The organism is Haloferax sp. S2CR25 (assembly GCF_031624535.1).
Classification (GTDB): domain Archaea; phylum Halobacteriota; class Halobacteria; order Halobacteriales; family Haloferacaceae; genus Haloferax; species Haloferax massiliensis.
Genome location: NZ_JAMQOO010000003.1, coordinates 460,846 through 556,447, shown reverse-complemented (window position 1 = coordinate 556,447; position 95,602 = coordinate 460,846). Strand labels below are relative to the sequence as shown.

The window sequence follows — 95,602 nt, the reverse complement described above, 5'->3', positions numbered from 1 at the left end:
GACCGCTTCCATAATTCGTGGGTGGGCAGTCACGGAAGCGTCCGCGAGTGGTTCATACAATTTGTGCAATACTACAACTTTCAAAGACCGCATCAAGCGCTCGACGGACGAACACCGGTCGAGGAGGCGACTAACTAGACAGTGCCATCTATCGCAATAATTCATTTTAATAATATATCATAGGATAGATCTCATCTGCTCCGGGTAGTTCGACTCGTCACTCGTCGCAGTCGCCGGTAGTCACCGGTCGGGGGAGGCAAGATGAGGCTGACCGGTCGGATACGGTGTTACCGTCCGCGTTCGATGAGGCCCTTCATGTAGCCGATTGCGAACAGTCGGCCCATGTCAGTGTACCCCGCATGCGCTTCTGCTCGGTCCTCCTCGCCGAGCATCTTGGGGACGTGGTCGGGGCGAATCGCTCCGTCGAAACCGATGTCTTGGTACGCTTCCATCGCCGCCGCCATGTCCGTGGGCCCGTCGTCGTGCCACGTCTCGACGAACGACTCGGGTGTCCCTTCGACATCGCGGAAGTGGACGAAGTGAATTTTCTCTCCGAGGCGTCGAATCGCCGACGGTACGTCTTCGCCCATCGCGGCGAAGTTCCCCTGACAGAACGTGACGCCGTGGTTGGGGCTCTCGTGAAGTTCCAAGACGCGCTCGTACCGTTCGAGCGACGTGACGATGCGGGGGACTCCCCGAAGCTCCTCGACCGGCGGGTCGTCGGGGTGCAGCGCCATCTTGACGCCCGCCTCCTCGGCGACCGGCACGACTTCGTCCAGGAAGTACTGGAGGTTGTCCCACAGTTCTTCCTCGGTGATGCCCGCCGCGGGGTGGTCCTCGGCGCGCTCCAGCCACTCGTGGTCGTACCCGGTGACGAGCGAGTCACCGCGGTCCGGAATCGAATCGGAGGTTCTGATGACGCCGACGGGGTTTTCCGTCCACACCCAGCAGTACACGTTGATGCCGAGGCGTCCCATGTTCCGAAGCAGTCGTTTCACCGTCTCGATCTCCTCGTCTCGACCCTCCTGACCGAGGACCGTTCGCTCCATGGGCGGGCGGTCCTCGACGACGTCCAGCGAGAATCCGTGGTCTGCGAACCGATTTCGGGTTTCGAGTAACGTCTCGTACTCCCACCACTCGTCGACGCCCCAGAACCGTACGACGGCGCTTTCGACGCCGAGTTGCTTGGTGAGGGTCCACCGTCTGTCCGGGGAGGGGGGCAGCATCACTGCTGGATTCATACACTCACATTCCAGACTCACTCCGACTAAAAGCGTTTCGCACAGATGACGGTGGTGTCGTCCGCCGAGTCCACGAATCGACGTCGATAGCGCCTCTCTCACCAGTTCTAGGTCTATAACGTATCTTCGTGAGATTGTGGTCCACTCATAGTGGAACGGGTTCGTTGGACTCGGTGAAACGACCGGGTGGACTGCGCTCAGTCGTACGCGTACTTGACCTCGATAACGTTCTTCCGGTCTCTGAGCGCTGGGAACAGCTCGTCCACGATTCGGTCGTCGTTGAACCGCTCTTTCGGTCCAGAAAGCGACACCGCGCCGATGACCGTCCCGTCGCTGACTAACGGGACCGCAATTGACCGAATCCCGTCTCTCCGCTCTTCGTCTTCGAGCGCGTAACCCCGCTCCCGTATCGCCTCAAGTTCTTCGAGGAGCGCGTCTCGGTCGCTGATCGTGTGGTCGGTCTTCGCCGGAAGCCCGTACTCGTCGACGATTTCGGTCACCCGCTCGCCGGGGAGTTCCGCGAGAATCGCCTTTCCGAGCGCGGTCCAATGCATGTGCGTGAACTCGCCGATCGGCGCGTTGTCGTACACCGCCTTGTCGCCCTCGGCCTGGTAGACGATGACCCGCTGTCCGTTCTCTTCGACGCCGAGATTCGCCACCTCGCCGGTCGACTCCGCGAGGTCCTTGATTTCGGACCGCGACGCGTCGTACACGTCTAAGCGCCCCCGGGTGACGCTTCCGTCGCGGAGGAACCGAAGGCCGAGCCGGTACCCGTGTTCGTCCTTGACGACGTACCCCGCCGCTTCGAGGGTTTTCAGATGCACGTGCGCGGTACTGGTCGGCACCCCGAGCGCGTCCGCGACGTCGTTAATCCGCACCGTCCCTTGCTCTCGCAGAACACCGATTACCCGGTACGAGCGCATGACCGCCTTCACGCGCTTACCACCGTCTTCGCTTTCGTTGGGTGCCATAGTTCGCCTTTCGGAGCGGGACAGATAAATTCTACTGATGGTGGAAGCGCCCCGCGAAGCCGGTAGCTACCGCGACCAACGCCGTCGAACGTGGGGTTTCCCCTCACTGCCGTCGTACCGGTACCGTGTGGCGTCTCTCCGATGATTTACGAATATTCATAATTAATCCGAATCGGTGGGTGATTCGACGGGATAACTTCGATTCCCGCTCAATTAGACACCTGTGCTCGCGCGGCGCACCGGGTACGGAGCCGCTCGCTCGCATTGCTTGACTCTACTATTAGTAGAACTGCGGTCCACCGCGGACAGCCCGACTCAGCCGCCGACTTCCGTTCCTGGCGGGTTCACCAGCACGAAACGGACCGACGGTGCACGCGAACTCCGCCGCTCGCGTCCCGATGACACACCGGTCCCTGCGACGTCGCTTCGGATGGGGCCGGCCGTGCATAGCAGGCCTACCCGTGTAACTCATGGGTGGCCCCGGGCATCCGCTTGAGTAATTCGTTTTCAGTGAGTTGTAATTACAGCGCTAAGACTGTCACGGTAATCACTTTGCGCCGTCAATTCGGGGTCACTGCGCCCGAAGTCGTCTACGTATCCGGGATATCCTGTGCGTTCTCGCCGGACAGGCCGGCGACGACGTGGTCGGTATACCGACCGGTGTAGGCGAGGAGCCTGCGAACGAGTTCGACGTCGATGACCTCCCGTCCGACAGCGGCCGAACGTCGGTGCAGCCAAGCGCGGTGTCGCGACCGCAATGACTCTGAAATATCATATATATGTCAATTCTGGATAAATACTAGTGAATCATACATTTTGTCGATTTCACCGTCTAGTTGGCCCCCTGAAACGGCGTTCTTCCGTCGAACGACTGATGTGGTCGTTGAAGAGTTAGTAATGAGTGAATACTGCAAGAGCCTAGCGGACGCTCAGCCGACTGCTCTCCCATGAACTGTGAAAACGGTCAACTCCCATTTTGAACGTGTGAATCGATTTTTAATCAGATTTCGGTCTGTGTAGTCTCCCGGACAGTTTTCCCCTAATCGAAAGAATGTAGTCTGATATTCGATGGTGTCATCCGGGAACGCCGACTCTGAACAGTCGTGTTTCTCACGGACTCCGTGGAGAAACGTAGCCATCAAACCAGTCCCTTGACGCTCGAACAGCGCAACGTCAAGGACCACTTTCGAACCGATATATTGTAGTTTGTGTCCAAGAATCCTCGCTATTGATCTTGACGCCGGTTTCGTCGACCGCGACCCGCTTAGCTGCGTCTTCGGCGGGTCAGAAACGCTGTTAGCCACTCGGTGTACCTACTGTCGGGTCGCCTGAAACGAACTATGCCGAGAAGCCGAAGACTCACTTCTGTCTCTCTAAGTGAAAGGCCTCGATACGTGGAAAATATCAACTATCATACTTCTGTTACTTGTTCCTCCACAGTGGGGAACTTGTCACTGAGTGCTCTATGTCTGTCTTCCTCCCCGAGATACGACTCAGATTTGCCAATGAAATATCTGGCTCTCTTGAAACCCTATCTGGACGACGTCAAATCGGATTAGGCCAGTGCGGCAGCCGCTACACAGATACGCGATTTCGACTTTCGAGCAGCATATCACCCCCGAATTAACGTATTTTCGGAAAGAACCCGCCCTCATGCCCTCCCACACGCGCCGCCAACTCCTCACAGCCCTCGGCTCCACAAGTATTGCGCTTGCTGGCTGTCTCTCGCCGTCTCGCCCCTCGGGAGATTTCGGAGACGTCGCCGGAACGTGGCCGATGAGCGGTCGAAATCCCGGTCACACTCGACGGGTGGCGTCTGGTCCGACGGACCCGAAGACGGTCTGGCAAACCGACCTCAGTCAGGTACGGGCCACTGGCACACCAGCTATCAGCGCTGGGCACCTCTACCTTCCCGTCGACGCAATCTCCGATACGGCACGCCATCGGTATCGGATTCACGCGTTGCGCGCGGCGACAGGCGAGGAACGATGGCAGGTGCCACTTCGGTCGGAGCCGAACGGACCACCCGCAGTACGTGGTGATCACATCGTCGTGACGGCCAAGCGGGCGCTCGAAAAAGGTCGTATCATCGGCTTCCAGACGCGGTACGGTGACGAGGACTGGCTCGTCGACATCGACGCCAGACTCACCGCCCCACCCACGATTGCCGATGGAGTCGTCTACGTCCCCGACTGGAGCGGTCGCGTCCGCGCTCTCTCAGTCGGGGACGGGTCTGTGCGGTGGTCACACCACGTCGATGCGGAGGCTGGTGGGCGAACATTCACCGAACCAGTCGCCGTTCTCGATGGGACGCTCTACCTCGGCTCGCGGTCAGGAAAGACCGGCCTCGTTGCGCTGGACGCCACAACGGGCGAAAAAGAATGGGTCGAATCTACACGCGCGGTGACTGGTGGGCCGGTAGCCCATCCCGAGGGTGTCGTCGTGCAGAGTCATCAACTCGTGACTGCGTTCGACACCGATGGAACACGCCAATGGTCGTTCAACATCCCCGATGCTGGGGTGCAACAGATCGCGGTCGACAGTCAACACCTGTACGTGTCCGCCGGGGACACGGTCCAAGCGATCGATTGGAATGGGGAGGACGCGTGGACGTACGAATCTCCCGGAGAGCGGGTGGGAACTCCGACTGTCGCCGGCGAGACGGTACTCATCCGAAGCGAAAAACGGCTTGTCGCGGTATCTCGGGCAACCGGGGACGAGCGGTGGAGCACGACCTCCGGTGGCGCGGGTCGTGTAATCGTGACTCCAGAGGCGATTTTCTCACCCGAGTCAGACGGAAGCGTGGTTGCACTCGGAGAGAGCTAGGAATCGCCCCCGTAGTCGTGCTTCGGCGTCTTCCATTAGGGATGCGCCTCGACGGCCCTCTTGAAACCCTCCTCTTCAGAGACGTATTGCCTGAAACAACCGCTCGCTGAGTATTGCGTATCTCGCAACCGCCCTACATATCACACCGTCTCGTTCATGAAGACAGATCACCGGCGAGGCCAACGAACCCGACACTCACTCCCAGGACCATAATCAGGAGTCCAATTTGACCAAACGCGTTTGAATCCGCCGCGAATAGGTCTCGACCCGAGATAAGAAACCCCCCGAATAAAACGAGAAGAAGACCGAAGTCAAACGCACTATCACTCAGATTCCCCGATTGAGAGCGGTCACTCATGTCTCTCGATTGAAACCGTCAGTTTATATTCTTTTTTGATAGACTCATCCTCTGTACCGTCCACGGCAAGCCAAAGTGTGACTCCTGCTGGGGGTTCCAACAGAGCCGTCTCGACCGATCCGGAACTAACGAACCATCGCGTCCTGCTGCTGGCGAAGCGGTACGTCGTTCGCAATGGCGAAGTCCTCTCCACAGGCCCCAGTTCCTCCGAACCGATCCACGAGTGGGTTGTTCGTCTCCAAAGAGGGTTGTGGGATGATTCGCAGAAGCCAAAACTATTTCACATCGATTACACATACGTACTGACATGGCCCCCAAGAGAGACGGCCTTTCAGTACTCTCCGGCGGTAGAGTCGCCCTCGGGAAACTCGTCGCCGCCACCTCGGTATTATACACGTGGTTACAAGGAACCGTTACGAGTCGACCTCTGCTCAAGCGAATCTGGCACGGGGTAGTCGGCCGACGACGGAGGACCTCAGTTGCGGCGGTCCTCTCGGCCCCGATAGCGGCAATCGTGACCGGACCGTTGGTGGCCGCAACGTACGGCTACAGTCGCGTTGAACAGTGGGTTCTGGGGACGTTAAACGCGACGGACCCGAACGCGATTGCGGTCATTGGCATCGTCGTGCTGGTCGCGGTCGCTGCAGCTTTCGCCGCCAGAAATTCCGGGTTAGTGCCCACAATCGGTCTCACTATGGGGCCGATATTTGGGATCGGTCTCGCACGCTATGGGATGATGGTCGAACACTTCTCGCCGAGTAAACTCCACCGACTCTTCGGTGCGACGGGGATGCACTTCGAGACAGTCGGTCCGCTGGAGACCCTCGGAACTGCCGTATTCCTCGCCTGCTTGTTCGGTATTCCCCTCGGGACGGTCGGGTTCACGCTCGGAACGATCAGTCGGAAAATTAGCGGTCTGTTCGGCCGCCGTCGCAACGGTACGCCCTCGAAAGCGTAGCCCGTAGCTCGTTTCTACTTGAACTTCGGCTCCACGGTTCGACGTCGGAACCACGATGATACGGTACGCGCGAACCCTGCCTTGGCTACAGCCGAGCCAAGTTACGTTCTATGCGGTCTCCGAACTCACATCCGTGTCCGGCCGCTCGTCGAGGTCCACATCGACGACGACGGTGTTTTTCCGCTCCCGGTGGCTGCGGGGCGCACCAGGCTGCGTCACGCCTCACCACAATCTTTATGCACGGGATAATATAATCTACTGCATAATGATTAACCGAGAGCGGGAATTAGAATGGCTGACCTCACATCTCAAACGAGATGACCGGCAGTTTCTCGTTGTGTACGGCCGCCGTAGAGTTGGGAAAACGACGCTCGTGACGACAGCACTCGATTCGCTCGAACAGGAGACCCAATATTACCTTTGCGACCAGCGAGGACCGCAACACAATGCAACGCAGTTTGCACGACAGTGCGCGGATCACTTCGACGATGTTCCACCCGACGTGGACACGTTTCTGGATGCGTTTCGATATCTCAAGGGACGGGCTGACGGCCCGTTTGTCGTCGCGTTAGACGAGTTTTCCTATCTCGTAGGGGAGGACGAGACCATCCCGTCGGTATTCCAGACTATCGTCGACGAGGTGCTCGCTGACACAGACATCTCGATCGTCCTCCTCGGCTCGTCGATATCGATGATGGAAGAAGGCGTGTTGAGTTACGAGAGTCCGCTCTATGGACGCCGAACTGGACAGTGGCGACTCGAACCGCTCACCATCGGTGACGTCTCGAAATTCTTCCCTCGGTATGATGCTGATGCGACAATCCAGACGTACAGCGTTCTCGGTGGGGTGCCGGCGTACTTAGAGCAATTTGACGGGACTCAAGACCTCTTTTCGAACATCGAACAGCACATCCTCTCCAAGGGCGCGTTCCTCTACGAGGAACCCGAATTCCTCCTCCGACAGGAACTCCGGGAACCGACCACTTACATGGCGATTCTTGAGGCGATTGCCAACGGTGCAACTCGTGTGACCGACATCGCGAATAGCATCGATAAGAAGGCAAGCGGCATCTCACGGTATCTCCAAAACCTGACTCAGTTAGCGCTCGTCGAGCGCGAAACGCCGGTCACAGATCCCGACGGACGCGGTGTCTACAAACTGACTGACCAGTTCGTCCGGTTTTGGTTCCGCTACGTCTCGCCGAACCGGGGAACACTCGAACAAGGGCGAACGGAACCCGTCCGAGAATCGATTGCTGAAACAGTACCGACGCACACGAGCTTCGCGTTTGAAGAGGTCTGCCGACAAGCCGCCCGAGCGCCGTCGTTCCCAGTTTCCAGTTCCCGAGTCGGTCGCTGGTGGTACAGCGAGCAAGAAATCGACGTGGTCGGATTGAATCCGCAAGCGAAGTCGCTGTTTCTCGGAGAATGCAAATGGACCACTAGCCCCGTTGGCCGGTCACTCCTAGACGACCTCGAAGCGACTGAACCGGACGTGCGTTGGCAAGGTTCCGACCGAGACGTTGCGTACGGGCTCTTTTCGCGGTCCGGTTTCACGGACGAACTCGTGGAGCGCGCAGCGCAGCGTGAGGACGTCCATCTATTCACCCCGTCAGATGTGTTGGCGCTGTTCGAGTAGGCTCCCGCGTTTTTGTCCTCCGTACGGGACGGCCGGTCCTCTGTCCAAAATACGCGATGCCGTACGCCGCTGCATTCCATCAGCCGACCACAAAATATCTAACAGCCAACACGAAACTGATAGTAGATGCCCTCCCCTCACCGTCGCCGATTCCTTCGTGCTTGTGCCGCCGCCGTTGGGCTCGGAACTGCTGGCTGTCTTGGTTCCGAGGTGCCTGCGGAGACGACGACAGGGACCGAGGCCCGGACAGAAACGGGAACGGAGACGACCGCACGTACCCAACCCACGCAGCCAGACCCCCCAGTCGTCTGGCGGCAAACGGTCGGGTCAGAAATCACGACTCCCCCGACGAGTACCGGAGATCGTCTCTACGTGGGAACGAAGTCCGGGTCTCTCGAATCGCTGAACACTACTGATGGAAGCAAACAGTGGTCGTATGACGCGGACACCGAACTCCGTGGTTCGCCGGCCCACGTCGGCGAGACGGTGTTCGTCATTGTTGGAAAGAACGATTTGTTCGAGAACCACGGCGTAGTCGCCCTCAACGCCGAAACCGGAACCGTGGAGTGGACGTTCAGCCCCGAGGCATGGTGGCTGGAAATTCTCGGCGTTACCGAGGATGTGCTGTACGTCGGGACCGAAGACGACGCGATTGAGGAGGCCGGTCAGACGCTCTACGCGCTCTCCGTCGCTGACGGAGCAGAGCGGTGGTCCGGCGAGATCGGCGACCCGTCTGGCGGACTCTTGACCGCTGAGACGATCTACGTTCCCACATACGGTCGCCTCTATGCGTACGATACAGCAACCGGTGAGCAGCGGTGGACTGCAGCGGTCGAAGATTATTCGTACCAGACGATTGCAGCGACCGACGAAACAGTCTGTTTCGTTGCCGACGAGGGCGATACCCGTGGAAAGCTCATTGCGCTGGATAGCGAGACGGGTGAGGAGACGTGGAGTCGCGACGACTGGGTCGCGACGTCGACGACGCTCCACGGTGACACTCTCTATGTCGGCGGCCAACACATCGCCGCATTCGACCCGGAAAGCGGTGAAAAACAGTGGCAAGCAGCCGAGTCAGGGTTCGTCCCACGGGTACCAGTTCAGGACGATGTTCTCTTTGCCGGTGGCGGAACGGTGCGAGCGTTCGATACTGAGGGCGGTACTCTCAGTTGGACGTGGACCCCCAACGAGGGCGTTGAGGGTGTGGTACCGTCTGTGACGATAGGTGACTCGTTGTACGTCGACTCGTGGGGGAGAGACGACCCGCGGAACCGATTCAAGTTCGCGCTTGATGTATCGGCAGGTGAGAAGCAGTGGGCGTTCGAGGATGGTTCCCAGCTTACCGATCTGTCGGCTGATAGCAATCATGTCTACGTCGGGTCTGCAAAGGGTACGGTCTATTCGCTGCAGTAGTCTCCGGTCACAAGTCCGGTGTCCGCTGAGAAGGCATTCGTCAACGGCGGAACTGGGTAGCGAGCGCATTACATAGTTCGACGCTCGACCAATCTACGTTGATGTGGCCCTGGGGACACCTGTTATTCGGCGCTCTCGCGTACTTCGGCTATCGTCGAATGCGACAGTTGGGCATCTCACGGGTCGGCGTCGGACTGTCGCTCACGCTCGGCACGCAGTTTCCGGACTTGGTTGACAAACCGCTCGCGTGGTACGTCGGCGTGTTACCGAATGGTCGGTCGCTTGCTCACTCCATCTTCACCTTCTTTCTCGTGGCGATCGTCCTCACTCGGATCGGGCGGAGGGTGGACCGAGATGAAGCGGTGTTCGCCTTTCTCTTTGGGTACTTCACGCACATCGTCGGTGACGTTGTCCCGCCATTGCTCGACGGCGACCTGTACTACGCGACGTTTTTCCTCTGGCCTGCACTCCCGGCAGTGGACTACGGTACGGAGCTCACGTTGCTCCCCCGACTTCAGGCGTTAGACCCCTCGCCAGCGCTCTTCGTCCAACTCGGTCTCCTCACACTCGTCGCGATAGGCTGGTATCTCCGAGCGCGCACTGCCCACAGCTGACCTGCTCGAACGCCGTCACTAGGTGTAGCGGTGACAATTAACACACAGTGTGAACCGCTGATGTATCAGATATACAGAATAGCTTAACGCGGGGTTAACAAACGGTTTCTGCGAAATTATCGTCAGAAAATATGTATTAAGAGACCGTTTTCCCTCGGCGAAAAAAGAATTTCCAACTTGATAACTATAATATCCTGTAACTATCTTGATTGACCAGTAGCCGAGTCCAGTATGTCGATTACATAGATTATTTTAATAAATTAGTTATATGACTATCTCAATTATATATAGACGATATATTGATTGAACCCGTCTACAATTAGAAAATTGAATTTATCTTAATCGCTAGCTTAAATTCGCAAAATTATAACGTGGTATTATCCTAGACATAACTCATTTGTTCAATTAACGTGCCAATATTTACAAATTCATTCAAAAAAGACATTTATACTCCACTGCCTTTCACGAAACTGTACCTATGAGAGACGACGAATGTCCGGATACACCGGACGAAGAAACGAACGCGAAGTCCCTCCACTGCACTCGCCGGAATCTCATGAAACTGTCCGGCGCCGGTGCCTTGACAGCACTGGGCGTCTCTAGCATCGGCGTGGGCTCTGCGGCAGTGACTGAAGGAGGCCCCGCAAACCAAGACGAATGGACCCTGACCTTCGAAGACGACTTCGACGGTGATTCTCTGGACACAGAGCAGTGGTCTATCGGTTGGGGCTGGGGAACCGGAACGACCATGAGTCCGACCGAAGTGGTCGAACGCAACGTCGATGTCCGCGACAGCAACCTCTATCTGAAGGGAACGCACGACGGAGACCAACCGTACGCGGGCGGAGTGAACACGAAGAACAAAGTCACCTTCGGCCCAGGCAGTTACTACGAAGCGAAGATCAAGTTCGCGCGGCGCGAGGGGTTCCAGAACGCGTTCTGGTCGAAGCCGAACACCGAGGCGTGGCCGCCTGAGATCGACGTCGTCGAACTGATGCAAGACGGAAGTGGGACGGACGATACCCATCGGTCACGACACCACATTCATTACTCGACCTCAACGGAGCCGGGAGACAATTCCACTCACGTCGGCCCCGGCGGCGGATACACGCCGGGTGACGACCTGACTGAGAACTACCACATCTACGGAGTCGAGTGGCAAGAAGACCGAATCACTCACTACGTCGACGGAGAAGCGGTCTGGGAGTCCACGGATAGCACCGCCATGCAGGCGATGCAGAACGGTGGTGTTCACTACATGATGTTCTCTCTGAACATCGACAACGTCGGCACGCCCGACTACTCGGTGCCGTGGGGCGAAGAAGTCGCGATCGACTGGGTCCGCCTCTGGGACCACTCGGGGACTAGTTCGGACAGCTCCACGACCGACTCGACCACTGACACGACCAGTCAGACCGACACAGAGCATTATCTCTGGGCCCGGTCGGGTGACGGCAACCCGGTCACGTTCGCGTTCGAGGCGAGTGGCGGGAACATCGGAATCGAACCGCAGGACACGACCGAGGATTACTGGGTCGCTGAAGACGGTACCGTCGCGGGTGGGACGACCAGTAAGACGTCGTCACTCCCCGGATTCCGGTTTACCGGTGACATCACGGACCTCAGGTTCGACGGCGACCTCGACATCTATATCGACAACTCACCGGTCAACACGGCCGACTTAGTCGACGATTCTGAACCCGGCCCCTACAGGCCGTCTGACCAGAGCCAAACGTCGGACTCGACGCAGACGACGACACTTCCCAACACCATCACCATCGACGGGAGTGGGTACAGTAGTTCGACCTCCTATACCGTCTCTGTGAGCGATGCGCTCGCCGAGACCGACTCGATTACGAGCGAAGACTCGGTCTCTGGGACGACCGCAAGCGGGGCGGTCGGTGCCGGGTCAGACACGTACCGATTCGAAGGCGATGTGACGGATATCGCGCTCGATGGACCCGCAGACGTCTACGTAAATGAGTCGCGCGTCGACCTCCTCGTCATCCGCCGTGGGTCGAACAGCAACGGGACCGTTTGGTACCTCGTTGAAACCGATGGGGCCGTCCAGAAGGCAGAGACGTCGTCGGGTGTCGCGGACAGCGGCGACGACGTCGGCAACTCGAAGATTCACGGGTCCGTGAAGGACGATTCGGACGCGTATTGGCTGTTCGATGGGAGTGTCCTCGACGTATCGACGTACGGCGGCGACGTCGTCGCGACGCTCAACGGCCAAGAGCTCTAATCCGTAGTAGCGCAGGCTACATCCGGATTCGGGGCTGTTGGAAGCACGGAACTGACTTTTTGACGAAGCGGCTTTGTGTCTCTACCCCCACAGTAGTAGCATGCGCTCGGAGACCTACAGCCGTGTGACCGGTGAGCGGCACCCGTCGATATCCCTCGGAGACTCTCTCGCCGGTGGTGGCACGACGGCGCTGTCGGTGAAGGGGGTTGTCACGCTCCTCGGAGAGCTCGTCGCAGTCACTCCGCGTTCGGACCTTCGTGCGAACGGGTGAGAGGTATTCGGAGATATGAACCGACGAGAGTTCCTCCGAGTGTCAGGGGCGACAGCCGGCGCTGCCGGCGCTGGTCTCGTCGTCGGCGGCGTCGTACTGAATCGAGAGTCGCTCGCTGATCGGTACGGAGACAGGCTTCGCGCACGCTCACCGGGGGAAGCACACTGGGAACTCGCTTTCGAAGATACCTTCTCGGGCGACTCGTTAGACGCCTCGTCGTGGTCAATCGGTTGGGGCTGGGGGGTCGAAACGTCCACGAGTCCGACTCGAATCGTTTCAGAGAACGTCCGAACGGAAGGCGGGTCACTCCGGCTCCGAGGGACACACGAACGGGGCGAGATACGATCCGGTGCCGTGAACACGAAGAACAAGGTGACGTTCGGACCGGGAAGTTATCTCGAAGCCAGAATCTCGTTTGCGGGGCGAACCGGCTTTCAAAACGCGTTCTGGGCGAAACCGAACACCGAGGCGTGGCCGCCCGAGGTCGACGTTGTGGAGATTTGGCAGGACGATTCGGGGTGGGACGATAGGCACATTTCGAGACACACCGTCCACTATTCGAGTTCGAGGGAGGTGGGCGACCGCTCGACACATAGGAACCTCGGTGCGTCGTATACGCCAGGTGGGGACCTCACGCGGGAGTTTCACACGTACGGTGTCGAGTGGCAGGCCGACGAGCTAGTTCACTACGTCGACGGGAAGGTCGTCCGAAAGTGGCTCGGCGAAACGCTACTGACCGCACTGTCCAACGGAGCCCCGTTTTATTTCATGTTCTCGCTCAATATCAACAACATCGGCACCGCCGACCAAACAGAGAGGTGGGGGGAAGAGATGGTGGTCGATTGGGTCCGACTCTGGGAGGATACGTCTCTGTAGACACGGTAGCTAATATCGTGGATAAAACACATCTGTGCCATAATTTCAACATATATTGTATTTTCCTCCGGAATACTTTGGGATAATTTGATATATATCAACGATCAATGGAGTGACGTATGGTCACTTCCCAAGAGTTACGGAAAGGTCTCGGAAGCCTTCCGGGATTCGTAGACAGATATGGTCTCTCAGGCGGTTTGCGTCGGTGGTTCGGAATCGTGTACCACCGTTCGACAGGGAATATCACAGGTCGTAGCGTCTTCGAGGAGGACTGGGACGTCTGTATACTCTTGGACGCGTGCAGGGCGGACGAACTCAGACGTCAATCGGACGGCTACGATTGGATACAGCGAGTCGACGACTTTCCCTCCGTAGCGTCGTGCACGTGGAACTGGCTCCCCAGAACCCTCGAACGAACGCCGGAAGACGTTCTTCAGGAGACGGCGTACGTGTCAGCCAACCCCTTCACTGACGAATTCTGCGACGAAGACACCTTCGGTGAGTTAGACGAAGTGTGGCGGTACGCGTGGGACGAGCAGTGGGGAACCGTCCGGCCGAGGCCCGTCACTGACAGAGCGATACACCACGGGAGGAACGCCGAGACAGAACGGCTCTTGGTTCATTATCTTCAGCCGCACGTCCCGTTCCTCACCGAAGGCGCCGAAGCGCTCGACCGCGCGAATTTCAGTTTCGGGAGGGAGAGTAATCCCGACGCATGGGACCGCGTGACGAGCGGAGAGTTGTCGCAGCGGGTCGCTATCGACCGGTACAGAGAGACACTCCGGTTCGTCCTCACCGACGTAGACCTCCTCTTACGGAACGTAGACGCGGAGCGGGTCGTGATTACTGCCGACCACGGCGAGGCGTTCGGAGAGTGGGGCATCTACGGGCATCCGAATCAGATCGACCTCCCGTGTTTGACGCAGGTCCCGTGGGTGACGACGACGGGAACAGACGAGGGGACACACACGCCCGCATCGTACGACACGCAACCGAGCGACGTCTCCCGCGACGCACAACTCCGCGCACTGGGGTACACCGAGTGACGGGAACCGGTCACGGAGTCCGAAGAACGGCCTGTTTGCCTCCCGACTCGTGCGCTCCGACGAGGGCGCTGTACACGTCGAGATACTGTTGCGCCACGCTGTCCCACGAGAGTTGCTCGCTCATCCGGACGCAGTTTTGCGACATCTCGGACCGGGCGGACTCGTCTCGAAGCACCGTCTCAAGAGCCGAAGCCAGCCGCGTGGGGTTCTCCGGGGGGACGACGAGCCCACAGCCCTCGTCTTCGACCTGTTCGGGGAACTCACTCGCTGTCGATGCTACGACGGGTTTCCCGAACGAGAACGCGGTCGAGAGAACACCGCTGTGTCCCTTCGTCCCGCTCTGATCTCGGTACGGCATCACGACGACTGTGGTCCGCGCGAAGAACTCCTTGACTTCGTCATTGGGGATGAACCGACGGTGAACCTCGAAGTTATCGGGATACCGTTCAATGGTCTTGCGCACTCCGCTCGGAAGCTGTCCGTCCCCGGCGATAATCAGATTGACATCCGGAATCGTTTCGCGGAGTATCTCGACTGCATCGACGAGTATGTCAAGTCCTTTCGGGGGAACGATGTTCCCGAAGAAGAGAAGCGTGTTCTCCTCGGGTTCACGGTCGATATCCTCGACGCCGCCGAAAACTGAGTACGCCCCGTGTGGGATGACGACGACGCCGTCCGCGTCGAATCCACGGCTTACGAGGACCTCTTTTTGTCGCTTCGTGTGGACGACAGTCCGGTCTTCATCGAGAGCTGGAATCGTGAGGTTGAGTATCTCTTCGATGAGGACGGGAGGGCGTGCGAGGCTGAAGCGGCTCACCGGCACTTCGTGTCGGGTCGTCACGAACGGATAGTCGTCCACATCGTGGAGTTTGGCGAAAAACTTCACCTGTGGGAAGATTCCGGTACTGTCGTGAATGACGTCCGGGTCGTACTGCTCGATTTCTTTCACCGCGCTGTATGAGTACAGGCCTCTGAAGATGTTCAGTGGATTGATATCTAACTTGTACAGCCCGGGCATCGAGATGCCGATCGGATCGAACGCGTTCACGAGTTCGATATCGTCACAGAACAGATCGTCCGCCGACGTTTCGGTCGGTTTGAACACCGTCACTTCGGCGGAATTCGCAACGCTGTTTGCGAGTTCGGCGGCGTAGTGGGGGAGCCCACCCGTGCTCTGTCCAACGATATAGAGTACGTGCATGGTCAGAGGCTGATGTCCTTCCGAAGCGTGGGACCGATGAGTTTCGTCACCGGAATCGGGAGTCGCTTCCAGGCTTCCTTTATCGGTTTGTAGGCCGATTTGTCCGGATGTGGAAGCTCAACCGGTCCGTTCGGGTAGTAGTGAAAATCGTCGTACTGAGTCTTCTTTCCGCCGAAGCTCTTTTTGAACATGTACACGCCCGTCCCCTCTCTCGTCCGTCCGAGTTCGTAGGATTGGTACCCGTTTTCGTGTGCGTGCTCCATCGATTTCCACAGTAGGAAACTCCCGCCCTGAAGGTCACGGTACTCGTAATCAGTGATGACCCCCCACTGTGAGACCGTTGACCCGCAGCCGAGATTCACGATGCCGTTAATCGCTCGTCCGTCGTGTCGTACCAGTCCCAGATGGAGTGTTCCGTGGTCTGCGAAGGTTTCCCAGACCCTTTTGAAGAATTCGAAGGAGTGGGGTGGAGACCCGTGGCCTCTCACCGACTGGAGATACAGCTCATAGTACTCGCGTAATTCGTCGAGTGACTCTCCGACGACGTACTCCAGGTCGTTTTCCCGGGCCTGGTCGATTTGCCGTTGTCGACTCTCCTTGAGACCGTCCCACATCTCATCGTGGTTGACGCCCACCGGAACGTCGAAGGTGACGAACCGATTTTCGTGTTCGAACCCCTCGAATTGCGCGTGGTCGACGGTCGTCCCACGGAGACTGACGAAATCAACTCCCGCGTCGTCCGCGATACGTTTCGCCTGCCGGACGAGATGCGTGGTCGTCGACTCCGGTGCGTCGTCGGCCAAGATGACCGACCCGCGTTCACCGTACGGGGGTGAGACGATCTTCGAACCAAAGAGACGGCTTCGAATCTCGACGAGGGGGAGTGCGCCGACGATGTCACCCCCATCTCGGGCGGCGAGCCAGTGCGTGTCGTGTCCGTAATTCCGACTGGCTTCGCGCCATCCCCACAGTCCAAACGGGGGACCGTCGTTCGATTCGACGAAGTCGTTCCACTCGCGCCTGTCTGTACAGTCCGTCACCGTCAACCGCGTCTTTGTCTTGCTCGTACTCATCTTCAGTGGTGGGAGGTTCCCTTCGAGACCTCGTGATTGGTTCGGGGCCGCGGTTCGTCGAACACGTCCTGCCCAAGTTCCGCACGGATCAATTCGCTCACTGGTCCGAACTCGAAGGTCGTGAGGAGCCGTTCAACTTTGTCTGCTAACCGCTCGATTCCCGCGAAACTCACCGCTCGTTTGTGGAACTTCGGTTCCGAAACGGGGACCGACGGGTTGAACTCCCACGGGTGGAAGTACAGGTTTGCCGGAATACTCGACTCGTTCAGCCGACTGACCGCCCACTCGAACAAACGAATCGGTGTGACCCGCGCGTAAAACCCCCCACCGATGGGGAGTCGTAACATCGTATTGGTCACGGCGAGGGGCGATTCTACAAGCAACTCTCTTTGGCTGCCGACCGCCGCACTCGAATCGAACGGCCGTCCGGGATGCACCCGGTACGGTCTCAACGGCCCTCCGGGGACGCCGTACATCGGCGTCTTCACCGGGAACACGCTCGAATCGTATCGGTACTCGCTCCGTGCGAGGACTTCGAACCCCCATTGTGTTCGTCTCGTCAGCGAGAAGTTTGGAAGTCGAACCCCCATCGGGAACTCGCCCGTCACTGATTCGATTGCAGCACCCGACTCAGCCAGTTCCCGCTCGAACTCGCTCGGCGAGAGATCGAACAGCGGTCTGTGAGTCTGTCCGTGAGAGCCGATCTCGTGTCCTAACTCGTGGATTCGGTTGATGAGCCATGGGTACTCGTCGGCGACGTCTCCCACGACAAAGAAGGTCGCCGCGACGTCGTGTCTGTCGAGTAAATCGAGGACGATTTCCGTGGATTCTACGATACGGTCTATCGGATCTCTCACCTCGTCGACGAGGAGCGTCGCAGTGTGCCAGTGCTCCAGGTCGAAGGATATCGAATTCCGTACACAGTCGTTACGCTTCTCGCTCACACGTAAGACACGGGTTGACGGTAGCGACTATTGTTATATATTTGATAATCGGATTATTGCTGAGTTAGAGCGTAATGTCACCCGTCCTTATATCTTCTATTCGTCCCTAGACACCCGTCAGACACGGTTTCGGCGTAACTGTCTGCCTGTGAACGTTCCGGACGATACCTGACGCCGGACGGAGGGTGGCTCTACTCCCGCCGATAATCAGATAGCTGACTGACACTAACCATTAGGTGGCCTCCCGTCGAATACGCTGTTGCTAGCATGACAGATACGACTGCGTCCACTAGTGGCACGCCTCTCTCGAAACTGGCCGACCGACCCAACGTGAATAACGTCTTGGTATTCGTGTCCGACGCGATGCGGTACGACTTCCTCCCGGACGAAGTGCGACAGTTGGGGGTGACGGCGAAGGCGATCTCCGCGAGTACGTTCACGGCGTCTTCGATACCGTCGTTGACCACGGGCCTGTACCCGGCGACACATGGCGTCTGGATGTTCGACGACCGACTCCCGGAACGGCCGCCGTTACTCGACGACGATGCATATGACGTCGGATTTGACACGGAGACGGTGTGGATCGAGCTCGACGCGCCCGATAAACCACCACTCCAGATTAACCACGTGGATACCGAGCGGACAATCGAAGACCTCGAACCGCCGTTCGTCAACTTCGTCCACGACGTCGGACCACACGCTCCGTACGGGTTCGAAAACGGGGTATTCGAATCAACGAAAGAGTTCTTCCGAACGCACGAGAGGCGTCGTCCGCAGTTGGTGAACCTCTACCGCCAAGACTGTCACAACTCTGCACAGCGATTCCTTCGGCTGTACGAACGACTATCCGAGGACGGACTCCTCGACGAAACGTTAGTCGTGTTCACGAGCGACCACGGTCAGTGTCTCGGCGAATGGACCAACGGTGGGCGCTTTGGGCACGGCCACCCGATGGCCCCGGAGAACGTGGAAGTTCCGGTCGTCTTCGCGGGGGCGGGACTGCCCGAAGGCGAGACGTACGACCCACTTCTGAGCGGTGTCGACGTCGCCCCCACGGTCATCTCTGCGCAGCGCGGAGAACCTCCCGCAGACGTGGACGGTGTCGACCTCTGGCGGTCCACTCCACGACCGACCCGAAAAGTCCGTTCGGACGTCTGGCAGCACCTCGACGTCGACGTCGCGGGGAGAGCGGTCGAACTCTCCGTCTACGCCGCGACATCCGCGTGGAATCGGTCGGGCGGATACGTCTTCCACCGGAAGTCCTCGGTCCAACGACTCGGTGCGATCGGATACGACAATGTATTCCGGGGGTACTCCCCGGCGTGGCTCGGAAATCTGTCTCCGACGAAGGCGCTGAACATGCTCTCTATCGCCTTGACGAGCAGCATGACCTACGGTGCCCCGGATTTCTCAAGAGACGAAGCGCAACGCGTCGTCCCCTCGCGTCTCGAACAGGCGACACACGAGGCGTCAGACGCCGGACTCAGCGACGAGCAGAAGACCCAACTGCGCGACCTCGGCTATCTACAGTGAGCCCCCTCGGCGTCGAGTCCTGATTCACCCGATTCGTCTATCTGCAAACTCGCTTCCCGCCCTCCAACCGGGTCAAACGGTCCCCTCGTCAGCGGTCGAACGGAGGATACTCGGTCGACGACCGACTGGATTCGAACAGCCGACTCATCGAGTGGAGAATGATCGCGGTGAAGCAAGCGAGCAACCCAGCGAGCACGAACAGCGTCGAAGTGACGGCCATACCGAGTTGGAACTCACCTGTCGTCAGATAGTTAGAAATCGTGAAATAGGCGATGAAGATTCCGACGGTCGAACCGAAGAACCCGGGAACGCCGAGTGCAGTCAACGGGCGTTCGAGTTCGACGGTCTTCAGGATATTCGATACGAGAGACAACCCGTGTGCGATAGGATGGTGGCTACTAGCGTTTTCGACGTCGTAGTCTATCGTGACCCCTACCTCTTCGAGTCGGTAATCGTTGTGATGGGCGTGATACAAGATGTCGATACTCGCGTTCATCTGGTCGCCGATACCCGAATCTAAGTTGATCGAGCGTATCGCCTGGTCGTTGTATGCGCGAAACCCGCTCTGTGTGTCGGCGACACGAGACTCTCGCCTCACGACGCCCATACTCAAGTTGGTCATGAGGTTGATGACTTTGAGACCGAACCGTCGATAGAACGGTGCGTTCGTCGACGCCCCCGCCACGAACCGGCTCCCGATCACGATGTCGGCGGCGGTCTCGTCCAGCTTACGGAGTAACTTCGGGACGTCGTTCGGGTCGTGCTGTCCGTCCCCATCGATGGTTACGAGCCTGTTCGCGTTCCGCCTGTCCGCTTCTCTGAACGCCGTGTTCAACGCGGCCCCGTAGCCACGGTTCGTTTCGTGTTCGATGACGGTCGCACCCGCATCGCGTGCAGCGATGGCCGTTTCGTCACCGCTCCCGTCGTCGACGACGAGGACCTCGTCGACATACGGTGCGACGCTTTGTACGACGGACGCTATCGTCGTCGCCTCGTTGTATGCCGGAATTGCGACGATAGCCGGCGATTCACTCGCCGATTGTAACTGGTCGCCGTTCGCCCGCTCTCGCGGTCTCGCTGAGGAACTCTCCGTCAGTTCGACGGAGCCGTCCGAGTCTCTCCGAATGGGCCGGGAAAGGACGTCGGTGTCACGCTTGTTCGATTCGCCCACCGCGCCTGTCGTTGCATCGGCGTCGACGAACACCTGTTCGACGGAGTCGTTCAGGTGGGAGACGATGACGAGGGTCTGACCGTCGAGCGCGCTCGCGAACGTCTTGTACGGATTGACCCGCCCTGCCTCGATAACCGGGTCGACGACGGTTGCGCCCAGCTCGGAGACGACATCTAATTCGTCTTCGTCGATAGACCGCTGATACGTGACGAAGACGTCGAACCCGTTGTTTCGAGTGTGGACGACGTCTCGTGGCAACGTGAGGATGTTCTCGTCGGTCGCGACAAATCCGATAGCGGGTTGCTCAGCATCTCGTTCGTGTGACTCGTGTTCTCGCTTCATCTCCCAACCACCCCCCGTCCTCGTATCGACTGCCAGTAGCGGCTCATATTTTTCCGTGTTCCATCCGCATTCCAATCACTCATCGAGTCGTCTACCCGACCGCTGCCTCTGGGTACAGCGTCGCTCATCAAGCTTCGGACCGGTATCTCCGGTTAACACGTCAACTCACGACGTATTTAATCTATTGATTACTCTACCTCATGGAATTTAATACTAGAGGTGAGAAATTATGTCTGGTGGTAAGGTCACGATGTTCGATTTGTGCTTCGAAACCGAAGGTCAGGCGGCCGGTTCGCGGTCATTCGCCTTTCCGTCCCACTACCGTGGGGTCTTTGTTCGGTCGGTCGACGCGGAGTGTCGATATCTGGTATCCGAACCTCGATAATATGGTTGTAATCTCGCTTGCGTTGTCGTGCGCCTCCACGTAGACGAGCCGGCACCGTTGTCCAGTGAGTGACGATTCCAGCCCCATGAGTACGGACGGCGCAGTCCCCTGAACGTCGATTTTGACGACGTTCGGCTCGGGGATTCGACCGGCTTCGACGAGACTGTCTCCGGCAATCGTTGTCGTCGGTATGGATGTGAGCGCCTCTCCGGTGGGATACCTCGTGTCGAGCGATCCGTGTTGTGCACCCGCATCGAGGGTGTCGTAGAGGTGAAACCTCTCTTCCGAACTCCCGTCGGAGAGCGGTCGTTCGACGACGGTCGCGTCAATCGAGTTTTCGGTGAGGTTCCGTCGAAGCGACTCGGTGTTCGGTGGATACGGTTCGAAACCGACGACAGCCACGTCGGGGACGCTGGACCCGACGAGGCAGGCATAGATTCCCATGTTTGCGCCGACATCGTAAAAGACGTCGCCAGCCCGTACGTTCGAGAGCACGTGTTCCAATACTTCGGCCTCGTCCCGGATTCTGTGCCGAAGGTTGTTCCACTCGACGAACGTACGAGGGCGGAACGTGGCTGTCGCCTCTCCGCAGGAGAACTCGTAGGGCGGGTGGGTGCGTAGATACACCTCGACTGTCGTCTCGAAGAGTCTGTTGCCGACGCTGTACGCCGGGGTCCCCCACAGGAGGTCTCCGATTTTGGAGACGAAGGTCATCGGGGAAGACTATCGCCGGGAACGCGCAAATAGTTGCGGGTAGCACGCACCCGACGAGGAAGTCACCCCAATCGCAAGTCAATTTACGTTCTTGAGAGCCTCTTCGTTCAGCAAACACAGACTCTCAAGCACAACGTGAATCATCTTGATAATCAATCATGATGAGGTGAAAAGTAGCGGAGGAGAAGACAATCATGTGGAAGTCGATCATCGTTCCAGCGAATCAATCTGTGAGCGTCGTCGCGTCGCTTCGGTCACTCTCGCCCGAAGGGGTTCATACAGTCGTCGTTTCGGAAGACGAAACTGTCCCAGCGTTCGCATCGAAGTACGCGGACGAGACCGTCGTCGTTCCATCACCGCACGAGGACGTCATCGCGTACAAAGATGCGCTCGTCTCGCTCTCGATGCGCCCCGACGTGGAAGCAATACTCCCCATCAGGGAGGAAGACGCCTACGTCCTCTCACGGTACGTTGAGGATTTCAAACCGCATGTCGAGATCGGCTGGCCGTCGTTCGATGCAGTCAGGGTCGCGCAGGACGGGTATCGATTGGCTACTGTTGCGGAAGACATCGGACTCCGCGTTCCGAAGACGGAACTCCTCACGGACGTGACAGACTGGGATCGAGAGCTCATCGTGAAACCTCGGTACGGAATCCTCACTCACGATTACGTGGACCATCTAGAGGCGACGGAGTGTGAAGGCAGGCAACGCCCCGAGTACATCCCGAGGGGCGTCTCGCCCGACGTCGACCGGCTCATCGAAGACATGCTTGGCCACGTTCCCGTGGTGCAGGAGTGTCACTGGGGGGAGGAGTACTCGTTCCGGGCACTCTACGACCACGGCGAGCCGGTGAAGACGAGTCTCCGACGGCAACTTCGCGGAAAAACGTACGCTGGCGGGATGAGCGTGTTCCGGGAGATGACACACGACCCAGCGGTCGAGGAGTTGGCCGAATCGTTGCTTACTCATCTGGAATGGAACGGGCTCGCGTCAGTTCAGTTCATCAAGGAACGAGAGACCGGCGAGTTCTACCTCCTCGAAATCAATCCGCGAGTGTGGGCTTCCGTGAATCTCGATATCCGCGCCGGCGCTACCTACCCGTACGACTACTGGCTCACGAATCAGGGTCGGAAAGACGAAATCAGACCGGGGTACGAGGAAGGCGTCGCGACGCATCTACTCGTCGGCGAACTCCAGTATCTCAGGAGCGTCCTCGTCGACGACTTCCCAAACGTCGACAAACCGTCGATGAGGGAGGCGTTCGTCGACGTCGCTTCGTCCGTCTACCAGCACCCCCACTTCGATTACATCTCGTTCGACGACCCCAAACCGTTCGCACGAGGTGTACTCAACACCCTGTTCAGTGCATCGTGACGCAGTCACGCCCCGGCCGCAGGTCAGCACTCGAACCGTGTCGGTCGGAGAACGTCGTGCCTCGTAGCGGCAGGGTAACTATTCGTTGCCCACTCGCTAGCGACACTGTGCCATCATGGATATAGGACTATCGACGTTCAAGCTGTTCCTCTCAAAGACGGGACGTGCTCTACTGATGTTCGGTGGCATCATCTACTTCTCCCGAAACCTCGGGCAGACGCAATTGGGTATCTTCTTCCTGTTCTTTGCCGTCCAAGGATTGCTCTCGATTCCCGCCGATTTCGGCCTCCGTTCCGCACTCGAAAAACGGCTGAGTGAGGGGGAAGACCCCGTCCGGACATTGAGTTCCGCACTCGCTCTCAAACTGGTGTTGCTCACGGTGGTCTCACTCGGCGTCCTCGCGTTTCGGGGTCGAATCAACGACTATCTCGGTGGAGACCTCGCAGTGTTGTTGGTCCTCGCCGTCTTCCTCCGGGAGCTCTCGCTGCTGTACATTCATGCGGTTCGGGGCCGACTTCGGGTCGGCCGTACCGCATCAATCGAGTTCGCCCGCCGACTCACTTGGGTCGGGCTCGGTTCGTTTTTTGTCTCGCGTGGATATGGACCCGAGGGCATCGTCTACGGACTCTTAGCAGGCTCAGCCGTCGCGTTGGTTTGGGCGGTTCTCGCCTGCGACATCGGCCTTGGTCGGCCGGCACTCCCACAGATGCGGTCGCTGGTCGATTTCTCGAAGTACGACGTCGTGAACTCCGTCGGGGGGAGCATCTACCAGTGGATGGACTCTGCCCTCATCGGGTTTTTCCTCGTCCAGAGTTACGTCAGTGCGTACGAGGTCGCCTGGCAGGTGACGCTGCTCGTCCTCATGTTCAGCAAGTCGATCTCGTTGACGCTGTTCCCCCAGATCAGCCAGTGGAATGCGGATTCGTCGGCGAAGCAGATAGAGTCGACCATCTCGACTGCCATCGGGTTCGCGGTGTTCTTTTCTATTCCCGCTGTGGTCGGGGCGGTGATATACGGCTCCGACGTTCTCGAATTCCTTTTCGGTCCTGAATACGTCATCGCATCGCTGGTCCTCGTCGTCTTGATGATAGAGAAGTTCTTCCAATCCATCAACGATATCGTCGGGGTTTCGGTCAGGGCAATCAACAGGCCGAACCTCGCCGCAAAAGCGACCGTCGCCGCCGTCGGTGTCAATTTAGTCCTGAGCCCGATTCTCATCGTCACTATCGGATTCGTCGGTGCCGCGGTGGCGACGACCGTCTCGTGGGTCGTAAACGCACTCCTTCAAACACGCTATCTCGGCCGATACGTCGATTTCTCGATTCCGTACCCCCTCATCGGATGGTTTACGCTCTCGTCAGTGGCGATGGGCGTTGTCGTCTACGGCGTCAAGACGCAGTTCCCGGTCGATACCGTGTTCTCGTTAGTGTTACAGGTACTGCTCGGGGGACTGCTCTACCTCGCGTTCTCCGTGTCGATTCCGGACGTCAGACACCGTATCGTGCTGCCCGTGGTTCGATTGCTCGCATCCCGTTACGTTTCGGACGAACGGCGTTCAGGGCGTGGACAGACGAGCGATAAGTAGCCGCGATTCAATTCAATTGCTCGTCTCCCAGAACACCCGCTGTGGAGTGCCGTCTCTCCCGAAGAGGCGACCGGGGTGCGGACCGTACCACCAGAAGAACAGCATCGTCTTCCGCGATTTGATTCGCCGAATCGTCCGCGGGGAGACGACGCGTCTCGCCTCAAGGGTCGTCTCTCGTTCGTCGTAGAGACGGCGATAGATGTTCCAGAGCGAAGACGGCCGCCGAGTGAGTAGCAACCCATACACTGACCACAGAACCGTCGAGACCACTACATAGCGCATCGGGAGGTTACGGAGTGCGAGTTTGATTCGGTTCCCGACCAGCCGCTCCTGCGTTTCGAGGTCGGTACGTCGTGCTTCGGGCGATTTCTTGTGCCAGACGGCGACCTCGGGCGTAAAGAGGATATCGTAGCCACTTTCGTGGACGCGGAACGAGAGGTCCATCTCCTCGAACCCGTACACGAAGTCCTCCGGGAAATCACCGACTCGGTCGATGACCGCGCTTCGAATCGCGTTTCCGACGCCGACGAAGTTCGTCGCGCGATACGGGACAGTCGGTGTCATGTCGAATCGCGGTGGGTCGGGCGTCTCGTGGGGGTTCACCTCGTCGGTCCGGTAGTCACGGCACTGGAAGGCCAATACACCGATCTCGGGATTCGAATCGAACAGACGGACGACGGTCTCCGTCGCATCGTTACTGGTCAATACCGCATCGTCGTCGATGGTCACGAGAATGTCGCCCGACGCGAGGTCGTATCCGATATTCCGCGCCTGTGGGACGCCCATCCGGCCGGGGAACTCGTGATAGTGGACGGTCGGTTCGTCGAAGCGACCGCCGTCCTCAAACATGGTCGAGGTCTCGTCCGTCGAGTTACTGACTACGATTACCTCGATAGGGTCGTAGGTCTGGTCGAGGATGGACTCGATAGCCTCTCTCAGGTCGTCCGGCCTGTTGTACGTCGCCAGAACGTACGACACGAGCGGGTCAGTGGACGGATCTGTCGATGCCACAATCATCCGATACAACATCGTATCTCAGTAAAAGCGTTTCGGGGGTGGTACGTTCGCTCCGGTTTCTCCAAGGCGAATCGAACCCTCACAGGTCGTCGGAGTATCCGTCTGACCGCCCCTCGATTCTCACGATAGTCACCTCGTCGTTCCGGAAGACGACCGTTCCAGCTTCGGTCACGTCCTCGGCATGCTCACGCGAGAGAGACGTAATCGGGAGACGCTCGGACCCGGAAACGTCCCTGACGCTCCGTTCCCGAATGAACACGTACCCGCGTTGCAGTCGGCTCTGGTCGAACTCTGGGTGCCAAGGGCTCCGCAGTCGCTCGATTCGGACGTCGTAGTACGTCTCCGGAGTCGTCGAACGGAGCAGTTGGTAGCTCACCGAGTCAGTGTATATCGTGACTGTGTCGTCCGAAGGTGAGGCGGCACTCGGAGAGCGGTACGAACCGGAACCAGTGAGCCCGGCGTGTTCCTTGAGCCACGCGGCACCAGCGCGTTCGTCGTCAGTGAATACGTAATCGTTGGCGTTCGAGTCGAACGTGGCTGTGTCCGCGTTCCCGACCGCGGCATACGCGGCACCCGAGTTGAGGACGAACAACGCGCTGAGAAGAACTGCGAGGAGCGACCACCTGGGACGGAGGTCTCTGGGTTTCCCGAGGCGTTCGAGCGCCGTGACCGTCGCCGCGAACAGAGTCCGAAAGCCGAGGGCAACGAACGGTGCGAGGACGACCAACACCATCTGGTACGTCCTGTCGGCCCAGAGGTTCGCGATGACGAAGAACGTCGACGCGAGGAAGACGAACATCGGTATCGAGAGCGCAGTGTACTCGACGTACTCCGTGCGTTCGCCGCGACGTAATCGGACTCCGTGAGTGACGACCCGTGACAGCAATCCAATCCCCAGCAGTGCGGTCAGGACCAAGTAGACGAGGACGTTGAGTTGGTCGAGTACGGTCACCTGGCCACCGATGTAGTTCGCACCGGTTCCGACCGCCGTGCCAACGACGAGATTGGCGACCTGCTGTCCGATGACCAACGGCATCCGCAGAATCTGGTTCAGTAACTGCGGCGAAAACGTCGCGTACCAAGCGATGGCCAATCCGAGAAATGTGACGGGGTATACGACCGAGCTATCGTGTTCGAACTCGTCGACGACGCGACGAACCACACCAAGCATGAGATGTCCGGCGAGCAGCGACCCGCCAAGCACGAATGCCGTCCCGTAATGGGTGTGAATAACGCCGATACTCAGTAAGACGGCGACGGCTTTATTGCCGACTGTCGATAGGCCGTGCTCGAACAGGAGCAGCAAAAGCAGTACGACGAACAACTCCGAGAGTAACTGCTTCCCCGGAGTGAGAGAGAACGAGATGTGATAGAAGATGAAAAAGAAACTGCCGAGCAGCGCCTCCCGGTTCCCAAAGATACGCCGTCCGACGTAGTAGATCCCGACGGGGACGAGTGAAAAGACGAACACGTACGCGACCTTGAACACCGCCGCGACTGAGACGTCGGCGAGTGTCGAGATAGCAGCCGGGACCGCGGTCACCATCGGGAGCGCCGTGATTCGACTCCCGACGCCGGGCGACCAGACGTGGGTCTCCTGTATATGCTGGGCGAGGAAGTACTGGAACTGGACGTCTGCACCGATGACACCACCGGTGAGGAGGTTTCGATGGAGGAACGTCGCAAGTCCGATGAGGAAGATGGCCAATGGGTACTGCGTCGGCGGGAGGAACCGAGTCGAGCTGACCACGACAGCAGCGGCGACGAGAACGACGAAGAGGAACATCAGCGAGGCGTCCCCACCGTCGTTCATGAACCCCGCGGCCAGTACCGCAACGACTGGAACAGCTATCAGCCCCGCAGTCAAACGAGTCGGCGCGACCCAGTCAAATCGCGCCTCTGGTGTTTCAACAACGTGCAAAAGCGCGGTTATCAGCAGCAACACGACGGTCAAGGAGATAGCCAGCGGTTGCAACGAAAACGTGTCTTGGACGTTCAGTAGCGGTGTGAGTACGCCGACCGAGGTGACGAACAACGAAAGGAAGACGAGGCTCAACCCGACTGCGTAGAGTACGGCTTCTCCACCCCGAGTAATCCGGAGCCGAGCGAACTGCGTGAGTAAGAGGCCGGGCAAGAAAAATAACAGGAGGAGCGTGCTTCCAACCCTGAGACCGGAGACGAATATCCCAGCCGAACCTAGTCCAAGAGTCAACCAAAACAGCGCGAGTAGCGTCACGATAGTAAGCTGAATCGATACTGTCTGTGAGAGAGATGGGTGCGCTACCCTGTTCAATTTCGGAAACATGGTCGTGATTCGAAGGCTATGATTCGAGATATCACTCAACCAATGTAAGTAATAGGACCGTTATTCGATACTTTCCTCAGACGATGAATGATGGCTTGTCCCGGCGCTCGTCTGGACGAGTCACCGCCGACGCTGACTGAGAACCGAACCTTCGGCGATAGTCAAGAAGACGGACGAGTGGATGTGACACTCGGTCTCACGACGAACATCAAAATAGGTTGAAAATCACACACGTTTGTAACTATAGCCGGTGGAGAAGTGTTGTCGGTGGTACTGTCCTCATCGCTGTTTGATTAGGTAGAGTATACCGGGAGTATACGCGGGCCTCGACCACCGGTGCCCGGCGGGGACGCGGCTGAGAGCCTCGAAATCGGCCGCTTCGTTGGCGGTCAAAGTAATTACAAATTTAGTCTTGTAATGAAAGTGCGAATTAAGCCGGGAGCCTTGACAGTTAGTAATGACATATTCCCAACAGTAGGTCGCCAAACCGGGCGGCGGCGGGAAAATATCGCATTCGAAGTTGAACCTGGGACATATAATCCATGTCTATAATCCGAAAAATAAAAAATTTTAGATGTTAATTTTGACGACGGAGACGTTCAGGCCACTGACTAAGACACAAAGTAACCTTGAGTCGACATTGCGATGTGGGTAGTGTCATGGCAGACATTAGTGGGCAGACAGTTCTCGTCACAGGCGGTGCCGGATTCATCGGGAGCCACATCGTAGACGTACTGGCCGAGGACAACGAGGTCAGAGTCGTCGACGACCTCTCTTCGGGTTCTGCTTCTCGACTTCCCGACTCGGTAGAGCTGGTACAGGCCGATATTCGGGATTCTCGCGCGATCGCCGAAGCGACGTCCGACGTCGACCTCATCTTCCACCAAGCGGCGAAAGTGAGCGTGAGCAAGTCCGTCGACGACCCGTTCAGATGCCATTCTGTGAACACGACTGCGACGCTCAGACTTCTTGAGTCGGCCCGGCGAGAAGACGCGCGAGTCGTTCTCGCGTCGAGCGCGGCAATCTATGGACGCCCCAGAACCGTCCCGGTCCGCGAAGACGAACCCAAAGAGCCGAAATCGCCGTACGGCTTACAGAAGCTCTCGATAGACAGATACGCCCGACTGTACCACGAACTCTACGGTCTGGAGACGGTGGCGCTTCGATATTTCAACGTCTATGGGCCACGACAATCGAACGGAGACTACAGTGGTGTCATCGGTACTTTTCTCGAACAAGCGCGGGCGGGCGAACCGATCACCGTCGACGGAGACGGCAAACAAACACGCGATTTCGTCTACGTCGACGACGTCGTACGTGCGAACCTCCTCGCTGCGAAAACAGACGAGTTCGGTGTTGCATACAATATCGGTACGGGGTCTGAGACGGCGATTCACGAACTCGCGGAAATCATCAAGAACGCGACGGCCAGTAATTCCCCAATCGTCCACGGCGACCCACGACAAGGAGATATCCAGCGCTCGTGTGCGGACATCTCCCGTGCGGAGAGTCGTATCGGATATGCTCCACAGGTCGCACTTGATGACGGTGTCAAGCGGTTACTCACCTCCTATGGAGCGAGCCCGTCCACGGTGTGAACCCACTGCACACTGAGAGAGTCGATAGTACATTGCGAAGGGCTTGGTAAGTCGAAAAATCGACGTGCCGTGGGATGGGTCTCGTAGACCGCTCAGCCGACGGGTTTCGAGAGAACTCGGGGGCGTGAGCGGACAGCGAACGCCCCGATCAGCGTCGCTGTACAGTTCCACGCGACCGGATGTTCACTTGGAGTGACGATACGTCGAATCGACGACGTTAGTCCCACCGGTCGCTATCGGGGTTAATGCCAAGTATATTGTTCTATTTTTACAATATAAACTGTGCAAAACCCGCCCTTGACGTCGAATCATTGAGCCGGTCTGGTATCGGTCCGGCGACTGCGTTCTCTATCACTTCTCGGATAATACGCAATCCCTGAGAGACCGTGTTCCTCGTTAAGTGACTCGAATGTCGGCCCCAATCTGTTGATTAGAGTTGAGTGGTCGGCTTGGCCATTCTGAGCGAAATTTCATGAAATATCTCTTTTAGATTCTCAACGTTCGAGTCGACCGCGTTTATTATCCGTGGGCCAGCCCTCGTTCGAGCGTCCGAGAGTAGTTCACGATACTTGCATTCCTATGTCCATTCTACCGACCCGATTCTGTGTTATGTTAAACGCTTTCTCCGGAACTACTTGCTCGCACATCTGCTCGCTCACACGACCTCCGGCGGTGAGTAGCGCCGACCCGCGCGCGGCGATCACCGATACTATTTATACGGGAAGCGCAATGGGACTGACATGAGCCGACAGCGACAGCGCAGAGTGTTAGTTGAGCGCGCCCGGCCGCCGAATCGACCTACTTCGAGGTACGAGCCATGTCGTTGACGGGGGCGTTCACGAACGCGATTCTCCCGATTCTCGGCGTCGCCGTCGTCGGGTATCTCCTCGCGCGAACGACGGACATCGACGTCGGGCCGATAAACACGCTCGGACTGTACGTACTCATCCCGGCGTTGGCGTTCCACAGCATCGCCACGACGACCCTCGGGGGCGGGGAAGTCCTCAAACTCGGCGTCGGCGTCGTCGGCTACGCGCTTCTCATGATTGCCATCGCGTGGGGCGTCGGCCGACTCGCCGGTGAATCGGGACCGCTCCTCGGCGCGCTCATGTTGGCGGCGGCGTTCCCGAACTCGGGATTCGTCGGAATCCCGCTGTCCGGGTTCGCCTTCGGCGAAGTCGGACGGACGACCGCCGTCATCTACCTCACTATCCAGAACCTCGTCGTGTACACCCTCGGCGTCTACATCGCGTCGAACGGCTCCGATAGCGGGGTGCTGGACGCCGCCACCGAGATATTTCGGCTCCCCCTCCTGTACGCCATCGTTGCCGGCGTTCTCGCCCGTGGGCTCGGGCTCGTCCCGCCGACCGACTCGGCGCTCATGGAGACCGTCGGACTCGTCGGCGACGCGTCGATTCCGGTCATGCTGCTCATCCTCGGCATCCAGTTGGCCGAGACCAACGTGTCCGTGATATCGCGGTCGCTCGCGCCGTCGGCGCTGAAGCTCGTCGTCGCGCCGCTCGTCGGGTTCGGCCTCGCGCTCGCGTTGGGGTTCGGCGACCCGACCGTCGCGAAAGTGTTCGTCCTCGAATGTGCGACCCCCGCCGCGGTCATCCCGCTGGCGCTCACCATCGAGTACGCCGACGACACGACGGTCGACGGCATCACCGCGCCCGAGTATCTCAGCACGACCATCTTCACGACCACCGTTGCCAGCGTCGCCGTCCTGACCGTTCTCGTGGCTGTCTTACAGGCGGGCGCTCTGTACTGAGCGCGACGACGGCGGTATTCGAGGCGTTCATCGGTAATGCCTCCCGATTCACATTTCGAAATATCGTTTCGGTCGCGCAACTCGCGCCTCGTCTGAGCGCCCGGTAGACGGTTCCCCCCGCCAGTTGCGGAGCCGTTCGATTGCGGTCTCGTAAACGCTTCGCGTCCTCGCGACGGCCGCTTCTCACGCGGAGTTTGGGGTGCAAGCGCCGCGAAGATTCGCACCGTCTACGCGGGAGGTATCGGACAGAATCTGTCTGTTGGCCCCACGGCCGTTCCTCCTCGTCTCGTAAACTGCGAGTGCTGACAGAATATATTACAGACGTACGCTTGTAATAGATATATTACGCATGTACGTCTGTAATGGCGGTCGAAAATACGGGTCGAGTACCGGCGCAGATACCTTCCGCCCTCGCGACTCCACGCCGTATTTTCGATATGAAAACGGATGTCCGAGAGCCGTCCGACTCGTCACCACGCCACACTCGTTCGACGCGCGAACGGCGGCCGTCGTTGCCGGTCGAACCCCGCACAGCTCGCGTGAGTAGGACGGTCGCCCGGGTTCGACGAGCGGATAATCTCCCGTACGTGGCTCCGATTCCGCTCGTCCCCGCGGAGTACGTCGTTCAGTCGCCGACAGATTCCGTCACGATTCGCTCGCAATCATAGTTGTCTATTAATAATTTACAACACGCGAACGGGCCGGGGCGTCCGCGTGACCGTCGCCGACTCGCATAGCGTCGAATCACCGTGTGAGGCCTCCTACTGCTAGTCCAGTCGCGTTGGCCGTCGACCTCAACTCTGCACCGTCGTTTTCCTCTCGAAAATCGTTCGAGTCGCTCGCGAGCGCTCGACGAACCTCTGACCGCATTCCGGCCACCAAAATATTTAATAATTGATACTGTTTGACTCAACACGTCATGGTATCCGAAAAGCGGTTCGTTCAGGCGGACGACGTAGAGACGATTGGATTGGACTGGGGCACGCTCAAGTGGATGAACACCCCCGAAGTCACCGGCTCTGAGGGGTTCAGCGCCGGCGTCGTGTTGCTCGAACCCGGAAAGGGCCACGAGCGACACACCCACCCCGACAGCGAGGAGATACTGTACTTCCTCGGCGGCGAGGGCGAACAGACCATCGAGGACGAGACGCGCACGGTCGGCGCGGGCGACATGGTTCACATCCCCAGCGGCGTCGAACACAGCACCATCAACACGTCGTGGGAGCCGCTTCGGTTCCTCGCGGTCTACTGCCCGCCCGGCCCGGAAGCCGAGATTCGCGACGACGACGACGCGACGATTTTCCCGCCCGGCGAGTTCCCGGGTAACTGACCCGCGCGGGCGAGCGGTTTCTCCCCGACGCCGTCCCGACCGCGTCGCTCTCCCGGCGCCCGGTCGCCGGTCGTTTCTTCCGAAATATTAAAGTCGTATGCGATGGCCTGTCAACTCGGATGAAGTATACTCGTGCTGAATCACTCGACCGTATCGAATCCACGATCGAATCCGGTGACCCGGTCATCGGTGCCGGTGCCGGAACCGGCATCTCCGCGAAGTTCGCCGAACGCGGCGGCGTCGACCTGCTCATCATCTACAACTCGGGGCGCTACCGGATGAACGGTCGTGGCTCCCTCGCCGGTCTCCTGCCGTACGGCGACGCCAACGAAATCGTCGTCGAGATGGGCCACGAGGTCATTCCGGTCGTCGAGGACACGCCGGTACTCGCCGGCGTCAACGGGACCGACCCCTTCCGCGAGATGAGCGTGTTCATCGAAGACTTGCGCCGTCGCGGCTTCTCGGGCGTCCAGAACTTCCCGACGGTCGGACTCATCGACGAGGACAGTAGCTACCGGAAGAATCTCGAAGAGACCGGGATGGGCTACGACAAGGAAGTCGAGATGATTCGCGAGGCGAGCGAGCAGGGGATGCTGACGTGCCCGTACGTCTTCACCGAAGAGCAGGCCAAAGCGATGACCGAGGCGGGTGCCGACGTCATCGTCTCCCACATGGGCCTGACGACCTCCGGCGACATCGGCGCGGAGACGGCGCTCGACCTCGACGACGCGGCCGAGCGCGTGCAGGCGCACCACGACGCCGCCAAGGAAGTCCGCGACGACGTGCACGTCATCTGCCACGGCGGTCCCATCGCGTGGCCCGACGACGCGAAGTACGTCCTCAACAACACCGAGGGCGTCGTCGGCTTCTTCGGCGCGTCGAGCATCGAGCGCCTCGCCACCGAGGAGGCCATCGAGGACCAAGCGCGCAAGTTCAAGGACATCGACTTCTGAGAGCGCCGAAAGGAGCTACCGAACGCGGACCGTCGCGAAAGCCGCCTCGCGCACAGTCGAATTACTCGACCGCGTACACCTTCGCGTCGGTTCCGCCGAAGTACAGTCGCCCGTCGACGAGCGCCGGACTCGACCCGACGCCCCGCCCGTCGATTTCCATGAACCACTCTTCCTGTCCGTCCGTCGTGATGGCGTGGACGCCGACGCCGTCGCCGTCCGACTGCCGGTGCGTTCCGACGTAGAGCACGTCCTCCGTCAGAACGGGGCTGCTCCCGACCTCCAGCGCCGGCGTCTCGAAACTCCAGTTCTCAGCGCCGCTCTCGCGGTCGAAGCGGAACACCTTCGCGTGGTTCGTCGTCGGGTCGTCGAGGGTGTTGTACGGCGTGTGGCCGACGTAGACGGCCTCCTCGCCGACGGCGACTGACCCCGAGATGTACCGGCCCGCTGTGTCGGCCAGCCACTCCCGTTCGCCCGTCGCCGCGTCGGCGGCGTGAACGTTCCCGTTCCAGTCGGTGAAGTAGACGGAGCCGTAGGCGACCGCCGGACTCGACCATATCATGTCGCGCGTCTCGTACCGCCACTCGACTTCGCCGGTCGACCGCGACAGCGCGTACAGCGCCTCGTCGGAGGAGCCGACGTACACGCGGTCGTCCGTGACCGCCGGACTGCTGACGACCTCGTCGCCGACCTCGTACTGCCACTCCGTCTCGCCGGTCTCCGCGTCGAGGGCGTACACCCAGCCGGTCTCCGAGACGTTGGCTTCCTCGGCGTACCACGCGCACGCGAGGTTGTGACAGCCGACGCCGGTGTAGACCGTCCCCTCGTAGACGGTCGGGCTCCCCCGAATCAGGCCGCCGAATCCCCGAGACCAGCGCTCCTCGCCGGTCTCGGCGTCGATGGCGTACAGGTGTTTGTCGTACGACCCGATGTAGACGACGCCGTCGGCGTACGCCGGCGTCCCCTCGATTCGGTGTCCCGCCTCGAAGGACCAGCGTTTCTCGCCGGTCTCGGCGTCGAGCGCGTACAGCGAGCTATCCGCGCTGCCGATGTAGACGACGCCGTCGGCGACGATTGGGCTCCCCCAGAACGCGTCGCCCGCCTCGAACGTCCACTCGACGGTTGGCTCCGAGTCGAGCGGGGACACGTCGCCGATGTAGCCGGTGTTGTACCGTCCCCCGCGGAACGTCGGCCACGAGGTGACCGGCTCGGACACGGGGTGGTTCTGTGACGCTGACGCGACCGGTCGCTGACACCCCGCGGCGAACGTGAGCGCGGACGAGGAGAACGCGGCGAGAAACCGTCGTCGGTTGGTCCGTTTCATGTCCCGTGTGTTCGAGTGTCACGAAATAATATTGTCGACTGACTGACGGCGACCGGGGACGAAGAATCCACCTCGAAATGCGAGACTGAGCGCCGGGACAGGAACCGGAACGAGAGTCGAACGAGAGTCGAACGAGAGCCGAGGAGAGAGTCGAAACGAGAACGAACCGAACCGGAAGCGAGGAGGGGTTGAATGGAGCGCAATCGGTCGCGCCGCGGGGTGCGAGGTCGGTGCGGTCAGACGACGAGGTATTCGTCGAGGTCTTCGGATTCGAGTTCGTCCACGGTGCCTCTGTAGACGATGTCACCCTGGTCGAGCACGTAGCCGCGGTCCGCGATGCGGAGCGCCTCGCGGACGTTCTGCTCGATGAGGAGCACCGTCAGCCCCTGGTCGGCGATTTCCGCGACGGAGTCGCCCACCGCCTTGACGATTTGCGGGGCCAGTCCCTCGGTCGGCTCGTCCAGCAACAGCAGTTTGAGGTTCGGGAGCCTGAGGGTCCGCGCGATGGAGAGCATCTGCTGTTCGCCGCCCGAGAGCGTCCCGGCCTGCTGGGCCCGCCGCTCGTCGAGCCGCGGGAACAGGTCGTACAGCTCGTCTATCGACATCGTGCTCTCGCCGCCGCCGAGGCCGCCCCGGCGGATGGTGTTCCACCAACCGCGGGTGATTTTCGACATTTCGAGGTTCTCTTCGACCGTCAGTTCGGTGAACAGCCGCCGCCCCTCGGGGACGACGCCGATGCCGCCCATGGCGATGTTGTCGGCCGGCCAGTCCGTGATGTCGTCGCCGTCGAACCGAATCGACCCCGACCGGACGGCGGGCGGTTCGGTCCCGGCGATACTGCGGACCGTCGTCGTCTTCCCCGCGCCGTTGCGGCCGAGGAGCGTGACGACCTCGCCCTCGTCGATGTCGAGGGAGACGCCGCGGAGGATGTGGCTCGGGCCGTAGTAGGCGTGCACGTCGTCCAGTTCGAGCAGACTCATTGCTCCTCACCTCCGAGGTAGGCCTCGCGGACGGCCGGATTCTCCCGAATCTCCTCGGGGGTCCCCCGCGCGATGAGCCGACCCTGATGGAGCGTGAAGATGCGGTCGGAGACGTCGAAGACGATGTCCATGTCGTGTTCGACGAGGAAGATGGTCATCCCCCAGTCGGCAAGCAGGTCGTGGATGAGGTCGACCGTTATCTCGGTCTCCGTCGGCGACATGCCGGCGGTCGGCTCGTCCATGAACAGGAGGTCCGGGTCGGTGGCGAGTCCGATGGCGACCTCTAAGCGCCGCTTGTCGCCGTACGGGAGCGAGCCGGCTTCCATCCGGGCCTTCGAGTCGAGGCCGATGGTCTCCAGGATGTCGTTCGTCCGCGTTTGGACCTCGTCGAACGAGTCCCGTCGGCGGAAGAAATTGACCCGGAACGAGCCGTGTTCGGCCGCGAACGACGCGACCTGCACGTTCTCCCGCACCGTGAGTTCGGGGAGAATCGACGCGGTCTGGAACGACCGACCGACGCCGAGCTGTGCGATTTCGAACGGCTTCATGCCGACGAGTTCGTTCCCGGCGTAGAACACCTCGCCCTCGGTCGGACGCAGCCGACCGGTTATCGTGTTGATGAGCGTGGACTTGCCGGCGCCGTTGGGGCCGATGAGGGAGACGAGTTCGCCCTCTTCGACTTCGATGTCGACGCCGTCGAGCGCCGTGAGCCCGCCGAACTCCTTGGTGAGTCCGTGGGTTTCGAGGAGCGCCATCAGTTCTCACCCCCCGAGGAGTCGCCGGTCGAGTCGCGGCCGGTGACGGTGTCCAGCAGTTCTCTGGGTTCGCGGAGCGCGCCGGTGAGGGCGGTCGTCATCCCCCAGATGCCGTCGCGGTAGACCCACACGACCGTCGTGAACGAAAGCGACAGCAGGAGGAGCCAGTAGTTGCCGAGCGTCGGGAAGCCGTTGACGATGCCCTTGAAGTAGAAGAACACGAACGTTCCGATGACCGGCCCGGCGAGCGTGCCGAGACCGCCGAGGACGGTCATCACGACGACGTCGCCGCTGACGGACCAGTAGAGTCGCTCGACGCCAGCGAACTGGGTGTTGACGGCCATCAGCCCGCCGGCGAGGCCGACGATGGACGCCGACAGGAGGAACGCCGCGAACTTGTAGCGCCAGACGTCGAGACCGACGAACGCCGTCCGCGTCTCGTTCTCGCGAATCGCCTTGAAGATGAGTCCGTAGGGGGACTTGCGGATGCGCGTGATAGAGGCGACGACGGCGACGAAGAAGACGCCGACGAAGAGATAGAGGTTGTTCACGACGAGTTCGCCGAGGAGTCCGCCGTACTGGTGTTCCAGTTCGAAGAGCCCGAGGACGGGCGAGCGCGGCACTTCGAGGCCGTTTATCCCCTTCGTGATCTCCACGAGCGGCTCTCGGGCGAGGAAGTAGAGGAACTGCCCGATGGCCAGCGCCACGATGGAGAAGTACACCGTGTGGAGGCGCAGGAGAATCAGCGCCGCGACCGCACCGAGGGCGACCGCCGCCAGCGTCCCGACGACGATGACCACGAGCGGGTCGTTGTACACGTGAATCGCGAACAGCGCCGCGGCGTAGCTCGCGGTCCCGAAGAACATGGCGTGACCGAACGAGAGGAGACCGGTCTGGCCCAACAGGAGGTTGAACCCGAGCGCGAATATCGACCAGATGAGGATGGTAATCGCCAGCCCGTGATATCCCTGGAAGATGTCCGAGACGACCGGTGCGCGGCCGAACGCGTACGAGAACAACAGGACGAACAGCACCGACGACAGGAGGACGAACGACTCGGTGTGTTTGATACCGTCCCAGGTGTCCCAGCTGATCAACGGCGATTCTTCGTCTACGGTCTTGTGGATGTTGTCCGTGCTCATTGTCCGACCTCCGCCGAGGGGAAGATGCCGCTCGGTCTAATCGTCAGCACCACGATGGCCAGCAGGTAGATGCTTGCCTGCGTCATGCTCGGTTCGAGCTCCGTCGCCACCGCGAAGGTGAGCCCGGCGAGGAGCGCGCCGACGACGGTCCCGCGCAGACTGCCGACGCCGCCCATGATGACGATGACCAGCGACGGGATGATTATCTCCATGCCGATCTCGGAGGTCACGTTGAAAAGCGACCCACCGAGGACGCCCGCGAGCCCCGCGTACGCGGCCCCGACGGCGAATATCAACAGGAACGGTCGCCCGATACGGATACCGAGCATCTGCGTCATCTCGGAGTCTTCGGTCCCCGCCCGAACGGCCAGCCCGTAGTCGGTGTATTTGAAGAACGCGAAGATGCCGGCGACGAGCAGGAGCGTGAGCGCGACGACGAGGACGCGTATCGTCGAGGCCGCGCTCATCCCCGGCGGCGTGCCGACGACGGGGAGGGATATCGCGCCCGTGAGCCACTCCGGACGCGGGTAGATGGTTCCCGTCCGGCCGAAGAGGATGGCGACCAGCTCCTGGGCGGCGATGAGGATTCCGAATGTGACGAGGAGTTGGTCGAGGAGTTCTCGTTCGTAGAACGGTTTCGCAATCCAACGTTCCATGGCGACGCCGACGACGAAGATGACCACCGGCGTCAACACGAGCGCGGGGACGAACCCCCAATCGAGTCCGACCTGCCCGAACCCGCTCAAGAGCCCCCCGTACTGCTCGCTCGACGCGATGAGAAGCCCGATGTACGCGCCGCTCAAGTAGAGGACGCCGTGGGCCATATTCACGTATTTGAGCGACCCGAACACGATGGAAAGCCCGACCGCGACGAGCAGATACAGCGACGCGACGCTCAGTGCGATAAAGAGGAATCCGACGACCCCGTCGATGTTCATCGCTTCCACCTCGGTACAGATGTGAGTAACCACTTCATGGTGTGCACGATTATTCATGCATTCTTCAGTATGTTAATCTTGTGCTTCGCTGGCTTCTGACACGCCAGCGGCCCGCTCTCCGGATGCGGCGGCGGCGGTCGTCTCCGGGCGTCGACGCGAGGCCCGTGCGACCGAGAAAAAGCGGCGTTCGAGCAGTCGAACGCGGGTGGGGTGACCGCGTAGGGAGTCCCGACTGCCGAAAAGGGAGTTGGTACGTCGTATCGAGGCGCGGTCAGGTCGTCACTCGTCTCCGTACTCGTTGTCGCCCATGGCGCAGTTGGACGCCGGGAACTCGCTGCACTCGTAGACGAGCGGGTCGGTCGTCTCGACGATTTCCGTCCGGATGCCGAGTTCCTCGGCGCGGTCGTCGCCGACGCCCTGCACCATGTACCACGGCCGTTCGACCTGGTGGTCGCACGTCCGGAACGCGGAGTCGCCCCACGCGAGGCTCCACTCGAACTCTTCGAGCGTTCGGACCACGGTCGGCGGGTGGAAGGTCCCCGCGTCCTCGACGGCGGCCGCGTACACCATCATCGACTCGTAGGTGTGCAGCGAACTCTGGTTGGGCGTCTCGCCGTACTCCTCCTGGTAGGACTCGACGAACACCTGACTCGGTTCGTTGTCGGCGTTCGGGTTCCACGGCTCCATGCCGAGGACGCCTTCGGCGTCCGCGCCGAGCGGGTCGAGGGTGAACGCGCTGACGTGCGGGATGATGACCTCGATGTCGTCGGTCAGGCCGGCGTCTCGCAACTGCGCGAGGCCGCTGGCGGCGAAGTTACCGAAGCTGGAGAAGTACAGCGTGTCGGCCCCGGAGTCTTCGAGCGCCTGAATCTGGGAGCTGTGGTCGGTCTCACCCTCCGCGATGGCGGCACCGCCGGCGTCCTCCCACGGCCCCTGTTCGGTGAGGTATTTCCGGGCGGCGTCGCGGTTCGACTGCCCGTAGGAGTAGTCCATGTAGATGTGGAACAGCGAGCGGTCCTCGCCGAGGACCGAGGGTGCGGCCTCGCCCATCGCCATCCCGATAATCTCCGCGTGGAACGTCGGGTGGAAGTAGTACCGCGAGCAGTTCTCGCCGGAGATGCCGGCGGACGTGGAGTTGCCGCCCATGAACGGGACCTTCTCCCGCTGGGCGACGTTCTGCATCGCCATCGTCACCGTACTGGACATGCCGCCCGTCCAGAACTGGATGTTGTCCCGCTGAATCATCCGGTCGATGTTGTCCTGTGCCGTGTCGGCGCTCCCGGCGGTGTCGGCCTTCGTCGGCTCGACCTGATAGCCCATGATGCCGTCGCCGCTCAGACGGGCCCAGTAGTCGACGAGGCCGCCGCCCTCGTTCAGGTGCTTCACCGCGAGGTCGAAGCCCTTCTCCTGGTCTTGGCCGTCGGGACCCAACGCGCCGGAGGTCGGCCCGTTGAATCCGATGCTCACGGAGTTCCCCTCGGGCGGGAAGTTCCCGATGGCCTCGTACTCCTCGCCGCTGTCGCCGCCGGACGTGTCCCCGCCAGAGGAGTCGTCGCCCCCGCCGCCGCTGTTGTTCTCGCCTTCGGAACCACCCCCACCGGAACAGCCCGCGAGTCCGGCCGTGAGTCCGGCCGTCCCGATTGCTTTCAGATAGCGTCGCCTGGATTCGTCAGTTAGCGCTGGTTGATCAGTCATGTTTCTTCGGAACGCTGGTAGTCACATGGTGTCATGGTATAGTTAAACTTTGTGATTATCCGGGTAGAAAACAGGTCGTACGGGCGATGTCGTGCGCGAAATCCCGTGCGCTGGCGCTCCGGGCGTCGGTGCGCGGAGCGAAGCGCTCGCTCGTCGCCGGAGTCGGCGTCGGGCGTCTTACGCCGAGGCTCGCATCCGGCTGTCGATGGCCTTCGCGAGCGTTCGCGCGAACTCGTCGTCGTTGATGTTCGCCGGCGATTCGATGACCTCCACGTGGTCGTCGAGATGTTCGCGAAGCGCGCCGAACAGCGCGTCGTCGGCCTCGGGGTCGTAGAAATCCTCGCCCTCCGCGTCGAGCATCGAGACGCCGCCGAGCGGGAGCGCGAGCGCGGTGGGGCCGGTCGCGGCGTTGAGCTTCTCCGCGATGATGCGGCCGAGTTCGGCGTTCTCCTCGGGCGTCGTCCGCATCAGCGTCACCTGCGGGTTGTGGACGTGGAACTGCCGGCCGTCGAACTCGTCGGAGACGGAGTCTCTCGGCCCGAAGTTGACCATGTCGAGCGCGCCGGTCGAGACCACCTGCGGGATGCCGCGCTCGGCCGCGGCGTCGAGTCGGTCGGGGCCCGCCGCGAGGACGCCGCCGACCAGTTCGTCGGCCCACTCGGTCGTCGTGACGTCGAGCACGCCGTCGATGACGCCCTCCTCGATGAGCGACTCCATCGCTCGGCCGCCGGTCCCGGTCGCGTGGAAGACGATGGTCTCGTAGCCGCGCGCTTCGAGCCAGTCGCGCGCCGTCTGAACGCACGGCGTCGTGACGCCGAACATCGTGATTCCGATGGTCGGCTTCTCCTCGGTCTCGGCGTCCGGTTCGTTCGACACCATGCCGACCATCGCGAGCGCCGCGTTGGAGATAACGGTCCGCGAGAGCTGATTGAGCCCCTCGATGTCGGCGACGGAGTACATCATCGCGATGTCGTGGTAGCCGACGTAGGGTTCCGTGTCGCCCGACGCCATCGTCGACAGCATCAGTTTGGGGACGCCCATCGGGAGCGCGCGCATCGCGGCCGTCGCGACCGAGGTGTTCCCCCCGCCGCCCAGCCCGAGGATACCGTCGAGTCGGCCCTCGTCGTGGAGTCGAGACGCGACGACTGCCGCGCCGTCGCCCATGATTTCGATAGCCTTGCCGCGGTCCCCGGCCTCCCGAAGCGCTTCGAGCGTGCTCCCGCCCGCCTCGGCCACGGCCGCGGCGTCGGTGTCCGGTTCGATTTCGGGGTCTCCCATCACGCCGACGTCGACGAGGTGGACTTCGAGCCCCTTCCCTTCGAGCACGTCGCGGGCGAACCCGATTTCCTCGCCCTTGGTGTCGAGCGTGCCGACGATGACGACGCTCATCGCTCACCCGCGGCGGACCGCTCGCGTCGGGCCGGTCCGTCCCCGTGGTTCGAAACCACGACACCCCGCGGCGTCGCCGTCGGTACGACAGACTGTGTGTATGCGCGGTTCATACTTGCAACCGTGGCAACACGACAGACTGTCATTAACATTTGGGTTGGTCCAACGTTCACCGACCGCTGCGGCGGAGAACCTCGCGGCCTCCGCTTACCATCGGACAGTACATTCAAGTAATATTAGTTCATGAAATTTGGTAGCCCAACACAGTGAGCCGACGGGAGTAATGGCTATACTCCTGTTACACCCCGGCCGTCAGGTCGGGCGAGCAGGCGGGAGGGAGCCGTCCGTCGGTCCATTGACGGGGTACGCGGCTGGACTGCGGTCGCGAGAGCGGCGCAGCCCTGTAATCGCACGGTAACCAACGACGACAGCGACCGACGCAACACACATGACACACGACGACGACACGACACGGGAAGCGAACGCCGGCGACGGCGACAGCGAGCGACTGAACATCAACAGGCGCGACTTCATGAAAGTGAGCGGCGCCGGGGCGGCGAACTTCCTCGGGGCCAGCGGCGTCGCGCAGGCGAAACAGCTCACCACCGACGACACGATTCGCCTCGTCGCGACGGAGGGTGACGTCCTCGCGGCGTACACGAACGAGGAGTCGGTCATCGAGGGGTCCGGCCTCGCCGACGCCATATCCGACTGGCGTCAGGGCGACCTGACGACGAACTCCCTGTTGAAGGGAATCAACAGTTGGCGCAACGGGACGGAGGTCGAGACCTCGGCGGACTCGTTCTCGTGGGTCGCGACGGCGCCCGACGAGATGGAAGACACCGTCAACCCGACGCTCGTCATGCACGAGGGCGAGGAGTACGAGATAGAGCTCTCGAACGTCATGGACGAGGCCATCACGTTCGTCCTCGCGGACCCGACCGGGGAGGAGATGCAGTCCTTTTCCACGATGGAGGGGTCCGGCGACTCGCAGACGGTCACCTTTACCGCCGAGTCGTCGATGGCGATGTACTACGCCGAGGAACACCCCGAGCAGATGCGGGGGAGCGTCGAGATAACGCCGCCGCCGGCCGAGGACAACATCAGCGTCCTCATGATGGGCGGTCCGCAGGGCGGCAGCCACAACGGCCCCGCCCGGCAGGTCCAGCTCACCGAGTACATGCTGAACCGCGGCATCGAGGTCCAGTACACCGACCGCCTCGCCGACCTCGAACCCGACGTGCTCCACCGCTACGACGCGTGGGTCATGATGGACAACCGCGGCGCGAACTACGGCCAAGAGCTGACCGCGGAACAGGAGCAGTCCATCGTCGAGTTCGTCGAGAACGGCGGCGGCTTCATCCCGATTCACAGCGCCTCGGCCTGTTTCACCGGCTCGGACGCCTACATGAACCTCGTCGGCGGTCAGTTCGCCGACCACAACTACAACGAGATGACGACGAGCTTCGCCCAGCCGAGTCATCCGATTCTGTCGAACCTCGACCCCATCACGGTCGAAGACGAGACGTACCGCCACACGAACCTCAACGACGACATCAACGTCCTCGCCTACGGGCAGTTCCCCGACGGGGACAGCATCCCCGAGTACGACGAGGGCCGCGAACAGGGCGAGCCGTGGTCGTGGACCCGAACGCAGGGCGACGGTCGCGTCTTCTACACCGCGTGGGGCCACGGCAGAGCGCCGTGGGCCACCGACGGCTTCAAGGCGCTCATCGAGAACGCGATTCGCTGGGTCACGAAGAACGAAGACACCATCGCCGACGACACCAAGGTCCTCAACGACCTGGAGTTCATCGACGCCGACATCCCGTACTATCCGCCGCCGGAGGGGAGCCTCCTGACGCCGGAGGTCCCCGAGGAGGTCGGCAGCGGGACGAGTTGGAACAAGATGCAGCGGGCGCTGAATCCCAGCGAGACGGTCCGGCGGACGATTACGCCGGAGGGCTTCGACCTCAAACCGTTCGTCACCGAGGCCGACCTGCCGGACGACGCGAAGGGGAACATCCTCGACGCGAAGTTCGACGAACAGGGTCGCGTCTGGCTGTCGGTCACCCGCGACTACCCCAACGAACTGGGGCAGAACCGCGACAAAATCGTCGTCTGCGAGGACACCGACGGCGACGGGCAGGCCGACGAGTTCACCGTCTTCGCGGACGGGCTCTCGATTCCCCCGAGCATGGTGGTCGTCGACGACGGCGTCGTCGTCACCGACCTCGATGACCCGAGCGAGAGCGGGAAGTTGGTCCACCTCGCCGACACGGACGGCGACGGACAGGCCGACGAGCGAACCGTCCTGTTCTCCGGGTACGGTAACGGCGACACCCACGCCGGTCCCAACGAACTGGTCCACGGCATCGACAACTGGATTTGGGGACAGGTCGGGTACGGCGGCTTCAGCGGCACCATCGCCGGCGAGGAGCGAAACTTCAGCTCCTCGGTCTACCGATTCAAGTTAGAGGACGGCTCGGTCACCGACTTCGAAATCGTCGGGGCGCTCCCGGGGAACCAGGCCGGCCTCGGCTTCACCGAGGAGGGCCTCGCGTTCGGCTCGGCCGCGACCTCTGGCCGACCGAGCAACTACTTCGCCATCCCGCATCAGCACTACGACCTCATCGAGGGGACCGGACCGAACGACTTCGGCGCGGCCTCCGACTCGAATCGGTTCCTCCCGGTCACGGACCGCGTCCGGCAGGTCGACCTCCACGGCGGGTACACCGCGGCGACCGGCCACACCATCTACACGGCGCGTGAATATCCCGAGAAGTACTGGAACAACACCGGCTTCGTCGGCGGCGGAACGGGACACCTCCTCGGGACGTTCTTCCTCTCGCAGGACGGCGCGGGGTACACCAACCACTACGCCCACAACATCGCGGGCGCGACAGACGCGTGGTTCGCGCCGTCGTACTCCTCGGTCGGTCCGGACGGTATGCTGTGGTTCATCGACTGGTACAACTACATCTACCAGCACAACCCGACACCCGACGGCTTCGACAACGGCCCCGGGAACGCGTACATGTCCGAGGTACGCGACCACGCGACCGCCCGGCTCTTCCGCGTCGTCTACGGCGACGACGACGGCTACGAGCCGACCGACCTCGCGGACGCGAGCGTCTCTGAACTCGTCGAGGCGCTGTCGAGTTCGAACATGTTCTGGCGGCGGACGGCCCAGCGGCTGTTGGTCGAACGGAACGAGACGGGCGCGCTCTCCTCGCTCGTCGACCTCGTCACGACGGAGACGCTCGACGAGGTCGGCCTCGACCCGGCGGCGATTCACGCGCTGTGGACGATGCACGGCCTCGGCGCGCTCGACGCCGACACCGGGAACAGCACCGCGATTCAGGCCGCGCTCGGCGCGCTGACGCACTCCTCGCCGGGCGTCAGACTCACCGCACTCCGCGTCCTCCCCTCGACGACGGACACGCGGGGGGCGATTCTCGACAACGACCTCCTCAACGACGAGGACGGTCGGGTCGCCATGTGGGCGCTCGTCGCGCTCGCGCAGACGCCGGCCGACGACGCCTCCGGCGAGGCGGTCTACCAGATGATTAGCGACGAGTCGAACTACCGGGACACGGTCCTCGTGGACGCGGCGTCGCTCGCCGGCGCGACCCACGCCGACGGCTTCATCCCAGCGTACGAGGCCAACGAGGACACGAGCGACGGCGGCGACACCGGCGACGACCTCCCGAACCTCATCGAGAACCCCTCGTTCGAGACGCCCGTCGGCGGCGACACCGGCGACTCCGACGCGATGCCCGTCGGCTGGTCGAACACGGGCTACTCCGGCTCGCCCGAGTTTTCGTACGCCGAGACCGGCTACGAGGGCGACCGGAGCGTCCAAGTCTCGTCCACCGAGGGCGCGGACGCGTCGTGGAACGCGACGGTCGCGGTCGACCCGAACACCGAGTACACGCTCTCCGCCTACGTCAAGACCGACAACGTCCAACTCGTTGACGGCACCGCAATCGGCGAGGGGCCGCTCGGCGCGACCATCAGCGTCGAGCAGATAGCGAACGCGGACTCGGGCACGCAGTGGGACACGATTCCGTCCGGACTGACCGGCACCAACGACTGGACGGAGGTGAGCACCACCGTCAACAGCGGCGACCTCGAAGAGCTCCAGATTAACTGCCTGTTCGGCGGCTACGGCGAGGCGACCGGCACGGCGTGGTTCGACGGCGTCTCGTTGACCGACCCGGACGGAACCGACGTGCTCTCGAACGGCTCGTTCGAAGAGAGCACCGGCGGGAGCGAATCCTCGATGCCCGCCGACTGGACGACGAACACGTTCGCGGGGACCGCCGAGTACACCTACGCGGACGCGGGCCAAGACGGCAGTCAGAGCGTCCAAATCTCGTCCACCGAGGGCGCGGACGCGGTCTGGCTCGCCGACGGCATCTCGGTCCAGCCCGAGACGGAGTACACCCTCAGCGGCTGGATTCGAACCGAGAACGTGCAGGCGAGCGACTCGGCCCGCGGCGCGCTGTTCAACGTCCACAGCACTGACTTCGAGACCGACCCGCTGACCGGAACGAACGACTGGACCGAGGTGAGCACCACGTTCACGACGGGTGCCGACACCTCGACGGTCCAGATTAACTGTCTGTTCGGCGGCTTCGGCAACGCGACGGGGACGGCGTGGTTCGACAACGTCTCGCTGACCGACCCCGACGGGAACAACCTCCTGCCGAACGCCTCGTTCGAAGAGGCCGCGGACACCGACTCGTCGTCGGACCCCGAGGGGCCGGCGAACTGGGAGGGAATCACCTACGGCGGCACGGCCGAGTTCACCTACACCTCGGACGTGGCGCGGACGGGTGATTACAGCGTTCGCGTCGACTCCACGGAGGGCGCGGACGCGTCGTGGTCGCAGTACCGCGACGACCTCGAACCGAACTCCGAGTACCGCTTCCGGGCGTGGGTCAGGACCTCGGACGACTTCAGCAACTCCGAGGACGGCTTCGGCGAAATCGGAAGCTCCTACGGCGTCACCATCAACGTCCACTCGCTCGGACAGGGCTCTGTCACCGACTACTACACCGACCCCGTCGACGACTGGCAACTGCTCGAAACGACGTTCTCGACCGGCGCGTCGCCCGGCGAGTTCCAGTTCAACCTGCTGTTCGGCGGCTGGGGCAACGCCACCGGCACCGCGTGGTTCGACGACACCGAACTGACGCGCATCGGCGGCTCCGGCAACGGGCTGGAACTCGTCTACGACCGCGTCACCGAACACGTCGATGCGACCGGCGGCGATGGCAGCGACGACGGCGGTAGCGACGACGGCGGCAGCGATGTCATCCCGTCCGGGTCGACCATCGAACTCGAAGCCGAGAGCAACGAGGGTTGGACCGGCGTCGCGCCGTCCGGTATCGCGGACGCGACGAACCCGACGCTCACCCTCGAAGCCGGCGGCGAGTACACGGTCACGTGGACGAACCGAAACGGCGCGCCCCACAACTTCGAGGTCGTCAACGGCGACGACTCCGTCGTCAACGACATCTCCACGTCGTACCTCGCGACGCAGGGCGAGTCACAGAGCGTCACGTTCACCGTCACCGACTCGATGGCGGAGTACGTCTGTCGCGCCCACAGCTTCCGGATGCGCGGCACCATCGAAATCGCGAGTTCGAGTAACTGAGCGGGCGAACCCCGTTCCGACTGCGGTCCGCGGCGTCTTTTCTTTCGTATCGAACTCGAACCGAGCGACGCGGAAAATCAGTGCGCCAAGCGCGCCGCGGCGATGGCGGTGGCGAAGCTACGCTCGCGGCCCGGCGAACAGCGACGGGCGCTCGAACCCGAGCGACACGTCGTCCGCGATGCCGAGGAGGTCAGCGACCGTCGGGGCGAACCGCCGGGCATCGACGACGCCACCGGATGAGCCGTCGGGCGCCGCCGGCCCGCCGAAGCCGTAGAAGCCGTGCGTGTCTGGGTCGACGCGACCGTGCGACCCGGACACTTTCGTCGGGTCGAGCGTCACGAGTCCCTCGTCGCCGAGGAACAGTTCGCACGGGTCGAAGCCGGGCTTGGCGTGGATGTCCATCTCCGTCGCGTACGACGGCGCGTCGGCGTCATCGGTCCACCAGTAGTACTGGAACCACGCGTCCGCGTCCGAGACGACGACGAGGTCGCCGGCGTTCGGGTGGTCCGCGTCGCCCCGCGCCTCGCCTTCGAGCACCGCGTCGACGCCGGGGAGCGCTTCGAGCACCTCTCGGGCGGCCGCCGGCCGGTCGGTGTACACGTGCGCGATTTGGTGGTCGACCATGGCGAACGCCGACGACGCGGCGATATCGACCTCCTCGCCGCCATCGCCGTCGTCGCGCACGGAGAGCAGGCCCGCCTCGCGGAGCGCTCGGTTCGGAAATACCGGGGTGTCGACCGCGTTGATGCCGTACTCGTTGACGACGCCGACCGCCGTCTCGGACCAGCGGGACGTCGCTTCGAGCCAGTTGAGGAACTCGCCGACGAGGTCGTCGACGACGCCCACCGCCTCCCGGAGTTCAGGCGAGTCGGGGCCGTGCCGCTGGGCGTCGTAGTCGAGGTGCGGCACGTACACCCACAGCAGGTCCGGGTCGGACCGCGCTATCGACTCCCGCGCGGCCGCGAGAATCCACTCGCTGCTCCGCTCGTCGGCGACCGGCCCCCAGTAGTTGTGCAGCGGGAAGTGGCCGTACTCCTCGCGGAGGCCGTCGTAGAAGCCGTCGGGGTTCGTCCAGCAGTCCATCTCGACGAGGGTGTTGTCCTCGTCCTCGATGGGCGACGGCGTGACGGCCACGTCGGCGCTCGTCCCGATGAGGTGTTGGAAGAACAGCGCGCCGGTCGTGAGTCCGGCCTCGTCGCTCGCGGCCTCCCACAGTCGGGTTCGCGTCCCCCGGTCGCGCTCCCAGAACTCGGCGACCTGGCGCTCGCGGTCGAACTCGCCGCTGGACACGTCGCCGTGGGCCGCGGGCGACCGCCCGGTCGAGAGCGTGGTCTGCGCGGGGACGGTGACGCTCGGAAACGAGGGTTCGAGCGCCCCGGACGGCTTTCCGGCGAGCAGGTCGGCGACGTTCGGTGCCAGCCCCTCGTCGAGGTGTTCCTGCTGGAGTCCGACGATATCGAGGACGACGACGCGACCGGCACCGGGCGCACTCGCGTTCGAGGGACTGTGAGTCGTCACAGTCCCTCCGCGTGGCGCTCCGCGTAGTCGTAGAGGAGTCGGAACTGCTCGGACAGTTCGTGGCTGTCGACGCCCTCGGGCGACTTGAAGAAGGACGCGAGGTGCGGCATCGTCCCGCCCTCGCCGCGCTCGTCGGCGAAGGCGGCCAACCGGACCAAGTCGAGAACGAGCGGCGCGGCGAGCGCCGAGTCGGCTCCCTCCCACGTGAACTGCATCTTCATCTCCGTCCCGAGGAAGCCCTCGAAGTGGACGTGGTCCCACGCGGTCTTCCAGTCGCCGAGCGACGGCGTGTAGTCGATGCGGACGGCGTTGTGGGTCTCGTAGCCGAGAATATCGTCCAGCAGGCCCCCCTTGCTCTCTATCTTCCCCGCCTTGTTGGCGTCGTCTTCGAGGACGAGTCCGTCGCTGTTGCCGAGGATGTTGTGGCCCTCCCACGAGAGGACGCGCAGGTTCCGCCCCGCGAACATCGGTCCGAGCGCGGACTTCATCAGCGTCTCGCCGGTCTTCCCGTCGCGGCCCATGTGCGGGACGCCGTTTCGCTCCGCGAGTTCGCGCAGGCCGCCGAGCGAGGACCCGGTACTGGGCGTGAAGTTGACGTACGGGTGGCCGTCGAGGAGCGCCGCGTAGGCGTACAGGGCGCTCGCGGGGAGGTTCGGGTCGTCGCGCTCGACCGCCGTCTCGAACGCCTCCACTGTCTCGTAGTCGCCGGGCGTCGGAATCGGCGGCTCGGTCGACGCGGCGTTCACGACGACCAGCCGGTCGACGTCCTGCGAGTCGGCGAAGGCGGCGTAGTCGGCCCGTATCTCCTCGACGATGTCGGCGACGGCCACGTCGGCGCTCGCCGTCTCCGAGGACATCCCCTCGACCGCCTCGCCGCACCGCCGGGCGGTCCCGAGTTCGACCCGCTCGTCGATTTCGCGCAGGTCCTCGCGGACCGCGTCGAGGGTGTCGGGTGCCACGACGCCGCCGTGACCCGCCATCTCCTCGGCGGTCTCCTCGATGCGCTGGGACCGGATGTCGTGGCCCCCGAACACGAGGTCGTCGACGGCGGGAAGGTCCAGCGCGGCCACCGGTTCGCGGGCCGTCACCATTCCGGTCGTGTCCGCGACTCCGCGTGCGATTGCGCGCGCGCCGGTCATCGAGACGCTCGCGACGTTACCTCTGGCTCCGATAATCCACACTCCGACTGTCATCGACTCACGATTGCGGTGGGCGATACATAACCTTGTCCGTCAATCATGTTGTTTCCGCGCCGATGCCGGGGGCGACCGCTCACCAGTCGAGGGAGGTGTCGGCGTCCCGCCTGTCGAGTTGGTCGCCGTGCTTGCTGAAGTCGAGGTTCCGGTCGAGGACCGTCTCCTCGGGGTGTCGCCACGTCTCGTCGCAGTCGACGCAGCGCCACTCCTCGTAGGGACGGCCGTCCTCGGGGGTGACGCGGTTCGATTCTATCGGCTCGCCGCAGAACGGACAGTGTTCCGGCATGCGACTACGGCGTCGGCCCGGACGAGTAAATAGCTGTCTCCGCCGGCGTGCGGGGTCGCCTCGGTCGGGCGTTTCGTCCCCCACTCCGGCGTCGTCATCGAACCCACCGAAACAATGATTAACTACCATCAGAGAGGTAGGTCACATGTCGATACCAATTATCGACCCGCACATGCACATGGTCTCTCGGTCGACGAGCGACTACGAGCGCGCCCGGCTCGCGGGCGTGGAATGCTGCGTCGAACCGGCGTTCTGGAGCGGGACGGACAAGCGACACGCGGCGTCGTTCTTCGACTACTTCGAGCAGATAATCGAGTTCGAGACCGACCGGGCGGAGCGGGCGGCGGGCATCGACCACTACGTCACCGTCGGCCTCGAACCCAAGGAGGCGAACTACCCCGAGATGGCCGAGGCGGTGATGGACGGTCTTCCCGAGTACCTCGACCGAGAGCACGTCGTCGGCCTCGGCGAAATCGGGCTGGACCAGGGGACCGACGCCGAGGAGTACGCGTTCAGACGCCAACTCAGGATGGCGGAGGAGCGCGAACTGCCGGTCATCATCCACACCCCGCACACCCAGAAGCCCGAGGGGACCGAGCGACTCGTCGAGATGATTCGGGAGGAAGACGTGACCGAAGAGCGAATCGTCATCGACCACAACACCGAGAACACGGTCGATATCTCGCTGCAGACCGACTGCTGGCTCGGCTTCACGCTCTACCCCGGGAAGATAGACGCCGAGACGACCATCGACATCCTCGAAGAGTACGGCACCGACAAGATGTTGCTCAACAGCGCCGCCGACTGGGACCCCTCGGACCCGCTCGCGGTTCCGAAAGCCCGAGACAAGATGCTCGACCGCGGCTGGGACCGAGACGAGGTCCGAAAGGTCGTCTACGACAACCCGCGGGAGTTCTTCGGCCAGTCGCCGAACTTCCACTACGAGGTGTGACCGATGGAGTTCGGCTTCTCGATGAACGCGTTCCGGCAGCGAACTCTCACCGAGGGCGTCGAGGCGATAGCCGACGCCGGCTACGACGGCGTCGAAATCCTGCTCGACGACCCGCACCTGTTCCCGGGGACGGCCGACGGCGACGACCTCGAACGCGCTCGGACGCTCCTCGACGACTGCGGTATCGAAGTCAGCAACTGCAACGCGTTCATGCTCAGCGCCATCGAGCCCTCCGCGGAGAGTCGGGCGGCGACGTTCAACCGCGATACCGAGGCGTTTCACCACCCCTCGTTCGTCGAACTCGACCCCGAGGACCGACAGGCGCGGGTCGAGCACACGAAGAACGCGCTCGCAACCGCGGCCGCGCTCGGCTCGGAGAGCATCTCGGTTCCGCCGGGCGGGCCGGTCCCGGAGCGCATGTCGCGGGCCGATGCGCTCGACGCGCTCGTCCGGGGCCTCCGCGAGGTCGCCGACGCCGCGGAGAAACTCGGGGTCGACGTGCTGGTCGAACCCGAACCGCACCTGCTCATCGAGACCTCCGAGGACTTCCTCGACCTCGTCGACCGGGTCGACTCGCCCCGTATCGGCTGTAACTTCGACGCGGGACACTTCTACTCGGTCGGCGAGGACCCGGTCGAACTGGTGGAGACGCTCGCGCCTTACACGCCGCACTACCACCTCGAAGACATCCCCGCGGACCGCACCCACGAACACACCCAACTCGGCGAGGGGGCGATGGACATCGACGGCTTCCTCGACGCGGTCGAAGCGACCGGCTACGACGGCTACGTCACGGTCGAACTGTACCCCTACCAAGAGACCGCGGCGGAGACGGCCCGGACCGCGATGGAGTACCTCGAAGCCCATGGCTGGGCCTGACCGCCCGAGTCGGACACGAATCCCCGTCCGGGCGACTGACCGACGATGAATCGAACGAACGCCACACCCGCGGCCGGCGACCTTCGACGCTCGCTTTCGAGCCTCGCCAGACTCGTCCGCGCCCCGAACCTGTTCACCGCGCCGCCCGACGTCATCCTCGGGGCGGTACTGGTCAGCGGCGGTCGCCCGTCGGTCCCGCTGTCGTCGCTCGCCAGCGTCGCGCTCGCCTCGGTCCTGCTGTACGCGGCGGGTACGACGCTCAACGACTACGCCGACGCCGGCGAGGACGCCCGGCACCGCCCGGAGCGACCGATTCCGTCGGGGGACGTGTCGCGCACGCGAGCGAGAAATCTCGGCGTCGCACTCCTCTGTGCCGGCGTCGTCGTCGCCGCGGCCGCCGGGGGACCGACCACCGGCCTCGTCGCCGCCGCCCTCGGTACGCTCGTCGCGCTCTACGACGGCGCGCTCAAGGACACGCCGCTCGGCTTCGCGGCGATGGGTGGCTGTCGGGGGGCGAACGTCGCCCTCGGCATGGCGGTCGTCGCGGGGTCGCCCTCCGCTCCGACGGCCCTGACGGTCCCGGCGTGGGTGTACCTCGTTCCGGTCGTCGTCGCGCTCTACATCGCCGGCGTCACGTACATGGCCGAGCGGGAGACCGGCGCGGGCGACTCGCGGGCGGCGCTGGTCGGGATAGCCGGCGTCGGACTCGCGGTCGGGTCGGTGGTCGCGGCCGCCGCGACGGTCGGCGTCGACCCAGCCGACTCCGCGACGCTCGCCGTGGCCGGCGGACTCCTCGTCTGGTTCGCGGCGTGGACCGGCCGCGACCTCCTGACCGCCTACGCCGACCCCCGACCGGGCACCATCGGCCCCGCGGTCGGTACGTGCGTCCTCGGACTCGTCGTGCTGAACGCAGCGGTCGCCGGACTGCTGAGTCCCGCGTGGGGCGTCGTCGCGGCGGCGTTCGTCGTCCCCGCGGTCGGCCTCTCGTCGGCGTTCGACGTGTCGTGAACTGGTCCGGCGCGTCGGCGACGGAGACATCGCGCTCCGTCTCGGACGTTGGCAGTACCAAAACAATTATTCATGTGTGACTGTACCACGACGTATGGTACAGTTAGCCTTCTCCACGAACGCGTACACGCGTTTCGACCTGCCGGAGGCAATCCGACGAATCGCCGATCACGGCTACGACGGGGTCGAGATACTGGCGGACGAACCGCACGCGTTCCTCGCCGACTTCGACGAGACGGACCGCGAGCGCGTCGTGGCCGCGCTGGACGAGACCGGACTCTCCGTGTCGAACATCAACGCGAACACGACGTGCGGTTACTACGACGACGCGCCGCCGTCGGCCTTTTTCGACCCGACGCTCATCTCGGGCGACGAGGAGGACCGCCGGTGGCGCATCGAGTACACGAAGGCGGCTCTCGACTTCGCCGCGCTGGTCGACGCGCCCGCGGCGTGCGTCGCAAGCGGGTCGGCGCTCCCCGGGACGCCGCCGGGCGAGGCCTACGACTACCTGCTCGAATCGCTCGACGAACTCACCGACTACGCCGAAGGCGTCGGCGTCGACCTCGGTATCGAGTTCGAACCGGAACTGCTCGTCGAGTGCACCGAGGAGGTGCTGACGCTCATCGACGACGTGGGGAGCGACGCGCTCGGCGTCAACTTCGACGTCGGCCACGCCGCCGTCTGCGGCGAGGACCCCGCCGAGAGCATCCGACAGTGCGCCGGTCACATCACCGGCATCCACCTCGAAGACATCGAGGGCGGCCGCGGCGGAAAGCACTACCACCTCATCCCCGGGGAGGGCGATATCGACTTCGAACCCGTCTTCGGTGCGCTCGACGACATCGGGTACGACGGCTTCGCGACGTTCGAACTGTACACCTACCCCGACGAACCCGACGAGGCGGCCCGGCGCGCGCGAGACGAACTGGTCGAATACGCCCGCTGACGGGCGGAACACCGGCGCGAATTCGCGGTTCGAGACACCGGACAGCGACCCGAGCGGACTCGAACTCCCGCGAGCGGCGTCCCGCGAGTGGCGTCGCGGTCCCCCCGACCCGCGGCCGTTCCGAGATAATCGTTAACTATTTGCATGGCGCTTTCGATTCACACGCTGACTGCATGCTTTCCAGCGAGAGCGAGCTATCCGCATCCAGAGGTAGCGCGCGCCCGAGACGCCAGTCTCCCGACCGACGAGTCGAACAGACACCGCCGGCGACCCCGCCCCGCCGAGACGAGCCGAAGCGGCCGTCACAATCCCAGTCCGCTCGCTCATCATGAGGCCGGACATTCCACGTCCGGGGCGGTCGGCGGAGCTCCGGCACGCGCTTCCGGTCGTCGTGGTGGCAGTTCTCTTGGTGGTCGGTTCGCTCGGACTGGGCGCGGCTGTCGCGCCGGTCGCCGCGGACGCTCACGGCGGGACCCTCGTGCGGACGGTCGACGACGCGACGCTCGCGCCCGGCGAGTCCACCACCGTCACGGTGGAGATAAACGCCTCCGAGCGGGGGAACTTCACCGTGGTCGAAGCGCTGAGTCCGGGCTTCGCGTCGGTCGAACTCGTCGACGACGACGGCGCGGACTTCTCCGGCGTCCGCGACGCCAACGACAAACTGTTCGCCACTTACGGCGACCGAGAGAACGTCACGCTCCAGTACCGCGTGACCGCCGCCGACTCGGCGAATGCGACGACCCACGAGCTCACCGGCTACGGCGACTTCGGTCTCGAAGACACCCGAGCCACGACCACCGGCGACGGGGAGATCAGCGTCTCGACCGACGGCGGGTCGAGCGTGATTCGGTCGGTCGACGACGCGACGCTCGCGCCCGGCGAGTCGGCGACCGTCTGGGTCGCCGTCGACCGCGACCGGGCGGCGAACTTCACGCTCGTCGAGGAGTTCAGCCCGGCGTTCGGCTCGGTCGAAATCGTCGATGCCGACGGCGCGGACTTCTCCGGCGTCCGCGACGCCAACGACGAACTGTTCGCCACCTACGGTGAGCGGGAGTTGGCCACGCTCGTCTACGAGGTGACCGCCGACAACGACGCGACGGCCGGCACGGTCTACGAGTTCGACGGCTTCGCGGACGCGAACGGCTCGCAGTCCGCGACCGGCGGGTCCGGCGAAATCAGCGTGCAGGCGTCGGACGGCGACTCCGGCGCGGTTCGGTCGGTCGATGACGAATCCCTCGCGCCCGGCGAATCGACCACGGTACGGGTCGAGGTCGACCGGGACGAGGCGACGAACTTCACCATCATCGAGGAGTTCAATCCCGCGTTCGCGTCAGTCGAACTCGTCGACGACGACGGGGCTGATTTCTCCGGCGTCCGCGACGCCAACGACGAGCTGTTCGCTACCTACGGCGACCGCGAGAACGTCACCCTCGTCTACGAAGTGACCGCGGGCGACGACGCGGGCGCCGCCACGGCGTACCAGTTCGACGGCTTCACCGACGTGAACGGGTCGGAGCTGACGACCGGCGGCACCGACGAACTCGACGTTCAAAGCGGGTCCGACGACGGTTGGGACCTCACTCGCTCGGCAGACGACACGACGCTCGAACCCGGTGAATCGACCGTCGTCTCGGTCGAAATAACCGGGAACGAGACGACGAACTTCACGCTCGTCGAGGAGTTCAACCCCGGCTTCGCGTCGGTCGAACTCGTCGACGACGACGGCGCGGACTTCTCCGGCGTGCGGAACGCCAACGACGAACTGTTCGCCACCTACGGCGACCGAGAGAACGTCACGCTCCAGTACCGCGTGACCGCCGGCGAGGACGTGGACGAAGACGCCTCGTACCAACTCGACGGGTTCGCGCAGTTCGACGCCGACGGCACGGAGATGGACGTCGACGGCGTCGAGTCGCTCACAGTCGGTTCCGACGGAGTCGCCGGCGGTGGCGGCGGTGGCGGCGGTGGAGATGACGATGACGATGACGACGACGGGAGTGGTGATGACGACGACACAGACGACGGGAGTTCCGACACGCCCGAGTCCACTGACTCCCCGGACGACGGCGACGATGAGGACACCGACGACGACAACGGTGACGACGGCGGTGACGACTCGAGTGATGGGGACGACTCAGACGACGACTCGGACGACGATGACGACGGGTCGGACGACGACTCGGGTGACGGAGCGCCCGAGACGGCGACCCCCGAGACGGACACGTCCGTGACGACCACGACGGACACGCCCGTTCCCGGGTTCGGTGTCTCGGTCGCGCTCGTCGCGCTCGTGCTCGGCTCGGTCTTCCTCGCGCGCCGGCGAACGAACTAACGGGACGACGAGACGATTGGCCCTCCCCGCACCTTCTCCGTTCCCCCTCGAACCTCCGTCGACCAACGCGTCCTCCAGCCTCTCGAACAGCGTTCTCGGGCCTGACTCGGACATTCAGAAGTTTTAATATAATAACTCCCAAGTCGTAGTTCAGGGTCCATCATGACAGAATGGTCTAGGCGGCGGTTTCTACAGACAGGCGCAGCCCTCGGCATCGCCGGAACGCTCCCGCAGACGACGACGAACGTGTCGGCGGCGTCACCGGCGTTGGATAAGTTCGTGCAACCGCTCCCGATTCCGTCGGTTCGAGAGCCCGACGGACAGCGAGACGGCGCGGACGCCTACGAGATCTCGGTCTCCGAGTTCACCCAACAGCTCCACCCGGACCTGCCGGAGACGACGGTCTGGGGGTTCGACGGGTCGTACCCCGGGCCGACCATCGAGGCGGACGCCGGGAGTCCGGTCCACGTTCGATTCGACAACAGCGACCTCCCCAGCGAGCATCTCTTTCCCGTCGACGAGCGAATCGGCGGCACGACGTCGGAGAACCACGCCGGCTACGACGGCCCGGTCCCGGAGGTCCGGACCGTCACCCACTTCCACGGCCTCGAAGTCGCCCCCGCGAGCGACGGACAGTCCGACATGTGGACCTCGCCGGGCGGGGTCGAGGGGCCGCGGTTCGAATCGGAGTGGCAGGAACTCCCGATGGAACAGGGGCGAACGACCTCGACGTACCACGACCACACGCTGGGTATCACCCGGCTCAACGGCTACGCCGGGCTCCTCGGTCTCTACTCGATTACGACCGACGCCGAGCGCGAACTCGGTCTGCCGTCGGGCGACTACGATATCCCGCTTCTGTTGCAGGACAAGGAGTTCAACGACGACGGCTCGCTGTACTACCCCGAGGAGTTCGTCTCGGCGTTTCTCGGCGACACGGCCGTCGTCAACGGAGCCGTGTGGCCGTACGTCGAGGTCGAACCGCGGCGGTACCGCCTCCGCGTCGTGAACGGCGCGAACCACCGGTCGTTCGACCTCCAGTTCGAGAACGAAAGCGGGTCGGGCGTCCCGACGATGTATCAGTTCGCGCCCGGTCACGGCTTCCTCGAATCCGTCGTCCCCATCGGGCCGAGCGGCGACCTCGATTCGCTCCTGCTCACGCCCTTCGAGCGCGGCGAACTCGTCGTGGACTTCTCCGACCACGCGGGCGAGACGCTCACGCTCACCAACGGCGCGGACATGGGTCCCGAACTGACCGACCTCGTACAGTTCCGCGTTTCAGACCCGTCGACGCCGCCCGAAGACGCGAGCGCCGACCCGACGGCCCTGTCGCTGCCCGCGCCGGCCTCGTACGACGAGAGCGACGCGCGGGTGACCCGCGAGATGACGCTCGGGACCGAAGTCGACATGGAGAACGACTTCATCAAGTACACCCTGAACGGCCACGTCTTCGGCGACGAGGGCGCGCCGGTCTACCCGCAACTCGGGTCGACCGAGATATGGGAACTGCAGAACGAGTCGGGCGGTCGGCACCCGATTCACCTGCATCTCGTCACGTTCCGGGTCATCGGCCGCGGGCCCGACGGGACCCAACCCCCGGACCCGAACGAACTGGGGCCGAAGGACACCGTCCGGGTCGACCCCAACGAGCGCGTGCGGATAATCGCCACGTTCGAGGGGTACACCGGACAGTTCCCGTGGCACTGCCACATGCTCGAACACGAGGACAACAAAATGATGATTCCGTTCGTCGTCGAGAACCCCATCGCGGCCTACGCGAACGAGGAGAACGTCGTCGACGCGACGGGCCTGACCGACGCGGTCGGCGACTGGCGGAACGACGACCTCGAAACCGAGGTCCTCCTCGAAGTCATCGACCAGTGGCGGAGCGGCGACGAGGTCGCCGACTGAGCGCCGTCGAGTTACTGCATCGGGTCCGCAGACGGCTCCGAAAACCACCGACTGCGTACGGCGTACGCGACGAGGACGACCGCGGTGGCGACGCCGATAATCGAGTACACGTCGACCTCGGAGAGCGACCGGGCGGCCTCGCCGAGGTAGACCGCCAGTATCGCTTCGAGCGCGTACCGCCCGCCGCGGCCGAGCACCGACGCCGCGAGGTACGTCCGGAGGTCGAGGTCGAACACGCCCGACCCGATAGAGAGCAGTTCGTACCCCTCCGGAATCGGCGCGAACGCCCCGAACGCGACCGTCGCGAACCCCGAACGCTCGAAGTAGCGCTCCACCTTGTGAATCCGCTCGCCAGCGAACCGCGAGTCCAGCGCGCGTCGGCCGCCCTTCTTGCCCATGAGGAAGCCGACCAGCCCCGCCGACACCGACCCGACGGTGGCGACGACCGCGTACAGGAGCGCGAACTCGGGGTTCGTCGCCGAAAGGGGAACGAGCACCAAGTCCGGCGGGACGGGCAGCAAGAAGAATTCGAGGAACGCCACGAGCAACAGTCCCGGCGCGCCGAGCGAGGCGAAAAACGCGGTCGAGAGTTCGACGGTCTCCAGTACGTCTAGCATCGTCGTCTCTACGCACCCGCTGCTGTCAGTAATAAGTATCGCCGGTCGTGAACTTCGGCTCCGCGGGCGGGAGCCTTCGAAACGAGGAGTCGCCGCGGGTGCAAAGCGGCGGGTTCGGTGCTGGTTCGTGAGTCGCGTCGGGCCTTGTGGTTCGCGGGGGAGTGCGTCAGGCTATCGGGTGTCGGTGACGTGGTCAGTCGAGGGCTTCGGCCATCTTCTCGATGGGGTGTGGCGGGCGGGACTCGCCGGGTCTGTCGCCGAGTTGGGAGCGACACGACGCGCCGGGTGCCGTGACGACGTCGCCGGGGCTCTCGTCGACCTGACCGAACAGGATTTCGCCGATGCCCTTCGAGAGTTCGTAGTGCTCTTCCTCGTAGCCGAACGACCCGGCCATCCCGCAGCAACTGGAGTCGAGCGGGTCGACGGCGTAACCGGAGCGACGCAGGACGCCCACCGCGTGGTGGTCCTTGTTCGTCGCCTTCTGGTTGCAGTGTCCGTGGTACGTCAGCGTCTCGGCGGGGGCGTCGAAGTCGAGGTGCTCGTCGGCGCGAACGACGTCGAGGTACTCCATGATGCCGTAGGCCGACCCCGAGACGAGTTCGACGGCCGTCCCGTCGAGGAGGTCGAGATACTCGTCTTGGAACATCACCGCGTCGGAGGGCTCGACGAAGACGACCGACCAGCCGTCGTCGACGTAGGGGCGGAGCCGCCCGACGTTGTGTCGTGCCCGGTCGCGGGCCGTGTCGAGCATCCCCATCGAGAACGCGGCGCGACCGCTCGATTCGAGGTCGCTCGGAATCCGCACGTGGACGTTCGCGGCTTCGAGGACCTCGACGGCGGCTTTCCCCGGTTCGGGGTAGTTGTAGTTGGTGTAGGTGTCGGGGAACAGAAGCACCTTCCCTCGGGCGTCGGCGGGCGACACCGACGACCCGCCGCGGGCCTCGAACCACTCTTCCAGCGACTCGCTGCTGAACGTCGGCAGTTCGCGCTCGCTGGCGATGCCGAGGACCTTCTCCATCAGGAGGCGGCTTCCCGGTAGCTCCGCGGCGACGTTCGAAAGCGGGGCCAGTTTGCTTCCGAGTTCGGACAGCGTGTCGATGTTGCCGAACACCCGCGAGCGGAGGCTGGTGCCCTCCTTTTGGTGGTACTGGTGTTTCACCTCGGACTTCAGCTTCGCCATGTCGACGCCGGTCGGGCAGTCGCTCTGACAGCCCTTACAGCCGACACAGAGGTCCAGCACCTCGGTCTGGAAGCGCTCGGAGTACAGTTCGTCCTCGGGGAGTTCGCCCGAGATGGCGGCCCGGAGCATGTTCGCGCGCCCGCGAGTCGTCTGGACTTCCTCCTTCGACGCGCGGTAGGTCGGGCACATGGTGTTCGAGTCGGTCTGTCGGCAGGTGCCGCAACCGTTACAGAGTTCGACGAGGTGCGAGAACCCCCCCTCGTCGGAGAAGTCGAGGTCGGTCTGGGGCTCGACGGACTGGTAGTCCGGACCGTACCGGAGGTTCTCGCGCATGTCCGCGCCGACGCCGCGGTCGCTGTCCGGTCCGGGGTCCGAGGGTCCGTCTCGGTAGACGACGTTGCCGGGATTGAACACCCAGTCGGGGTCGAACGCCGTCTTCAGCTCCTTGAACGCGCCCCAGAGTTCGGGCCCGTACATCTTCGGGTTGAACTCGGTCCGGGCCATCCCGTCGCCGTGCTCGCCCGAGAAGGCCCCGTGGTGTTCGACGACGAGGTCGGTCACGTCGTCGGTGATGGAGTGCATCTTCTCGATGCCCTCGTTCTCTTTGAGATTCAGAATGGGGCGGATGTGGAGCGTCCCCGACCCGGCGTGGGCGAAGTACGCGGCGGACGTGCCGTGGTCCTCCAGCACGTCCTCGAACTTCTGGACGTACTCCGCGAGTTCCTCGGGCGGGACGGTCGCGTCCTCGATGAACGGGTAGGGTTTCGGGTCGCCTTCGAGGCTCATCAACAGCGGAATCGCGGCTTTGCGGAGCTTCCACAGTCGGCCTTGGCTCTCCTCGGAGTAGGCTTCGAGCACGTCGAACGCCGCGCCGGAGTCGACGAAGTGGGCGTTCGTGTCGGCGACCGCGGCCTCGAAGTCGTCGACGAGTTCGTCGTCCCACTCCAGCATCAGCGCCGCCTTCGCACCCTCCGGGATGGGTTCGGCGTACTCGGCGTAGCCCTCAGACTCGCGGGCGAGGCGGAACACCTCGTCGTCCATGAGTTCGACGGCGCTGACGGGGAATTCGAGGGCTTCGGGAACGGCCTCCATCGCCTCGACGAGGTCGTCGAAGCAGTACAGCGCGAGCGCCGTCTCGTCCGGTTTGGTGACGAGCGAGACGGTTGCCTCGACGATGACGCCGAGAGTCCCCTCCGCGCCGACGAACAGCTTCGAGAGGTTGATGACCTCCTCGCCGTCGTCGTTCTCGTAGATGACCTTCTGGAGGTTGTACCCCGACACCGAGCGCTTGAGCGACGGATATCTGTTCTCTATTTCTGACTCGTGGTTCTCGACGAGGCCCCGAACCGTCCGGTAGATGTCCGCCTCCAAGTCGCCTTGGGCGAGAATCGACTCGTACTCGTCGCCGTCGAGGACGACCTCGCGGGTGTGAATCCGCGACCCGTCGGCCAGAATCACCTGTAACTCCTCGGTGTAGGCGTCGGTGATGCCGTAGCGGACCGAATGCGCGCCGGTCGAGTTGTTGCCGATACCGCCGCCGACGGTCGAGCGGTTCGACGAAGCTGGGTCCGGCGCGAACTTCAGTCCGTGGTCGGCGAGCGCGGCGTCGAGGTGGTCTTGGACGCATCCCGGCTGGACGGTCGCGCGCTTCGCCTCCGGGTCGATATCCACGATGTCGTCCATGTACTTCGTGAAATCGACGACGACGCAGCCCCGGCCGACGGTCTGGCCGCCCAGCGATGACCCCGTTCCGCGTGGCAGAACGGGGACGCCGTGACTCGTCGCCGTCTCGACGGCGGCGCGCACGTCGTCGGCGTCCCTCGGCACGACGACTCCCGCGGGTCGCGCCTGATAGATACTGCCGTCGGTCGCGTACAGCACCTGCGCGTACTCGTCGAACTTCACGTCACCGTCGACGCGGCCCCGTAACTCCGACGCCAACGCGGAGTACGCCGCCACGTCCGGCCGGTCCAAGTCTAGCGTCGTCGCCGATGTCTCTCCTCCCCGAGGGGAGTCGAGAATGTCTTCGACTGCCATCATCAATGGTACACATACGCACGGATTAAATCCTCTGGTGTTGCGACGCGTTCTCGTCCCCCGAACCGCCCGCGACGGCCGAGGTGGGGATTTATATTCACGTCCTTGGTACGTAACCACATTCATGGTCAGGTCACCGAACTGGAACCAAACTGACGTGGCACGCGCTGTCCCGGCAGCGTCCGAAACGGAGGTCGACCAACTGCTCGCCAGCCTCCAGCGACTGACCGGCATCGGCGTGTGGTCGTACGACGTGTCGAGCGACGAACTGTGGTGGAGCGACGAGGCAAAGCGGATACACGGGTTCGACGCGTCGGCGACGCCGACCGTCTCGGACGTCGTCGACCAGTACGCCGAGGCCGACCGCGACGGCGTGATGGGCCGCCTCGCCGACGCTATCGAACACGGCGAGTCCTTCTCTATCGACGTGCAGTACGCGAGCGAGCGAACGACCGAGCGGTCGATACGGCTGGCGTGCGAACCGCTGGTCGAAGACGGTCGGACGGTCACCCTCCACGGCGTCGTACAGGACGTGACCGACACGAAGCGACAGGAACAGCGCATCGAGATTCTCCGGCGGACGAGTCAGGAGCTACGGAACGCGAGTTCGAAGGCGGAGGTCGCGGAGATTCTGGCCGACGCGGCGAAGAACGTCCTCGGTCTCGTCAACACGACCGTCCGCTTGGTCGACGAGAACCGGAGCATGCTCCAGACTATCGAGGCGACCGAAGAGTGTCTGGAACGCGCCGGCGACCGCCCGAACTACTCGGTCAGCGAGGACACGCCGGCCGCGCGGACGTACCGGACGGGCGAACCGGTCATCCACGCGAACCACGAGCACACCGAAGACGACCACAGTCGGGGCTCGCTCCGGTCGGGGCTGTACGTCCCCATCGGGAGCCACGGGGTGCTCAGCGCCGGCGACGTGGTCGTCAACGCGTTCGAGGAACACGACCTCGAAGCCGCGAGCCTCCTCGGACAACTCGGAGCGGAGGCCATCACGCGCATCGGTTGGGTGAAACGGTCGCGGGCGATTTGACGCGCGAACGAACAGTCGCGACGGGACACCGAACGCGCTCGCATCGTTGAAACGCGACGACGGAGACGCGCCTCGATTCACTCACGCCCGGACTGGCCGCCTGAAACTTCTCGGCGTCCGCGTTCGTCGCGGTGCTGCGTTTGTTCCCGAAGAAATCGTGGAGAAACATGCCCGAATTAGTGGGGCTTGCTGGCCAGTTCAGTTGATTTACATTATGGCAACAGTTATCAACCATCATGATAATAGTCGATGTATGATCGAGAACGTGACCGGGCGACGGCTCAAGACGACCCAGGCCTCGTTGGAGATTCTCAGCCTCATTCTCGAACACGACGGTCTCACGCTCGCCGAGCTGGACTCCATGGTCGACAGTTCGAAGAGTTCTATCTGCAGCCACCTCAACACGCTCTTGGAGAGTCGGTATCTGGTCAAACGCGACGGCGTCTACCACGTCAGCTTCCGGGTGGCGTTGTTGGGCGAGCGTGCGAGACACCGGTACCCGAGCGACGAGGTCGTCGAACGCGTCGTCGACGAACTGGCCCGCGCGACCGGTCAAGAGGCGAACTTCACCGTCTTCGAACACGGCCGGCTGCTCATGTGCTACGGCTCGTCGACCGACGAGGGGCGGGACGCGAACGGCATCCGCTACCGGTCGGAGTATCACCTGCACAACACGGCCGCGGGGAAGGCCATCCTCGCGGAACTGGACCGCGACGAGGTCGAGTCGATTATCGACTACTGGGGGCTGCCGAGGGAGTCCGAGGGGACGATTACGAACTCCGACCAACTGTTCGACGCGCTGGACGAAATCGCCACCCAAAAGTACGCCGTCGTCGACGAGGAGTTCGCGCCGAACCTCATCGCCATCGGCGCGCCGGTCCACGACGGCGACGGGCGCATCGTCGGCGGACTCAGCGTCGGCGGGCCGAAGTATCAGGTTGACATGACGCGGCTCGAACGCGAGTTCGCCGACGAACTGCTGAGCGCGGTCGAGTCGTTAGAAGCGGAGCTCTCGTAGGCGGACACCCCCGTTTCGGGGACGTCGGACGCCAAAAGGACAGACGCGGGTTGGTTGTGCGTGTCTGGCTGACCGGCTGGCTGCGTTAGTCGTCTGTCCCGACTGCCATCGCGCGCTCGACGATGTCCGCGCCGTACATCTCTTCGAGCGCGTCGTGCTGGTCCGGACGGTGCTCGTACACGTCTTGGAACAGGGCGACCGGCGTCATCGCGGCCTGATACGTCGCCTCGTCCCACATGCGGTCCTTAGCGATGTCGACCTCAACGTCATCGATGACCAGCGTCGTCGCTTGTGTCATCGCAATCGCGCCCTTGCCGGCCTCCTTGGCCGCCTCGAACTCCTCCATGGAGTCGACGATGTCGTCCATGCTCGGGACGTAGGTGGTCAGGTCGAGGAGTTCCTCGTGGAGTTCCTCGCCGTCGCACTCCAGTTCCTCGCCGTCGACGCGGAGCACGTAGCTGTCGTCGCCGACCTGTTCGAGCGAGAGTTCGTCGCCGTCGTACACCTGACGGCCGTCCTCGTCGTCGAGTTCGATTTCGTCGTCGTCGAGTTCGAGGAGCCAACTGCCGGTCTTCGGCGGCAGGGGTGCCTCGTTGGCGGTGACGACCTGTCCGGGCGTGAGCGCCCAGATACCCGTCATCCCCATGGCGCGGTTCTCGACCATGCGCTCGCGGTAGCCCTCCACGTCGCGGATGTCGTCGTAGGGGCCGTCGACGGCGATGCAGTCGGCGGCGCTCGCGCCGCGAGAGGTGTTGTGCCGGAGTTCGGCCCACGCCGGAAGCTCGCCGGTCGGCGTCATGGCGCGCATGTCCTTCGTGTAGTCGACCTGCCCGTCGACGAGGAGGAACAGTCGTTCGAGGTTGTTGGACGGCTTGCCCTTCTCCGCGCGGAGGTCGCTCATCGCGAGTTCGGCCTCCCCGCTCTCGATGATGACCGACATCGACAGGCTTCCCTCGTCGAGGCCGTGTTCGTTCTCGATGATGGTGAGGAACTCGTCGGCTTTCTTCCAGTCGTCGAGGTCGCCGACCTCGGGGATGACGAAGCCGTCGATGTGTTCGACCGCCCCGTTCTCGGGGTCGGTGATTTCGAGCATCTGCTTGAAGCCCTCGTACCGGGTCGTGGGGTCGTCGCGGTGCCACACGACGCGGGGGTGAATCTCGCCGGGGAACTCCGCGCCGTGCTCGGAGACGACCTCGACGAGGTTCTGGACGCCCTCGTCGCGCATCGACGGTGCCGTGGCGTCTTCGTTGTCCGGAATCCACGTGTCGGGGGCCTGCATCCCCCGCAGTTGTGCCGCGCTCTGCAACATCTTCGCCGAGTTCTCGCCGCCGACCGCGGTCGGCGAGGTGAAGAACGTGCGTACGAACTCTCGCTCGTAGTTTCTGTCGCTACTCATGTCGACAGTCGAAACGTCTCTTGCGAAACATATTAAACATTTAGACTCGCCCAATCGGAACTCCCGATTCGACGCCCCGGCGGGGAACGGGCTTCCGCGACTCGTCCGACGACGCACCCGACAGGCGGCCCGTCGTTCGCGCTCCACATCAGACAATCATCATCTTACATTATGTAAATGGCTACAATGCTATGTGTTCACATTATACAGATATAGGGTGTTAACCCCGGTTTGATTACAGACATAGCTCTGTAAACCCGTCTTCGACACTGTCGTGAGAGCGACCGGCGTTCGGATTATGTAAATGGTTCTCGGCCCCTCGACGTTTGTTTGGGGCTCTCGGAACCCCGGACGTTCGCACGACAGTACCCGTTGTCAGACAGGGACGGATTCGGCAGGACAAACTGCGAAAGAAGGTTCAACGGGGCCTCGCAGATGAAAAAATTCGAGACGTCGGTTCGGGGGCTACTCCTGCGGGTCGGGGAGCCGTCGGTTCGCCAGCGCCATCGGATCGTCGTCGTCGGAATCGAACGGCCGAAGGACGACGCTGAACGCGGTGGACTCGACCGGGACCTGATACCGGTCGAGCGGCTCGGTCGGCGTTCCGCCGAGGCCGGTCACGCGGTGGTCGAGGTTGAACCCGACGGACCCGCGGTCCTCCAGTTCGTACTGGTGTTCGGCCGCCGCGAGATTCGCCCACTGTTCGAGGCTGACGTTGGCGTTCCCCTCGCCGAACGTTCCGAGGAGCGACACCTCACCGTCCGAGAGCGTCGCCCACCGCGTCTGTGCCTTGTTCCCGTTGTCGGTCGGGGGGAGATACGGGACGTACTGTTCGTCCACGGTTCCCTCGTAGCGGCCGATTGGAACACCCCACTTGCGGTCGGGATAGGTCTCCAGTTCGCCGCGTCCGTACCACTCGAAGTCGTCGAATCGCTCGGGGAGTTCGAGTTGGACGCCGGCTTTCGGAAGCCAGCCGTCTACCGTCTCGCGAAGCCCCTCGTTGGGACGGGCCTCGACATCGAGAGCTACGTCGCCGCTTCCGTAGATGCGGTAGCGGTAGCTGGTGGCGAAGCCCGGGCCGTTCGCATCCCCGACACTGTTGAACTCGTCGAGCGGCAACCACGCCACAGCGCCGTCGAGCGGTGTGTCCGCGGCGAGCGAACCGAGTTCGTCCTCGGCGAGCGCGCGGTCGTAGATTCGCACCTCGTCCAGCGCGGTACCGTCGGCGACGCTCGACCCGACCTGCGTCGGCGCGTCGACGTGCTGAAGCGTCCCCTCGTAGGACCCGGTTCCGAGTCGCTCCCCGTCGACGAACAGCGTCATCTCGCTGCCGTCCCAGACGCCCGCAACGTGGTGCCAGCCACCCGCCCAGTCGTCCGGCACCGGCCCGTCGGCGACGTGCCAGCCGTCGGCGTTGAACACGAACTCCAGATACCCGTCACGACCGCTCTCGCGGCGCTTGAGGAGATACTGCCGTCCGCCCTTCGAGACGTAGACCTGCGCCGCGCCACCCTCCTGCGGCTCGCCGGGGCGGACCCAGAACTCGATTGTGAGTCCCGCGTCGGTGACGTCGAGGCTCTCGGACCGCCCCAGCGAGAGCGAGCCGTCGTCGGTGAACTCGACGGCTTGCCCGGAGGCACCGGTGACGATTCCGGCCTCCCCCGTGAGTACGCCGTCGTTGTCGTGTTCGGAGCGGTCCGGGGTCGCCAGCCGACGCGCCGGCTCAGCGCCTTCGGCGAAGCCCTCGACTGCGACCTCGACGAGCGACTCGTCGCGGCGCTCGACGCCGACCGACTCGACGGAGTGCGTCAGTTCGTCGAGCCCCGCCTCGTACCACGAGAGCGCGGGGGCGCTCCCCCACTGTTGAATCTCGTTCATGACCGGGGCGCGCCACGAATTGAACAGCGGGCCGCGTTCGAGTAGGTCGGTTCCCTCGTACGCCATCGACGACAGCGTCCCCGCGTCGTCAGCAACGACGTACTCGAAGCCGTCACCGGAGACGGTGATATCGCCGCCTTCGTCGACCGAGAGCGGCCCCATCGAATCGAGTGACGCGGTCTCCGGTTCGGGCGCGTCGACGGGAACCGCTAACTGCTCGAACGCGATTTCGTGGCCGGCATCGGCGTACGTGGTGCTTTCCGCCAGCGTGAACCGCACCGTCAGTCGGTACTCGACGCCGGCCCCGGGATTGGACGGCGCTTCGACGGGAAGGCTGACGCGGCGGGTCTCTCCCGGGCTGATGTCGACACCGAAGTCACCGGAGCGGAGCGGTTCGCCGTCGGCGGTCAGTTCCCACCGCCCCTCGACGCCGTCGAGCGACGTGAAGTTGTACCGGTTCGAGATGTACACCTCTCCCGCCGCGACGTCGGCGTCGGCGACACCGACCGGCTGGTGGCAGTGTTTGAGTTGCCACAGCTCGGGCTGTGGGTCTCTGTCGGACCAGACCAATCCGTTGAGACAGAACGCCCCGTCGGGACCGTCGCTGTGGTAGAACTGGAACGCCTCGCCGTCCGCCGCGGTGTCGTTCAGGTCCTGGTTGACCCAGTCCCAGATGAACCCGCCGACGAGACTCTTGTCTCGCAGCAGGTCGGCGAAATCGTACGCGACGGTTGCGCCGTCCCTCAGTTCGCCATCGGCATCGCTCGTCTCGTCGGAGTTCACAGCGCGGTCGTAGATGCCGAGGCCGTCGACCGCGAGGGCGGCCTCGCCGCCGATTCGAATCGGCTCCTCCCCGGCGCGAAGGCCCGAGACGGTGTGACTCGACTCGCCCGCGAGCGCGCCGTCGACGTAGATTTCGAGCTCGGTGGAATCGGCGACGCCGACGACGGTCGTCCAGCCGTCGAGACCACTGTCGGGGACCGGAGCTGAGACCGTGCTCTCACCGCCTCCGACCGAGAACTGGATTTCGCCGTCCGAAACCGCCAGCGCGTACCTGCCGTCGTCGACGACGATGGGAACGTCGGCGTCCATTGCGGTCCCCTCGTCGACGGAAATCGTCGCGCCGACCGTGAACTCGCCGCCGTGTTCGAGTTCGGCGTCGCGTCGAATCTCGATCGCGTCGCCCGCGCCGAGTTCGATGGCTCCGTCGGTGTTGCCTCCCGGTGCGGCGTCCGGTCCGGGGACGACAGCCGGCGAACCGACGAGCACGCCGGGGTTCTCGGACCCCGTCCGGTCAGTCGCCTCCCGGACGGGCGGCTTTATGTACTCGTTCCACATCTCGTGTACGAGCCCCAGACTGTTGCCCATCGCGTGGTTGTACTCGCCCATCACTACGGGGCGGAGCCCGTCGCCGATGTACGACCCGTCACCGACCGACAGCAAGGTACCGATATCGGCGTACCGAGGCCCGAGCATGTCGCTGTACTCGACGTTCCAGCCGCCGCCGTTCGGCTGGTGATAGAGGATGCGGTCAGGGGCTACCCCCTCTACGTCCCCGTCGAACGACTCGACGGTCTCGACGCCGCTGACATCGGCGGTATCCTCGGGGATGAACTCGTCAGAGTCGGCCGCGAGCGACGCCATCTCGATGTGCTCGGCACCGGTCCCCGCCTCGTTGCCGGTCGACCAACTGAAGACCGAGGCGTGGTTGCGGTCTCGAAGCACCATTCGGCGGAACTGCGCGACCGCCTGGTCGTGGTAGACTTCGGTGTTGGCGAGCAGTCCCTGCCACCAGTGGGACTCGACGCAGACTTCGTCCTGCAGGTAGAGGCCGTACTCGTCCGCGAGTCGGTACAACGACGGGTCGTTCGGGTAGTGGGACGTCCGGACCGCGTTGATGTTGAACTGCCGCATCGTCTCGATGTCCTCCCGAACGCGCTCGATCGGGACCGTTCGCCCGAAGTCCGGGTCGGTCTCGTGGCGGTTCACGCCCTGAATATCGACCGACTCACCGTTGACCAGAACCTCGGCACCGTGTCGTCCGCGGGTCGTCTCGTAGGTCCGGAAACCGACCTTCTCCAGCATCGCCTCCGTTGGCGTGCCGCCCGCGGGTACGAGTTCCAACACGAGCTGGTAGAGGTTCGGCTGTTCGGCCGACCACTTCGCGGGGTTCGGTACGTCGGCATCGAGCGAGACCACCGCACCGTTTTCGTCCACGGTCGCGGTCGACGAGAGAGTCGTGACCTTACGCCCGCGGGGCGGCCGGCCGCCGGGACCCGCGTCGTCCGGCGGGCCGCGGCTCCGGGATGCCTCGTTCCCCTTTTCCTTCCCGCCGTTTCCGCCTGCCGCGTTCGCACCTTTTCCGCGCGGTGGTCCGCGGCCCGGTTTCGTGCGGGCGGTCTCGTAGAGGTGCGCGCGAACCACGTACTCCCCGGCCGGAGCATCGCCGTAGTTCGCTATCTCGGCGTCGATACGAAGTTCGCCGTCCTCGTAGTCGTCGTCGAGGTCGGTGCGCGCGTAGAAGTCCCTGAGGTGTACCGCCGGCGTCGCGAACAAGTAGACGCTCCGGAAGATGCCGGCGTACCGGAACATGTCGATGGTCTCCAGCGCCTCGCTGTCGGACCAGTGGTACACCTGAACCGTGACCTGGTGGTCTCCTCCGGCCTCGACGTGGTCGCTGACGTCGAACTCGGCGGGCGTCATCGACCCCGTCCGGAAGCCGACGTACTCGCCGTCGACCCACACGAAGAAGGCCTGCTTGACGCCTTCGAAGTGGAGGAACGTCTCACGCCCGTCCCACGTTTCTGGAACTGCGAACGACCGCCGGTACGTGCCGACGGGGTTGAGGCCGTCGTCGTCGACGCCCGGAACGTCGACGGTCCCGTCCTCGTTTGGAACCAAATCGCCGTCCTGATTCGGTTCGTAGGCTTCCCACGTGATGGCGTTGTTCGCGTAAATCCGCTCGCCGTACCCCTGCGTCTGCCAGACACCGGGGACGTCTATCGAGCCCCACTCGTCGCTCGCAAGGCCGTCGTACGAGTCGGGAACGTCGGCAGGCTTCCCGTGAAACGCGAACTGCCACTCCCCGTTGAGTAGTTGGACGTACTCCGACTCCGCGAATCGCGATTCGATTTCCGTAAACGGCTCGTCCGCCGTCCGAGCAGCGCGCACGGACTCGTAGGGAACGGCGCTCGTGACGTGAGTCGGCTCGACGTTCTCCGCGACTTTCTCGGGGTCTTCGAGGTACGCCGCGAGGTTCGAGATTCGACCCGGGGCGCTTGGCGCATTCGTCGCTGCCGCGGCACCGGACTGTGAACTAACCCCCACGGCTACTGCAGCCATTCCGGTCGCCTGCAAGAACTGCCGTCGCGTCGGTGTGAGCCGACTATCGGGTGACTGTTCGGTCCGTGTCTTCCGCCGATTTGAGTGTGTCATAATGCTTCGATTGCGCGGTCGGAGGTCCAGAGCAGTCGTCCACCGCGTTCCTGACGCGCAGTTGAGAAACTACGGTCATCGATTTGTAATTATATACAATTTACTTAATCCTAATGGCCCTCCACATAGAGCTAATAGAACCGAACAAGACAGTGTCGGGTTGCGGACTTCTTAACCACTCAATCTTCGAGTCAACACGTTACATGTCTGGCAGAGAACCTCCCCCCGTGTATTGATGGGGTACGCCGGAAGCGACTCTTGAATCCTTTCGGGTAGTCGTCGCTCACTCTCGGCTTTCGCCAAGATTACAACCCGTTCACCACACGACGCTCTGCGAGCGTGAACACGGGATTCGTCTTCTGTGTCCCGCGTCCGCGCGTCGCCTGTCGACGCGAGCGAAGAGCCCCCGTGATCGCGGTTTTTCAGCCCTGAGCGATACACCATTAGTCGGTAGCCATCTGAGAAAGACTCTACTTCTAATGGTAGTCGTTGGGGTACGACTCGCCGTTCTGCGTGTCGCTGTTGCAACGACGCGGCGTTTCTCAGGTAGTCCAGAACTTCGGAGGATGGATTATTTTTGCGTTTTTCTAGGCCTTTTCGTGGTTCGGACAGGCCACATCGGTATCGCATCAACTACCGACCTCGGTGAGACGCCGTCGAATGCTCGAAAACAGCCCAAAAATTGACCACTCGCAGAGTGTCGCCACTCACAACAGGCAGTCCGAGCTGGTGTAGAGCGCTAGTCAGGCGGGAGTAGTGCCGAGCAAACCAACTCGACACACTCACCAGCAGTCAATACCGGCGCATACTCCATCTCACCGCCGACACCAATCTTCAACAGGAAATCGGTAAGCCGCCAGATATTGTGCAACAGCACCGCAAACACGAAGTAGAATAATCTTACGCGGTAGTCCTTAGACGAGGTCTTCGCCAAGAAATCGTTCTTGATCGATTTGTATTCGTTCTCGATCTGCCACCGAGAACTGTACCGACGACACACGGCTTGAGCCTCGTCCGCGCTCACACGAAGATTCGTCGCGAACACCGCTGTTCCATCGCTCTTCGTCGAGGGCACGTAGAGAAACTGCATCGAGTGCGAGCCCTGCTCAACGTGGACAGAGGCCGATTCAACGGCGACTTCTTGCTCATCTTCATCCATCGTCTCTATGTTCTCGCGTTCGGCACTGTGAATCCGCTTCGGGATGAGATAGTTCACATCGAGGTTCGAGAGCGTCTGGTAGACAGCTTTCGAGTCAAACTCTCGATCACACAGCACCATCTCAATCGGTACGTGCTCCTGTGCCCGTCGAACGAGTCGTCGGACTACACGATGAACTCGGTTCGGCGGGTTCTCGTCCCACGACGAACTCTCACGGACAGGTTCGACAGCGAGAATCAGCGGGATGTTCCACCCGACAATCGAGAGCGTGGCGAATTTGAACGCTCTCCCCTCGCCGTCTTTTGTCCCGCTGACCATCGGCATTCCCTCTATGTTACCAAAGTAGCGAATGGTCGTGATATCAATTGCGACGGTGACAGGACGACGAAACGAAGACTCCGATTGAATCACCGAAAGCAACCGTTCTGTCGCCTGTTGAAATCCCTTGAGTAGGCTCTCTGGGTCGAATTGCTTGACGGCTCGGAGGTGGGTGTCTCCGTGAGGACCGTACTCTTTGCCTCGTCGGAACTTGAACCGGGCTGCACCCTGTGGAGTACCACAGCCGACCATCCCAATAAACGTCTGAAGCTCAAAGAATCGCGTGTCTTCATACGTCGCGTTCTGAGCTCTCTCAGAGTCGAACGGACCGAAGCCGTGCTCACGAGCGAGACGGGTTGTACGGTAGATTTCTTCGTCAGAAAATTCGGTAGCATCCTCAGCTGAGTCAGTAGTTTCTTCTGATGACTGCTTGACTTCCTCTAGTGGCCGGACTTCGGGAACTGAGAGGCCCTGATTGTGTATCTCCTTGACTAAGCAGTGTGCGCTGGCGGTGATATATCGACGAACATCGTCATCGAAGCGATTGCGCCACGTTCGAGAGATGACTGACTCGTTAGGAATTTGGCCGAGACCGAATACGTCGGCAAGCTCTGGATGGCGTGTGAGAGATCGGTAGCTGTCTCCGGTGACTTCTAGATAAACAAAGAGCTTGAGCATTCCGTGGAATGAGTACGGGGCGGGATGCCACTCTGGGTAGTCGTCTTCGAGCGTTTCGATCTGGAGCTTAAGAACGGTAAGTGCATCGCAGAACGCTGTCCCCTCACGGAGGTGTTTGCGGAGTTCGAGAGCAGCGACAAATGCGTCGGTTAGTCGGCGGCCACGCTGTTCCATCAGATAGTCTTGTCAGCGGATACTCAACAACGTTGATGACTTTTTCTCCTTGGTAGTGACTCGCCACATTCAAAATTGGAGTCAAACAACTCAGCTATCGAGACGCTGGAGCGTCAGGGACCGTCTGTAGATATTGGTCAGGATTTTCGTGGAAGCAATCGCCAACGACTACGGCATCGGCACCAGCGTCAAGAATTTCCTCGGTCTGTTGCTGACTCTTGGTACCTCCACCGTAGAGAAAAATTGTGTCGTCAAGATATTTTGCCGCTGCTTTCACGTCTTCGGGCCCCATTCTTTTTGGAGTACTTGATGTAGAATATCGAAAATCGATAGAAAGATTCAGTTGCTAGTGCGGCACCTGCTATCTGATCAGGTGTGTATAGTGTCTCAACACCAGACTCATCGGCTGCTTTTGAGTCGGGATTTTGAACGACGTACCCCTCACCCAGTATCTTATCCGAGATTTTGGCAATAGCATCGCGACCTCTAGACGCAATCAGGGCACTTACAAGTGGAAGCCCAGCACCGAATACTTCTTCGGCTTACTCCCGACCTCTGTGAAGAAATCCACGTGTTTTGCAACGAAGTTGTCGCGGTCTCCGTTGTAGACTGCTGGTACGGAAAGTACGTCTACAGTATCTATTCATTATCTGCGACAAGGTCGAGGAGACAGAAGCAAAGATGAGGACGGTATTTCATGGACGCTTCTATGAAGCAAACAAGCTCAAAGAAACTTTCGCCGATATTGAGTTCAGAGATGTTGAAATCATTGACGAAGATGGCCCAACTATCCTTCACGCCGTAGAATAGACACACCTGCTCTGTATCAAGCGTAGCAGTGTCTAAACTCTCTTTGAGCAGGTCTGAGAGTAGCATAGGAAACTAGCTCTTCGACCTGTTTATCGGTTAACTAGACGGTGCCCAAACTTATATTACATCTCAATTCAACTACAATTCATGGCACCATTCCCACAATCGCCGACTGGACTTGACCTTGTAGTTTCAGTGGTATTTTGGTTACTTATCTTGGTTGTGATCGTTTATATTATCAAAATTCTAATTTCGAAGTACGTCTCTTAGGTCAGCCGTTATCAAATTCAGTTAGTAATTTAATTATAAAAATTAGGTCTGTTGAGATCCTATTCACGTCTTGCGATGTGCGGATGAGCGAGTTCCCAGCAGAATCTGTGGAAACCCGAGGAGAGAGACACTCCACCAATGTAAACACTTCTAGATTATCAACAGATCAGAAATTAAAATTCATCGACTAGATTTCCCACAACAATAACTTCATTATGTGACAACAACTATGGATATATGGTCAACATGAAAAAGGACCTTCCCCGCCGAGAGATGATACGAAAGATTGGCATTTCTGCTGTCTCTCTATCTGCTATTAGCGGTACTGCAGCTGCGGAAAAGAGTGATTCTCAAACTCAGAATGGTACTTCAACCCCAGCCCCGACTAAGGGTGGAGAGCCAGATGATGGTCACGAAGTCACTCCACAGTTGGTTACTAACTGGACCTCGGAATGGAGCCCCTACGAGGTCAACGAAAGCGATACGTCTATTCTGAAAAGTAGGTGGAACGTGATCTCCCCCACTATCGCATCGTACCACCGATTTGACGCACTGGTTGAAGCATCAATGGCAGAACGCCCTGAGATGGTCAGTTCGAATATCGGAGCTGGCGCTGTAAAGAAAAATTGGGTATATACCGAAGATACAGCTCTTGGAGTACCTGCGTATCACTTCAAGGCGAAGATGTTAGTCGCTCAGCCAACGGGATCGGAACTGTATCTTGACTCACGGGTTAAAACCGAGAGAACGGGACAGGTCGAAGCGAGAACCGGATGTTACTTCGACCCCGCAACGAATCTCGCTGAATCATGGTCTAGGGCATACCTGACTGTAGAATAGGCTTAGAGCACCACCTGGTTTTTTGTTGTGACATCTTTGCGTGGAAAGCGTGACTGTGGTTGAAGCCGGAAGCGTAATTCCGATGACGCAATTAGTCGGGGGAATTAAGACCGAGATAGTTGAGAAGCACGTGCGAGATGGCCATATCGGGCCGACCAAACGCTTTACACAACGTCGAGGGAGACGGAAGCTCCTAAACCTCGATACCTCTCCGAATCCGAGGCATCTCGATAAGCTCGTCACAACGGGTAGTCGTATTCTTCTGCACCTTGAAACAAAACAGGACGATGTGCTGGTGGAGTGTGTACCGCCGTTTTGAGAGCTTCGAAGAATAGCGGGCAACAGCTCGCCGAGCCAAGTGAAACACTTGCTCTACAAATAGGAGTAACCGCGACTTCGGGAGGACCTGTATCTGGTCAGACTATTGGGCGGCACCAGCCTGATGGGTATGGAATGGTGCTATCGATGACGGACCCGGTCAAGATGTTCGACCGAATTCGGAGTGCCCGATCTATCAACGTGGTGTGCCAGCTATTCGACCAGACAACGTTCTCGACATGATCCACAAACTCCTCCGTTATCGTTCAAGTAGAGGAGGATTTTGTACTGGTAGCGTCTATTCTCCCCACAATGAATAAAGGGCTTAGCGTGATGGTGAGTTCCACGTAACTTGGCGAGACACATAGCGGTTAGAGACATCTATGAGAGCGGCTTCGACGAAGACGTCCGCGAGGCACTCCGTCGTCTGATAGCCGAACAGGCACAGGTGAGCGTTCCAGAGCGAATCCTCGTTGGTATCCACCACGACGCCGAGATTGGGAGCCCCGACTATAAGCTAATTCAGTCCAATACTGCAATACCGCCTAGTTGCCCTGCTGAATATACTCTCTCTTAATTAGCTAATTCATTCCCAAATACCATGGAAATAAGCCACGCAACACTTCCATCCTCCGAGGTTGTGACAGAAGCGTTTTGCAATCGAATACCGAGAGAGAGTGACCGTCACACCCGCGTTTCACGGTGAATTCCGCCGAACACCGAGAGTCTCACGTCCCGAAATGGCCGTCCACAGCAAGTCGGTACCGGTAAGCGAATTCGAGCGAGACGCGGGCTTCCGCATACACAATAGCTAACACACGACAGGTCGAAGGTCACAACTGATGTCTGAAAAGCCTGCTGAGACACTCGAGGTAGACGAGTTCACGCTCGGACTCGTCGGGCCCGAACAGGAGTGGGCGGGAACGGTCCGCGACGGCGGGACGGTCAAGACGCACACGCCCGCCGGCTGTTGGGGACCGATGATCACTCCGTCGTTCCGCGGCGGACACGAGGTCACGCGACCGATTCGAGTCGAAAACGCCGAACCGGGCGACGCGCTCGTCGTCCGAATCAAGGACGTCGAGGTGACGAGCGTCGCGACGAGCACCGGGAGCATGGCGGAGCGAGCGGACGCGTTTGGTGACGACCCGTTCGTCGACCACCGCTGTCCCGAGTGCGGGACGCCGTGGCCCGAGACCGTCGTCGAAGGGACGGGAGAGGAGTCGATTCGCTGTGCGGAGTGCGGCGCCAACGCGTCGTCGTTCGGGTTCGAGTACGGTTACACCGTCGTCTTCGACGACGACCGAACCGTCGGCATCACCGTCGGCGCGGACGGTGCTCACCAGTTAGCCGAGCGCGCCGACGAGGCGATGGCGCTCCCCGAGAACTCGCGGCAACACCCGATTTTGCTGTACGAACCCGACGAGATGCCCGGAGCGCTCGGGCGTCTCCGCCCGTTTATCGGCAACATCGGGACGACGCCGGCCGTCGAACTCCCCGACTCGCACAACGCGGGGGACTTCGGGCAGTTCCTCATCGGTGCCGAACACGACTGGGGACTCCCGGACGAAGCGGCGCTCGAAGCCCGGACCGACGGCCACCTCGACTCGAACGAGGTGCGGCCCGGGGCGGTGCTCATCTGCCCCGTTCGGGTCGACGGTGCCGGGCTGTACGTCGGCGACCTCCACGCAAATCAGGGTGACGGCGAACTCTCGCTCCACACGACGGACGTGAGCGGGCGGACCGAACTCGAAGTGGAGGTCATCAAGGGCCTCGACCTGCCGGGACCGTTGTTGCTCCCGAACGAAGAAGACCTCCCGCACATCGCGAAACCCTACACCGACGCCGAGCGTGCCGCCGGCACTGCGCTCGCAGACGAGTACGACGTCGGGACGCTCCACGACGCCCTGCCGCTCCAGGTCATCGGGTCGGGGGCGACCATCAACGAGGCGACGGAAAACGCGTTCGCGAGGGCGAGTTCGCTGTTCGGTATCAGCGAGGGAGAGGTCCGCTCTCGGTGCACGTTCACCGGCGGCGTCGAAATCGCTCGCCTGCCGGGGGTCGTCCAGTTGTCGATGTTGGTCCCGGTCGAACTCCTCGACGAGGTCGGCCTCGCGGAGACCGTCCGCGAGCAGTACGGGGCGTAGTCAGCCGCCCCGCATCGCCGGGAACAGTTTCACCGTCTCTCCGTCCGGTACCGCGTCGTCCAACGAGACGGGACGGTCTCCGATCATCACCCGGACGCTCGGACGGACGTCGCCTTCGTCGTCGCAGAGATGCGTTTCCGCGTTGGGATAGCGGGCGACGAACGCGTCGAGCAGGTCGCGAACCGTCTCGCCGCTCGGGGCCACGTCGGCCGTCTTTCCGCCTGCTGCGGACCGAAGCGGCCCGAAAACGGTTATCTGCATACGGATTGCAGGGAGTCAACGCACAAATTACTACGGGTCCAGATACGTGGACTGAACTGGCCGTCCGACTACTCCCAGAATCCGATAATTGCCCATCGAACGCGGTTGTGGGCGTTCTGAGTGCGACTCGACGGCCTTCGTGTTCCGCATACGAGTGTTGAACCACCGGAATCGGGTCGCGTGATTGGAGCGAAGTGACGTGGAGTGGCCGACTACAGGGACGCGCAACGTAGTCGCTGTCGTAGTGACGGCGGGCCACGGCGTCCGTCAGAGTCTCACGTTGTTTTTGGACGTTTTTACTACGTATAAATGGTAGATTAATCGGTCAGCAGACGTGAGTTACGTCGGCGATTTCGCATCGATGGCACGGCTGCGACGAGAGGTTCGGGGAGGCAAATCGCGGGTCAGACACCCGTGCCGTCTACAGGACGCGACCGTTTTCGCGAGGCGTGGACAGCTATTCGAAGAGCCCGCATACCTGCGGTGAGTTTCGCGGACGCGCGAGGGGAGGGCGAACGCCCCGCCGAGCGTCGACGGGGCGCGTCGCGTACCGGTGTGCAGACCAGACAGGGCGTCCGTCGCCCCGACGACTCGCGGAGAACGCGTCTCTCCGGACGGCACGTACGCGTTCGCGTGTAATTCAGGGAACCGACTTCGTCACGCGCGCAAAAAATACTGTAAAGATTATAAATAAATTTAGAATAAACTTCTAGAATATAACCGTTGTGGAGAGAGTATATGTCATCTCAACCCATATTATCATGGTAACGCATAGCACCCATGAGTCAGCCCGAACCACACTACAGAGAGGTATCTTTCGGTACCCATACGGCCGCTCACTCGGCCGTACGGGAGGAGGCGACGCCCGCCACCCCACGAGTGTCTGTCATCATTCCGACGTACAACGAAGCGGAGAACATCCTGCAGGCGATCGACCGCTGTCTCGACGCCCTCGCCGACCACCCCTCCGAGATCATCGTCGTCGACGACGACTCCCCGGACGGGACGTGGCGACTCGTCGAACGGCGGTACGACGCGACTGACCACGTTCGCGTCCTCCGGCGCGAGGGAGCGCGCGGGCTGGCAACCGCTGTCGCCTACGGATTCGCTCACGCCACCGCCGACTGCTGTGCGGTCATCGACGCGGACTTACAGCACCCGCCCGAGTTGCTGCCCGTCCTCGTCGACACGGTCGCCAACGACGTTGACATCGCCATCGCCAGTCGGTACGTCTCCCGCGGCGGCGTCGCCGCCTGGCCGTGGCACCGCCGGGTCGTCAGTTACGGCGCGACGGTTCTCGCTCGGCTCTGTATCCCGTCGGCGAGAGGCGTCGCAGACCCGCTCAGCGGCTACTTCGTCGTCCGCCGCGACCTGCTCCGGGAGGCGACGCTCAGCCCGACCGGGTACAAGATCCTCTTAGAACTGCTCACGCGCTGTGACGGGGCGCAGGTCCGGGAGGTCCCGTACGTCTTCGTGGACCGGCGAAACGGCGACTCGAAGCTCTCGTCTCGGGAGTACCTCGAATATCTGCTGCACCTCGCGAAGCTTTCGTACCACAGTCACCGGCGGGTTCGCGCATGACCGACTTTCCACCCGTCCCGTTCGGTGACGACCGCGGCGCGTCGCGCGCGGCACCCCCCGCCCAACCCGCTACCGCGACCGCCACCGATATGCGCGTTGCGCTCTGTCCGCACCTCTCGCTCGAACACTACCGCGGCGGCGAGAAGTGGACCGCCGCCCTCGCGAACCGACTCGTCGCCGACGGCGTGAACGTCGCCGTCCACGCGCTCCCGTACGCGCCCGGGAACACGCGCCGCGTCGCCGTCAGAGACGTTCTCGACGCGGCCGTCCCGTACCGCGAGGCGTGGCGACACGACCTCTCGGCGTACGATACCGCGTACGTGTTCTACGCGCCGCTTTCCGAACTGTTCTTCACCGGAGCGAGTCGGACCATCGCCGGCATTCACTCGTGGGTCTACGTCTCGCCGCGGCTGTTCGAATCGCACTACGGACCGGTTCCGACGGTCGTGAAGGCGCTCTACCGAACCATCGGTGCGACCGACATCAGACGGTACACCGCCGTCCACACCGTGACGCCCGCGTTCAGGTCGCCGCACCCGAACACGGTGTACATCCCCAACTTCGTCGACACAGACCGCTTCTATCCCGGGCGGGTCCCGCTCGACGACGAGTTCACCGTGCTCGTTACCGCCGCGCGCATCCGCGAGAAGGGATGGGACACGGTGCGAGCGGTCGCCCGTCGCCTCCCGCCGAACGTTCGGTTACTGGCGACCGGAACGGGGAGTGACCCGCACGTCACGGACCTCGGGTTCCTTACGGAAGACGAACTCGCGGACGCGTACGCCCGAGCGCACGTCGTCCTCCACGCGGCCCGCGTCGACACCGACAGCATGGTGATAAACGAGGCGTGCGCCTCCGGAACGCCGGTCGTCACCACGTCGCTGCCGACCCACGACGTCGAAAACGAGGCGGTTCTCCACCGGGACACGCCGGACGAGATACTCGGCGCGATAGCGATGCTGTACGACGAGTGGGAACGCGGCGACGGCTACGACGAGCGGTGTCGCGTCTCGCGCCGCGAGGGCGAGACGCACGGGTTCGACGTCGTCTACCCGCAACTCAAGCGGTTACTGCTCGGGCAGACGGTCCCGGCGTCTCGCCCGGAGGTCGTCGGATGAGCGGCGACCAATCGGTCGCCGACCGACTCCGTTCGCTCCCGCTCACCGGGCGTAACAGGCGGTTCGTCCAGTACCTCATCGTCGGCCTCGTCGGTATCAGTATCAACGAGGGGTTACTGTTCCTCGTGAGCGGCATCGGCGGCCTCTCGTACGTGATCGGGGGCACGGTCGGTCGGGTAGTGAGCACGTTCGTCAACTTCGTCATCAACGACCGCTGGACGTGGCGGTCCTACGGGGGCATCGGACACCGGCCGTGGGCGTGGCGGGCGACGAAGTACGGGATGACGCGGCTCGTCGGTATCGCCATCGGCGTCGTCGCGCTCGTCGCGTTCGTCGAACTCCTCGGACTGCACTACCTCGTGGCCAACGTCGCCGCTATCGGCGTCGGCGCGCTCTGGGGCTTCACCGCCAGCGACCGATTCGTCTGGCAGGCGAGTCGAGAGGGCGCGGTCGCGGGCGACCTCGATTGGCCCGCGGTGCAGGAGCGACTGGCGAAGGTCGACAGACCGACGTGGTCCGTCGTGGCCGTCTCGGCCGGGGTGTTCGTCGTGTTCAGCCTCCTCACGGTCCAACTCTACCGGGGTTACTGGACGACGGGGTCCGACTTCGGCTCGTACGTCCACATGCTCTCGACGACCCTCGATGGACAGGGATTTCTCATCCACGGGAAGTACCGCGTGAGTCACCCGGAGGGCTCCTACTGGGGTGCGCACTTCTCGTTGACGCTCCTGTTATTCCTCCCGCTTTTCGCGGTCGTTCGGTCGCCGATGACGCTCCTCGTCGCGAAGTCGTTCCTCCTCGCGTCCAGCGTGCTGGCCCTCTGGTTCGTCGCCCGAACGCACATCCGGAGCGACCGCCTCGCCGGGGCGGTCGTCCTCTCGTACGCGCTCAACCCGTTCCTCTGGTCGGCGTGGCTGTTCGACTTCCAGGAGCAGTCGCTGCTCCCGGTTCTCATCTTCGGCGCGTACTACGCGTACGCCCGCCGCCGATACGTCGCGTTCTTGGGCCTTCTCGCGCTCGTACTCCTCACGAACGAGTTCGTCATCTTCATCGTCATCGGCGCGCTCTCCGGCCTCGTCGTCGCGGCGTACCGCGGCGGCCGACTCGACGACGAGCGCTGGGTGCTCCTCGCCGGCTTCCTGTTCGTCCTGTTCGCGCAGGTGCTCTCCGGGGCGGTCATGGACCGATTCAGCCTCTACGGCGGTATCCCGATGGCGTCCATCGCCGGCCCGCTCAAGCCGTACGTCGGTCCGCGGGTGGGCGTCGGCGAGCTACTCGCGCTCGGCGTGCGCGACCCGACGCTCATCGTCAGCGCGCTCGGCGTGAACCTCTCCGACAAGCTGCTCTACTTCGTCGTCTTTCTCGTCCCCGTCGTCTTCCTCTCGCTGAACGACGAGGTGTCGGTCGGTGCGCTCGCCCCGTACCTCCTGTTTTCGTGGTTCTTCGCGGGGCGGTCGATTTACTACATGTTCGGCGCGCACTACCCGCTTTACCTCCTCCCGTTTCTCTACGTCGGAGCCGTCCGCGTCGTGGGCCGGAGCGCGATTTCGATACCGTCTCAGGAGCTCCTGTTTCGGTTGCTGGCGACCGTCATCGCCATCAACATCGTCACGGGAGCCGTCGTCGGGTTCGACCTGAACGTCGTCCCGGTACCGACGCAGAACGAACACACTGAGACGCTCGAACGCGCCATCGACGGCATTCCGGCCGACGCGTCGTTGCTCACGCAGAACGATATCTACCCCCACGTCGCGATGCGGCCGAACGCGACCTACGTCGTTCGACCCGATATGTTCCACCAGTACCAACTGGAGTACGGGGCTATCACGCCGGAGTACGTCCTCTACGATACCCGCCTCACCGGCCGGCCGTACGACTGGTCGCGGGCCGTTCAAGCGGCGTTCGGCGACCGCCTCGGAACCGAGTACGGTCTCTATCAGTACCAAGACGGCATCTACGTCTACAAACGGGGCTACAGCGGGCGGATTGCTCTCATCGACGACGACTACGAGTTCGACGAGCGGTTCGACGCCGGCGAGTTCGAACTCAGTCAGGAGAACGCGCGAGTCGTCGGTGACGACATCGTCGGCAGCGGGGCGGGCGAGGGCAACCTCTGGTTCGGTCCCTATATCGAACTCCCGCCGGGGAACTACACCGCGACCTACCGCGTGAACGTCGAGAGCACCGGCGACGACCCCGTGTTGCGACTGAACGTCGGCGCGGGCCACAACAGCCGGGTCGTCGCCGAGCGGACCGTCGGCGCGACCGACGGTTGGGAGAACGTGACGCTCGCGTTCACGCTCGACCGACCCACGACGGGCGTCGAGTTCCGCGGGGCACAGGCGGGCGGCAACGGGACGGTTCGGTTCGACGCCGTCCGCGTCGTGCTCCAGTCGACCGACTACGAAACCGGCGGCCCGGGGAACGGAACGACCGCAGCGGGAAGCGCGGTGCCTCCCGAGCTGTGGATGGAACTGAACTCGGTCCCGGCCGAGGACGACCCGTCCGTCGACGCGAACGAAAGCGACGCCGACGTGAACGCGAACGAAAGCGACGCCGAAACTGACGATACCGGTCCCGCCGAGACAGGCGGGTCCGGCGTGGCTCGACTGGCGGCGTTTCCCGCGGGGCTGACCACCGGTCCGCCACCTGCGTCCCCCGCTCGCCCGTCACGAATCGACAGCGACCGCGCACCGTCCGCCGAGGTATCCGACGAATGAAAACGCTACTCATCACCGTCGACGCGTGGCGCGCCAGCCACGCGTCGTTCATGCCGAACAGCACAGCGTCACGAACGCCGGCCCTGGAGTCGCTCGCCGAGCGCGGCGCGGTCTTCACGCAGGCCGTCAGCCACGGCCCGGCGACGCCGTACGCGTTTCCGGCGCTGTTGACATCGACGTATCCGCTCGATTTCGGGGGGTACGAGCGGATTCGAGAGGACCGGACGCTCCTGAGCGAACGGCTCGCCGACGCCGGATACACCTGTACCGGGATTCACGCGAACCCGTGGCTCGGCGAGAGATACGGCTACGCGCGCGGCTACGAGAGCTACCGCGATGTCGGGGCGTTCAGTTCCCCGACGCTCGATAGCGGCCGGGAGTTCCTTATCAACCGATTCGGCCTCGACCACCCGGTGTACCGGGCGGCACAGTACCTGTTCCGGTTCGGCAGTGCCCCGCTGTACCGCCTTCGCGGCGGGGCCGACGAGGTGTCGCTGGCGCGGCGAGCGCTCGCCGATGCGCCGGCGGACAGTTTCGTCTGGGTCCACCTCCTCGACCCGCACGCTCCCTACACGCCGCCGAAGCGACACCGCGAGGCCGTCGGCGTCCGGTTGGGTCGGTCGTCGGCAACCCAGTTGACGACGCGGGCGCAACACGCCCCGGACAGCCTCAGCGAACGGGAACGCGAGTTGGTTCGCAAACTCTACGACGCCTCGGTCCGGCACGCGGACGAGCGCGTCGGAGCGCTCCTCTCGGAGGTCGGCGACGACGCGCTCGTCGTCGTCACGGCCGACCACGGCGAGGCGCTCTTCGAGCACGGACAGGTCGGTCACGAACCCGCGCTGTACGACGAGTTGGTTCACGTCCCGCTTTTGATTCGCCCGCCCGCGAGCGGAATCGCCGGCCCGCTCGTCGTCGACACGCAGGTCAGACACGTCGACATCGCGCCCACCGTCCTCGATTACGCCGGCGTCGACGCCCCGTCGTCGTTCAGGGGGCGGTCGCTCCGGCCCGCAATCGAGGGGAGGGCGATTCCGGAACGACCGGCCGTGACGGAAGTCGCGTCGACCCGGCAGACGCCCGGTCGCATCGACGAGTCCGCGTTACAGATCGGCGTCAGACTGCCCACGCACAAACTCATTTCGCGGGGAGACGAACTGTACGGGTTCGACCTGCAGGCCGACGCGGGTGAACTCGCCCCGATTCCGAACCCCGAGGGTGCCGACTGGCGGCCGCTGCACCGTCAGCTACGCGAGCGCCGCGACGCCATCGACTTCACCGGGACGGTCGCCGCCGAGCGCGACGCGGCCGTCGAGGAGCGACTCCGCGAACTCGGCTATCTCGACTGACCCGCTCTGTGTCCCGTGGGGTCGCCCGGCGAGCGCGTGGCTCGGCCCGCGTTCGCCCCCATCTCGTGCGAAGACGACGGCCACTCACGGGACCCCACATATTGTGACAATCAACTACCAAACTCATTATTAATAGTAAATTTATGTTGTATATATACCATATGATACTCGAACTGAGTCGTTCTACAGAGTCTGACCAGACGACGTCAGTCGCGGATATCGAGCGTCGAGATTTGACCGAGATACGAGGCGGAACGTCGGCGGCGGGGACGGCATCATTGGCCGGTTGTGCGGGCGAGGCGGTGACGGTGTTCGCCGAGCCCGCACACCCGTACGCGCGGGCGCTTCTGTCGGGCATCCTCAGTCCAGACCCGTCGGCGTCGGCGGCGGAGAGACAGAAGCGCTGTCCGCTGTCCGAGGCTTTTTCTCGCCGCGTAATGCACAGTCGTCATGGACGCAGACCCCCGCGAAGCAGTCGCAGTCGCCGCCGCGGAAGTGGGAGCAGAGCACGCGTCGGCGCGGTTCAGGACCGAACTTGACATCGAACAGAAGGACGACGAAATCGACCTCGTGACCGAGGTCGACCGCGAGACGCAACGGCGGGTCATCGCGGAGATTCGAGAGCGGTTCCCCGACGACGCGGTCGTCGGCGAGGAGGAAGACGAACTGAAGACCGTCCCCGAGTCGGGCTACGCGTGGATTATCGACCCGATAGACGGGACGCAAAACTACACGCGGGGGGCCCGCGAGTGGGTGACGAGCGTCGCCGTCGTCGAAGACCAGACGCCGATTGCGGCGGTGAACGTCTCCCCCGAGACGGGCGACACGTACGTCGCCACGGAGGCGCGAGTCGAGCGGAACGGACGGCCCATCTCGGTCAACGACGAACCGAACACCAGCGCCTTTCTCGTCTCCTCGACGCTTCGGTACCGGGAGGGTGACAGACCGGGAATCGAACGGCTTTCGGGGGACGTCTTCGGGACGTTCGGGGAGATGCGGAAGCTCGGAACGACGCAGCTAACGCTTTCGAGACTCGCCGACGGCTCGATAGACGCCGTCATCGGACTCGACGAGCATCCGAACGCGTGGGACACCGTCGCCGGAGCCTACCTCGTCGAGCGCGCGGGCGGGATAGTAACCGACATTCACGGGAACGGGTGGGGACCGGGGCAGCCCGGCCTCGTCGCGTCCAACGGGCGCGCACACGACGAGGTACTCGACGCGGCGCAGGCGGCGTTCGAGGCGACGCGATAGCGGCGTCAACGCTCCGGCGTCTACGACAACCGCCCGTGGCGGCGTGACCGTGACCAACCGAATTACACAGTTACGCCTGTAATGGGGCGGGAGAGCGAGCGGGCCGAGGACGACAGCGGCGGCAAGAGAGCGACGACAGCAGCGGGACGATGCCGGCCGACCGTGGCGACACCTCAGTTCCGTTATGAATCGGTGCGAAGGGGACGCGCGGTGAATCGACGACGAACGAACACCACGGCGACGGCGCGTCAGCGGACTGGACGGGGGACGAGTCGGGGGGAGTCTCCGGTCGCAGAGGTTACTTAAACGTTCACGCGTCCGAAAATCTAGTCGAAAGCGGTCGTTTCGGGCGCTCGTTCGCCCCTGAAACCCGATTTCGCGCGACTCGGGACAGGCGGCGTTCCTCGCTTCCGAATACGTATATACAGACGAGCCGAGACGCCCGCCGAGGAACGGATAATTCCAATCTCGGTGCTTCGTAATCAGCTTAGAGTCGCGTGTTAACTATTGTCACACTCGGCGATTGCTGATAAATGTTCGACCCTGCGGAACGGTCAGATGGCAGATGAGTCGGGGCGATTCGTTCACAAGCGAGCGCCCAGTTCGAGCGTCGCCGTCGCCGGTCGGCACGACGGCAGCCTCGAACGGAGGTACAGCTTTAACCCCTGACCGTTGACTCCCCTCCATGAATAGACACGACCCGTCCGGCGTGCTCAAGACGACCGCCGCCTCGCTGGCGCTCGTCGATCACATCCTCGAACTGGAGGGGGCGACGATGAGCGAGCTGGTCGAGGCGACGGGCCTCGCGAAGAGCACGGTCCACGCTCACCTCAAGACGCTCGCCGAGTACGGCTACGTCGTGAACGTCGACAACGAGTACCACCTCGGGGCGAAGTTCTGCCACCTCGGCGACTACGTCAGGACGCGCAAGGAGTACTACCGCGTCGCGCAGGAGACCGTCTCGTGGCTCGACAGCGAGTCGTCGATGGACGCGGACTTCGCGGTCGAAGAACACGGTCGCATCGTCTCGTTGTACGGCGACCTCGAATTCGCGAACTCTCCGCGGTTTCTCATCGACGGCAGTCCGTTCCACGTCCACACGACGTGTTCCGGCAAGGCGATTATCGCCGAGTACCCGGAGACGCGGGTGCGGGAAATCATCGACCGGTGGGGGCTTCCGGCGGCGACGGACGACTCCATCACGACCGAGGACGAGCTGTTCGCGGAGCTGGCGACCGTCCGCGAGCGGGGGTACGCCGAGAACAGCGGCGAGGCGGTCGAGGGGTTTTGGGCCATCGGGAAGGCCGTAAAGTCGCCGCGCGGCGAGGTGTACGGGTCGCTGAACCTGAGCGGCCCGGCGTACGTCGTCGACGAGGAGACGCGGGCGACGCAGGTGGAACTGCTCGAACGCGCCGCCGAGCGGTTCGAACAGGGCGTCGCGGAACTGTACCAGACCCAAGCGAGCGAGCCGAACGAAGAGTGAAAACGAGAGGGCGAGAGAGGCGGTGAATCCGTCGGGCGGTACTCGGACGCGTTACGCCGGGACGTTTCCGGACGGAACGACGCCGTCGTCAGTCCAGCCGCGACGCTCGTAGTACGCTTCGAGCGCCGCCTCGAACCCGTCTAACTCGTCGGCGTACGGGAGCGTGTCGTCGCCGCGGTCGAAGCCGCGCTGGTTGTTGAAGTGCCGTTCGAGCGTGACGATGCGGTCGCCGACCGCCAGCAGGTCCTCGAAGTCGGCACCGAACAGCATCTCGTAGCGCTCGGGGGTCATGAAGTCCCGCGAGAACTTGCAGACGATGCCGCTGTCGTTGAGCGCCATCTGGTTTTCCTTCTCGATGAGGCGCTTGGGCTTGCCCTCGAACCCCTCCGGCGGGTAGGCGTCGTCTTTACCCACCAGCGGGTACTCCTGGGAGTAGAACACCGCGTACATGTGGTCCGCGCCGCGGTTGGCGACGGCGTACGACAGGCCCTGTCCGTGGAGGACGCGCCCCTCGTGGGCGGCGAAGTCCATCCCCTTGACCGTCCAGTTCTCCACCCCGAGGTCGTCGTGGACGCGGGCGATTCCCTCCGCGAGGTCGTCGCCGACGCCCTCCCGGAGCGCGATTTTCTCCACGAGGTCGTGGATGAGGTCGGTGTTGCCGAACTCGTCTTCGCTGGCGAGGTAGGCCGCGACGGTGTTGCCGGCCGAGATGGCGTCGAGGCCGTAGCGGTCGCACAGCTCGTTCGACTTCATCACCTCGACGATGTCGTCGACGCCGGAGTTCGACCCGAACGCCATGGTGACTTCGAACTCGGGGCCCTCGGTCTCGACGCCCGCTTCCTCGTCTCTCGTTGGGAGCTTACACGCGAACGCGCAGGCCGAGCAGGTTCCCTTCTTGTACTTCTTCTCCTCGACGGCGTCGCCGTTGATACCCTCCGCGCCCTCGAAGTGGCGCTCGGAGAAGTAGTACGACGGGAGCCCGTCCATCTCGTTTGCGAGGTCCAGCACGGCGACCGTCCCCTGACGCTTCATGATGTGGTCGTCGGTGGCGGCCTCGCGGTGAATCTCCATCTGCGACGACGGAATCTCGATGTCCGGCGCAGAGTCGCCGCCGAAGGTGAGCGCCTTCACGTTCTTCGACCCGAGGACCGCGCCGAGACCGCCGCGGCCGAACGCGCGCTCCTCGCTCGTCATGATAGAGGCGAAGCGCACGAGGTTCTCGCCGGCGGGGCCGACGACCATCGTCCGGTCGGCCTCGATGCCGTGTTCGTCGTCGAGGTACGCGACCGTCTCGGGGACCGTCGCGCCGGCGAGGTCCGGGACGGCCTCGAACTCGACGCCCTCGTCGGTGACGTGGAGGACGACCAGTTCGTCGCTCGTGCCCGTCAGTTCGACCGCCGAGTAGCCCGCGTCCGCGAAGTTCCGCGAGACGAACCCGCCGGCGTTCGACGAGCAGAGGCCGCCGGTCAAAGGCGAGACGCTGGTGCAGTTCGTCCGGCCGGTGAAGCTCATGTTCGACGCCTGCATCGGGCCGGTACTGAAGTAGACCCGGTTGTCCGGGCTGAACGGGTCCACGTCGAAGGGAACGCGCTCGTGGGCGAGTCGGGTGGCCACCCCGCGTCCGCCGACGTAGGATTCGAGAATCCCGTCGATGTCTTCCGTCCGACTCGTCTCGTCTCCCAAGTCGACCGTGAGAAGCGGACCTTTCGAGTGTAACATTGGAAAAAGAAGGAGTTGCCTCGCACAAATCCATTGTGGTTACTGTCGTGTCGCTAACCAAACCACCACGGGAAGCCGGTTCCGAAACCGGATACTGTGTACGTTATCAATAGGAATCGTGGACAAATTATTTATGACTGTTCTACATGGGTGGAGGTATGGTCGCAGGTCCGCCGATTCACGAGTTGCACTTCGACGACGCGCCGAGCGTGGGCGACGTTCCGGGGCCGAAGTCGACGCGACTCCTCGAAAAGCAACAGCGAATCGACAGCAGCGCCGTCTCGTACCCCGAAGACATCCCCATCGCGTTCGAAAGCGGGAAGGGCGCGACGGTGCGCGACGCCGACGGCAACACCTTCATCGACATGTTCGCCGGCATCGGCGTGCTGAACGTCGGGCACTCGAACCCGTACGTCCTCGACGCGGTCCACGAGCAGACGGACAAGTTCGTCCACACCGTCGACTTCCCGACGGAGGCGCGACTCGACCTCATCGAGAAGTTGGACGAAATCGCGCCCGAGGGACTCCGCGGGAACAACCGCGTCGTCTTCGGCGGCCCGACGGGGAGCGACGCCATCGAGGCGTCCATCAAACTCGCCAAGTACAACACCGGGGGGACCGGTCTCGTCGCCTTCCGCGGCGCGTACCACGGCGCGACGAGCGGCGCGATGAGCCTCACCGGCAACAAGAAGTTCAAGGGCGATTACTCGCCGCTCCTCCCCGACGTGGTCCACGCGCCCTACCCGAACACCGTCGAGATGGGCAAGGGACCGCAGGAGGCGGTCGACCACTGTCTCGAAGAGGTCAAGGCCATCTTCGAGGACCCCTACGGCGGCCTCGCCAACCCGGCGGGCATCTTCGTCGAGCCGATTCAGGGCGAAGGCGGCGTCGTCACCCCGCCGAAGGGCTTCCTGAAGGGTCTCCGCGACATCGCCGACGACAACGACGTGCCGCTGGTGTTCGACGAGATTCAGAGCGGCCTCGGGCGCACCGGCGAGTGGTGGGCCAGCGAGTGGTACGGCGTCACGCCGGACGTGATGACCTCGGCGAAGGCGCTCGGCGGGACCGGCTTCCCGCTGTCGGCGACCATCTACCACGAGGACCTCGACACGTGGGGGTCGGGCGACCACGCGGGCACGTACCGCGGCCACGTCGTCGGGATGCGCGCCGGCACCCGCGCCATCGAGTACATCCAGGAACACGACCTCCTCGCGCACGCTCGCGACCTCGGCCAGTACATCCGCGGTCGGCTCTCCGAGGTCGCAGAGGACAACCCCCGAGTCGTGGACGTTCGCGGGAGGGGGCTGTTCATCGCCGCGGAGTTCGTCGACGCCGACGGCAACCCCGACGGCGACGCGGCCGACGCGCTCCAGCAGTACTGCTTCGAGCGCGGCGTGCTGGTGTGGAAGGCCGGCCGGCACGGCAACATCCTGCGTCTGCTTCCGCCGCTCGTGCTCACCCGCGACCTCGCGGAGACGGCGCTCGACGTCATCACCGACGGTATCGAGGCGGTCACGGCCGAGAAACAGCGGCTCTGAGTCGCGCGCTAAGCGCACACCACACGATTCACGCACACCACGATGCCACCGGAACGAGTCACCACGGACGACGCCCCGCGCACGGACAACCCCTACTCGCAGGGCGTCGTCGCCGGCGACACGCTCTACGTCTCGGGCTACGGCCCGGTCGACCCCGAGACGGGCGAGGAGGTCGACGGCGACATCAAGGCACAGACCGACCGCGTGCTCGACAACATCGCGGCCGTCGTCTCCGAGGCCGGCGGCGACGGTCTCGACGACGCGGTGAAACTGACGGTGTACGTCGCCGACCTCGACGATTACGAGCGGGTCAACGAGGCGTACGGCGCGCGGTTCGACGAGGTGCCGCCGGCCCGCGTCTGCGTCGAGGTCGCGCGACTGCCCGGCGACGTGCGGGTCGAGATGGACGCGATAGCGTATCTCGGGTAGGTCGCGGGGCCTGGGGCGCACCCGGCCGCGTCCCGGCCGCACGGCCGCCGACCCGTGGAGGCCGACGAACCGCGGTTCAGTCGTTCAGTTCGTCGACCCGGCGGTCGCGCCGCTCGTTCGCGGCGTCGATTCGGTCGACGAACTCGGACATCTGCGCTTTCATGTCGGCGCGCAGGTCGGTCGCGGAGAAGTCGTCGGACTCCGCGAGGAGCCTGACGAACGCCTGTAACTCCTCGTCGGTGAGCTGGTCGAACGCGCCGCGTTCGAGCTTATCGATGACGGCGTCGACGTCGATTTGACCGACCGGTTCGACGTTGAAATCGACCGTGACCATCCGGTAGTCGGAGCCAGCGAGCTCCTGTTCGGCCTTGTTGACGCCCTCGGCGAGCATGTCCTTGAACGGCGTGTAGTAGCCCATCGTCCCGAGGTGGAGAAAGGCGAGCATATCGGTGATGCCCCGAGTGTACGCCTCGCGGTCGGCGGCGTCGGGGTTGAACACCGTCTCTCGGTCGCGGTCTTCGAGCGACTCGAAGAGGATGGTGAAATCGAGTATCGCGTTGCGGAGGCGGCGCCGAATCCGGTTTCGCTTCTGCTTTTTCGAGTGGTCGGTGTAGTCGGTCTTCCGGCCGAGCAGGAACTCGCGGTCGCTCGGCGTCAGGATACCGCGACCGCGGTCGGCGGCGTAAGCGAGGTCGTCGGTGCCGTCCGTTCCGTCGCCGTCGTTTGCCATATACAGAACGCGTGTACGAATTCGATTAAGCGTTACGAACGGACCGGATATTCGGCCGAAACGGGCCAAAGTCCGGCGAGTTCCGGCGGTCTGTCTACAGTTCGTGTGAAACGGGCGAGCGAGGAGGAGACAACGGGCGTCGAGAGCGCCGCCCCGACTGCGACGAGACGGCTCACCCGCGCCGTGTCGGCGACTTTTCGACCGTTTGTAAACGGATTTCGTTCTCGGCGTTACCGATAACCACAAATTTTATTGGGAATGTACGCACTTGTCGTGATGTGAGACATCACGTAGCATGGTGTCCGGCGGAGCGATAGTATGACAGATCATACCATAGCACACGCGTGCAACGGTCGTCGTGTCGCACAGCACGGGGCGCGGGCCTCGACCAGACAGTTGAGAGGTGGCGGTCCCGTCCAGACGGGGGCCGAGGGCGCTCCCGCGCTCGGGGGGTGTCGGCGGTGAGTTCCTCGAACGGCGCGGTCGGTGAGTTCCTCGACGAAATCGAGCCGGTGGTGTTCGCGTTCGGGGCGGCGATAACGCTGCTCTTCGTCGGCGCGTTCAGTCTCAACCCCGAGGCCTCCTACGACTTCGTCCTCGGGATTCGCCGGTGGATTCTCGCCACGTTCAACTGGTTCTTCCTGTTGGCGATGCTCGGGTTCGTCCTGTTCTTGGGCTTCGTCATCTTCGGGCCGTGGGGGAACCTGAAGCTCGGCGACGAGGACCCCGAGTACAGCTTCCTCTCGTACTTCGCGATGATGTACTCCGCCGGGCTCGCGGCGGGTATCGTCTTCTGGGGGCCCGCCGAGGCGCTGTTCCACTACTCGTCGGTCCCGCCGCTGTACGGGGCCCAAGCCGAGTCGGCGGCGGCGATGCCGCTCGCGGTCCAGTACTCAATCTTCCACTGGAGTCTGACCCAGTGGTCGTGTTTCACCGTGATGGGCCTCGCCATCGGGTACTTCGTCTACAACTACGACGCGCCGCTTCGAGTGTCGGCGGTTCTGACGCCGATTCTCGGCGCGGACAACGTGGACGGCGCGATAGGGAAAGTCGTCGATATCCTCGCCGTGTTCGCGACGCTCGGCGGCGTCGCCACCTCGCTGGGCTTCATCGGGAGCCAGTTCATCACCGGCCTGAACTTCCAGTGGGGTATCCAACTCGGCGACGTGGGGACCGTCCTCGTCATCACCGGCATGGTGGTCATCTTCACCGTCTCGCTGGTGTTGGGCGTCGACAAGGGGATTCGCCGGCTCTCGAACTTCAACATGGCTCTGTTTTCCCTGTTGATGCTGGCGACGCTGATATTCGGGCCGACCTTCCGTATCCTCGAACTCGGCACGCAGGCGACCGGTGGCTTCGTCGGCGACTTCTTCGAGATGAGCCTGTTCACGCAGGCCACCGCGACCAGCGCCACCAAGTGGGTCAACGCGTGGACCGTGTTCTACTGGCTCTGGCCGCTGGCGTGGTCGCCCTTCGCGGGCCTGTTCATCGCCCGCATCTCGCGCGGTCGGAGCGTCCGCGAAGTCGCGTTCGCCGGTATCGGCGCGACCTCGCTGGCGACGGTCCCGTGGTTCGCCATCGTCGGCGGCGCGGGCGTCATCATGCAGCACACGGGCGCGGCGAACGTCCTCGGACCGGTCTCGGAGTACGGCGAGGCGGTCTCGGGGTACGTCCTCTTCGGTAACCTCCCCATCGCCGGGCCGCTCCTCCTGTTCGCGTTCCTCGTGCTCGTGACGACGTTCTTCGTTACCTCCGCCGACTCGTCGACCCTCGCGGTGTCGATGATGACGACCGGCGGAAAGGAAGAGCCGTCGGCACTCAACCGCATCTTCTGGGCCGTGCTTCAGGGCGCGGTCGCGTCCATCCTGATGGTCGTCGGCGGCGTGAACGCCCTGCAGTCCGCGGCGATTATCACGGGCGCGCCGTTCGCGATTATCTGCGTGGTTGCGACGCTCGGGCTCATCAACACCTTCCAAGACGACTACGGGAGCCTCCTCCTCCAAGACGAGACGAGCCTCTGGGGGAAATCGGAGTCGACCGGCGGGCAAGCGCCGGCCGCGAACGTCTCCAGCCACGACGACGACTGACGCCGAATCAAGCCGAACGTCGTTCCGTCCCCGTCTCTGTCCCCGTCGCCGTCCGTCTCCGTTCTCTGCGGCCCGGTTCCGACCGCGAGCGCCGGCGGCGCGGCCGATGCGGTCGACCCGACCGTCGCGAACAGACCCACACGGTCGTTCCTGAGATACCAAGTTTTAATGTACACCATTAACAAATCCTGTGTATGGATAGGGATACCGCAGAGCCGGACGCAGCAGCGCTGCCCGGACCCAACGCCGAGAAGTGGGTCGAGTTCCACCACGAGCACGCCGCGCCCAGCGAGTACTCCCACGAGTTCGTCTGGGACGTGACCGCCGAGGCCGACGGCCCGTTCGTCACCGACGTGGACGGAAACGTCCTCCTAGACTTCACCTGTCACATCGGGGCCGCCCCGCTCGGCTACAACAACGAGAAGGTGCTGTCGAAGCTCCGGGAGTTCGACCTCGTCGAGCCGATGAAAATCGCCGGTCAGGACATGTACTTCGGCGCGGGACCGGACCCCGAGACCGCCGAGTTCCCGGGGTCGAGTCACCTGATGGACAAGCTCACCGACGTGTCCTCTCACTACGGGATGGACACGGTGTTCCTGTCGAACTCCGGGGCCGAGGCCGTCGAGAACGCGATGAAGATAACCCACGACCGCAAGGCCCCCGCGAAGTACGGCTACGCCTTCGAGGGGAGCTTCCACGGGCGGACGCTCGGGACGCTCTCGCTCACGAAGTCGAAGGAGGTCTACACCCGCCACTACCCGCAGGTCGCGGGCATCGAGACGGTGCCGTTCTGCGCGGATTCGGGCTGTTCGACCGAGACCTGCGACTGCGGCTTCTTCGCCGGCGACGGGTCGCAGTTGCGGAGCTCGCTGTCGCCGGAGGGCGGCCACGTCAACCCCGACGAGGTGGCGTTCGCGATTCTCGAACCGATTCAGGGCGTCGGGGGGTACCGCTTCCCGAGCGAGGCGTTCATGGCCGAGGTGGGCGACGTCTGCGACACCTACGACATCCCGCTCGTCGTGGACGAGATTCAGTCCGGCGTCGGTCGCACCGGCGAGATGTGGGCCGCCGACCACTACCCCATCGAACCCGACGTCATCGCCAGCGCGAAGGGCCTCCGCGTCGGCGCGACCGTCTCGCGGTCCGAGGTCTTCCCGACCGAGAAGAACCGCCTCGGGTCGACGTTCGGCGGCGGCGACCTGCTCGCGTCGATGCAGGGCGCGCTCACGCTCGACGCCATCCAGGAGTACGACCTGCTCGACAACGCGACCGAGCGCGGCCGACAGGCGAAGGAACTCCTCGCCGACGACGCGCCCGACCACGTGGTCGATATCCGCGGCAAGGGGCTCA

The 95,602-nt window shown here is 62.8% G+C and carries 66 protein-coding genes and 3 pseudogenes (1 of these 69 cut by a window edge); 39 read left to right on the top strand and 30 right to left on the bottom strand.

The window, feature by feature from the left end; all coding sequences use genetic code 11:
• A partial coding sequence (locus tag NDI65_RS10835; protein WP_310893653.1) for an integrase core domain-containing protein occupies nt 1–138 on the top strand: 138 nt, incomplete at its 5' end.
• 149 nt (nt 139–287) lie between these two features.
• Here the strand turns inward: NDI65_RS10835 and NDI65_RS10830 are convergent.
• The 3 genes and pseudogenes from NDI65_RS10830 to NDI65_RS10820 all read right to left on the bottom strand — a co-directional run.
• Nucleotides 288–1,241 (bottom strand): mannonate dehydratase, encoded by a 954-nt coding sequence (locus tag NDI65_RS10830; protein ID WP_226908778.1) that lies wholly within the window; start codon nt 1,239–1,241, stop codon nt 288–290.
• 197 nt (nt 1,242–1,438) lie between these two features.
• A complete protein-coding gene (locus tag NDI65_RS10825) occupies nt 1,439–2,212 on the bottom strand; it encodes an IclR family transcriptional regulator (protein ID WP_089780757.1) in 774 nt (257 codons plus the stop codon).
• 832 nt (nt 2,213–3,044) lie between these two features.
• A pseudogene (locus NDI65_RS10820) lies at nt 3,045–3,599 on the bottom strand (DDE-type integrase/transposase/recombinase); the annotation flags it as partial.
• Between the two features lie 266 nt (nt 3,600–3,865).
• Here NDI65_RS10820 and NDI65_RS10815 point away from each other — a divergent pair.
• From NDI65_RS10815 to NDI65_RS10775, 9 genes are all read left to right on the top strand, one after another.
• Entirely contained in the window at nt 3,866–5,038 is a 1,173-nt protein-coding gene (locus tag NDI65_RS10815; protein WP_310893649.1) for a PQQ-binding-like beta-propeller repeat protein, read from the top strand.
• A 665-nt stretch (nt 5,039–5,703) separates the two neighbouring features.
• Nucleotides 5,704–6,354, top strand: coding sequence for a hypothetical protein (locus NDI65_RS10810; RefSeq protein WP_089780753.1), 651 nt, complete (start codon nt 5,704–5,706; stop codon nt 6,352–6,354).
• Between the two features lie 265 nt (nt 6,355–6,619).
• Complete coding sequence (locus tag NDI65_RS10805) at nt 6,620–7,993, top strand: ATP-binding protein (protein ID WP_042665786.1); 1,374 nt, start codon at nt 6,620–6,622, stop codon at nt 7,991–7,993.
• A 126-nt stretch (nt 7,994–8,119) separates the two neighbouring features.
• Nucleotides 8,120–9,406, top strand: a complete 1,287-nt coding sequence (locus NDI65_RS10800; RefSeq protein ID WP_089780751.1) for a PQQ-binding-like beta-propeller repeat protein — start codon at nt 8,120–8,122, stop codon at nt 9,404–9,406.
• Nucleotides 9,407–9,507: 101 nt separating this feature from the next.
• On the top strand, nt 9,508–10,020 hold the full coding sequence (locus NDI65_RS10795) for a metal-dependent hydrolase (RefSeq protein ID WP_052368087.1): 513 nt from the start codon (nt 9,508–9,510) through the stop codon (nt 10,018–10,020).
• Between the two features lie 748 nt (nt 10,021–10,768).
• Nucleotides 10,769–12,265, top strand: a complete 1,497-nt coding sequence (locus NDI65_RS10790; protein WP_167344155.1) for a family 16 glycosylhydrolase — start codon at nt 10,769–10,771, stop codon at nt 12,263–12,265.
• A 100-nt stretch (nt 12,266–12,365) separates the two neighbouring features.
• A complete protein-coding gene (locus NDI65_RS10785) occupies nt 12,366–12,536 on the top strand; it encodes a hypothetical protein (RefSeq protein WP_157837761.1) in 171 nt (56 codons plus the stop codon).
• A gap of 15 nt (nt 12,537–12,551) precedes the next feature.
• Entirely contained in the window at nt 12,552–13,412 is an 861-nt protein-coding gene (locus NDI65_RS10780) for a glycoside hydrolase family 16 protein (protein ID WP_042665783.1), read from the top strand.
• A gap of 119 nt (nt 13,413–13,531) precedes the next feature.
• The gene (locus tag NDI65_RS10775) at nt 13,532–14,458 is read left to right on the top strand and encodes a hypothetical protein (protein ID WP_089780748.1); all 927 of its coding nucleotides are present in this window, start codon (nt 13,532–13,534) and stop codon (nt 14,456–14,458) included.
• Nucleotides 14,459–14,468: 10 nt separating this feature from the next.
• Here NDI65_RS10775 and NDI65_RS10770 read toward each other — a convergent pair whose 3' ends face one another.
• From NDI65_RS10770 to NDI65_RS10760, 3 genes are read right to left on the bottom strand one after another with little or no spacing between them, the layout of a single operon-like run.
• Entirely contained in the window at nt 14,469–15,659 is a 1,191-nt protein-coding gene (locus NDI65_RS10770) for a glycosyltransferase family 4 protein (RefSeq protein ID WP_089780746.1), read from the bottom strand.
• 2 nt (nt 15,660–15,661) lie between these two features.
• Entirely contained in the window at nt 15,662–16,732 is a 1,071-nt protein-coding gene (locus tag NDI65_RS10765; RefSeq protein ID WP_089780744.1) for a GNAT family N-acetyltransferase, read from the bottom strand.
• Nucleotides 16,733–16,734: 2 nt separating this feature from the next.
• Entirely contained in the window at nt 16,735–17,676 is a 942-nt protein-coding gene (locus tag NDI65_RS10760) for a polysaccharide deacetylase family protein (protein WP_089780742.1), read from the bottom strand.
• A gap of 363 nt (nt 17,677–18,039) precedes the next feature.
• On the opposite strand from NDI65_RS10760, the gene NDI65_RS10755 reads away from it, so the two are divergent.
• On the top strand, nt 18,040–19,209 hold the full coding sequence (locus NDI65_RS10755; protein ID WP_310893648.1) for a sulfatase-like hydrolase/transferase: 1,170 nt from the start codon (nt 18,040–18,042) through the stop codon (nt 19,207–19,209).
• 88 nt (nt 19,210–19,297) lie between these two features.
• Here NDI65_RS10755 and NDI65_RS10750 read toward each other — a convergent pair whose 3' ends face one another.
• Both NDI65_RS10750 and NDI65_RS10745 read right to left on the bottom strand, forming a co-directional pair.
• Entirely contained in the window at nt 19,298–20,413 is a 1,116-nt protein-coding gene (locus tag NDI65_RS10750; RefSeq protein WP_310893647.1) for a glycosyltransferase family 2 protein, read from the bottom strand.
• 607 nt (nt 20,414–21,020) lie between these two features.
• Nucleotides 21,021–21,821, bottom strand: a complete 801-nt coding sequence (locus NDI65_RS10745; protein WP_089780737.1) for an FkbM family methyltransferase — start codon at nt 21,819–21,821, stop codon at nt 21,021–21,023.
• A gap of 404 nt (nt 21,822–22,225) precedes the next feature.
• Here NDI65_RS10745 and NDI65_RS10740 point away from each other — a divergent pair, with 404 nt between their 5' ends.
• Together NDI65_RS10740 and NDI65_RS10735 are read left to right on the top strand one after the other, a co-directional pair.
• On the top strand, nt 22,226–23,197 hold the full coding sequence (locus NDI65_RS10740) for an ATP-grasp domain-containing protein (protein WP_310893646.1): 972 nt from the start codon (nt 22,226–22,228) through the stop codon (nt 23,195–23,197).
• Between the two features lie 115 nt (nt 23,198–23,312).
• Nucleotides 23,313–24,782, top strand: coding sequence for a flippase (locus tag NDI65_RS10735; protein WP_310893645.1), 1,470 nt, complete (start codon nt 23,313–23,315; stop codon nt 24,780–24,782).
• Nucleotides 24,783–24,794: 12 nt separating this feature from the next.
• Here the strand turns inward: NDI65_RS10735 and NDI65_RS10730 are convergent, their stop codons facing one another.
• Both NDI65_RS10730 and NDI65_RS10725 read right to left on the bottom strand, forming a co-directional pair.
• A complete protein-coding gene (locus NDI65_RS10730; RefSeq protein WP_089780734.1) occupies nt 24,795–25,799 on the bottom strand; it encodes a glycosyltransferase family 2 protein in 1,005 nt (334 codons plus the stop codon).
• Between the two features lie 79 nt (nt 25,800–25,878).
• Entirely contained in the window at nt 25,879–28,104 is a 2,226-nt protein-coding gene (locus NDI65_RS10725) for a DUF2206 domain-containing protein (protein WP_089780732.1), read from the bottom strand.
• A gap of 659 nt (nt 28,105–28,763) precedes the next feature.
• On the opposite strand from NDI65_RS10725, the gene NDI65_RS10720 reads away from it, so the two are divergent.
• From NDI65_RS10720 to NDI65_RS10705, 4 genes are all read left to right on the top strand, one after another.
• On the top strand, nt 28,764–29,702 hold the full coding sequence (locus NDI65_RS10720; RefSeq protein ID WP_089780730.1) for an NAD-dependent epimerase/dehydratase family protein: 939 nt from the start codon (nt 28,764–28,766) through the stop codon (nt 29,700–29,702).
• An 817-nt stretch (nt 29,703–30,519) separates the two neighbouring features.
• Nucleotides 30,520–31,473 (top strand): AEC family transporter, encoded by a 954-nt coding sequence (locus tag NDI65_RS10715; RefSeq protein ID WP_089780728.1) that lies wholly within the window; start codon nt 30,520–30,522, stop codon nt 31,471–31,473.
• Nucleotides 31,474–32,392: 919 nt separating this feature from the next.
• On the top strand, nt 32,393–32,803 hold the full coding sequence (locus NDI65_RS10710) for a cupin domain-containing protein (protein ID WP_042665777.1): 411 nt from the start codon (nt 32,393–32,395) through the stop codon (nt 32,801–32,803).
• 119 nt (nt 32,804–32,922) lie between these two features.
• Nucleotides 32,923–33,756 (top strand): phosphoenolpyruvate hydrolase family protein, encoded by an 834-nt coding sequence (locus NDI65_RS10705; RefSeq protein ID WP_089780724.1) that lies wholly within the window; start codon nt 32,923–32,925, stop codon nt 33,754–33,756.
• 61 nt (nt 33,757–33,817) lie between these two features.
• Here the strand turns inward: NDI65_RS10705 and NDI65_RS10700 are convergent, their stop codons facing one another.
• The 7 genes from NDI65_RS10700 to NDI65_RS10670 form a co-directional block, all read right to left on the bottom strand.
• Complete coding sequence (locus NDI65_RS10700) at nt 33,818–35,077, bottom strand: PQQ-binding-like beta-propeller repeat protein (RefSeq protein ID WP_089780722.1); 1,260 nt, start codon at nt 35,075–35,077, stop codon at nt 33,818–33,820.
• A 236-nt stretch (nt 35,078–35,313) separates the two neighbouring features.
• Nucleotides 35,314–36,057, bottom strand: coding sequence for an ABC transporter ATP-binding protein (locus tag NDI65_RS10695; RefSeq protein ID WP_042665774.1), 744 nt, complete (start codon nt 36,055–36,057; stop codon nt 35,314–35,316).
• Nucleotides 36,054–36,812 (bottom strand): ABC transporter ATP-binding protein, encoded by a 759-nt coding sequence (locus tag NDI65_RS10690; RefSeq protein WP_089780720.1) that lies wholly within the window; start codon nt 36,810–36,812, stop codon nt 36,054–36,056. Before NDI65_RS10690 ends, NDI65_RS10695 begins: the two co-directional genes overlap by 4 nt.
• A complete protein-coding gene (locus NDI65_RS10685; RefSeq protein WP_089780718.1) occupies nt 36,812–37,954 on the bottom strand; it encodes a branched-chain amino acid ABC transporter permease in 1,143 nt (380 codons plus the stop codon). The genes NDI65_RS10690 and NDI65_RS10685 overlap by 1 nt, the downstream gene beginning before the upstream one ends.
• On the bottom strand, nt 37,951–38,892 hold the full coding sequence (locus NDI65_RS10680; protein WP_089780716.1) for a branched-chain amino acid ABC transporter permease: 942 nt from the start codon (nt 38,890–38,892) through the stop codon (nt 37,951–37,953). Before NDI65_RS10680 ends, NDI65_RS10685 begins: the two co-directional genes overlap by 4 nt.
• Before the next feature lie 279 nt (nt 38,893–39,171).
• Nucleotides 39,172–40,587 (bottom strand): substrate-binding protein, encoded by a 1,416-nt coding sequence (locus tag NDI65_RS10675; RefSeq protein WP_310893643.1) that lies wholly within the window; start codon nt 40,585–40,587, stop codon nt 39,172–39,174.
• A gap of 177 nt (nt 40,588–40,764) precedes the next feature.
• A complete protein-coding gene (locus NDI65_RS10670) occupies nt 40,765–41,976 on the bottom strand; it encodes a Tm-1-like ATP-binding domain-containing protein (RefSeq protein WP_089780712.1) in 1,212 nt (403 codons plus the stop codon).
• 448 nt (nt 41,977–42,424) lie between these two features.
• Here NDI65_RS10670 and NDI65_RS10665 point away from each other — a divergent pair, with 448 nt between their 5' ends.
• Complete coding sequence (locus NDI65_RS10665; RefSeq protein WP_089780710.1) at nt 42,425–47,641, top strand: PVC-type heme-binding CxxCH protein; 5,217 nt, start codon at nt 42,425–42,427, stop codon at nt 47,639–47,641.
• A 117-nt stretch (nt 47,642–47,758) separates the two neighbouring features.
• Here the strand turns inward: NDI65_RS10665 and NDI65_RS10660 are convergent, their stop codons facing one another.
• The 3 genes from NDI65_RS10660 to NDI65_RS10650 all read right to left on the bottom strand — a co-directional run bounded on the left by NDI65_RS10660 (nt 47,759) and on the right by NDI65_RS10650 (nt 50,641).
• Nucleotides 47,759–49,159: a nucleotide pyrophosphatase/phosphodiesterase family protein gene (locus NDI65_RS10660; protein WP_089780708.1), complete on the bottom strand. Its 1,401-nt coding sequence runs from the start codon at nt 49,157–49,159 to the stop codon at nt 47,759–47,761.
• On the bottom strand, nt 49,156–50,352 hold the full coding sequence (locus NDI65_RS10655) for an inositol-3-phosphate synthase (protein ID WP_089780706.1): 1,197 nt from the start codon (nt 50,350–50,352) through the stop codon (nt 49,156–49,158). Before NDI65_RS10655 ends, NDI65_RS10660 begins: the two co-directional genes overlap by 4 nt.
• A gap of 79 nt (nt 50,353–50,431) precedes the next feature.
• Nucleotides 50,432–50,641, bottom strand: a complete 210-nt coding sequence (locus tag NDI65_RS10650; RefSeq protein ID WP_042664437.1) for a hypothetical protein — start codon at nt 50,639–50,641, stop codon at nt 50,432–50,434.
• Nucleotides 50,642–50,813: 172 nt separating this feature from the next.
• Between NDI65_RS10650 and NDI65_RS10645 the strand changes: the two genes are divergently transcribed.
• The 6 genes from NDI65_RS10645 to NDI65_RS10620 all read left to right on the top strand — a co-directional run bounded on the left by NDI65_RS10645 (nt 50,814) and on the right by NDI65_RS10620 (nt 58,669).
• Nucleotides 50,814–51,593: a TatD family hydrolase gene (locus NDI65_RS10645; protein ID WP_193310970.1), complete on the top strand. Its 780-nt coding sequence runs from the start codon at nt 50,814–50,816 to the stop codon at nt 51,591–51,593.
• Between the two features lie 3 nt (nt 51,594–51,596).
• A complete protein-coding gene (locus NDI65_RS10640; RefSeq protein WP_089780704.1) occupies nt 51,597–52,472 on the top strand; it encodes a sugar phosphate isomerase/epimerase family protein in 876 nt (291 codons plus the stop codon).
• Between the two features lie 45 nt (nt 52,473–52,517).
• Nucleotides 52,518–53,480, top strand: coding sequence for a UbiA family prenyltransferase (locus NDI65_RS10635; RefSeq protein ID WP_089780702.1), 963 nt, complete (start codon nt 52,518–52,520; stop codon nt 53,478–53,480).
• Nucleotides 53,481–53,574: 94 nt separating this feature from the next.
• Entirely contained in the window at nt 53,575–54,426 is an 852-nt protein-coding gene (locus tag NDI65_RS10630; RefSeq protein ID WP_042665264.1) for a sugar phosphate isomerase/epimerase family protein, read from the top strand.
• A gap of 328 nt (nt 54,427–54,754) precedes the next feature.
• Nucleotides 54,755–56,758 carry a PGF-CTERM sorting domain-containing protein gene (locus tag NDI65_RS10625; protein ID WP_310893642.1) on the top strand — a complete coding sequence of 668 codons (2,004 nt, stop codon included), beginning with the start codon at nt 54,755–54,757 and terminating at the stop codon, nt 56,756–56,758.
• 246 nt (nt 56,759–57,004) lie between these two features.
• Nucleotides 57,005–58,669, top strand: coding sequence for a multicopper oxidase (locus tag NDI65_RS10620; protein WP_089780788.1), 1,665 nt, complete (start codon nt 57,005–57,007; stop codon nt 58,667–58,669).
• An 11-nt stretch (nt 58,670–58,680) separates the two neighbouring features.
• On the opposite strand, the gene NDI65_RS10615 is transcribed toward NDI65_RS10620, so the two are convergent.
• Nucleotides 58,681–59,286, bottom strand: coding sequence for a VTT domain-containing protein (locus tag NDI65_RS10615; RefSeq protein WP_089780698.1), 606 nt, complete (start codon nt 59,284–59,286; stop codon nt 58,681–58,683).
• A 193-nt stretch (nt 59,287–59,479) separates the two neighbouring features.
• Nucleotides 59,480–62,506 carry an FAD-binding and (Fe-S)-binding domain-containing protein gene (locus NDI65_RS10610; RefSeq protein WP_089780696.1) on the bottom strand — a complete coding sequence of 1,009 codons (3,027 nt, stop codon included), beginning with the start codon at nt 62,504–62,506 and terminating at the stop codon, nt 59,480–59,482.
• A 154-nt stretch (nt 62,507–62,660) separates the two neighbouring features.
• Here NDI65_RS10610 and NDI65_RS10605 point away from each other — a divergent pair, with 154 nt between their 5' ends.
• Both NDI65_RS10605 and NDI65_RS10600 read left to right on the top strand, forming a co-directional pair.
• On the top strand, nt 62,661–63,542 hold the full coding sequence (locus NDI65_RS10605; protein WP_042665293.1) for a GAF domain-containing protein: 882 nt from the start codon (nt 62,661–62,663) through the stop codon (nt 63,540–63,542).
• A gap of 253 nt (nt 63,543–63,795) precedes the next feature.
• Nucleotides 63,796–64,560, top strand: coding sequence for an IclR family transcriptional regulator (locus NDI65_RS10600; RefSeq protein WP_089780694.1), 765 nt, complete (start codon nt 63,796–63,798; stop codon nt 64,558–64,560).
• 85 nt (nt 64,561–64,645) lie between these two features.
• Here NDI65_RS10600 and aceB read toward each other — a convergent pair whose 3' ends face one another.
• The 4 genes and pseudogenes from aceB to NDI65_RS22220 all read right to left on the bottom strand — a co-directional run.
• Nucleotides 64,646–65,956 carry a malate synthase AceB gene (aceB, locus tag NDI65_RS10595; protein WP_089780692.1) on the bottom strand — a complete coding sequence of 437 codons (1,311 nt, stop codon included), beginning with the start codon at nt 65,954–65,956 and terminating at the stop codon, nt 64,646–64,648.
• A gap of 465 nt (nt 65,957–66,421) precedes the next feature.
• Nucleotides 66,422–71,269 carry a glycoside hydrolase family 2 TIM barrel-domain containing protein gene (locus NDI65_RS10590; protein WP_139043138.1) on the bottom strand — a complete coding sequence of 1,616 codons (4,848 nt, stop codon included), beginning with the start codon at nt 71,267–71,269 and terminating at the stop codon, nt 66,422–66,424.
• A gap of 739 nt (nt 71,270–72,008) precedes the next feature.
• The gene (locus NDI65_RS10585) at nt 72,009–73,598 is read right to left on the bottom strand and encodes a transposase (RefSeq protein ID WP_089781026.1); all 1,590 of its coding nucleotides are present in this window, start codon (nt 73,596–73,598) and stop codon (nt 72,009–72,011) included.
• Nucleotides 73,599–73,692: 94 nt separating this feature from the next.
• Nucleotides 73,693–74,241, bottom strand: a pseudogene (locus NDI65_RS22220) (geranylgeranylglyceryl/heptaprenylglyceryl phosphate synthase); the annotation flags it as partial.
• A gap of 674 nt (nt 74,242–74,915) precedes the next feature.
• On the opposite strand from NDI65_RS22220, the gene NDI65_RS10575 reads away from it, so the two are divergent.
• On the top strand, nt 74,916–75,518 hold the full coding sequence (locus NDI65_RS10575; protein WP_310893601.1) for a hypothetical protein: 603 nt from the start codon (nt 74,916–74,918) through the stop codon (nt 75,516–75,518).
• Nucleotides 75,519–75,639: 121 nt separating this feature from the next.
• Here NDI65_RS10575 and NDI65_RS10570 read toward each other — a convergent pair.
• Nucleotides 75,640–75,930, bottom strand: a pseudogene (locus tag NDI65_RS10570) (IS5/IS1182 family transposase); the annotation flags it as partial.
• Between the two features lie 258 nt (nt 75,931–76,188).
• On the opposite strand from NDI65_RS10570, the gene NDI65_RS10565 reads away from it, so the two are divergent.
• Both NDI65_RS10565 and NDI65_RS10560 read left to right on the top strand, forming a co-directional pair.
• A complete protein-coding gene (locus NDI65_RS10565) occupies nt 76,189–76,413 on the top strand; it encodes a hypothetical protein (RefSeq protein WP_139043140.1) in 225 nt (74 codons plus the stop codon).
• Between the two features lie 265 nt (nt 76,414–76,678).
• Entirely contained in the window at nt 76,679–77,983 is a 1,305-nt protein-coding gene (locus NDI65_RS10560) for an acetamidase/formamidase family protein (RefSeq protein WP_089780354.1), read from the top strand.
• Here NDI65_RS10560 and NDI65_RS10555 read toward each other — a convergent pair whose 3' ends face one another.
• Nucleotides 77,984–78,244 (bottom strand): ubiquitin-like small modifier protein 1, encoded by a 261-nt coding sequence (locus NDI65_RS10555; protein WP_042662773.1) that lies wholly within the window; start codon nt 78,242–78,244, stop codon nt 77,984–77,986.
• Nucleotides 78,245–79,123: 879 nt separating this feature from the next.
• Here NDI65_RS10555 and NDI65_RS10550 point away from each other — a divergent pair.
• The 6 genes from NDI65_RS10550 (at nt 79,124) to NDI65_RS10525 (ending at nt 87,749) form a co-directional block, all read left to right on the top strand.
• A complete protein-coding gene (locus NDI65_RS10550; RefSeq protein WP_089780356.1) occupies nt 79,124–79,825 on the top strand; it encodes a polyprenol monophosphomannose synthase in 702 nt (233 codons plus the stop codon).
• Complete coding sequence (locus NDI65_RS10545) at nt 79,822–80,943, top strand: glycosyltransferase (RefSeq protein WP_193310963.1); 1,122 nt, start codon at nt 79,822–79,824, stop codon at nt 80,941–80,943. The genes NDI65_RS10550 and NDI65_RS10545 overlap by 4 nt, the downstream gene beginning before the upstream one ends.
• Entirely contained in the window at nt 80,940–83,663 is a 2,724-nt protein-coding gene (locus tag NDI65_RS10540; protein WP_089780358.1) for a GtrA family protein, read from the top strand. Before NDI65_RS10545 ends, NDI65_RS10540 begins: the two co-directional genes overlap by 4 nt.
• The gene (locus tag NDI65_RS10535) at nt 83,660–85,012 is read left to right on the top strand and encodes a sulfatase (RefSeq protein ID WP_042662776.1); all 1,353 of its coding nucleotides are present in this window, start codon (nt 83,660–83,662) and stop codon (nt 85,010–85,012) included. Before NDI65_RS10540 ends, NDI65_RS10535 begins: the two co-directional genes overlap by 4 nt.
• Nucleotides 85,013–85,462: 450 nt before the next feature.
• Nucleotides 85,463–86,266: an inositol monophosphatase gene (locus tag NDI65_RS10530; protein ID WP_089780360.1), complete on the top strand. Its 804-nt coding sequence runs from the start codon at nt 85,463–85,465 to the stop codon at nt 86,264–86,266.
• A 685-nt stretch (nt 86,267–86,951) separates the two neighbouring features.
• The gene (locus NDI65_RS10525) at nt 86,952–87,749 is read left to right on the top strand and encodes an IclR family transcriptional regulator C-terminal domain-containing protein (protein WP_089780362.1); all 798 of its coding nucleotides are present in this window, start codon (nt 86,952–86,954) and stop codon (nt 87,747–87,749) included.
• Nucleotides 87,750–87,800: 51 nt separating this feature from the next.
• On the opposite strand, the gene NDI65_RS10520 is transcribed toward NDI65_RS10525, so the two are convergent.
• The gene (locus NDI65_RS10520; protein ID WP_089780365.1) at nt 87,801–89,468 is read right to left on the bottom strand and encodes an aldehyde ferredoxin oxidoreductase C-terminal domain-containing protein; all 1,668 of its coding nucleotides are present in this window, start codon (nt 89,466–89,468) and stop codon (nt 87,801–87,803) included.
• Nucleotides 89,469–89,626: 158 nt separating this feature from the next.
• Between NDI65_RS10520 and NDI65_RS10515 the strand changes: the two genes are divergently transcribed.
• The gene (locus NDI65_RS10515) at nt 89,627–91,006 is read left to right on the top strand and encodes an aspartate aminotransferase family protein (protein WP_089780367.1); all 1,380 of its coding nucleotides are present in this window, start codon (nt 89,627–89,629) and stop codon (nt 91,004–91,006) included.
• Nucleotides 91,007–91,048: 42 nt separating this feature from the next.
• Nucleotides 91,049–91,435 (top strand): Rid family detoxifying hydrolase, encoded by a 387-nt coding sequence (locus NDI65_RS10510; protein WP_310893641.1) that lies wholly within the window; start codon nt 91,049–91,051, stop codon nt 91,433–91,435.
• A gap of 76 nt (nt 91,436–91,511) precedes the next feature.
• Here the strand turns inward: NDI65_RS10510 and NDI65_RS10505 are convergent, their stop codons facing one another.
• Nucleotides 91,512–92,165, bottom strand: coding sequence for a hypothetical protein (locus NDI65_RS10505; RefSeq protein WP_089780370.1), 654 nt, complete (start codon nt 92,163–92,165; stop codon nt 91,512–91,514).
• 452 nt (nt 92,166–92,617) lie between these two features.
• On the opposite strand from NDI65_RS10505, the gene NDI65_RS10500 reads away from it, so the two are divergent.
• Both NDI65_RS10500 and NDI65_RS10495 read left to right on the top strand, forming a co-directional pair.
• Nucleotides 92,618–94,252 carry a BCCT family transporter gene (locus NDI65_RS10500; RefSeq protein ID WP_089780371.1) on the top strand — a complete coding sequence of 545 codons (1,635 nt, stop codon included), beginning with the start codon at nt 92,618–92,620 and terminating at the stop codon, nt 94,250–94,252.
• A 194-nt stretch (nt 94,253–94,446) separates the two neighbouring features.
• Nucleotides 94,447–95,602: the 5' portion of an aminotransferase class III-fold pyridoxal phosphate-dependent enzyme gene (locus NDI65_RS10495; RefSeq protein WP_089780373.1), read on the top strand. The gene runs 203 nt beyond the window's last position; only the first 1,156 of its 1,359 coding nucleotides appear in the window; it begins with the start codon at nt 94,447–94,449; the stop codon falls past the right edge of the window.

What these genes read in the sequence shown, in the direction of transcription:
- NDI65_RS10665 (WP_089780710.1), top strand. Translation starts at nt 42,425, where the DNA reads ATGACACACGACGACGACACGACACGGGAAGCGAACGCCGGCGACGGC.
- NDI65_RS10625 (WP_310893642.1), top strand. Translation starts at nt 54,755, where the DNA reads ATGAGGCCGGACATTCCACGTCCGGGGCGGTCGGCGGAGCTCCGGCAC.
- NDI65_RS10710 (WP_042665777.1), top strand. Translation starts at nt 32,393, where the DNA reads ATGGTATCCGAAAAGCGGTTCGTTCAGGCGGACGACGTAGAGACGATT.
- NDI65_RS10775 (WP_089780748.1), top strand. Translation starts at nt 13,532, where the DNA reads ATGGTCACTTCCCAAGAGTTACGGAAAGGTCTCGGAAGCCTTCCGGGA.
- NDI65_RS10785 (WP_157837761.1), top strand. Translation starts at nt 12,366, where the DNA reads ATGCGCTCGGAGACCTACAGCCGTGTGACCGGTGAGCGGCACCCGTCG.
- NDI65_RS10545 (WP_193310963.1), top strand. Translation starts at nt 79,822, where the DNA reads ATGACCGACTTTCCACCCGTCCCGTTCGGTGACGACCGCGGCGCGTCG.
- NDI65_RS10515 (WP_089780367.1), top strand. Translation starts at nt 89,627, where the DNA reads ATGGTCGCAGGTCCGCCGATTCACGAGTTGCACTTCGACGACGCGCCG.
- NDI65_RS10655 (WP_089780706.1), bottom strand. Translation starts at nt 50,352, where the DNA reads ATGACAGTCGGAGTGTGGATTATCGGAGCCAGAGGTAACGTCGCGAGC.
- NDI65_RS10755 (WP_310893648.1), top strand. Translation starts at nt 18,040, where the DNA reads ATGCGGTACGACTTCCTCCCGGACGAAGTGCGACAGTTGGGGGTGACG.
- NDI65_RS10715 (WP_089780728.1), top strand. Translation starts at nt 30,520, where the DNA reads ATGTCGTTGACGGGGGCGTTCACGAACGCGATTCTCCCGATTCTCGGC.
- NDI65_RS10680 (WP_089780716.1), bottom strand. Translation starts at nt 38,892, where the DNA reads ATGAACATCGACGGGGTCGTCGGATTCCTCTTTATCGCACTGAGCGTC.
- NDI65_RS10510 (WP_310893641.1), top strand. Translation starts at nt 91,049, where the DNA reads ATGCCACCGGAACGAGTCACCACGGACGACGCCCCGCGCACGGACAAC.
- NDI65_RS10585 (WP_089781026.1), bottom strand. Translation starts at nt 73,598, where the DNA reads ATGGAACAGCGTGGCCGCCGACTAACCGACGCATTTGTCGCTGCTCTC.
- NDI65_RS10805 (WP_042665786.1), top strand. Translation starts at nt 6,620, where the DNA reads ATGATTAACCGAGAGCGGGAATTAGAATGGCTGACCTCACATCTCAAA.
- NDI65_RS10740 (WP_310893646.1), top strand. Translation starts at nt 22,226, where the DNA reads ATGCGCCCCGACGTGGAAGCAATACTCCCCATCAGGGAGGAAGACGCC.
- NDI65_RS10675 (WP_310893643.1), bottom strand. Translation starts at nt 40,587, where the DNA reads ATGACTGATCAACCAGCGCTAACTGACGAATCCAGGCGACGCTATCTG.
- NDI65_RS10520 (WP_089780365.1), bottom strand. Translation starts at nt 89,468, where the DNA reads ATGTTACACTCGAAAGGTCCGCTTCTCACGGTCGACTTGGGAGACGAG.
- NDI65_RS10560 (WP_089780354.1), top strand. Translation starts at nt 76,679, where the DNA reads ATGTCTGAAAAGCCTGCTGAGACACTCGAGGTAGACGAGTTCACGCTC.
- NDI65_RS10725 (WP_089780732.1), bottom strand. Translation starts at nt 28,104, where the DNA reads ATGTTTCCGAAATTGAACAGGGTAGCGCACCCATCTCTCTCACAGACA.
- NDI65_RS10505 (WP_089780370.1), bottom strand. Translation starts at nt 92,165, where the DNA reads ATGGCAAACGACGGCGACGGAACGGACGGCACCGACGACCTCGCTTAC.
- NDI65_RS10535 (WP_042662776.1), top strand. Translation starts at nt 83,660, where the DNA reads ATGAAAACGCTACTCATCACCGTCGACGCGTGGCGCGCCAGCCACGCG.
- NDI65_RS10645 (WP_193310970.1), top strand. Translation starts at nt 50,814, where the DNA reads ATGCACATGGTCTCTCGGTCGACGAGCGACTACGAGCGCGCCCGGCTC.
- NDI65_RS10690 (WP_089780720.1), bottom strand. Translation starts at nt 36,812, where the DNA reads ATGGCGCTCCTCGAAACCCACGGACTCACCAAGGAGTTCGGCGGGCTC.
- NDI65_RS10630 (WP_042665264.1), top strand. Translation starts at nt 53,575, where the DNA reads ATGGTACAGTTAGCCTTCTCCACGAACGCGTACACGCGTTTCGACCTG.
- NDI65_RS10720 (WP_089780730.1), top strand. Translation starts at nt 28,764, where the DNA reads ATGGCAGACATTAGTGGGCAGACAGTTCTCGTCACAGGCGGTGCCGGA.
- NDI65_RS10810 (WP_089780753.1), top strand. Translation starts at nt 5,704, where the DNA reads ATGGCCCCCAAGAGAGACGGCCTTTCAGTACTCTCCGGCGGTAGAGTC.
- NDI65_RS10745 (WP_089780737.1), bottom strand. Translation starts at nt 21,821, where the DNA reads ATGACCTTCGTCTCCAAAATCGGAGACCTCCTGTGGGGGACCCCGGCG.
- NDI65_RS10670 (WP_089780712.1), bottom strand. Translation starts at nt 41,976, where the DNA reads ATGAGCGTCGTCATCGTCGGCACGCTCGACACCAAGGGCGAGGAAATC.
- NDI65_RS10555 (WP_042662773.1), bottom strand. Translation starts at nt 78,244, where the DNA reads ATGCAGATAACCGTTTTCGGGCCGCTTCGGTCCGCAGCAGGCGGAAAG.
- NDI65_RS10700 (WP_089780722.1), bottom strand. Translation starts at nt 35,077, where the DNA reads ATGAAACGGACCAACCGACGACGGTTTCTCGCCGCGTTCTCCTCGTCC.
- NDI65_RS10705 (WP_089780724.1), top strand. Translation starts at nt 32,923, where the DNA reads ATGAAGTATACTCGTGCTGAATCACTCGACCGTATCGAATCCACGATC.
- NDI65_RS10685 (WP_089780718.1), bottom strand. Translation starts at nt 37,954, where the DNA reads ATGAGCACGGACAACATCCACAAGACCGTAGACGAAGAATCGCCGTTG.
- NDI65_RS10765 (WP_089780744.1), bottom strand. Translation starts at nt 16,732, where the DNA reads ATGAGTACGAGCAAGACAAAGACGCGGTTGACGGTGACGGACTGTACA.
- NDI65_RS10695 (WP_042665774.1), bottom strand. Translation starts at nt 36,057, where the DNA reads ATGAGTCTGCTCGAACTGGACGACGTGCACGCCTACTACGGCCCGAGC.
- NDI65_RS10610 (WP_089780696.1), bottom strand. Translation starts at nt 62,506, where the DNA reads ATGATGGCAGTCGAAGACATTCTCGACTCCCCTCGGGGAGGAGAGACA.
- NDI65_RS10600 (WP_089780694.1), top strand. Translation starts at nt 63,796, where the DNA reads ATGATCGAGAACGTGACCGGGCGACGGCTCAAGACGACCCAGGCCTCG.
- NDI65_RS10815 (WP_310893649.1), top strand. Translation starts at nt 3,866, where the DNA reads ATGCCCTCCCACACGCGCCGCCAACTCCTCACAGCCCTCGGCTCCACA.
- NDI65_RS10780 (WP_042665783.1), top strand. Translation starts at nt 12,552, where the DNA reads ATGAACCGACGAGAGTTCCTCCGAGTGTCAGGGGCGACAGCCGGCGCT.
- NDI65_RS10525 (WP_089780362.1), top strand. Translation starts at nt 86,952, where the DNA reads ATGAATAGACACGACCCGTCCGGCGTGCTCAAGACGACCGCCGCCTCG.
- NDI65_RS10830 (WP_226908778.1), bottom strand. Translation starts at nt 1,241, where the DNA reads ATGAATCCAGCAGTGATGCTGCCCCCCTCCCCGGACAGACGGTGGACC.
- NDI65_RS10635 (WP_089780702.1), top strand. Translation starts at nt 52,518, where the DNA reads ATGAATCGAACGAACGCCACACCCGCGGCCGGCGACCTTCGACGCTCG.
- NDI65_RS10790 (WP_167344155.1), top strand. Translation starts at nt 10,769, where the DNA reads ATGAGTCCGACCGAAGTGGTCGAACGCAACGTCGATGTCCGCGACAGC.
- NDI65_RS10735 (WP_310893645.1), top strand. Translation starts at nt 23,313, where the DNA reads ATGGATATAGGACTATCGACGTTCAAGCTGTTCCTCTCAAAGACGGGA.
- NDI65_RS10770 (WP_089780746.1), bottom strand. Translation starts at nt 15,659, where the DNA reads ATGCACGTACTCTATATCGTTGGACAGAGCACGGGTGGGCTCCCCCAC.
- aceB (WP_089780692.1), bottom strand. Translation starts at nt 65,956, where the DNA reads ATGAGTAGCGACAGAAACTACGAGCGAGAGTTCGTACGCACGTTCTTC.
- NDI65_RS10530 (WP_089780360.1), top strand. Translation starts at nt 85,463, where the DNA reads ATGGACGCAGACCCCCGCGAAGCAGTCGCAGTCGCCGCCGCGGAAGTG.
- NDI65_RS10640 (WP_089780704.1), top strand. Translation starts at nt 51,597, where the DNA reads ATGGAGTTCGGCTTCTCGATGAACGCGTTCCGGCAGCGAACTCTCACC.
- NDI65_RS10540 (WP_089780358.1), top strand. Translation starts at nt 80,940, where the DNA reads ATGAGCGGCGACCAATCGGTCGCCGACCGACTCCGTTCGCTCCCGCTC.
- NDI65_RS10800 (WP_089780751.1), top strand. Translation starts at nt 8,120, where the DNA reads ATGCCCTCCCCTCACCGTCGCCGATTCCTTCGTGCTTGTGCCGCCGCC.
- NDI65_RS10590 (WP_139043138.1), bottom strand. Translation starts at nt 71,269, where the DNA reads ATGACACACTCAAATCGGCGGAAGACACGGACCGAACAGTCACCCGAT.
- NDI65_RS10575 (WP_310893601.1), top strand. Translation starts at nt 74,916, where the DNA reads ATGGTCAACATGAAAAAGGACCTTCCCCGCCGAGAGATGATACGAAAG.
- NDI65_RS10650 (WP_042664437.1), bottom strand. Translation starts at nt 50,641, where the DNA reads ATGCCGGAACACTGTCCGTTCTGCGGCGAGCCGATAGAATCGAACCGC.
- NDI65_RS10795 (WP_052368087.1), top strand. Translation starts at nt 9,508, where the DNA reads ATGTGGCCCTGGGGACACCTGTTATTCGGCGCTCTCGCGTACTTCGGC.
- NDI65_RS10730 (WP_089780734.1), bottom strand. Translation starts at nt 25,799, where the DNA reads ATGATTGTGGCATCGACAGATCCGTCCACTGACCCGCTCGTGTCGTAC.
- NDI65_RS10615 (WP_089780698.1), bottom strand. Translation starts at nt 59,286, where the DNA reads ATGCTAGACGTACTGGAGACCGTCGAACTCTCGACCGCGTTTTTCGCC.
- NDI65_RS10825 (WP_089780757.1), bottom strand. Translation starts at nt 2,212, where the DNA reads ATGGCACCCAACGAAAGCGAAGACGGTGGTAAGCGCGTGAAGGCGGTC.